Origin of the sequence: Haloechinothrix halophila YIM 93223 (assembly GCF_000504245.1) — a bacterium.
Lineage (GTDB): Bacteria > Actinomycetota > Actinomycetes > Mycobacteriales > Pseudonocardiaceae > Haloechinothrix_A > Haloechinothrix_A halophila.
Window position 1 is genome coordinate 3596642 of the sequence record NZ_KI632509.1, and the last position, 115343, is coordinate 3711984.

Annotated in this window: 100 protein-coding genes and 1 tRNA gene (2 of these 101 running past the window's edge); 34 read left to right on the forward strand and 67 right to left on the reverse strand. The window is 68.5% G+C overall.

The window, feature by feature from the left end; translation table 11 throughout:
- Positions 1-166 carry the end of a DUF58 domain-containing protein gene (locus AMYHA_RS16520; RefSeq protein ID WP_034272343.1) on the forward strand. The gene continues 1094 nt to the left of window position 1, outside the view, so the window shows 166 of its 1260 coding nt (coding positions 1095-1260); its start codon lies beyond the left edge, outside the window; it ends in the stop codon at positions 164-166.
- Positions 167-287: 121 nt separating this feature from the next.
- Positions 288-2780 carry a transglutaminase TgpA family protein gene (locus AMYHA_RS16525; protein WP_084037314.1) on the forward strand — a complete coding sequence of 831 codons (2493 nt, stop codon included), beginning with the start codon at positions 288-290 and terminating at the stop codon, positions 2778-2780.
- 25 nt (positions 2781-2805) lie between these two features.
- Here the strand turns inward: AMYHA_RS16525 and AMYHA_RS16530 are convergent, their stop codons facing one another.
- From AMYHA_RS16530 to AMYHA_RS16540, 3 genes are all read right to left on the reverse strand, one after another.
- Entirely contained in the window at positions 2806-3201 is a 396-nt protein-coding gene (locus tag AMYHA_RS16530) for a DUF3040 domain-containing protein (protein WP_034272345.1), read from the reverse strand.
- Between the two features lie 146 nt (positions 3202-3347).
- Positions 3348-4652, reverse strand: coding sequence for a DNA polymerase IV (dinB, locus tag AMYHA_RS16535; protein ID WP_051400003.1), 1305 nt, complete (start codon positions 4650-4652; stop codon positions 3348-3350).
- A 12-nt stretch (positions 4653-4664) separates the two neighbouring features.
- Entirely contained in the window at positions 4665-5396 is a 732-nt protein-coding gene (locus AMYHA_RS16540) for a methyltransferase domain-containing protein (RefSeq protein ID WP_034272347.1), read from the reverse strand.
- A 279-nt stretch (positions 5397-5675) separates the two neighbouring features.
- Here AMYHA_RS16540 and AMYHA_RS16545 point away from each other — a divergent pair, with 279 nt between their 5' ends.
- Together AMYHA_RS16545 and AMYHA_RS16550 are read left to right on the forward strand one after the other, a co-directional pair.
- Positions 5676-6515 carry a ParA family protein gene (locus AMYHA_RS16545; RefSeq protein WP_157362174.1) on the forward strand — a complete coding sequence of 280 codons (840 nt, stop codon included), beginning with the start codon at positions 5676-5678 and terminating at the stop codon, positions 6513-6515.
- Positions 6516-6689: 174 nt separating this feature from the next.
- Entirely contained in the window at positions 6690-7727 is a 1038-nt protein-coding gene (locus AMYHA_RS16550) for a quinone-dependent dihydroorotate dehydrogenase (RefSeq protein ID WP_034272349.1), read from the forward strand.
- 111 nt (positions 7728-7838) lie between these two features.
- On the opposite strand, the gene pspM is transcribed toward AMYHA_RS16550, so the two are convergent.
- From pspM to AMYHA_RS16580, 6 genes are all read right to left on the reverse strand, one after another.
- On the reverse strand, positions 7839-8570 hold the full coding sequence (pspM, locus tag AMYHA_RS16555) for a phage shock envelope stress response protein PspM (RefSeq protein WP_051400004.1): 732 nt from the start codon (positions 8568-8570) through the stop codon (positions 7839-7841).
- 10 nt (positions 8571-8580) lie between these two features.
- Complete coding sequence (locus AMYHA_RS16560; protein WP_034272351.1) at positions 8581-9432, reverse strand: PspA/IM30 family protein; 852 nt, start codon at positions 9430-9432, stop codon at positions 8581-8583.
- Between the two features lie 178 nt (positions 9433-9610).
- Positions 9611-10003, reverse strand: coding sequence for a helix-turn-helix domain-containing protein (locus AMYHA_RS16565; RefSeq protein WP_034272353.1), 393 nt, complete (start codon positions 10001-10003; stop codon positions 9611-9613).
- Positions 10004-10311: 308 nt separating this feature from the next.
- Positions 10312-11019 carry a CDP-diacylglycerol--glycerol-3-phosphate 3-phosphatidyltransferase gene (gene pgsA, locus AMYHA_RS16570; protein ID WP_084037616.1) on the reverse strand — a complete coding sequence of 236 codons (708 nt, stop codon included), beginning with the start codon at positions 11017-11019 and terminating at the stop codon, positions 10312-10314.
- Positions 11016-12500: a 30S ribosomal protein S12 methylthiotransferase RimO gene (rimO, locus tag AMYHA_RS16575; protein WP_034272355.1), complete on the reverse strand. Its 1485-nt coding sequence runs from the start codon at positions 12498-12500 to the stop codon at positions 11016-11018. The genes pgsA and rimO overlap by 4 nt, the downstream gene beginning before the upstream one ends.
- Before the next feature lie 60 nt (positions 12501-12560).
- On the reverse strand, positions 12561-14660 hold the full coding sequence (locus tag AMYHA_RS16580; protein WP_084037318.1) for an acyltransferase family protein: 2100 nt from the start codon (positions 14658-14660) through the stop codon (positions 12561-12563).
- Between the two features lie 152 nt (positions 14661-14812).
- On the opposite strand from AMYHA_RS16580, the gene AMYHA_RS16585 reads away from it, so the two are divergent.
- Positions 14813-15331, forward strand: coding sequence for an amino-acid N-acetyltransferase (locus AMYHA_RS16585; protein ID WP_051400005.1), 519 nt, complete (start codon positions 14813-14815; stop codon positions 15329-15331).
- A gap of 37 nt (positions 15332-15368) precedes the next feature.
- Here the strand turns inward: AMYHA_RS16585 and AMYHA_RS16590 are convergent, their stop codons facing one another.
- Positions 15369-17873, reverse strand: a complete 2505-nt coding sequence (locus AMYHA_RS16590) for a DNA translocase FtsK (protein ID WP_034272357.1) — start codon at positions 17871-17873, stop codon at positions 15369-15371.
- A 112-nt stretch (positions 17874-17985) separates the two neighbouring features.
- Here AMYHA_RS16590 and AMYHA_RS16595 point away from each other — a divergent pair, with 112 nt between their 5' ends.
- On the forward strand, positions 17986-18837 hold the full coding sequence (locus tag AMYHA_RS16595) for a lysophospholipid acyltransferase family protein (RefSeq protein ID WP_157362176.1): 852 nt from the start codon (positions 17986-17988) through the stop codon (positions 18835-18837).
- An 8-nt stretch (positions 18838-18845) separates the two neighbouring features.
- Here the strand turns inward: AMYHA_RS16595 and erm are convergent, their stop codons facing one another.
- The 3 genes from erm to AMYHA_RS16610 all read right to left on the reverse strand — a co-directional run bounded on the left by erm (position 18846) and on the right by AMYHA_RS16610 (position 22458).
- Complete coding sequence (gene erm, locus AMYHA_RS16600; RefSeq protein WP_034272361.1) at positions 18846-19613, reverse strand: 23S ribosomal RNA methyltransferase Erm; 768 nt, start codon at positions 19611-19613, stop codon at positions 18846-18848.
- A gap of 413 nt (positions 19614-20026) precedes the next feature.
- Positions 20027-21289 carry a group II intron reverse transcriptase/maturase gene (gene ltrA, locus AMYHA_RS16605; RefSeq protein WP_231104698.1) on the reverse strand — a complete coding sequence of 421 codons (1263 nt, stop codon included), beginning with the start codon at positions 21287-21289 and terminating at the stop codon, positions 20027-20029.
- A gap of 677 nt (positions 21290-21966) precedes the next feature.
- Complete coding sequence (locus AMYHA_RS16610) at positions 21967-22458, reverse strand: Lrp/AsnC family transcriptional regulator (RefSeq protein ID WP_034272364.1); 492 nt, start codon at positions 22456-22458, stop codon at positions 21967-21969.
- A 151-nt stretch (positions 22459-22609) separates the two neighbouring features.
- Here AMYHA_RS16610 and AMYHA_RS16615 point away from each other — a divergent pair, with 151 nt between their 5' ends.
- The 4 genes from AMYHA_RS16615 (at position 22610) to AMYHA_RS16630 (ending at position 27276) form a co-directional block, all read left to right on the forward strand.
- Positions 22610-23605 carry an EamA family transporter gene (locus AMYHA_RS16615; RefSeq protein ID WP_034272367.1) on the forward strand — a complete coding sequence of 332 codons (996 nt, stop codon included), beginning with the start codon at positions 22610-22612 and terminating at the stop codon, positions 23603-23605.
- A gap of 112 nt (positions 23606-23717) precedes the next feature.
- A complete protein-coding gene (locus AMYHA_RS16620; protein ID WP_034272370.1) occupies positions 23718-24026 on the forward strand; it encodes a hypothetical protein in 309 nt (102 codons plus the stop codon).
- Positions 24026-26134, forward strand: a complete 2109-nt coding sequence (locus tag AMYHA_RS16625; protein ID WP_034272373.1) for a hypothetical protein — start codon at positions 24026-24028, stop codon at positions 26132-26134. The genes AMYHA_RS16620 and AMYHA_RS16625 overlap by 1 nt, the downstream gene beginning before the upstream one ends.
- Entirely contained in the window at positions 26131-27276 is a 1146-nt protein-coding gene (locus AMYHA_RS16630; protein WP_034272376.1) for a hypothetical protein, read from the forward strand. Before AMYHA_RS16625 ends, AMYHA_RS16630 begins: the two co-directional genes overlap by 4 nt.
- Before the next feature lie 160 nt (positions 27277-27436).
- On the opposite strand, the gene AMYHA_RS16635 is transcribed toward AMYHA_RS16630, so the two are convergent.
- The 7 genes from AMYHA_RS16635 to AMYHA_RS16665 form a co-directional block, all read right to left on the reverse strand.
- The gene (locus AMYHA_RS16635) at positions 27437-28126 is read right to left on the reverse strand and encodes an SRPBCC family protein (protein ID WP_034272378.1); all 690 of its coding nucleotides are present in this window, start codon (positions 28124-28126) and stop codon (positions 27437-27439) included.
- 107 nt (positions 28127-28233) lie between these two features.
- Complete coding sequence (locus tag AMYHA_RS16640) at positions 28234-29085, reverse strand: FAD binding domain-containing protein (protein WP_034272381.1); 852 nt, start codon at positions 29083-29085, stop codon at positions 28234-28236.
- The gene (locus tag AMYHA_RS16645; protein ID WP_034272383.1) at positions 29082-31523 is read right to left on the reverse strand and encodes a xanthine dehydrogenase family protein molybdopterin-binding subunit; all 2442 of its coding nucleotides are present in this window, start codon (positions 31521-31523) and stop codon (positions 29082-29084) included. Before AMYHA_RS16645 ends, AMYHA_RS16640 begins: the two co-directional genes overlap by 4 nt.
- Entirely contained in the window at positions 31520-32056 is a 537-nt protein-coding gene (locus AMYHA_RS16650) for a (2Fe-2S)-binding protein (protein ID WP_034272386.1), read from the reverse strand. The genes AMYHA_RS16645 and AMYHA_RS16650 overlap by 4 nt, the downstream gene beginning before the upstream one ends.
- 141 nt (positions 32057-32197) lie before the next feature.
- A complete protein-coding gene (locus AMYHA_RS16655; protein ID WP_034272388.1) occupies positions 32198-33319 on the reverse strand; it encodes an XdhC family protein in 1122 nt (373 codons plus the stop codon).
- The gene (locus AMYHA_RS16660; RefSeq protein WP_034272391.1) at positions 33303-34406 is read right to left on the reverse strand and encodes a vWA domain-containing protein; all 1104 of its coding nucleotides are present in this window, start codon (positions 34404-34406) and stop codon (positions 33303-33305) included. Before AMYHA_RS16660 ends, AMYHA_RS16655 begins: the two co-directional genes overlap by 17 nt.
- Before the next feature lie 4 nt (positions 34407-34410).
- A complete protein-coding gene (locus tag AMYHA_RS16665) occupies positions 34411-35301 on the reverse strand; it encodes an AAA family ATPase (RefSeq protein ID WP_034277607.1) in 891 nt (296 codons plus the stop codon).
- Positions 35302-35476: 175 nt separating this feature from the next.
- Between AMYHA_RS16665 and putP the strand changes: the two genes are divergently transcribed.
- Entirely contained in the window at positions 35477-37003 is a 1527-nt protein-coding gene (gene putP, locus AMYHA_RS16670; RefSeq protein ID WP_084037321.1) for a sodium/proline symporter PutP, read from the forward strand.
- Positions 37004-37042: 39 nt separating this feature from the next.
- Here putP and AMYHA_RS16675 read toward each other — a convergent pair whose 3' ends face one another.
- Genes AMYHA_RS16675 through thyX form a run of 5 tightly spaced genes read right to left on the reverse strand, consistent with a single transcriptional unit; the run spans position 37043 to position 42448 of the window.
- Positions 37043-38731, reverse strand: a complete 1689-nt coding sequence (locus tag AMYHA_RS16675; RefSeq protein ID WP_084037618.1) for a ribonuclease J — start codon at positions 38729-38731, stop codon at positions 37043-37045.
- Positions 38731-39750: a 4-hydroxy-tetrahydrodipicolinate synthase gene (dapA, locus tag AMYHA_RS16680; RefSeq protein ID WP_034272395.1), complete on the reverse strand. Its 1020-nt coding sequence runs from the start codon at positions 39748-39750 to the stop codon at positions 38731-38733. The genes AMYHA_RS16675 and dapA overlap by 1 nt, the downstream gene beginning before the upstream one ends.
- Before the next feature lie 49 nt (positions 39751-39799).
- Positions 39800-41254, reverse strand: coding sequence for a serine/threonine-protein kinase (locus tag AMYHA_RS16685; RefSeq protein WP_034272397.1), 1455 nt, complete (start codon positions 41252-41254; stop codon positions 39800-39802).
- A 43-nt stretch (positions 41255-41297) separates the two neighbouring features.
- Positions 41298-41696 (reverse strand): ACT domain-containing protein, encoded by a 399-nt coding sequence (locus AMYHA_RS16690; protein ID WP_034272400.1) that lies wholly within the window; start codon positions 41694-41696, stop codon positions 41298-41300.
- Positions 41696-42448: an FAD-dependent thymidylate synthase gene (thyX, locus tag AMYHA_RS16695; RefSeq protein ID WP_034272402.1), complete on the reverse strand. Its 753-nt coding sequence runs from the start codon at positions 42446-42448 to the stop codon at positions 41696-41698. Before thyX ends, AMYHA_RS16690 begins: the two co-directional genes overlap by 1 nt.
- 266 nt (positions 42449-42714) lie before the next feature.
- Between thyX and AMYHA_RS16700 the strand changes: the two genes are divergently transcribed.
- Positions 42715-43245, forward strand: coding sequence for a toxin-antitoxin system HicB family antitoxin (locus tag AMYHA_RS16700; protein WP_034272404.1), 531 nt, complete (start codon positions 42715-42717; stop codon positions 43243-43245).
- Positions 43246-43250: 5 nt separating this feature from the next.
- Complete coding sequence (locus tag AMYHA_RS16705; protein ID WP_034272407.1) at positions 43251-44213, forward strand: DUF4097 family beta strand repeat-containing protein; 963 nt, start codon at positions 43251-43253, stop codon at positions 44211-44213.
- Between the two features lie 14 nt (positions 44214-44227).
- On the opposite strand, the gene AMYHA_RS16710 is transcribed toward AMYHA_RS16705, so the two are convergent.
- Positions 44228-45451, reverse strand: coding sequence for a winged helix-turn-helix domain-containing protein (locus AMYHA_RS16710; RefSeq protein ID WP_034272411.1), 1224 nt, complete (start codon positions 45449-45451; stop codon positions 44228-44230).
- Between the two features lie 59 nt (positions 45452-45510).
- On the opposite strand from AMYHA_RS16710, the gene AMYHA_RS16715 reads away from it, so the two are divergent.
- From AMYHA_RS16715 to AMYHA_RS27595, 3 genes are all read left to right on the forward strand, one after another.
- Positions 45511-46071, forward strand: a complete 561-nt coding sequence (locus AMYHA_RS16715) for a GNAT family N-acetyltransferase (protein ID WP_034272414.1) — start codon at positions 45511-45513, stop codon at positions 46069-46071.
- Positions 46072-46207: 136 nt separating this feature from the next.
- Entirely contained in the window at positions 46208-46723 is a 516-nt protein-coding gene (locus AMYHA_RS16720) for a hypothetical protein (RefSeq protein ID WP_034277612.1), read from the forward strand.
- 60 nt (positions 46724-46783) lie between these two features.
- Positions 46784-48286 carry a VOC family protein gene (locus AMYHA_RS27595; protein WP_196776913.1) on the forward strand — a complete coding sequence of 501 codons (1503 nt, stop codon included), beginning with the start codon at positions 46784-46786 and terminating at the stop codon, positions 48284-48286.
- Between the two features lie 3 nt (positions 48287-48289).
- On the opposite strand, the gene AMYHA_RS16730 is transcribed toward AMYHA_RS27595, so the two are convergent.
- The 5 genes from AMYHA_RS16730 to rpsO all read right to left on the reverse strand — a co-directional run bounded on the left by AMYHA_RS16730 (position 48290) and on the right by rpsO (position 53740).
- Positions 48290-48745: a hypothetical protein gene (locus AMYHA_RS16730; protein ID WP_034272417.1), complete on the reverse strand. Its 456-nt coding sequence runs from the start codon at positions 48743-48745 to the stop codon at positions 48290-48292.
- Between the two features lie 79 nt (positions 48746-48824).
- Positions 48825-49568, reverse strand: a complete 744-nt coding sequence (dapB, locus tag AMYHA_RS16735; RefSeq protein ID WP_034272420.1) for a 4-hydroxy-tetrahydrodipicolinate reductase — start codon at positions 49566-49568, stop codon at positions 48825-48827.
- The gene (locus AMYHA_RS16740; protein ID WP_051400006.1) at positions 49565-50878 is read right to left on the reverse strand and encodes a M16 family metallopeptidase; all 1314 of its coding nucleotides are present in this window, start codon (positions 50876-50878) and stop codon (positions 49565-49567) included. Before AMYHA_RS16740 ends, dapB begins: the two co-directional genes overlap by 4 nt.
- Before the next feature lie 104 nt (positions 50879-50982).
- Positions 50983-53223: a polyribonucleotide nucleotidyltransferase gene (locus tag AMYHA_RS16745; protein ID WP_034272425.1), complete on the reverse strand. Its 2241-nt coding sequence runs from the start codon at positions 53221-53223 to the stop codon at positions 50983-50985.
- 247 nt (positions 53224-53470) lie between these two features.
- A complete protein-coding gene (gene rpsO, locus AMYHA_RS16750; protein ID WP_034272427.1) occupies positions 53471-53740 on the reverse strand; it encodes a 30S ribosomal protein S15 in 270 nt (89 codons plus the stop codon).
- Positions 53741-54018: 278 nt separating this feature from the next.
- On the opposite strand from rpsO, the gene AMYHA_RS16755 reads away from it, so the two are divergent.
- On the forward strand, positions 54019-55353 hold the full coding sequence (locus AMYHA_RS16755; RefSeq protein WP_051400007.1) for an ABC1 kinase family protein: 1335 nt from the start codon (positions 54019-54021) through the stop codon (positions 55351-55353).
- A 160-nt stretch (positions 55354-55513) separates the two neighbouring features.
- Here AMYHA_RS16755 and AMYHA_RS16760 read toward each other — a convergent pair whose 3' ends face one another.
- Positions 55514-56209, reverse strand: coding sequence for a twin-arginine translocation signal domain-containing protein (locus AMYHA_RS16760; protein ID WP_034272430.1), 696 nt, complete (start codon positions 56207-56209; stop codon positions 55514-55516).
- Positions 56210-57288: 1079 nt separating this feature from the next.
- Between AMYHA_RS16760 and AMYHA_RS16770 the strand changes: the two genes are divergently transcribed.
- From AMYHA_RS16770 to AMYHA_RS16800, 7 genes are read left to right on the forward strand one after another with little or no spacing between them, the layout of a single operon-like run.
- Positions 57289-58242, forward strand: coding sequence for a DUF1702 family protein (locus tag AMYHA_RS16770; protein WP_084037322.1), 954 nt, complete (start codon positions 57289-57291; stop codon positions 58240-58242).
- Positions 58243-58273: 31 nt separating this feature from the next.
- On the forward strand, positions 58274-60175 hold the full coding sequence (locus AMYHA_RS16775; RefSeq protein WP_034272432.1) for an FG-GAP repeat domain-containing protein: 1902 nt from the start codon (positions 58274-58276) through the stop codon (positions 60173-60175).
- Complete coding sequence (locus AMYHA_RS16780; RefSeq protein WP_196776914.1) at positions 60172-61170, forward strand: enediyne biosynthesis protein UnbU; 999 nt, start codon at positions 60172-60174, stop codon at positions 61168-61170. Before AMYHA_RS16775 ends, AMYHA_RS16780 begins: the two co-directional genes overlap by 4 nt.
- The gene (locus AMYHA_RS16785; protein WP_034277625.1) at positions 61167-66938 is read left to right on the forward strand and encodes a type I polyketide synthase; all 5772 of its coding nucleotides are present in this window, start codon (positions 61167-61169) and stop codon (positions 66936-66938) included. Before AMYHA_RS16780 ends, AMYHA_RS16785 begins: the two co-directional genes overlap by 4 nt.
- The gene (locus AMYHA_RS16790; RefSeq protein WP_034272434.1) at positions 66935-67348 is read left to right on the forward strand and encodes an acyl-CoA thioesterase; all 414 of its coding nucleotides are present in this window, start codon (positions 66935-66937) and stop codon (positions 67346-67348) included. Before AMYHA_RS16785 ends, AMYHA_RS16790 begins: the two co-directional genes overlap by 4 nt.
- A gap of 40 nt (positions 67349-67388) precedes the next feature.
- Entirely contained in the window at positions 67389-67676 is a 288-nt protein-coding gene (locus tag AMYHA_RS16795; protein ID WP_034272436.1) for an ArsR/SmtB family transcription factor, read from the forward strand.
- Positions 67673-68065, forward strand: coding sequence for a VOC family protein (locus tag AMYHA_RS16800; protein ID WP_034272438.1), 393 nt, complete (start codon positions 67673-67675; stop codon positions 68063-68065). The genes AMYHA_RS16795 and AMYHA_RS16800 overlap by 4 nt, the downstream gene beginning before the upstream one ends.
- Positions 68066-68219: 154 nt before the next feature.
- On the opposite strand, the gene AMYHA_RS16805 is transcribed toward AMYHA_RS16800, so the two are convergent.
- The 5 genes from AMYHA_RS16805 to AMYHA_RS16825 form a co-directional block, all read right to left on the reverse strand.
- Positions 68220-68795, reverse strand: a complete 576-nt coding sequence (locus tag AMYHA_RS16805; RefSeq protein WP_034272440.1) for a hypothetical protein — start codon at positions 68793-68795, stop codon at positions 68220-68222.
- Positions 68792-69451 carry a hypothetical protein gene (locus tag AMYHA_RS16810; protein ID WP_157362181.1) on the reverse strand — a complete coding sequence of 220 codons (660 nt, stop codon included), beginning with the start codon at positions 69449-69451 and terminating at the stop codon, positions 68792-68794. The genes AMYHA_RS16805 and AMYHA_RS16810 overlap by 4 nt, the downstream gene beginning before the upstream one ends.
- Positions 69448-70791, reverse strand: coding sequence for a putative T7SS-secreted protein (locus AMYHA_RS16815; RefSeq protein ID WP_034272444.1), 1344 nt, complete (start codon positions 70789-70791; stop codon positions 69448-69450). The genes AMYHA_RS16810 and AMYHA_RS16815 overlap by 4 nt, the downstream gene beginning before the upstream one ends.
- Positions 70788-71150, reverse strand: coding sequence for a hypothetical protein (locus AMYHA_RS16820; RefSeq protein WP_034272447.1), 363 nt, complete (start codon positions 71148-71150; stop codon positions 70788-70790). Before AMYHA_RS16820 ends, AMYHA_RS16815 begins: the two co-directional genes overlap by 4 nt.
- Positions 71151-71331: 181 nt before the next feature.
- Complete coding sequence (locus tag AMYHA_RS16825) at positions 71332-72237, reverse strand: alpha/beta hydrolase (protein WP_034272449.1); 906 nt, start codon at positions 72235-72237, stop codon at positions 71332-71334.
- Between the two features lie 54 nt (positions 72238-72291).
- Here AMYHA_RS16825 and AMYHA_RS25920 point away from each other — a divergent pair, with 54 nt between their 5' ends.
- Both AMYHA_RS25920 and AMYHA_RS16835 read left to right on the forward strand, forming a co-directional pair.
- Positions 72292-72912 carry a TetR/AcrR family transcriptional regulator gene (locus AMYHA_RS25920; protein WP_051400011.1) on the forward strand — a complete coding sequence of 207 codons (621 nt, stop codon included), beginning with the start codon at positions 72292-72294 and terminating at the stop codon, positions 72910-72912.
- 9 nt (positions 72913-72921) lie between these two features.
- On the forward strand, positions 72922-73431 hold the full coding sequence (locus tag AMYHA_RS16835) for a mycothiol transferase (protein ID WP_196776916.1): 510 nt from the start codon (positions 72922-72924) through the stop codon (positions 73429-73431).
- 103 nt (positions 73432-73534) lie between these two features.
- On the opposite strand, the gene AMYHA_RS16840 is transcribed toward AMYHA_RS16835, so the two are convergent.
- From AMYHA_RS16840 to AMYHA_RS16885, 10 genes are all read right to left on the reverse strand, one after another.
- A complete protein-coding gene (locus tag AMYHA_RS16840) occupies positions 73535-75445 on the reverse strand; it encodes a Xaa-Pro dipeptidyl-peptidase (protein ID WP_034272451.1) in 1911 nt (636 codons plus the stop codon).
- A 330-nt stretch (positions 75446-75775) separates the two neighbouring features.
- On the reverse strand, positions 75776-76303 hold the full coding sequence (gene thpR, locus AMYHA_RS16845) for an RNA 2',3'-cyclic phosphodiesterase (RefSeq protein ID WP_034272454.1): 528 nt from the start codon (positions 76301-76303) through the stop codon (positions 75776-75778).
- 1 nt (position 76304) lies between these two features.
- Positions 76305-76787 carry a helix-turn-helix domain-containing protein gene (locus AMYHA_RS16850; RefSeq protein WP_034272456.1) on the reverse strand — a complete coding sequence of 161 codons (483 nt, stop codon included), beginning with the start codon at positions 76785-76787 and terminating at the stop codon, positions 76305-76307.
- Between the two features lie 102 nt (positions 76788-76889).
- On the reverse strand, positions 76890-77867 hold the full coding sequence (locus tag AMYHA_RS16855; protein WP_051400012.1) for a bifunctional riboflavin kinase/FAD synthetase: 978 nt from the start codon (positions 77865-77867) through the stop codon (positions 76890-76892).
- Positions 77868-77944: 77 nt separating this feature from the next.
- Positions 77945-78856 carry a tRNA pseudouridine(55) synthase TruB gene (gene truB / locus AMYHA_RS16860; RefSeq protein ID WP_034272460.1) on the reverse strand — a complete coding sequence of 304 codons (912 nt, stop codon included), beginning with the start codon at positions 78854-78856 and terminating at the stop codon, positions 77945-77947.
- Positions 78857-78876: 20 nt separating this feature from the next.
- Complete coding sequence (locus AMYHA_RS16865) at positions 78877-79794, reverse strand: hypothetical protein (protein ID WP_157362183.1); 918 nt, start codon at positions 79792-79794, stop codon at positions 78877-78879.
- A gap of 101 nt (positions 79795-79895) precedes the next feature.
- A complete protein-coding gene (locus tag AMYHA_RS16870) occupies positions 79896-80537 on the reverse strand; it encodes a GTP-binding protein (protein WP_084037325.1) in 642 nt (213 codons plus the stop codon).
- Positions 80518-80892 carry a DUF742 domain-containing protein gene (locus tag AMYHA_RS16875; RefSeq protein ID WP_034272469.1) on the reverse strand — a complete coding sequence of 125 codons (375 nt, stop codon included), beginning with the start codon at positions 80890-80892 and terminating at the stop codon, positions 80518-80520. Before AMYHA_RS16875 ends, AMYHA_RS16870 begins: the two co-directional genes overlap by 20 nt.
- 8 nt (positions 80893-80900) lie before the next feature.
- Complete coding sequence (locus tag AMYHA_RS16880; protein WP_034272472.1) at positions 80901-81329, reverse strand: roadblock/LC7 domain-containing protein; 429 nt, start codon at positions 81327-81329, stop codon at positions 80901-80903.
- A gap of 13 nt (positions 81330-81342) precedes the next feature.
- On the reverse strand, positions 81343-83733 hold the full coding sequence (locus tag AMYHA_RS16885; protein ID WP_034272475.1) for a sensor histidine kinase: 2391 nt from the start codon (positions 83731-83733) through the stop codon (positions 81343-81345).
- Between the two features lie 452 nt (positions 83734-84185).
- Here AMYHA_RS16885 and AMYHA_RS16890 point away from each other — a divergent pair, with 452 nt between their 5' ends.
- The 3 genes from AMYHA_RS16890 to AMYHA_RS16900 are packed head-to-tail and all read left to right on the forward strand — an operon-like array spanning position 84186 to position 88982.
- Positions 84186-84638 carry a (2Fe-2S)-binding protein gene (locus AMYHA_RS16890; protein WP_034272477.1) on the forward strand — a complete coding sequence of 151 codons (453 nt, stop codon included), beginning with the start codon at positions 84186-84188 and terminating at the stop codon, positions 84636-84638.
- Complete coding sequence (locus AMYHA_RS16895) at positions 84635-86818, forward strand: molybdopterin cofactor-binding domain-containing protein (protein WP_084037326.1); 2184 nt, start codon at positions 84635-84637, stop codon at positions 86816-86818. The genes AMYHA_RS16890 and AMYHA_RS16895 overlap by 4 nt, the downstream gene beginning before the upstream one ends.
- A 16-nt stretch (positions 86819-86834) precedes the next feature.
- Entirely contained in the window at positions 86835-88982 is a 2148-nt protein-coding gene (locus AMYHA_RS16900) for a xanthine dehydrogenase family protein molybdopterin-binding subunit (RefSeq protein WP_084037327.1), read from the forward strand.
- Between the two features lie 69 nt (positions 88983-89051).
- Here the strand turns inward: AMYHA_RS16900 and AMYHA_RS27095 are convergent, their stop codons facing one another.
- Positions 89052-89219: a hypothetical protein gene (locus AMYHA_RS27095; protein WP_157362185.1), complete on the reverse strand. Its 168-nt coding sequence runs from the start codon at positions 89217-89219 to the stop codon at positions 89052-89054.
- 254 nt (positions 89220-89473) lie between these two features.
- On the opposite strand from AMYHA_RS27095, the gene AMYHA_RS16905 reads away from it, so the two are divergent.
- Positions 89474-91741, forward strand: a complete 2268-nt coding sequence (locus AMYHA_RS16905; RefSeq protein WP_169732945.1) for an ATP-binding protein — start codon at positions 89474-89476, stop codon at positions 91739-91741.
- Positions 91742-91917: 176 nt separating this feature from the next.
- On the opposite strand, the gene AMYHA_RS16910 is transcribed toward AMYHA_RS16905, so the two are convergent.
- The 5 genes from AMYHA_RS16910 to AMYHA_RS16930 form a co-directional block, all read right to left on the reverse strand.
- On the reverse strand, positions 91918-93261 hold the full coding sequence (locus AMYHA_RS16910) for an MFS transporter (protein ID WP_034277635.1): 1344 nt from the start codon (positions 93259-93261) through the stop codon (positions 91918-91920).
- 267 nt (positions 93262-93528) lie between these two features.
- Entirely contained in the window at positions 93529-95886 is a 2358-nt protein-coding gene (locus AMYHA_RS16915; protein ID WP_157362187.1) for an FtsX-like permease family protein, read from the reverse strand.
- Positions 95883-96587 carry an ABC transporter ATP-binding protein gene (locus AMYHA_RS16920; RefSeq protein ID WP_051400014.1) on the reverse strand — a complete coding sequence of 235 codons (705 nt, stop codon included), beginning with the start codon at positions 96585-96587 and terminating at the stop codon, positions 95883-95885. The genes AMYHA_RS16915 and AMYHA_RS16920 overlap by 4 nt, the downstream gene beginning before the upstream one ends.
- Positions 96584-97126 (reverse strand): PadR family transcriptional regulator, encoded by a 543-nt coding sequence (locus AMYHA_RS16925; protein ID WP_034272483.1) that lies wholly within the window; start codon positions 97124-97126, stop codon positions 96584-96586. The genes AMYHA_RS16920 and AMYHA_RS16925 overlap by 4 nt, the downstream gene beginning before the upstream one ends.
- 192 nt (positions 97127-97318) lie before the next feature.
- Positions 97319-98317, reverse strand: a complete 999-nt coding sequence (locus tag AMYHA_RS16930) for a DHH family phosphoesterase (protein WP_456236142.1) — start codon at positions 98315-98317, stop codon at positions 97319-97321.
- Between the two features lie 83 nt (positions 98318-98400).
- Between AMYHA_RS16930 and AMYHA_RS16935 the strand changes: the two genes are divergently transcribed.
- Positions 98401-99453 (forward strand): TRM11 family SAM-dependent methyltransferase, encoded by a 1053-nt coding sequence (locus AMYHA_RS16935; RefSeq protein WP_034272486.1) that lies wholly within the window; start codon positions 98401-98403, stop codon positions 99451-99453.
- A 1-nt stretch (position 99454) separates the two neighbouring features.
- Here AMYHA_RS16935 and rbfA read toward each other — a convergent pair whose 3' ends face one another.
- The 6 genes from rbfA to rimP all read right to left on the reverse strand — a co-directional run bounded on the left by rbfA (position 99455) and on the right by rimP (position 105312).
- Positions 99455-99892: a 30S ribosome-binding factor RbfA gene (rbfA, locus tag AMYHA_RS16940; protein WP_034272488.1), complete on the reverse strand. Its 438-nt coding sequence runs from the start codon at positions 99890-99892 to the stop codon at positions 99455-99457.
- A complete protein-coding gene (locus tag AMYHA_RS16945) occupies positions 99885-100208 on the reverse strand; it encodes a DUF503 domain-containing protein (protein ID WP_034277640.1) in 324 nt (107 codons plus the stop codon). Before AMYHA_RS16945 ends, rbfA begins: the two co-directional genes overlap by 8 nt.
- An 82-nt stretch (positions 100209-100290) precedes the next feature.
- Complete coding sequence (infB, locus tag AMYHA_RS16950; protein ID WP_034272490.1) at positions 100291-103197, reverse strand: translation initiation factor IF-2; 2907 nt, start codon at positions 103195-103197, stop codon at positions 100291-100293.
- Positions 103198-103308: 111 nt separating this feature from the next.
- Positions 103309-103785 carry a YlxR family protein gene (locus AMYHA_RS26530; protein WP_084037328.1) on the reverse strand — a complete coding sequence of 159 codons (477 nt, stop codon included), beginning with the start codon at positions 103783-103785 and terminating at the stop codon, positions 103309-103311.
- A complete protein-coding gene (gene nusA / locus AMYHA_RS16955; protein WP_034272492.1) occupies positions 103706-104749 on the reverse strand; it encodes a transcription termination factor NusA in 1044 nt (347 codons plus the stop codon). The genes AMYHA_RS26530 and nusA overlap by 80 nt, the downstream gene beginning before the upstream one ends.
- Entirely contained in the window at positions 104746-105312 is a 567-nt protein-coding gene (gene rimP, locus AMYHA_RS16960) for a ribosome maturation factor RimP (protein WP_034272494.1), read from the reverse strand. The genes nusA and rimP overlap by 4 nt, the downstream gene beginning before the upstream one ends.
- Before the next feature lie 187 nt (positions 105313-105499).
- Here rimP and AMYHA_RS16965 point away from each other — a divergent pair, with 187 nt between their 5' ends.
- A complete protein-coding gene (locus AMYHA_RS16965) occupies positions 105500-106441 on the forward strand; it encodes a ferritin-like domain-containing protein (protein WP_231104786.1) in 942 nt (313 codons plus the stop codon).
- 34 nt (positions 106442-106475) lie between these two features.
- Here AMYHA_RS16965 and AMYHA_RS16970 read toward each other — a convergent pair whose 3' ends face one another.
- Genes AMYHA_RS16970 through AMYHA_RS16990 form a run of 5 tightly spaced genes read right to left on the reverse strand, consistent with a single transcriptional unit; the run spans position 106476 to position 111135 of the window.
- The gene (locus AMYHA_RS16970) at positions 106476-107186 is read right to left on the reverse strand and encodes a hypothetical protein (protein WP_231104787.1); all 711 of its coding nucleotides are present in this window, start codon (positions 107184-107186) and stop codon (positions 106476-106478) included.
- A gap of 31 nt (positions 107187-107217) precedes the next feature.
- Complete coding sequence (locus AMYHA_RS16975; RefSeq protein ID WP_051400016.1) at positions 107218-108798, reverse strand: PH domain-containing protein; 1581 nt, start codon at positions 108796-108798, stop codon at positions 107218-107220.
- Complete coding sequence (locus AMYHA_RS16980; protein ID WP_034272497.1) at positions 108795-109280, reverse strand: PH domain-containing protein; 486 nt, start codon at positions 109278-109280, stop codon at positions 108795-108797. The genes AMYHA_RS16975 and AMYHA_RS16980 overlap by 4 nt, the downstream gene beginning before the upstream one ends.
- 16 nt (positions 109281-109296) lie before the next feature.
- Entirely contained in the window at positions 109297-110703 is a 1407-nt protein-coding gene (locus AMYHA_RS16985) for an amidase (RefSeq protein WP_157362189.1), read from the reverse strand.
- A 45-nt stretch (positions 110704-110748) separates the two neighbouring features.
- Positions 110749-111135 carry a hypothetical protein gene (locus tag AMYHA_RS16990; protein ID WP_034272502.1) on the reverse strand — a complete coding sequence of 129 codons (387 nt, stop codon included), beginning with the start codon at positions 111133-111135 and terminating at the stop codon, positions 110749-110751.
- A gap of 270 nt (positions 111136-111405) precedes the next feature.
- On the opposite strand from AMYHA_RS16990, the gene AMYHA_RS16995 reads away from it, so the two are divergent.
- Positions 111406-111482: transfer RNA gene (locus tag AMYHA_RS16995), tRNA-Ile, on the forward strand.
- Between the two features lie 92 nt (positions 111483-111574).
- Here AMYHA_RS16995 and AMYHA_RS17000 read toward each other — a convergent pair.
- Positions 111575-112549: an arsenic resistance protein gene (locus AMYHA_RS17000; RefSeq protein ID WP_034272504.1), complete on the reverse strand. Its 975-nt coding sequence runs from the start codon at positions 112547-112549 to the stop codon at positions 111575-111577.
- On the reverse strand, positions 112546-112950 hold the full coding sequence (locus AMYHA_RS25925) for an ArsR/SmtB family transcription factor (protein WP_051400017.1): 405 nt from the start codon (positions 112948-112950) through the stop codon (positions 112546-112548). Before AMYHA_RS25925 ends, AMYHA_RS17000 begins: the two co-directional genes overlap by 4 nt.
- Positions 112951-113301: 351 nt before the next feature.
- Here AMYHA_RS25925 and AMYHA_RS17010 point away from each other — a divergent pair, with 351 nt between their 5' ends.
- Positions 113302-115206, forward strand: a complete 1905-nt coding sequence (locus AMYHA_RS17010; protein WP_051400018.1) for an FUSC family protein — start codon at positions 113302-113304, stop codon at positions 115204-115206.
- A gap of 18 nt (positions 115207-115224) precedes the next feature.
- Here the strand turns inward: AMYHA_RS17010 and AMYHA_RS25930 are convergent, their stop codons facing one another.
- Positions 115225-115343: the final stretch of a winged helix DNA-binding domain-containing protein gene (locus AMYHA_RS25930; RefSeq protein ID WP_051400019.1), read on the reverse strand. It continues 1042 nt past the right edge of the window; only the last 119 of its 1161 coding nucleotides appear in the window; the start codon falls outside the window, past its right edge; it ends in the stop codon at positions 115225-115227.

The following is a 115343-nucleotide window of genomic DNA, read 5'->3' on the forward strand; positions in this document are numbered from 1 at the left end:
GACCGGCAAGGGCACCCAGCGCTCCGCCGCCGTCGAGGAGTCGGCGCGGCTGCTGCGCGCGGCTGGCTGGAGCGTCGTCGTCACCCGGCCTGGCGCCACCATCCCCTCGGTGTGGGAGGAGCTGTGCCGCGCTGGCCGCTGGTACCCGGCGATGGTGGGGTCATGAGCACTGCTCGCAGGTGCGAATCATTGGGTGCGAGCACTGCTCGCAGGTGCGAATCATCGGACACCATGCCGGCCGACGCCAGGTCAACGGCGCGGCGTGCCGCGCGCGATCAGGAGGCCGCATGAGCCAGCCGGTCCCCGCGCGGCACGCCCAGCCGGACTGGGCCAGCTCGATCATCGCGCCTTCGGTCGCCGGGATGGCGACGGTCTGCTCGGCCACCGCGCTCACCGGCGTCATCAAGGGCTGGTCGTGGCTGAGCTACGTCATCGTCGCAGTCGTGCTCGTCGTCTGCACCGGGCTGGCGTTGCGCTCGCTGCGCACCCCCGCGCTTGTGGTCGGGCTGGGCCAGATCCTGGTGCTGCTGTTGCTGATCACCGGGATGTTCACCAGTTCTGGCATCCTCGCCATCGTCCCAGGCCCCGCCGCGTTCGCCGAGCTGAACGAGGTGCTCGCGGCCGCGGGCGGGCAGATACGCACCAGCCTGCCGCCGGTTACGGCGAGCGCGCCGATCCTCTGCCTCGCCACGATCGGCATCGGCCTGGTGGCGGTACTGGTGGACACCATCGCGGTCACGGTCGCGGCGCCTGCGGCGTCAGGGCTGGTGCTGCTGTGCCTGTACGCGGTGCCAGCGTCGCTGGCGGACGAGCTGCTGCCGTGGTGGACGTTCGTGCTCGGCGCAGGCATGTTCGCGGTACTGATCGCGCTGGACAGCGGCCACCGCCATCGCGGATGGCAGGGCAGGCAGGGCAGACAGCACGTCAGCGAACGCGCGGCGATGGCGTCGACGCCGTCCGTCGTCGCCTCAGTGGCGATCGTGTGCGGTCTGCTCGCCGGGGCCACCGTCACCACCATCGGCACCGTGGGCCAGTTGCCGTTCGACTCCAGCGGCGGCAACCGAGGCCCCGCCGCCGCTGGACTCGGGCTGCAGCCGTTCACCGAACTGCAAGGGTTGTTGAACCAGCAGAACGACATCGAGCTGTTCCGGGTGCGCGGCCTCGACGACGACGAACGCCTGATGCGGGCGTTCACGCTCGACACCTACGCGCCCAACCAGGGCTGGCGGTTGCGGCCGGGGCCGATGCCCGCCGGTGTGGTCGCCAACAACCGGCTGCCCCGTGCGGCGGGCGACTCCGGCCGGCCGAAGACGATCCGGATCGAGCCGGTGCACTGGCGCGACGTGTGGCTGCCGATCTACGGCAAGCCCCGCCAGATCTCCGGCATCGACAACAGCTGGTACTACGACCAGGTCAGCGGCACGGTCTACGCCGAGCGGGCACAGCAGCCGCCGCCCTACACCGTGACGTCCTCACTGGCGCAGCCGACGAAGGAGGAGCTGAGCGGCGCCAACGCCGACACCGGCCAGATTCCAGCGTTCTACAGCGCGCCGCCGCCGATCGACCCGAGGGTGCGGAAGCTGACCAGCCGGATCGTCGCGGGTGAGACCACCGCATACGGCAAAGCGCAGGCGCTGTGGCAGTACTTCATCGACGACGGCGACTTCACCTACGACACCGAGACCGCGAGCAACGCTGGCACCAACGCGCTGGCGCACTTCCTGCTCGAGGGCAAGCGCGGCTACTGCGCGCAGTTCGCGTCCGCGATGGCGGTCATGCTGCGCAGCGAAGGCATCGGCGCGCGGGTAGCGATCGGCTTCACCTCCGGCACGCGGATGGACGGCTACAACGCCATCAGCACCAAAGACGCCCACGCCTGGGTGGAGGTCTACTTCGGGCCCGAGCACGGCTGGGTGTCCTTCGACCCGACACCGCTGGACGACGGCCGGGGTGTCGTCCCGGAATACCTGGAGGACGACAACAGCTCAGCGAACGGCGGTCCGCAGGAACGGGCCGACGGTCAGAACCAGCAAGAGAACACCCCCACCCCCACCCCGGAACCGCCAGAGCAAGCCGAGGAGCGAACCGGCGACCAGGACGGCGCTAGCCTCGCGCAGGCCCCGGACTGGATACGCTGGCCGGTGCTGCTGCTTGTACTGCTCGCGACATGGCTGACGGCGGCGACGGTATTCGTGGTGCGGCGTACCAGCGAGCTGCGCTCCCAGCCGGACGCCGACACGGGCACGCCGCTGGTGCGGCGGCTCGCGCTCGCCCGCTGGTGGTTACCGCCCGCGACCGCGGCAGGCTGGCTGCTCTCGCTGGCGCTGGTCGGCTGGATGGCGTCCTGGCTGCTCGCCATCGCCCTGCTGCTGGTGACTGGCGCGCTGGTCGCGCCGGCGCTGCTGCGTGAATACCACCGGGGCGGCAGGTTGCACGACATCCTGCTGGGCAGGCCCGATGCGGCGTCCGCAGCGTGGCGGGAGTTGCTGGACGAGTTGGCCGACCGGGCCACGCCAGTAGCCGAGGCGGAGACGGTCAGAGACACCGCCCGCAGGCTGGCGTCCGACTACGCGCTGGACGACGAAGGACAGCGCCACCTGGACACCATCGTTCGGGTGCTGGAGCAGTCCTGGTACAGCGATCGCACGGACGTCGACCCTGAGCTCGCCGCCGCGTTCGAGGGCCTGCGGCACAGCCTGAATCAGTCGGCGCCGCTGTCCTGGCAGGGCAAGCTGCTGCCGACGTCAGTGATGTCAGGACTGCCGGGCCGCAAAGGTTGACGCGGTGGCGGAGAGGATCAGCTGACTAGCGGTCGTCGAAGCGGTGGCGGAAGCGCTCTTCCATGCGTTGCGAGAAGGAACTCCGCTTGGCGCTCTTGCCGTCCTGCTTCTCGCCGGACGTGTCGACCTCGGCCTCCGGTTGCGCGCGCATCGACGTCACGAACAGCAGCACCCCGAAGAACATCAGCAGGAAGCCGACCACGCTGAGGATGGGGATCTCCGCGAGCCGCACCTGCACCATCACGCCGAGCGGCAAGAGCGTGATACCGATCGCGAACAGCACGATGCCCTGCAACCGCTTGCCACGCGAAGGCTTCCGAAGTCGCTTACCCCTCACGTTGGATGCGAACTTCGGGTCCTCTGCATACAACGCCTGCTCGATCTGGTCGAGCAGCCGCTGCTCATGCTCGGAGAGTGGCATCGGTCCTCCTCCCGCGGCATGTTGTCTGAGCTGCCCCGCGCAACTCACCACATCCCATCGTCGGCACCTGCTTACGGGCTGCCACTGTCCAGGATACGAGTCCGGCGCACCCAGGACTACCCGATCTGGCAAGCTTCTACTCAGAATTATCGATCTGTGTCCGTCTTGCCATGATCCGCGCCCGCACGTGCCCGATCAGTGGAACTCCACCTTAGCAGCGAGGCGGGTCGTACCGCTGAGGTGCCGAACCGGTCACGAGCGGTGTCCGCGGCCAGTTCCGCGTCGCGCCAGCGCGGCTCATCGGCGTCCAGACGTAGCTGCTGACCGCTGTCACGCGTGCTGAGTCCCTCGGCCCGCACCCCGAGCAGCCGCACCAGCGATCCCTGCTGGACGTTGGCGGCCAGCAGCGCCTGCGCGCAAGCCTGGATCTCGTGCGCGACGTCGGTGGATGTGGGTAGCGAACGGGACCGGGTGATGGTGGTGAAATCGGCGAAGCGGATCTTGACGACGACCGTCTTGGCCGCGAGCCCCTTGGCGCGCAACGTCGCCGCCACCCGCTCCGAGAGCTCCAGCAGTTCGCGAGCCAGCACATCGTGATCGCCCTGGTCGACGTCGAACGTCTGCTCCGCGCCGAGCGACTTGTCCGGGCTGTCCGGCTCGACCGGCCGCGGGTCGTCACCGTTGGCCAGCGCATGCAGGTGCTCCCCCGCCGCCGTGCCGACCACACGCCGCAGCCGCGCGAGCGGTGTCGTCGCGACGTCGGCGATGGTGCGCAGCCCGGCGCGTTCCAGCGCGGCGTTGGTGCGTTGCCCGACCCCGGCCAGCGCCGAGACCGGCAGTGGATGCAGAAACTCAAGCACCTGATCGCGCGGCACGACGACCATGGCATCCGGCTTGGCCATACCGGAGGCGAGCTTGGCGGCGAATTTGACCGGAGCGATGCCGACCGAGCAAGTGATGCCGTGTTCGGCGGCGATGCGGGCGCGGATCTCGGCGCCGATTCGCACCGGGGTGGTGCGCAACCGTTTGAGCGCGCCGCCGACGGCGAGAAACGCCTCGTCCAGGCTCAGCGGCTCCACCAACGGCGTGAACTCGGCGAAGACAGCCATGACCGCCGCCGAGACCTCGCTATAGGCGCCGCGCGTCGGCGGCAGGTATACCGCGTGCGGGCACAGCCTGCGCGCGGCAGCCACCGGCATCGCCGACCGGACGCCGAACTCGCGCGCGGGATAGTTCGCCGAGAGCACCACGGAACGGCCACCACTGCCCGCGATGATCACCGGCTTGTCCACCAACTCGGGGCGGGTGCGCAACTCGACGGCGGCGAAGAAGGCATCCATGTCGATGTGCAGCACGCCGCAGCCGGTGTCGTCCGGCCACGCCTCCTGCGCGCTGTCCGCCGTGATCCGCAGGTGCCGCAGCGTCTCGGGGAGACCGGTGTTGCGCCCCATGGCGGTGGTGGGTCAGCCCGCGCGGCGCGCGAGCGCGTGCAGCCGGGAGGCGATGTCCCGCAGCGGCGACATGCCTGCCGCGACCCGCTCAAACTCCGTCGCGTCGTCGTCACCGGGGTCGGGCACGGCGTCGGCCACAACGCCGTCGCCGCGCAGTGCGCTGACCCGCAGGCCCGCGCCGTTGAGCAGACTGGTGAGGCTGTCGACGTCGAACCGGCGCAGCAGTGCCTCGCCGTCATCGGGCAGCACGCCGTCGTGTCCGGTCAGCAGCATGCGGGCCTCGTCGAACCGGCCAGCCAGGGCGCGGTGCAGCACGGCGGCGTGCCGGTTGGCGACCAACACCGAAACGACGCCCTCCGGCGCCACCGCCGACGCGAGCGCGGCGACCGCGTCCGCCGGGTCGTCGACGACTTCCAGCAGGCCGTGTGCGAGCACGATGTCGGCCGAGCCCGCTGGCACGACGTCGGCCAACGCGTCGACGTCCTCCGCGACGCTGGTGACCCGGTCGGCGACGCCGTCCTCCTCCGCCCTGCGGGACAGCGTGGCCAGCGAGTTGGGGTTCGGATCGACCACGGTTACGGTGCAGCCAGCCACCGCGAGCGGGACCGCCCACACGCCACTGCCACCGCCGACGTCGACGACGACGGGGTGCTCGACCCCGCGGTCCCGTGCGGCGGCCAGTTCCTCGTCGAGCACGCGGTGCACGGCGTTGGAGCCACGCACGGCAGGACTGTCCATTCGCATGGCCTCACCCTAATGCCACAGCACGACACCGTCCCGCAACCGGGCCCGGGCGGCTGTTGGCCGATGCGCTCCAGCCGACCCGCCCTGGCCGGGATGCATGATCGGGACACCCGCCGCCGGGCTGCCACCCGTCGGCGAATTCCTCGCTCGCGGCCCATCCGTGCGAATGGTCCGGCGGCACCAGTCGGCACGTCCGTTCGCATGAGTTCAACCGGTCGAATCGCCCGATCCGGCGCACCAAGTCCCACCGGGCGGGTGGCGGCAGCTACGCTGCATCGTGTGCAGATCGTCGCGGTCCTCAGCCTGAAGGGTGGCGTCGGCAAGACCACCGTCGCTCTGGGTCTCACCTCAGCTGCGCTCCGTCGCAATATTAGGACCCTCGTGGTGGACCTGGACCCGCAGGGCAACGCGACATCGACGCTCGACCCCGGTGGCGCGGAGTACGGCTTGGCCGACGTCCTCGCCACTCCGCGCCCGCCCATCCTCGGCCAGGCCGTCTCGCACAGCGCCTGGAGTGAGGACATCGACGTGCTCGCGGGCAACGAGGACATCGAGTCCCTCAACGAGCAGTCCCCGTACGCCAGTCCGCTGGACAACCTGGCGCGCGCGACGTCGTGGTTCTCCGACCTGAACAACGAGTCCCGCTACGACCTGATCGTGCTGGACTGTCCCCCGTCGTTGGGCAGGCTGACGCGGTCGGCGCTGCTGGCCGCGACCGGTGCGCTGCTGGTGACCGAGCCGACGATGTACGCCGTCTCCGGCGCGCAGCGCGCGTTCCAGGCGATCGAGCACACCCGGGAGAAGCAGAATCCAGACTTGCGGGCGCTCGGGGTGCTGGTGAACAAGTTCCGCGCCCGCTCGCACGAGCACCACTACCGGATCAACGAGCTGCGGGAGGGCTTCGGCTCGCTGGTGATGCCGGTGGCCCTGCCGGATCGGCTCGCGGTGCAGCAGGCGGCGGGCGCGTGCACCCCGATCCACGAGTGGGCCACGCCAGGCGGGCGAGAGATCGCGCTCGCGTTCAACCTCGTTCTCGCGCGGATCCTGCGCTCCTCCCGCCGCGGCCGCCACCACCTCGAACCACCGAGCTCCGGGATGCTCACGGACGAAAGCGCCTAGCCCGGCCGCGCGAGTCCCTTGTTGCCGGGCCGCGAGTCCCGACGTGCGGTGCCGCGAGTTCCGGGTTCCGGTACCGCCTGATCTCGGGACTCACGGCACCGCACGATGGGACTCGCGCCTCACTACGGGTGTGCGGGTGCGGCGGCGCGGGGCGTCGTACGCGAGACTGAGGCCGTGCTGTACGACAGGATCCTCCGTCCCGCGCTGTACCGCGTCGGCGGGCAAGACCCCGAGGTGGTGCATGAGCGCACGATGGCGGCGCTCGCCGGAATCAACTGCGTGCCGCCGATGCTGGCCGCGCTGCGCCATCACTACGCCGTTGACGCGCCGAGGACGGTGTTCGGGCTGCGGTTCCCGAACCCGGTCGGACTCGCCGCGGGGATGGACAAGGACGGCCGCGCGCTGCGCGCGTGGCCCGCGCTCGGTTTCGGTTTCGTCGAGGCAGGCACCGTCACCCGGTTGCCGCAGCCCGGCAATCCGCGTCCCCGGCTGTTCTCGCTGCCGCGCTCACGCGCGGTCATCAACCGCATGGGCTTCAACAACGACGGCGCCGAGGCACTGGCCGCGCGCATCGCAGCCGGTGGCGCGCCGGGCGTTCCGCTGGGAATCAGCATCGGCAAGTCCAAGGCCGCGCCGCTCGAGGAGGCCGTCGACGACTACCTGTTCTCGCTGCGTACGCTGTACCCGCACGCGGACTACTTCGCGATCAACGTCAGCTCCCCCAACACGCCGGGCCTGCGCACGTTGCAGGACAAGGGTGCGCTGGCCGAATTGCTGGCCGCGCTGCAACGGGAGTCGGCCGAGCTGGCGGGCGACCTGCGCCCGACCCCGCTACTGGTGAAGGTCGCCCCGGACCTCACCAACGACGCCCTCACGGAACTGCTCGACGTCTGCGCGGCCCACGGCGTCGCGGGCATCATCGCCACCAACACCACGCTGTCCCGCGATGGCCTTGACGCCGAAGACGTCACGATCGGCCAGGAAACGGGTGGGCTGTCCGGGTCGCCGCTCACCGAACGTGCGCTGGAAGTGGTGCGGTTCGTCGCCAAGGAGACCGGAGGCTCACTACCGATCATCGGCGTCGGCGGCATCTCCGGCCCAGACGACGCACTGCGGATGTTCGACGCTGGCGCGAGCTTGGTCCAGCTCTACACCGCGTTCATCTACCAGGGCCCGACGCTGGTCCGGCGGATCGCCCGCGCCGCGCGGTAGGGATCGGCAGGCCGGAACTCGCGCCTCCAAAGTGCGACTCGCGGCCAACAAGGTGCGACTCGCGGCCAACAAGGTGCGACTCGCGGCCAACAAGGTGCGACTCGCGGCAAGCTACGTGCTCAGCTCGCGCAGAGCCATGGCCATGCCCGCCAGGCGGTCGGTGGCGTCGGTGAGGCTTTCGCGCGCGCCGCCGAGGCCGCCACCCCGGGCTGCGACGGCCTTGCCCGCAGCGGCGAGCAGACTGCCGTAGGAGTCGACGCCGTCAGCGAGCTGCTCTCGCAGCGTCGTCACCGCCGAATCAAGTGAACGGCGCTCGCCAGCGGGAGCGGCGTCACGAGCGCGCTCGATCGCGACGATCCTGGCGGCGAGCCCGTACAGCGCCTCCTCCGCCTCGGTGGCCGTGCTCCGCGCGGCGTTGAGGGAGTCGTCCGCCACGGCGGGACCGCCCGCGTGCGGCGTGGCGAGCTGGTCCAGCAGTTCACGCAACGACTTCCGGGCCTCGACCAGCCGCTGCATCGGCTCGTGCGCCACCGATGTCCGGGGCGGCAGCGCGCGCCGCTTACCGTCGGACAGTGGCGCGGTGGCGCGGTGCAGCCTGCGCAGCCGCAACCCCGCCCGCACCGCGAGCGCGGTGAACACGACGAGGCCGGTGATGAACGGATGGGACCCGGTGCCGACCGCGATGCCACACAGCGTGGCGAGCACCAGCCAAATCGTCAGACCCCGCGAGGCGCGCTCCTTGCGGCGCGCCAGCTTGGCCGACGGCTCGTTCCATTCTTCCCACTGCTTGGCGAGGTCAGCGACGAACGGAAATTGGACCGGCCACCGGGACTTGTCGATCACCTGGCCACCTTCAGGCCTTGTTCTGCTGCTGCTCTGCCTGTACGCGCTTGGCAATCTCATCCTGGACGTCAGCGCTCTGCTGTGGCGTCTCCTCGGCAGCGGCGCCTTCCTTGTCCCCCGAGGTCACCTCGCCGACCGCGTCACCGTGCATCGACGCGCGGATCTGCTCCAGCCGGTTGTGCCCAGCCAACTGCGTGGTGGAGTGCTGAACATCGAGCATCCTGCCCTGCACCGAGTTCTGCGCCAGCTCGGCGGAGCCAACGGCGGTGGCGTAACGGCTCTCGATCTTCTCCCGCACCTCGTCGAGCGACGGCGTCGAGGTCGGGGCGGCCAACTCGGTCATCTGCGTCAGCGAGTTCGACACCTGCTCCTGCATCTTGGCCTGCTCCAGCTGGGACAGCAGCTTGGTGCGCTCAGCCAGTTTCTGCTGCAGCATCTGCGAGTTGCGCTCCACCGCCTGCTTGGCCTGCGTCGCGGCCTGCAACGCCTGGTCATGCAGCGATTTCAGGTCCTCGACACCCTGCTCGGCCGTGACAAGCTGCGCGGCGAAGCCCTCGGCGGCAACCTCGTACTCCTCGGCCTTCTTGGTGTCGCCCTTCTCCCGCGCCTCCTCGGCAAGCACCAGCGCCTGCCGCGTGGAGGACTGCAGCTTTTCCACCTCGCTGAGCTGGCGGTTGAGCTTCATCTCGAGCTGGCGCTGATTGCCGATCACCGACGCCGCCTGCTGCGATAACGTCTGGTGATTGCGCTGCGCCTCCTCGATGGCCTGCTGGATCTGCACCTTCGGATCGGCGTGCTCGTCCACCTTCGACGAGAACGCCGCCATGAGGTACTTCCAGAACTTCACGAATGGGTTGGCCATCTGACCCGCCTGCCTTCTCGCATCCCAGTACACCTGTGCCGCCCAGCGCTGCTGCCGGATTCGTACCGACAACGCCGAATCACTGGGGCCGGTTCCATCGTGTCAGGTCGGCGGCCGAGCTACCAGGTGACCCTCGGAGATTTCAGGGCTAACCCTGATCTTGGCAGCCATTCTGGCCCTACGCCGCGAAAACCCGCACCGTAGGGCTGGCGATCGTGGTACGCAGGGCGGTCGACATCCCACCGGCCCCACTGGACGCACCGGACACCGTCTCAGCGGTCTCCGCGCCGTCACCGCACTCAGACCCGGATATCTCGCCGTCGAGCACCATGTCATCAACACTGGCCATGTCGGTGGCGACGGTGTTCAGCAGTTCGGGCAGCGGCAGCTCAAGCGCATCACAGATGGCGGCGAGCAGCTCGCTCGACGCCTCCTTCTGCCCCCGTTCCACTTCAGAAAGGTAACCGAGGCTGACCCGCGCGGAGTGGGAGATTTCGCGCAGCGTCCGCCGCTGGTTGGTGCGGGCATGGCGAAGCCGATCACCGATCGCCTCGCGCAACAGCACGGTCATCGCGCGCCTCCTCACTCTCGCTCGTCTGGTGCTCGCCACCCTCCGCAGGATGCGGTATCCACGTTACCCGGACAATGCCGCAGGACGCAGATGGTCACCACCCCTTCCGCCAAGGGCGAACGTCTCTCATCAACGCACTATTGGGATCAATTGTTCCCGGAGCAGGCGTAACGCCGCCGTGATGGCCGCCGCACGCACCGCACCACGATCACCCGGGAGCACCAACGATGACGTCCTCCCGCACTCCGGGTCCCGCCACCGCGACGTGCACGGTGCCACGCTCGGCGACATCAGGATCGCGGTCGGCGTCAGGACTCACCGTGCTCCATCGCCCGCCTGCCAACCGCGCGCAGCCGCAACGCGCGAACCACGTAGTCCAGCCCGGTCGCTACCGTCAGCACTAGCGCCAGTCCCATGAACGACCAGAGCACCGGGTCGAGCACGGCGGGCAACGGCAGCAGGAACAGCCCAATCGCGACGAGCTGTGCGATGGTCTTCGCCTTGCCGCCCCTGCTCGCGGGGATCACACCGTGCTTGATCACCCAGAACCGCAACAGCGTAATGCCGATCTCGCGAGCGGCGATCACGATCGTCACCCACCACGGCAGCTCGCCCAGCAGGCTCAGCCCAACCAGAGCGGAACCGGTGAGTGCCTTGTCCGCGATCGGATCGGCGATCTTGCCGAAGTCAGTGATCAATCCGTAGCGGCGGGCGACCCAGCCATCGACCTGGTCGGTCACCGAGGCCACCGCGAACAGCCCGGCGGCGAGCAGCCGCCAGCCGTCGCCGTCTCCCGCGCCGAGGAACAGCGCGAGCAGGAACAGCGGCACCAACGCCAGCCGGGAGATCGTCAGCAAGTTCGCCACGTTCAGTGTTCGCACCGGCGCGCCGCTTTGCTCCTGGCCAGCCGCTCCCGCCGACTCCAGCGTGCTGCTCGGTTCCGGCGTAACGCTTGGTTCATCAGCCCCCCGCGCCGGCTCCGGCGTGGCAGAGGGCCGCTCAACGGCCCCGCTCATGGCCGCGCCCGCAGGGCGATCGGACGAACCCACAGGTCGGCGCCCTCAGCATCGACGACATCGCAGCGCACCAACTCTCCGACGGCGTAACCACCATCGGGCACCTCGGTGAACAGGCACTCGCCGTCCACCTCGGGCCCCTGGTGCTCGGCCCTGCCCACCGCGGCGTCGTCGGCGTCGTCAGGGTCAGCGTCCGTAGCGTCGCCAGTGCCCGCGATGCTCTCCACGAGCACGTCGACGACGCTGCCGATGCGGTCCTCGGCGCGCTGCGTGGTCAGCTGCTCCACCAGCCCGGTCACCCGCTCCACCCGAGCATCGATCTCGGCCTGGTCGAGCTTGCCGTCCAGCGCGGCGGCTTCGGTGCCGTCCTCGTCGGAGTAGCCGAACACGCCGACCGCGTCCAGGCGTGCCTCGGTGAGGAAGTGCTCCAGCTCGGCGACGTCATCCTCGGTTTCGCCGGGGAAGCCGACGATGACGTTGGTGCGAATCCCGGCCTCGGGGTCGTAGCCACGAATCTGCTCGATCAGTGAGAGGAACGACTCGGTGGAACCGAACCGCCGCATCCGCCGTAACACCGACGCGCTGGCGTGCTGGAACGACAGGTCGAAGTAGCTCGCGACGCCCTCGGTGGTGGCGATGACGCGCACCAGGTCGGGGCGGGTCTCGGCGGGCTGCAGATACGACACCCTGACCCGGTCCACGCCGTCGACCTCGGCGAGTTTGGGCAGCAGCAGCTCAAGCGCGCGGCCCGCACCGTACTCCTTGCCGAGGTCTTTGCCGTAGGAGGTGGAGTTCTCGCTGACCAGGAAGAGCTCCCGCACGCCCTCGCGGGCCAGCCACGCAGCCTCGCCGAGGATCGCCTCTGGCTGACGGGACACAAACGATCCCCGGAACGACGGGATCGCGCAGAACGAGCACTTGCGATCGCAGCCGGATGCGATCTTCAGCGCGGCAACCGGCGCGTCGTCCAGCCGGGCGCGCAGCGGGTCGGCGGTGGGTACCCACTCGTGGCCAGGCACGGCGACGTCCTCGCTCGCTCGCTGCCGCTCGACCGGTGTGATCGGCAGCAGCGTCCTGCGATCGGACGGCGTGTGCGATGCCAGCGAACGACCGGCGACGACGTCGTCCAGCCGCTCAGCCAGCTGGGTGTAGTGGTCGAAACCGAGCACCGCATCGGCTTCTGGCAGGTTCTGCGCGAGTTCCGCGCCGTAGCGCTCGGCGAGGCAGCCGACCGCGACCACCTTGGTGCCGGTCTCGGCGGCCGCGAGCACGGTGTCGATGGAGTCCTTCTTCGCGGACTCGACGAAGCCGCAGGTGTTGACCACCACGACGTCGGCGTCCTCCGCCTCGCCGGTGAGCTGCCAGCCGCCCACGCCGAGCCTGCCTGCGAGTTCCTCGGAGTCGACCTCGTTGCGGGCGCAGCCAAGCGTGAGCAGCGCGACGCGCCGCTCACCGGAAGGATCTGTCGTGGAAGAAGGCACGACATCCAGGGTAACCGGCGACCGGGACAGCCCGCGCGCGTACCGGGCACAGCGAACTGGTTACCAACCCAGCGCGCGCTTCACCCGGTTTTCCACCATGGGCGACATCGAGCGCATGTAGGTCTGCGTGATGTGGTTCTCGTCGCGGTACACCCGTATGTTGCCGATGATCGGCGGGCACACGTAGTTGTCGCAGTAGAGGTCACTCAGGTCGACAAACCGCACGTTGGGCGGGATGTCCTGCCTGCCTTGGTACGGCGGTACCGAGTGGTAGTGCTCGGAGCGCACCCCGATGCACTCCGGCGCCTCGGCGCCGTGCTCCTCGACGCACTCGGTCGGCTCGTAGTCGAAGCGCGGGTTGTCGCGGATGGCGACGACCGGAATGCCCGCGTCATAGAGCTTGCGCCACTGCTCGATGAAACCGTCGGGTAAGCGTTCCTTGAGCCCGACGCGCACCTGATAGGTACCCATCACGACAACGGCGTCCGGCTGCAGCCGCGTGATCTCGGGAATGATGGCCTTGTTCCACTCCACGCACGAGGTGCGGTTGGGGAACAGCTCGGAACGCACCGAGAACGGGCAACCGGGGCGGCGCATCGAGATGACGTGCCAGTCGTTCGTCTCAACCAGCGGGTCGAACGCGCCGACGAGCGACTGGGCGTGCGAGTCGCCGACGATGACGATGCGTTTCTTCGCCGTGGCAGCGTTCGGGCTCTGGCAGATCTCCACCTTGGGACCGCCCGGCACGATCTCGCAGGTCTGTCCGGTCAGCTCAGCTATGTCGTCCCCCAGCGCGATCATGCTCGGGATCGGTTCCTCGTCGTAGCTCTCCTGCTCCTCGACCGCACCGGTCATCACCTGCGCACCGGGGTGCTGCGTGCTGTCGGACTCCGCCACGGCCGCTCGCGCCAGGTTCTCGCCGTACATCTGCCAGCCCTGAGCGACGCCCAGCACCGCGACGAGCACCGTGACGCCGAACGCGTACGCCCGCCACGGCCGCACCACACCGATGCGAGAGCGCCGCACCGGTTCCTCGATCGCGTAGTAGGTGATGGTCGCCAGCAGCAACGACGCGCCGATGATCGCCGTACCCTCCAGCCAGCCGGGCTTGCTGATGCCGTTGACGGCCAGGTACAGCACCAGCAGCGGCCAGTGCCACAGGTAGAACGCGTAGCTGATGTTGCCGATGAACTCCAGCGGCCGGGAGGACAGCAAGCGGTCCGCGCCGATCTTGCTGTCGGTGGCGCCAGCGAGGAGCACGAACACCGCTGACAGCGTCGGCCACAACGCGACATAGCCGGGGAACATGGTCCCGACCTGAAGCACGATGCCGCAGATCGCCAGCCCGATGACGCCGAGCCAGCCCAGCAGGATCCGCAGCGATCTTGGCAGGCTCACCGAGGTGATGAACAACGCGAGCAGGCCGCCGAGCATGAACTCCCAGACGCGGGTCAGCGAGTGGAAGTACGCCACCTGCTGCGTGGTCTCGGTCAGCCAGATCGAGTACCACAGCGAAGTGCCGAACATCGCGAGCAGCACGGCGGTGAGCACGCCTTTGAGCCGCAGCCGGAACAACTTCGCCAGGAGCGCGACCAGCGCCACGATCAGCGGCATCACCACGTAGAACTGGCCCTGGATGGACAGCGACCAGAAGTGCTGCACCGGGCTGGCCTCGTTGTGCTGGGCGAAGTAGTCGGTCGAGTCGATCGCGAGCCGCCAGTTCTCCCAGTACGTCGCGGCGGCGACGACCTCGGAGATCGTCTGGAACCACCGTTGCTCCGGCAGCCAGACCAGCGAGGCGACCATGATGCTGAGCAGCACCGTCAGCGCGGCGGGGAACAGCCGCTTGATCATGCGCGCCCACATCGATCCAAATCGGATGCCGCCGCGGTCGGACGCGCGGAACAGCTGGCCCACGATCAGGAAGCCGGTGATCACGAAGAAGACGTCAACGCCACCGGAAACCCGCCCCAGCCAGACGTGGTAGACGACGACGAGGATGACGGCGAGCGCCCGCAGCCCCTGCAGCTCCGGCCGGTACGCCCGCGCCCGTGCCACTCCGGGCGGCGCGACAGGCTCGTTCGGTATCTCGGCGACCCGCTGCGGCTCGCTGCGGGTATCCGCAACCCGGAAGGACGATGGCGAGTCCAACTGAGTCATGGGTTTCCTCCTGCTGGGCGACACCAGTCCATACGAGGCCGCTGGGGCGAACGAATCGTAGCCAACGCCTCGCTGTGATCCGGCACGCACATCAGGTATTACGAATACAGGTCGGAACCGGCCACGATGGAGTTACGGATAGATTGTGGAGCGTGCCAACGCAGCATGATCCCAACCCCGCCATCACGGTCCGCCGCGCCCGGATCAGCGACGTCGCCGAGATCAAGGCGCTGATCGACTCCTACGCCGGCCGCGTGCTGCTCGAAAAGGAGCTCGTCACGCTCTACGAGGACATCCAGGAGTTCTGGGTGGCCGAGAACGCGGGGCAGGTCATCGGCTGTGGCGCGTTGCACGTGCTCTGGGAGGATCTCGCCGAGATTCGGTCGGTCGCGGTGGATCGCGGCGCCCGCAGGAAGGGCGTCGGCGAGGCGATCGTGACGCGGCTGATCCAGACCGCCTCCGAGCTGGGCCTGCCGCGCATCTTCGTGCTGACGTTCGAGACCGCGTTCTTCGGCTCATTCGGCTTCGAGCCGATCCACGGCACGCCGGTGTCGGACACCGTCTACGAGGAGATGCGCCGCTCCCGCGACCCTGGTGTCGCCGAGTTCCTCGACCTGCCGTTCGCCAAGCCGAACACGCTCGGCAACACCCGAATGCTGCTCACCCTCTGACGGGCACGCGGCGGATCGCCGCGGCGCGATCCCAGCGCTACTGCTCGCTCTCGCCGTCCTCCGGCGGCGAGTCACCGCGGATCATGGCCAGCGCCGACTCCAGGTCGTCCGGCTTGACCAGCACGTCGCGGGCCTTCGAACCTTCCGACGGCCCGACGACGCCCCTGGTCTCCAACAGGTCCATCAGCCTGCCTGCCTTGGCGAAACCGACGCGGAGCTTGCGCTGCAGCATCGACGTCGACCCGAACTGCGAGGTGACGATCAGCTCAGCGGCCTGTAGCAACACGTCGAGGTCGTCGCCGATGTCCTCGTCGATCGGCTTCTTCTCGGCGGCCTTCGCCGCCGTGACGCCCTCCGTGTAGGTGGGCTCCGCCTGTTCCTTGGTGAAGTTGACGACGGCGGCGATCTCGTCGTCGTCGACGAACGCACCTTGCAGCCGGACCGGCTTGCTCGTGCCCATCGGCAAGTACAGCGCGTCACCCATGCCGATCAGCTTCTCCGCGCCCGGCTGGTCCAGGATCACGCGCGAGTCGGTCAGCGACGACGTGCCGAACGCCAGCCGCGACGGCACGTTGGTCTTGATCAAGCCGGTGACGACGTCGACCGAGGGCCGCTGCGTGGCCAGCACCAAGTGGATGCCCGCCGCGCGGGCCTTCTGCGTGATCCGCACGATCGCGTCCTCGACGTCGCGGGGCGCGGTCATCATCAGGTCGGCCAACTCGTCGACGATCGCCATGATGTACGGGTACGGCCGGTACTGCCGCTCGCTGCCCGGCGGGGCGGTGATCTCGCCGCTGCGGACCTTCTTGTTGAAGTCGTCGATGTGGCGGACCCTGCTGGCCTGCATGTCCTGGTAGCGCTGCTCCATCTCCTCAACCAGCCAGGCCAGCGCGGCGGCGGCCTTCTTCGGCTGGGTGATGATGGGCGTGATCAGGTGCGGGATGCCCTCGTACGGTGTCAGCTCCACCATCTTCGGGTCGATCAGGATCATCCTGACCTCGTCCGGGGTGGCCCGCGCCAGCAACGAGACCAGCATCGAGTTGACGAAGCTCGACTTACCGGAGCCGGTGGCACCAGCGACGAGCAGGTGCGGCATCTTCGTCAGGTTCGCGGTGACGAAGTGGCCCTCGATGTCCTTGCCGAGCCCCATCACCATCGGGTGGGTGTCCTTGGCAGCCTTGGCCGACTGCAAGACGTCGGCGAGCCGGACCATCTCGCGGTCGGTGTTGGGCACCTCGATGCCAACCGCCGACTTGCCAGGAATCGGCGCGAGCAGCCGCACGTTCTCGGTGGCGGCGGCGTAGGCGATGTTCTTCGTCAGCGCGGTGATCTTCTCAACCTTCACGCCCGGTCCGAGCTCCACCTCATAGCGGGTGACCGTCGGGCCCCTCGTGAAGCCGGTGACCTGGGCGTCGATGTTGAATTGCTCCAGCACGCCGGTGATGGCCTCGATCATGCTGTCGTTGGCCTTGCTACGGCTCTTCGGCGCGTCCCCCCTGGTGAGCAGCTTCGGCGGCGGCAGCGTGTAGTCGCCCTCGACCGCACGGGTGGCGGTCATCGCCGGCTCGTTGGACGGCTTCGGTGCCTCAGGCACGGCGGCGGGAGTGGCCTTCGCCTTCGCGGCAGCCGCACTCGCGGTGTTCGCGGTGTCGTCGTCCGCGCCGCTGTCGGCGGCACCGGTGCTCTGCCGCCTGCGGGCGGGCTTGCGCAGCCGCACGTTCTCGGGAGCGGCAGCGGCGAGCTTGGCCTCTTCGGCGCGGCGTTCCTCCTGCTCACGCCGCTCGGCCGCCAGTTGCTCTCGTTCCTCCTCAGTGAGGCCCCAATTGCGCAGCCGCTCCGGGATCTCGCGCACCGGTGTGCCGGTGAATACCAGTAGGCCCCACACGAGCGCGAGCAGCAGCAACGGCACAGCGAGCCACGCCGTGACGCCGCGCGCGAGGATGTCGCCGGCGACCCAGCCTGCCCAGCCGCCCGCGTACTGCAAGCCTTCCAGCTCCTGCGGCCTGCCGTTGATGATGTGCAGGACGCCGAGCAGGGCCGCGGAGATCATCGCGGTGCCGATCACCCTGCGGGGTCGGGTCTCCGGGCGGGGACCGCTGCGCATCAGCACGATGCCGATAACGACGAGCCCGAGCGGCACGATCACAGCACCCGCACCGACCACGGTGCGAAATGCCAGCTCAACCCACCTGCCGACCGGTCCGGCCGCGCGCGCCCACGCCCCGACGGCGCCGATCAGCGCCAGCGCGATCAGGGCGAGTCCGAGGCCGTCCCTGCGATGTTCGGGTTCCAGATCCCTGCTGCGCCCCACGGCGCGCGCGACGCTGCCGACCCCGCGCGCGGTCATGTCCCAGCTACCGCGCACCACGCGCGCGGTCGTGCTCGGCTGCCTTGTCCGTGTCGACCGTGCGGACGACTTGCGGGCACTGGACGTGCGCGCGCTCGAGGAGCGGGTCCGCTTGCTCGCGGACCCGCCTCGCTGGGTCTTCTTGCCACCTCGCGTGGTCTTACTACGCCCCTTCGTCACCGTCCGGCTCGCCATACCCTCCACGGTAGTCCGATTGACTCAGCAGTCACTTGTGCCACTCGCGTCACGACCGACATTTCGGGAGTGATCCCTCACAGCCCGCGCTGGCGGTTTTCCAGCGCATGACATGCTGCTCTCTATGGTCGCGCTGCGCAAAAACAACCACGAGCGGACACGCCGATCGGCCAGCTATCACGACACGCCAGCGGTATGGCGCACCATGCTCGCGATCGACGAGCGCGTCGTCGACGTGATGGGGTCGCTGTCCGTCACCGGCGACATCGACGACGACCTGCGCGGCAAACCGTTGCTCATCGCAGCCAACCACATCGGGGTGTTCGACGCGCTCGTGCTGATGGCCGCGTGTCGCCGGATCGGCATCGCGCCCCGGTTCATGCTGGCAGGCGGACTGCTGGACGCCCCGGTACTTGGCTCCGCGCTGCGCAGGAGCGGGCATCTGCGGGTGGATCGCGGCACCGGCACGACCGCTATCGAGCAGTTCACCCACGCCACCGAGGCGCTTCGGGCGAGCACGGTGCCGCTTCTGGTGTACCCGGAAGGCAGGATCAGCCACGATCCAGGGCTGTGGCCGGAACGCGGCAAGACCGGCGCGGCGCGGCTGGCACTGGCCGCCGGGGTCCCGGTGATCCCGGTCAGCCAGTGGGGCGCCCACGAGGCGGTGTACTGGGGCACCGAGACCGTGTCAGGACTCAGCGACATCCTGCCGTTGGCCCGCTCCGGGCTGACCTCACCGGTGCGCAGGCCGAGGTTCCAGGTCCATTTCGGCGAGCCGGTCGATCTGTCCGATCTGGACCCCGGGACGCCAGGAACGCCGTGGCGAGCCCACAAACGCATCATGCGGACCATCACCGACGGGCTCATCGACCTGCGCCGCGACGAACCCGACGAGCCTCGGTTCCACGACCCGACCCGCCCGACCGACGCGACCAGCCCGTGGCGACCGAAGGGCGAAGGCTAGGACGCGGCTCACCCCGGCCCGAGCCGCCGCCACAGCGAGGCCCACTGCTCGGCGCTGAGGTCCTTGGGCAGTGCGTGCGGCGACACGCGCTCAGTGCGCAGCCATAGCCGCAGCTCTCCTCGGTTAGCTCGTCTCGTGCGGGTCAGGATCTCGCCCAGCCCCCGGCCGCGGCCGGTGAAGACGTCGCGGACGAACCGCTGGTACGCATCGCGGTCGGTGACCAGAGGATGCGTTCGCCGGGTCATGGTCAGCAGGCCACCGTCGACAGCCGGAACTGGCCGGAAGCATCGGGCGGGCACGCGCGTGTGCAGGCGGAACTCGTACCACGGCCACCATTGCGCGGTGAGCATGGTGGCGCCGCCAACACCGGCGCGGCGGCGGGCGACTTCCCACTGAACGAGCAGGATCGCGGTCTGCCATCCCCGTGCCCTGAGGAGCCGTTTGAGCACCGCGGTGGTGAGGTGGAACGGCAGGTTGCCGACCAACACGTGCGGGTGCCGAGGGAGCTGGAAACGCAGGATGTCGGCAAGGACGACCGTGACGTTCCCCGATGTGCGGCGCTGGAGTCGTCGCGCTCGCGCGGGATCGAGTTCCACGGCGGTGATCGGCCGGCCTGACCGGCTCAACGGCACCGTGATGGCGCCATCACCTGCCCCGAGTTCCACGATCGGCCCGTTCGTCCGGGCAACGAGGTCCTCGATCCTGCCGATGATCGATGGTGCGACGAGGAAGTTCTGGCCAAGTTCGTGCGATCCGCCTGGGTAGGCAGCAGACATAGGTGTGCTCCGCGAACGAGATACCGGAGCCGGGCAGCACAGGGAAGCCGCACCGGCGATGACGCCGAGAGGCGGCGGAGCTGAAGAAATGCGAGGTCAGTCCGCCGCTATGCGCGGCGGGGCCTCACGTAGAAGAAGACACTCATGCTCATACCCATCGTGGAGCACTCTAGCAACAGTTGTCGGCCGATCAACCGCATTTCGGAGCGGCTCCGGTACCTTCGTATGGCCGAACAGGACTGAGCGACAGCGCTTGCGGCATGTTGATCAGCTTCCCCCGCGGTACAACCACAATGAGTCCGTTGTGTCTGGTTCTGTTGGTCATGGCCCGGGGTAGTCGGGTGGCCCGGGGGAATCTCACCCCCGGGCTCCCTCAGAACGGAGCGTGACAGTCTCCCGTCACTCCGCTCTTCTCATCGCAGTCCCGCAAACGTGCGCACCCACCGCCAGTGGGTGAACAGTTCGGGCTCTCGATCGACGAGTCCGAACCACCACTGGGTGAAGCAGCGGTAGCCGCGCAGTCGCTTGTACTTCTTGCCTGCCCAGCGCATCAGGTAGGTGTTGATGCGCTGAAGGAGGGGATACATCTTCGACCGGTAGAACCGGCCATAGTAGTTAATCCAGCCCGCCACGATCGGGTTGATCGCCTCGGCGAGCTCGTCCAGGTCGTACCTGGTGCGTCGGTGGAGCCGCCAGCGGCGGACCTGCGCGTGCATCTTCTTGAGCGCGTCCTTGCTGACGGCAGGCTGGAAACTGACGAACAGCGTCCCGCCCTTGTCCACCGCTGCTCGCGGCTGAAACGTGTAGCCCAGGAACGTAAACGACGTGTGCTCGTACGCACCGCGCCGATTGTTGTCCTTGCAGTACACGATCCGGGTCTTGTCGGGATGCAGTTGCAGCCCCAGACCCTCCAGCCGCTCGGCCAGCGCCGCCCGCACCTGGCGGGCTTGGCGCTCGGTCACACAGTGCACGACCGCATCATCGGCGTAACGTTCGAACTCCACGGTCGGGAACTCCCGAGCCAGGAACATGTCGAACGCGTAGTGCAGCACCACATTCGCCAGGACCGGGGAGACCGCCGATCCCTGCGGGGTACCGCGATCCCGCTCGACCAGGGTGCCATCGGGCAGCTGCAGCGGCGCTGTGAGCCACCGCTTCACATACAGCAGCACCCATTTGCGGTCGGTATTGACCTTGACCGCCTTGACGACGAGACCGTGATCCAGCGAGTCGAAGAACTTACGGATGTCAAGATCGAGCACCCAGTCCTTCTTCCAACACCGCGTCCGGCACCGGGCCAGCGCATCATGCGCGGACCTGCCCGGCCGATACCCGTAGGAGTCGGGATGAAAGATCGACTCCGTCCGGGGTTCCAACTGCAGCGCGACCACGGTCTGCGCGATCCGGTCCGCCACGGTCGGAACCCCAAGGATCCGGGTCCCGTCGCCATGCGGCTTCGGTATCTCCACCGCCTTCACCGCAGGCGGAAAATACGTCCCCGACGACATCCGATTCCAGATCTTGTACAGATTGTTCCGCAGATCGGTCTCGAACATCTCCATCGTCACGCCATCCACCCCAGCGGCACCCTTATTGGCCTTAACGCGCCGATACGCCTCCCACACCAGTTGCTTCGAAATATCAAACGACTTGTCCACCGGACCTGACTTGCCCACCCGTCTCCTCCCGCGAGGACAGCTGTCCCCGGGTTGCTCGTGCGACCAAATCCACGATGAGCCGGCCCCTTCGCTCCACCCCCATTACAGGGCTTCACCACTACTACGAGCCGGTCCGCCAGCGAGCGCCGCCTCGGTACTCAACGCCTCCGGTTTCCGCCGTCGGCGCGCTCCCTCTCGCACACCCGCACCGCCGGGTGTGGACGTGCAGTATCGACACTCGCCTTCCCACGTTCCGCGCAGGAGCCGCAGACCAGACTCACGCCGCCTTCATGCCGGACACCACCTGGCCAATAAGTGGGCACCCACCAGGCTCATCCCGGGAACTCAACTTCTCCCCGGTTTCGATGCCACCTAATAGTTTCGACACCTCAACAGCGGTTCGCTCGCGCTCGTCTTCCTGATCCCCACCTGACACCTCTCGGGTGCCTTTTCCTCATCGCTCACCACGACGGTCTTCAGCCAACGCAGCATGAGGCGGTTTGACGCCTGCCCCCACAGGCCGACGCCGAAGGGCCACAACCTTCATCTCCCACACAGCACCGCATCAAGAAGCCCTACCTACATCCAGACTCCTCTCCACGCTCGTGGCGCACAGTTGATCAACTTCGACGGACGATGCGCACCATTGTTCGACCCCGGTGTCGGGAGCACGCCTGCGGCGCACGATATCGCTGTCAGCCCGACTCGGCCCGCCGCGTGGGCAGCGCGTTGCCGGTGCGGACCGGCTTGAGCACGAACAGCGTCGTGTAGCGGCGAACATTGGGGGCGTCGCTGAGCAGCCGACCAGTGACCTCGTTGTGATGGGCCATGCCGTGTGTGGCGAACACCACGACGTAGTCCCAGTCCCCGGAGACCATGTAGATCTGCTGCACTTCGGGCGCGTCCAGGAGTCGTTGCTGGAAGCGCTCGTGGCGTTCATTCGACTCGCGGTCGAGCGTGACGACGCAGACCGCGAGGATCAGATCCGACGTCGCCTCCGGCGCGAGTTCGACCACGGTGCGTGCGATGACGCCGTGTTTCTTGAGCCGGGTGATGCGACGTTGCACCGCGCTTGGCGACAACCCAACCCGCTCCCCCAGCGCGCTCAACGTCTGGTCGGCGTCGCGCTGCAACACGGCGAGCAGGTCGTGGTCGATGTCGTCTAGTGGGACCTCGGATCGCGGCATGCAAAAATCTTGCGCTTCGGTGGGAATTTTTTCAATCGCGGCGCGCGGCGGCCGGGCTACCGTCGAGAGCGGTCCCCGCCCCCAGCCCGGCCTGGCCCAGTCCACCCCAGCCCGGCGAGGGCGTTCCCACGAACCCCGAGGATGTCCCACCGTGACGACGACTGAAGTCGCCCCTGCGCGCACGCAGGACGCGCGGGCGCACCGCTGGCGCGGACTGGCGCTGATCTTGGCCGCATCGCTGTTCTTCGGTAGCTCCGGCACGATCGGCAAACCGGCGATGCAAGCTGGTTTGTCGCCGGAACAGGTGGCCTCGGCGCGAATCGTGATCTCAGCGCTGGTGCTGCTCGTGGGGGTGGCGCTGCTGCGGCCCTCGCTGCTGCGAGTGCGGCCTGGCGAGTGGCGGGTGCTGGTGGCCTACGGCCTGTTCGCCGTCGCCGGGGTGCAGTTGTTCTACTTCATCTCCGCGTCGCGGGTGCCGGTCGGCGTCGCGATTCTGCTTGAGTTCACCTCACCGGTGTTGATCGCGTTCTGGGTGCGCTTCGTGCGCGGCGTCCGGCTACCTCGGCCGATGTGGGCCGGGATCGCGCTCGCGATGACCGGGCTGGCGATGGTCGCCAGAGTGACTGACGGCCTGCAGCTGGACACGCTCGGTCTACTCGCCGGACTGGGCGCGGCGGTGTGTTCCGCGGTGTATTTCCTGCTCGGCGAGCACGGCGTCAGCACCCGCCACCCGCTCGGGATGGTCACCTGGGGCATGGTGTTCGGCGCGCTGGCGATGTGCGCGGTCGCGCCGCCATGGACGTTTCCGACCGAGGCGCTGACGGCGTCCGCGAGCTTCGGGCCGTGGCAGCCGCCGGTATACGTGCTGCTGATCGCCGTCGCACTGATCTCGACAGTGCTGGCCTACCTCGCGGGCATCACGGCACTGCGCTACCTGCCCGCGTCGGTGGCGAGTGTGCTGGGACTGTGCGAGCCGCTGGTGGCAACGGCGATGGCGTGGGCGCTGCTCGGTGAGGCGCTGGCGGTGGTGCAGTTGGTGGGTGCGGCAGTGCTGCTCACCGGGGCGACGATCGTGCAGCTCCAGTCGGGGCGGGCGCAACCGGGTACTCCGGCGGAGCCACTGCCGGATACGGTCCGCGAGGCCTGACCAGGCAGCACGCGCATCGCGAATCCACGTGTGAGTGAGCGGAAACGCCCACGTGAGCAGGAAGGGCCTGCTACGTTTCGCATCGAGACGTATACAGCCAGTGGGGGTAGCGATGAGCGACAGCCATGTCGACCTGGAAAGCCTACGGTCGGTGGCGCGGAAGACGGACGCCATTGCCGAAGGGCGCCCCGATGCGGTGTCACGCGCGGCCAACGGTGTCGCCGAGGCGATGCCAGGCAATGAAGGCAGCCCAACAGCCGAGATGCTGCGCGTTCGCTTCGACAACTGGGTGGAGAACTACGAGTTGCTCTCCAAACAGGTCACCGGCTTCGCTGAGGACCTGAACAACGCCATCTCGACCTGGGACGAGATCGAGAACACCAGCACGGATCTGTTCACCCGCTACGGCAAGGACCTCTGATGGACTTCGCCGATCTGATGCGCGCGAAACCGGCCGGATACAACGCCGCCGCGGACGCGCTCCGGCGCTTCGGTGAGGACGTACGCGACCGCGCCGTCGACTACTGGAACCAAGTCGCACAGCCGCTGAAAGACACCTCGTCTTCGGGGCTGTGGGGCGGCGCTGCCGCCGACGCAGCGCAGGTGCCGATGATGGATTTGCAACTCGCGTTGAACCGCGCGGCGGACCAGATCGAGGCGGTGCCCCAAATCCTGACGCAGTACGCCTCCGATTTGGAAGGGTTTCAACGACGTCTTGATGGCATCGTCGCTGAGGCGCGCACAGTGGGCGCGGAGATCAGTGACACCGGACAGGTCACGGTGTCGGCGCAAGTCCAGCAAAACAATCCTGACCGGCCCGATCTCGCCCAAGAGATCGCCAATGACATCGCACGCCTCCTTGAGCAAGCGACCCAGCGCGACGTCGACTGCTCGGTGGAGCTCCGCGACGCGCTCGCGGACGAAACGTTGGACGCCCACGACGTCGGCACTCAGTACCGGGACGCCATCAAGGACGCCAACCGCGCGGCGCGGTTGCTGCAAGAAGGCTCCCTCAACGACATGTCCGACACGCTTCCGGCACTGCTGCGGGAGAACGCGGACAACCCCGAGTTCGCGGCAGCGCTGTTCAACCAACTCGGTGGCAAGGGCACCGTGGAGGCATTGGAACGGCTCGCCATGTTGCGCGGGATGGACGAGGGCTTTGCCCGTGCCGGGGCTGGGCGTAGTCAAGCTGATGAACTCGACGCGATTCACACCGAGCTGGGCAAGGCGCTGGCGATGGCCACCGATCCCGACTCAGCGTTCCATGTCGATATGTCCGCTGACTCCAAGTGGATGCACGATTTCAGGGCGGCAGGTAAAGAAACGTTCGGCGGGAGCGCCGTCACCGATCCGGTGACCGGCTACCAAGTCATCGGCGGTGTGTTGCGCAACGGCACCTTTTCGGAGGAGTTCCTCGACGTCGTCAGCGACGACATGTACGCCATGGAGCAGAGCGACCCCGACGTGTTCAAGGTCGCTACGGACGCCAAGGTCGACCCCAACCCGCTCGACGGTCTTATGGTCGCGATGGAGAAGAATCCCGAAGCGGCGACAGAGTTCTTCTCCCAGACTCCGGAGCGGATTGATTACATGCTCGACCGCAACGGCGCGCATGGTCACGAGGAGTCAGGGCAAGCCCACGTCATCGACGCGATCGACGCAGCCACGAGGGGAGCCGACCCAGGCTCTCAGCGTGCCGAGATTTTTGAGCGCGCTGTTCAACATGTTGGCGACCGGTCAGCCGACGCTGTCGGGCTAGTTAACCATCAAGCACGGGAAAGTATGGGCCAGTTGCTGCAGGGCCAAATGGGGCAGGTCCACGACGCCTTCGGCGGCGCGGACAACGTCAACTTCGATCCCGCTACCGATGCGGCTCTTAACCGTGTGATCGGCGACGTCGCGCACAGCCCGGAGGCCTATGCGCGACTAGCAAACGCCGAACGCGCCTACACGGTCGCCAACATGCACGCCGCAGCGGAAGCGGGTAACGCAGATGTACTCGTCAACGAGGCAAAGAAAATGGGCGGTCTCATGGCACAACTCGACGCGGGACGAGCCGAAGCGCTCGGTCAGGAATGGGACGAGAGGCAAGAAGATTACAACAATCGAGTCAACGCTATCGCTCAAATCGGCGGTCTCGCCGTTGACCACGCGCTCGGTGCCGTCCCCGGCGCCGATGACATCACACGACCCCTCGTTGATCACCTGGTCGAAAGCGCGAAGGTGGACTACAGCGAAAACGCTATAGCAGACCAGAGCGGCGTATTTGATGACTCACGAGGGGACCTCAAAGAAGTCGCCAAGAACTACATCTGGAACTATCAGCTACACGGCCAAGATCTTCCGGAATCGCTCATGCGAGGCAGCGACCCCGTCCCGTTCAACGAGATGACCGCGGACCAGCGGGAAACCTTGAACACCTGGATGCGGGATCATGCCAAGTTCGACCAACTCGCCGGAGATATCGAGGGCGCCTATAACGAGGGTGCCGCTCATGCCCGGCTCAGCCAAACAGGCGGGGCATGATGCGAGCACGTTTCCTTGTCGTCGGTGCGATCACCGCACTCACCGCGACTCTCGTCGCTGGTTGCGATTCCTCCGCCGAGGAGACGCCCTCAGCCAACTCCATCGAGTGCGGCGTCATTGACGCGAGCGCGCTGCGTGAGACCGTCCGCTTACCCGAAATGCGCGTCAACACCTTCACCGGCATGCGCGAGATCTCCAACGACACCATCGTGGAACAGCTCGAACAGGGAACGTGGGAATGCACGTTCTCCTGGCCAGGCAAAGGAACACTCGCCCTCAATCTCAGCGATGACGTCGGCACGACCGGTGTTGAGATCAGTCGGCCAGACACCGTCTCGCTGGGCGAGGGACTGGATGGCGCCGTGTATCGAGCGTGGGAGAAGGAGCCGCTGTCCCAAGGGGGCTATCTGACCTTCCCGTGCCGGTCAGGACGGTTCCAGGATGACGGAACAGCGTACGCACTGACAACGAGCATCCACTCCGACTACCCGGACGGTGATGTGCCGAGTTATCAACAACTCGCCACGATCTATGTCACAACCGCGAACGCGATCCGGGAAACCATGGGGTGCGAAGGCGATCCCTACCGCCTGCCCGATCTTCCCACCGCACCGCCGACGCCGCTGCCGTTGAACCAAACCGATCAACCGTGCGACACGTTCACCGCAGACCAACTCAGCACGGTGCTGCCCGGCGCGAAGGACGGCAGCACGGCATGGCACGTCTGGGAAGCTCCCGGAGATGCGTTTCCTTCCATCGCGTGCCAGATCTGGCGCGAGCGTGACCCGAGCACCGACCCCCCGGTGAACGAGGACGAGCCAGCGCATCTACTGGGTCCACGGGTTGGTTTTTCCCGCATCACTGGTAGCGCGGCAGTCAACTACGATCTCGCGGAAGCCCAGGAGCTGCTGCACAACGTCGAGCCGTGGAACCGCTTTGGTGGCAAGGGATTCCACGCGGACAATCAGGCGCAGAACAAGAACAAAGATAACGAAATGCGACTCAAGCGGACCTGCGGCGACGAAACCCATGTCTACGTCGGTGCGTACGCGCCACACACCGTCACCCGCACCCAGCACGAGAAGCTGTTCACGCAGTGGGTGCGTGCGCAGGCGCAACGCGACGGCTGTCCGGTGACATAGTTGCGCACACTGTTGATCAGCTTGCCGCACGCTGTGACCACGAGAATACGACAAAACGGTCGTGGCGTGGTTCTAGCGCGCAGGAAGCTGATCAACTTCGGTCCGCAGCCGCGCCGACAGGCATCGACAGGGTGCCCGCGCGTGCACCCTGTCGACGTCGTCAGCCCTTGCCGCAGGCGCGCACGATCACCACCACAGCCGCGATGGCTGCAAGCACTGCCACAACTGGGAGGACGCGCTTGAGGACAGGCGCGCCCGCGACGCCCATCAGGTCGAGTGGCTCCCGCTCCCGCGGTGCTACCGGCTCGCCGGATTCACCCGACTCGCGGGCTTCCTCGGCGGCCATCGTGTCCGGGGAGGCCTCCGTCGTCGCGGCGGCACCGGTGGCACCGGATGTCGCGGCCTTCGCCGGAGCGAGCTCGCCCGCGAGATTCGCCGCGAACTCCGCCAGCAGCCTGCCGCTGACCTCCGAGATCAATCCTCGTCCAAATTGCGCGGGCTTGCCGGTCACCTTGACGTCGCTGATCACGCTTCCGGTGGTGCGCTCACCGTTGCCGGTCAGCGTCACGGTGGATCTCGTCGCCGCCGTGCCAGCGCCCCGCACATCCTTGCCGGACGCGCTGATGACCAGCTTGTGCGCGGATTCGTCCTTCTCGACGAACTCGCCGGTGCCCTTGTACTGCATCATCACCGGTCCGAGCTTGACCTTCACCTTCGCGGTAAAGGTGTCGCCCTCGACGCCGGTCAGCGTCGCACCCGGCATACACGGCGCTACCCGTTCCGGGTCCTGCAGCGCCTGCCACACCTCGGTGATCGGCGCTTCCACCGCGAACTCGTGCTCAAGCTGCACGGTGCCTCCTCTCTGTACGCTCACCTGTCGACATGTGCACCGCGCGGAGCGGGCACATGTCGACAGGCAGCCAGATCACACTGCCGCGACGGGCAGATCGGCGCTGTTCAGCCGCAGGCCGCGGTGACCGCGCGGGAGGTGAGCACCTTGGCGAGATGCTCCCGGTAGGCGGCATCGGCGTTGCCGTCCGCTACCGGCATGGTGCCCTCCACCGCGTGCTCGGCCGCTGCCTTGATGGCCTCCGGCGTGGCCTCCTGTCCGATCAGGGCGCGCTCGACCCCGGTGGCTCGCACCGGCACCGACGACATGTTCGTCAGCCCGACCCGAGCCTGCTGGATCGTGTGCCCCTCGACCTGCACAGCAGCCGCGACGCCGACGATCGACCACGCCTGCGCCACCCGGTTGAACTTCTCATAGTGCGCGTGCCAGCCGGTGTACTTCGGCACCCGCACATCGGTGAGCAGTTCACCCTGACGCAATGCGGTGGTGAAGTAGTCCACGAAGAACTCGCTGGCCGGAATGACCCGCCTGCCGTCCATGCCGTGCACCACCATCTCCGCATCCAGCGCGAGCGCCGGGGCGAGCAGATCACCCGCCGGATCGGCGTGCGCCAGCGAGCCACCGAACGTGCCGCGATGCCGCACCTGCGGGTCGGCCACCGTCGACGTCGCCATGGCGATCAGCTGCGCGTGCTCGGCGATCAACGGGTCCCGCACGACGTCGTAGTGCGAGGTCATCGCGCCGATCACCAGCGCGTTGCCCTCCTCACGGACGCCGCGCAGCTCCGCCACCTTGCCGAGGTCGATGAGCTTCGTCGGCGCGGCGAGCCGCATCCGCAACACCGGAATCAGGCTCTGCCCGCCCGCGAGCACCTTCGCATCCTCGCCAGCGTCGGCGAGCGCGCGGACCGCGTCGTCCACTGTGGTCGGAGCGACGTAGTCGAATTCGGCCGGGATCATCGTGCGCCTCCTTGGGTGTCGAGCGAGCCCACTCCGCCGCCTGACTCACTGCCCGGCCCAGCGGCTGACTGGGCACCGCCTTGGATCGCCTGCCACACCCGCATCGGGGTGCACGGCATCTCGACGTCGTTGACGCCGAAGTGCCGGATGGCGTCGACGATCGCGTTGACCACCGCGGGTGTCGACGCGATGGTGCCCGCCTCACCGACACCCTTGACGCCGAGCGCGTTCGTCGTCGACGGGGTTTCGGTGCGGTCGGTGGTGAACGACGGCATGTCCGCCGCCGATGGCACCAGGTAGTCGGCGAGCGTGCCGGTCATCAGCGTGCCGGACTCGTCGTAGACCGCCTCCTCGAACAATGCCTGCGCGATGCCCTGGACAAGGCCACCGTGCACCTGGCCCTCCACGATCAGCGGGTTGACCACCTTGCCGACATCGTCGACGCACACGTACGAACGCAGCCGTACCTGCCCGGTCTCGGTGTCGACCTCGGCGGCACACAGGTGTGTGCCGTGCGGGAAGGAGAAGTTCTCCGGGTCGAACGTGGCATCGGCGTCCAGCGAGGGCTCTACCCCGTCTGGCAGGTCGTGCGCCGCGAACACCGCGAGTGCGATGTCGGTGATGCCCGTCGAGGTGTCGGTGCCGCGCACGGTGAACTTGCCGCCGGAGAACTCGAGGTCGTCCGGCGAGCACTCCATCATGTGCGCCGCGATCGGCTTGGCCTTCTCGATCACCTTGTCGGCGGCGGCCAGCACCGCCATGGCGCCGACAGTCAGCGACCGCGATCCGTACGTGTCGAGCCCGCGCGGCGAGGATTGCGTGTCGCCGTGCAGCACCTCGATGTCCTCGAACGGCACGCCGAGCCGGTCGGCCACGATCTGGCTCCACGCCGTCTCGTGGCCCTGTCCGTGCGCTGAGGACCCGGTGATCACTTCGACCTTGCCGGTGGGCAGCATCCGGATCGCACCGTGCTCCCAGCCACCTGCCCCATAGGACAGCGAGCCGAGCACCCGCGACGGAGCGAGCCCGCACATCTCGGTGAAGGTCGAGATCCCGATGCCGAGCTGCACCGTGTCACCGCGCTGCCGCCGCTCAGCCTGCTCGCGGCGCAGCCCGTCGTAGTCGAACAGCTCCTTGGCCTTGGCGGTGGCGGCCTCGTAGTTGCCCGAGTCGTAGGTCAACGTCGAGACCGTGGTGTACGGGAACTCCTCGTGCTTGATCCAGTTTTTCTCGCGCAGCTCGAGTGGCTCCATGCCGAGCTCGGCGGCGAGCTCGTCCATCATCCGTTCGATCGCGAACGTGGCCTCCGGCCTGCCCGCGCCTCGGTAGGCGTCGGTGGGCGTCTTGGTGGTGAACACGTTCGTGCAGGAGAAGTGATACGCCGGGATCTTGTAGATCGCGTTGTACATGAACGCGCCAAGGATCGGCACGCCAGGCGTGACCAGCCGCAGGTAGGCGCCCATGTCGGCGAGCAGCTCCACCTTCAGCCCGGTGACGGTGCCGTCCCGCTGAGCCGCGATGGTCAGCTTCTGCAGCTGGTCGCGGCCGTGGTGTGCGGAGGAGAGCGACTCCGAGCGGGACTCGGTGTACTTCACCGGCCTGCCGAGCTGCTGTGCCAGCAGGAAGGTGATGACCTCCTCCGGTGTCACCTGAAGCTTGCCACCGAACCCGCCGCCGACGTCCGGTGCGATCACCCGCACCTTGTGCTCCGGCACGCCCAGCGTCATCGCCAGCATCAGCCGCAGGATGTGCGGTACCTGCGTCGCCGACCACATAGTGACCTGCTCGCCCGTCGGGTCCACGACGACCGACCGGGGCTCCATGAACGCCGGGATCAGCCGTTGCTGCCGGAAGGTGCGCTCGACGGTGACTTCGGCACTCGCGATGGCCTCATCGACGTTCCCGCCGGTCCCCGCCTCGGCGGAGTCGAACACCCAGGTGGCGCTCTTGTTGGTGCCGAGATCGGGGTGCACCAGGTCGGCGCCGTCGGCGATGGCCTCCGCCATGTCGAGCACGACGGGCAGTTCGTCGTAGTCGACGTCGATGCCTTCCAGCGCGTCGTGCGCCTCCGCCGCCGAGCGCGCTACGACGGCCGCCACGACCTCACCGGCGAAGTTGACCTGGTTGACCGCCATCGACGGCGCGTCCGGCGACTTCATGTCTTCGGTGATCGGCCACGCGCACGGCAGACTGCCTTGCGAGTCGGCCAGGTCGGCGCCGGTGACCACGGCGAGCACGCCCGGCATCTGCCGGGCCTCCGAGGTGTCGATGTTGGTGATCCGCGCGTGCGCCATCGGACTGCGCAGCATCGCCATGTGCAGCATGCCGGGCAGGCTGATGTTGTCGGTCCAGCGCGTCCGCCCGGTGATCAGCCGCGCGTCCTCCTTGCGCAGCCGCCCCTTACCTACTTCCAGGCTTGGTTCCGCAGCGGTGGTCATGACCGGTGCACCCCCGCCTGCGCGCCACGGATGACGTCCTCGTTCATCCGTTCTGCCTCCGGTCCAGCGCCCGGCCGCATCTCGTGGGCCGCGTCGCGGACCGCGCGGACGATGTTCTGGTACCCGGTGCAGCGGCACAGGTTGCCTTCGATGCCCTCGCGGACGGCCTGCTCATCCGGGTCCGAGTTCTCCGCGAGCAGGTCGATCGACTGCATGATCATGCCAGGGGTACAGAACCCGCACTGGAGGGCGTGGTTGTCGTGGAACGCCCGCTGCACCGGATGCAGCTGACCGTCCCGTGCCAGCCCTTCGATAGTGGTGACCTCGCAGCCGTCCGCCTGGACCGCGAGCACCGAACAGGACTTCACACTGTGTCCGTCAAGGTGGACGGTGCAGGCACCACAGTTACTGGTGTCGCAGCCGACCACGGTGCCGACTTTCCCCAGCCGCTCGCGCAGGTACTGAACGAGCAGCAGTCTCGGCTCCACTTCGTCGGTATACGTCGTTCCATCAACGGTGACGGTGATACGCATGGGGCCTCCAGCATTTGATGGCAAGCGCCCGGCGGGTCTTTCACGGCTCGTCGGGAACTCCGATCAGGATGTGATCGGACTCACGTTCGAGGGTGCCGCGTGCGCGCCACCGAGACAAGAGGACCCGGTCAACAGGTTGAACTAGCCACCCTCCCGGTGGATAGGTCCCTGCTCGTCGGACAGACGTCTACCGCTGCCACCCCAGTGCAGCGTGATCATCTCGGCCGCGATCGAGACCGCCGTCTCCTCGGGCGTGCGGGCTCCCAGATCGAGCCCAATGGGTGATGCGAGCCCCGCGAGCTCGGCGTCTGTCATGCCCGCTTCGCGCAGCCGCCGCAGCCGGTCCTCGTGGGTCCGGCGCGAACCCATGGCGCCGACGTAGCCGAGTTTGGCCCGCAGCGCGACCTCCAGCACCGGGACGTCGAACTTCGGGTCGTGGGTCAGCACTGCGACGGCGGTGCGCTCGTCGACCCTGCCCGCCGCGACCTCGGCCGACAGGTAGCGATGCGGCCAATCCACGATCACCTCGTCGGCCTCGGGGAACCGGCTGGTCGTGGCGAATACCGGGCGCGCGTCGCAGACCGTGACGCGGTAGCCGAGGAACGCCGCCATCTGCGTCATCGCGCGCGCGAAGTCGATCGCACCGAATACCAGCATCCTCGGCGGCGGCTCAAAGGAGTTGACGAACACCGACATACCCTCGCCGCGCCGCTGCCCGTCCGGTCCGTAGTAGAGGGTGCCGGTGCGGCCGCTGGCGAGCAGGCCGCGCGCGTCGTCGGTGACGGCATCGTCGATGCGGTCCGAACCAAGACTGCCGGACGCCCGGTCGTGCCAGATCAGTAGCCGATTGCCGACCAGCGCGGCGTCCGGGTGTTCGATGATGGTCGCGATGGCCACCGGATGCTGGGCGCGTACCGACTCGACGATCTCGCCCAGCTCGGAGAACGACTCCCGCGAGATCCGTTCCACGAAGATGTCCAGGATGCCACCACAGGTCAGCCCGACGGCGAACGCGTCGTCGTCGGTGACGCCGTAACGCTGCGACACCGGGACACCATCGGCGAGCACCTGCTGGCCGAGCTCGTAGACCGCGCCCTCGACGCAGCCGCCGGAGACACTGCCGACAACGGTGCCGTCCTCGGCGACCATCATCGACGCTCCCGCCGGCCGCGGCGCGGACGAGAAGGTGGCGACGACGGTGCCGACCGCGACCGCCTCGCCCGCCTCCCACCGGGCATACAGGTCGTCAAGTACGTCGTGCATCTCGCATCGCCCCTAACAGTTCCTCAAGAGTGGCCAGGCTGTGACCGGCGAGCAGCCGATCGATGTGCGGTAGCGCGGCGGCGATGCCGGACTGGATCGGCGCGTAGCCGTCGCGGCCCGCATGCGGGTTCACCCACAGCACCGTGTGCGCGAGCCTGCGCAGCCGCGCGACCTGCTCGCCGAGCAGTGCGGGATCGCCGCGCTCCCAGCCATCGGAGAACAGCACCACGATCGCCGAGCGAGCGAGGCCACGCTGCCCCCACCGGTCCAGGAACACCCGTAGAGTCTCGCCCAGCCGGGTGCCGCCCGCGTAGTCGGGCACCGCGTTCGCCGCGGCGGGCAACGCCCGCGCGGGGTCGCGCTGCCGCAGCTGGCGCGAGACCCTGGTGAGTCGCGTGCCGAGAGTGAACGCCTCCACGTTTCCCGGGGTACGGCGAGCGACCGCGTGCGCGAACCGCAGCAGCGCGTCCGAGTACGGCTCCATCGAACCGGAGACGTCAACCAGCAGCACCACACGGCGCGGGCGGTGGCTGCGGCTGCGCCGCGCCAGCCGTACTGGCTCCCCTCCAGTGCCGAACATCGCCCTGACCGTCCTACGCTGGTCCAGCGCGCCGCGCCGGGACGGCTTGCGCCGCAGCGATCTCCGAGTCGGCGGCGTAGGCCGCAGTAGCGCGAAAAGTTCAGCCAGGTGCTCGCGCTCGGCGGCGTCGAGCCCGGACATGTCGCGGTTGCGCAGCACCTCGGCCTCACTCGCGCCGATTTGGCGCACCACGGTCGAGTCGTTCTCCCCGTCCGTGTCGGCACCCGAAGTCTCCGGGGTGACCGTGGCGACCCGTGGCGTGCTGCGCCGGACATGGCCATGCGATGGCCGCTCGCCGTAGAACCAGCGCGCGAATACCGCGTCGTAGCCGGCGATCTCGTCCGGTTCGCGGCACAGCGTGACCCTGCCCGCCCAGTACAGCTGGTCCGGGTTGGCGACGTCGACCTCGCTCACGGCGGTCAGGAACGCCGCGGTGCGGTCGGTGCCGATGTCGAGCCCGGCGTCGGCGAGCGCGTGGGTGAATCCAACGAGAGCTGGTAGCGCCATCGCCTCACCCCGCGAGCAGGGAAGACAGGCCTGCCGCCCGGATGCGGTCGGCGTCCTCCCGATACTTGGCCACCGCGCCCAGCGTCAGCTCCGCGTTCGCCACGTCCAGCTCGACGCTGTTCAGCGCCTGCAACGCAGTAGCCCAGTCGAGCGACTCCGCCACCCCGGGCGGCTTCAGTAGATCGAGCTCGCGCAACCGATGCACCGCGCCGGTGACCTGGTTGGCCAGTTGCTCCGAGAGCCCAGGGAGCCGCCGCCGCAGGATCGCCACCTCACGGGCCACCTCAGGGTGGACCAGCCAGTGGTACAGGCAGCGGCGCTTGAGCGCGTCGTGCACCTCGCGGGTGCGGTTGGACGTCAACAGCACGATCGGCGGCGTGGTGGCCCTGATCTCGCCGAACTCCGGGATGCTGACCGCGTTCTCGTCGAGCAGCTGCAGGAGGAACGCCTCGAACTCGTCGTCCGCGCGGTCGATCTCGTCCACCAGCAGCACACACGGTGATTCGGTCAGCGCGCGCAGCAGCGGTCTGGCCAGCAGAAACCGCCTGGTGTAGAGGGAGCGCTCCGCGATGTCGGGATCGACGGGGCCATCGGCGGTCGCCTCAAGGGCGCGCAGGTGCAGCAATTGACGCGGGTAGTCCCACTCGTAAAGCGCCTGCTCGGCGTCGATGCCCTCGTGGCACTGCAGCCGGATCAGCGACAGGCCCAGCGCCTCGGCCAGCGCGCTCGCCAGTGACGTCTTGCCGGTGCCCGGCTCGCCCTCGCACAGCAGCGGCCGCCGCATCCGCATCGCGAGAAATGCGGCAGTGGCCACCCCCTCGTCAGCGAGGTACCCCGTGCGTTCCAGCGCCTCGGCGAGTGCGGCGGGCGAGGTGGGTTCCGTTGTCGTGTCCATCACGTCTTCGAGGTTAACCCCGTCGCCCGACATCCGTACCCGCTCAGCCGGGTAGGGCGGACGGGATCAGACAACGGGGACGGTACCCCCAATTGTCCGTTTACATCCTATGTGATGACGATCACACTGGTCTCGAACCTTGGGCGACGGCGCCCAGGAGAGGGAGGTATACCTCGTGTTCGACATCAGCGCACCCATTCTGACCACGTTCATCGTGTACCTCATCGTCATGATCGCGATCGGGGTCTGGGTCTACAACCGCACCAACACCCTGTCCGACTTCGCTCTCGGCGGGCGCACCCTCAACTCCCCGACCGCAGCGCTGTCCGCACAGGCCAGTGACATGTCGGGCTGGCTGCTGCTCGGTCTGCCAGGCGCGGTGTACGCGGCGGGCATCGGCGCGACCTGGATCGCGATCGGGCTGGCCATCGGTACCTACCTCAACTGGCTGTTCGTCGCTCCCCGGCTGCGTTCCTACACCGAGCGCGCGGGTAACGCGATCAGCCTGTCGGCGTACCTCGAGAACCGGTTCGAGGACCGCACCAGGCTGCTGCGCTCGGTCTCAGCCGTGGTGATCGTGGTGTTCTTCACCGTGTACGTCGCCAGCGGCCTCGTCGCAGGCGGTGTGCTGTTCGAGGAGGTCTTCGGCGTCAACGCCACGCTCGCGATCACGGTCGCGGTCGCGGTCATCGTCGTCTACGCCTTCCTCGGCGGCTTCCTCGCGGTCAGCTTCACCGACGCCGTCCAAGGCACCCTCATGTTCCTGGCGCTGCTGATACTGCCACTGATCGGCGTCGGGATGCTGGGCGGCTTCGGCGCGATGAGCGACTCGCTGAACCAGCAGTCACCGGCGCTGCTGGACATGGGCCGCGAAGCGAGCTTCACCGACGGCGCGTGGGGCTCGGGCGAGTCACTCAGCGCCATCGCCGTGATCTCGCTACTGGCCTGGGGTCTCGGCTACTTCGGGCAGCCGCACATCCTGGCGCGCTTCATGGGCATCCGCAGCGTGCGCGACATCCCGGCCGCGCGGCGCATCGGCGTCAGCTGGGTGCTCGTGACGCTGGCTGGCGCATCGCTGGTCGGTCTCGTCGGCATAGGACTACTCGACCAGCCGCTGGACAACTCGGAGACAGTGTTCATCGCGGTGGCCCAGGAACTGCTCAACCCGTGGCTGGCTGGCATCCTGCTCGCCGCTGTCCTCGCCGCGATCATGTCCACAGCGGACAGTCAGCTCATCGTGTCGTCCACCGCGCTGACCGAGGACTTCTACCGGGCGTTCCTCAACCGGGAGGCCACCGACCGCACGCTGGTGTGGGTCGGCCGTGGCACCGTCGTCCTGGTCGCCGTCGTGGCGTACGTGATCGCGCTCGGCGGCGGCGGCGTGCTCGACATCGTCGCCTACGCCTGGGCAGGATTCGGCTCCGCGTTCGGCCCGGTCATCCTGCTGTCGCTGTTCTGGCCGCGCATGACGTGGGCAGGCGCGCTGGCGGGCATCGTCGGCGGCGCGGCGACCGTACTGGTGTGGCGGCAGGTCGACGTCCTGGCGGACACCGGCGTGTACGAGATGGTGCCCGGCTGGATCGTCGCGACGGCGGCGGCGCTACTGTTCGGCCGTTTCGTCGGACAGGCGCCGCAGCGGGACTGGATCGGCGCGCTCGGCGACGCCCCGGAACCCACGACGACGGGCGCCAAGCAGCCCTGACCGGCCGCCGGGCGTCGCCTCCGACGCCCGGGGTCGCGCCTAGACCGGAATGACCGTCGGCACGATCATCGGCCGACGGCGATAGGTCTGCGCGACCCAGCGACCCACCACCCGGCGCACCGCTTGGGCGACCCGGTGGGTGTCGATGATGCCTTCCGACTCGGTGCGGGACAGCTCCATCTCGATCAGCGGCAGCACACCGTCGAGTGCCTTCGGGTCGTCCGAGAAGCCCCTGCCGGACACCGTCGGCGGCGACACCGCGCGCCCGGTGTTGTGGTCGATGGCGACGGTGATCGCGATGAACCCGCCCTCACCGAGGATCAGCCGGTCGGACAACGTCGACTCCCCAACGTCACCGACCGAGAGTCCGTCGACGTAGACGTGGCCGACCTCGACCCGTCCGGTACGGGTGGCTTTGCCGTCAACGAGGTCGACGACGACGCCGTCCTCGGCGATGACCACGCTGGACGGGTCGACGCCGGTGCTGACCGCGATCTCGGCGTTGGCACGCAAGTGCTTCCACTCGCCGTGCACCGGCATGACGTTGCTCGGCCGCACCGCGTTGTAGAGGAACAGCAGCTCGCCCGCCGAGGCGTGGCCGGAGACGTGGACCTTCGCGTTGGCCTGGTAGACGACGTTCGCGCCGAGCCGCACCAACCCGTTGACCACGCCGATGACCGCGGTCTCGTTACCGGGAATCATGGAGCTGGCAAGGACGACGGTGTCGCCGGGGCGCAGCGTGATGTTGCGATGCTCCCCGCGCGTCATCCGCGACAACGCCGACAGCGGTTCGCCCTGCGAACCGGTGGAGACGAACACAACCTTGGTCTCGGGCAGGTTCGCCGCCTCGTCCATGTCGATCAACAGGCCCTCGGGCACGGTGAGGAAGCCCAGCTCAGCCGCGATACCCATGTTGCGCACCATCGAGCGGCCCACGAACGCGACCCGGCGGCCATGCGCGACCGCGGCGTCGAGGACCTGCTGCACCCGGTGCACGTGGCTGGCGAAACAGGCGACGATGACTCGCTGGGTCGCTTGCGCCAGCACGTTGTCCAGCACCGGACCGATCTCACGTTCCGGAGTGACGAAGCCGGGCACCTCGGCGTTGGTGGAGTCAACGCACAGCAGGTCGACACCTTCATTGCCGAGCCGGGCGAAACCGGCGAGGTCGGTGAGGCGACCATCGAGCGGGAGCTGGTCCAGCTTGATGTCACCGGTGTGCAGCACCAGACCCGCCGGAGTCCGGATCGCCACCGCCAGCGCGTCCGGGATGGAGTGGTTCACCGCGAGGAACTCGAGATCGAACGGGCCGACCGCGCGCCGTTCCCCCTCCGCGACGTGGATCAGGTTCGGCCGTAGCTTGTGCTCGCTGCACTTCGCCGCGAGCAGTGCCAGCGTCAGCCGCGAGCCGTACACCGGCAGGTCAGGCCGCAGTCGCAACAGGAACGGCACCGCACCGATGTGGTCTTCGTGGCCGTGGGTGAGCACCAGCGCCTCAACCTCGTCCAGCCGGTTCTCGATGGCACGGAAGTCCGGCAAGATCAGGTCGACGCCGGGCTGCTCGTCCTCTGGGAACAGCACGCCGCAGTCCACGATCAGCAGCCGGCCGTCGAACTCGAAGACGGTCATGTTCCTGCCGATCTCGCCGATGCCGCCGAGTGCGACGATGCGCAGGCCGCCATCGGGCAGGGCAGGTGGGGCCCCTGTCGGGCCAGGTCCGTCCGCGATCACTCGTGCAACGTCCCCACGCTGGTGTGCGTCGTCGGCGTGACGTACGCGGCGGCCGAGTCCGTGTGGGCCACCCGGGAGCCGTGCCAGTCGGCGCGCTGCGACTCGAGCGGCACCCCGGCCTGCGTCAGGTCGGCGGCGATCGCCTCGATCTGGTCGTCGGTCGCCGGCACGATCGGCAGCCTCGGGTCACCCACGTCGAGCCCGCGCAGCCGGAGTGCCGTCTTGACGAAGACCACCCCGCCAACGCGAGAGAACGCCCGCAGCACCGGCAGCATGCCCCGGTGGTTGGTGCGAGCGGTGGAGGTGTCGCCGTCCTCGTAAGCGTCGATCATGCCCCGAATACGGCCCGCGACGATGTTGCCGATGACGCTGACACAGCCAGTCGCGCCCACCGACAGCCACGGCAGGTTCAGCGCGTCGTCCCCGGAGTAGTACGCCAGGTCCGTGTTGGCGATGACCTCGCTGCCGGAAAGCAGGTCGCCCTTGGCGTCCTTGACGGCGAGGATCTGCGGGTGCTCTGCCAGGCGGCGCAGCGTGTCCACCTCGATCGGCACGATGGACCGCGGCGGGATGTCGTAGAGCATCACCGGCAGGTCGGTCGCTCCCGCCACGGCGGTGAAGTGCGCGTACAGGCCCGCCTGCGTTGGCCGGGAGTAGTACGGCGTGACGACGAGGATGCCGTGCGCGCCCGCCTTCTCGGCGTTGCGGGCCTGCTCAAGGCTGTGCGCGGTGTCATAGGTGCCCGCCCCCGCGACCACGGTGGCCCTGCTGCCAACCGCCTCCATGACGGCGCGGACCAAGTCGGTCTTCTCCTTGTCCGTCGTGGTCGGGCTCTCGCCGGTGGTGCCGTTGACGACCAGGCCGTCGTTGCCGAGGTCGATCAGATGCTCCGCCAGCTCCTGCGCGCGGTCCAGATCAATCGCGCCATCCGAGTTGAACGGAGTAACCATCGCGGAAAGTACACGCCCGAACGGCCGCCCTGGAGCGGCGGTCGGGCCGGCTGAGATCGTGGGCATGTCCTGACGGTACCCCGTTGGTCCAGCGGATACCGCCCCGACCTCGGGGCTATTTCACCTCGACGCGCAACCGGTCGTCGAGCTGTCCGCCCGCCCTGCTGACCACGCAGTACACGGTACGCACCGGCGCGCCGTCCGGGGTGCGTTCCCACTCTGCCCGTGCGGGGATCAGCGCACGGAAGCGCAGGTCATCCGGGCGCTCTTCACGCAAGGTGCCGGAGCGGAAGCTCAGCGCGCACTTGGCTTCGGCGAACCGCGTGAGATCGGCGCCGTCCGGCGCGGCGAGCGACCGTGCCTCGTCGGAATCATCACCGCCGAGCGCGATGGCATAGTCGTAGATCTCGGCCTCGTGCGGTTCCTCGCACTCGACCCAGTTGCTCGACGCGATCGCCGCGCCCTGGCGCAGCGGGGCGTTCAGGCACGGCGCGTAGTCCACCGAGGGATCGCCGAGCGAGGGAATATCGCCGCCCTCGCCGTAGGTCAGTGTCTCCAGCATGTTCGTACTCGGCGGGCTGGCCCACCAGTCCCCCGCGAGGAACCCGAGCACGAGCAGCATCACAGCCACGACGGCCGCACCCACTCGCGTGGCGAGGCGCCGCGGCGGGCTCGGCGCCGACACCGGCCGCGTGTCCGTGCTGGTTGCCCCCGGGTGCACGGCGGTCGGCGTGGCCGTGCCTGTCGTGGTGCGGGCCGCGTCGAGCAGCTGCCGCACCTGCACCGGGCCAAACCGCGCGTCCTGCGCGGTGATCAGCATGCCCATGATCGCCGACGCGAGCGGCCCCTGCGTCCTGCTGAGGTACGGCACCTCGTTCATGATCGCGTGCAGGGTGGCCGCCGTAGAACCGCGCTCGAACGCGACCGTCCCCTCGGCGGCGAAAAACAGCGTGGCACCGAGGGACCACAGGTCGGAGGCGGGGGTCGCGGGCTGGCCAGCCACCCGCTCGGGCGCCATGAACGCTGGTGAGCCGACCAGGGAGCCGCTTGTCGTGAGCCTCGGGTCGTCCACGGCCTGCGCGATACCGAAGTCGGTGAGCTTCACCCTGCCGTTGGCGGCGACCATGATGTTGCTCGGCTTGACGTCGCGGTGCACGATCCCGGCCTGGTGCGCCGCGGTCAGCGCGGCCAGCACCTGCTCACCGATCGCGGCGACCAGATCGAGGTCAAGCGGGCCGCGCTCGGCCACCAGCTCGGACAACGTGGGCGCCTCGACCAGTTCCATCACGATGTAGGTCGACTGGGCCTCGGTGATCACGTCGAAGACGGTGACAACGGCGGGGTCGGTGAGCCGACCGCCGGTGCGCACCTCCCGTAGCACTCGCTCCTGGAACACCTCGGCGTGTTCGCCGCTCTCGGGCAGCCGTAGCTCCTTGATAGCGACCGAGCGGCCGATGACGGTGTCCTCGCCGCGCCACACCACGCCCATGCCGCCACGCCCCAGCTCCGCACGCAGCACGTACCGCCCTGCCAGCGTCCGCTGGCCGGTGTGTGACTGGTCCTCGGTCACCGCGCCCTCCTTCGCGTCAGGCAGGCACAATAACGCGACCGGTTCAGCCGGTATGCACCTCGTGACCGGATAGTCGCAGCGCATCCACCGCTCGCGCCAGATCGGCGTGTTTGACCAGCAGATGATCGGTGTCGAACGTCGACAGCGTGAACAACGGCACCCCCGCCGACGCCAGCTCGCTCGACAGCGCGGCGATGATGCCGGTCAGGGTGAATTCCAGCGGGCCTCGCACGGTGAGCAACCGCCAGCCGTCCTCCACCCGCGCATTGTCGGGCAGCCGGGTCTCGGACGGGCAGATCAGCGAGACCTCGTCACGGCTGCGGGTGACGGAGACCAGCGTGTCGCCCTCCGCGTCGAACAAGCCGGCTGGAACGGGCTCGGCAGCGTCGAGACGTGCGACCGAGTAGTGCCCCGGCCGCACGTCGATCGCGAGGCGCTTCATCAGCCCTCGGAGACCAGTGGGCTGGTGGCGACCTCGGTGCCATCCGGCAACGTGGAGATGGTGAAGTCCGCGAAGACGTTCTCCGCGGCTTTCTGCAGGTGCCGCAGGCACTCCACGGCCAGCGCGCGGATCTCGACGTCGGCGTGCTCGGTGGCGCGCATGGCGATGAAATGCCGCCAGGCCCGGTAGTTGCCGGTGACGACGATGCGCGTCTCGGTGGCGTTCGGCAGGATCGACCGGGCCGCCTGCCGTGCCTGCTTGCGCTGCAACGTCTTACTCGGCGCGTCGGCGAACTTGTCCTGCAGGCCGACGAGTAGCTCGTTATACGCGTCCTGGCTGGCCTGCGCCGCGGCGAGGAACTTTTCGTGCAGTTCGGGATCGTCGGCGATGACGTCTGGCTCGACGAACGCCGCGTCACGCTCCGGCACGTAGCGCTGCGAGAGCTGCGAGTAGGAGAAGTGCCGGTGGCGGATCAGCTCGTGCGTCAGCGAGCGGGAGATTCCGGTGATGTAGAAGGTGGCCGAGCCATGTTCCAGCACGGAAAGGTGGCCCACCGAGATGATGTGCTCGAGGTAGCCCGCGTTGGTGGCCGTCTTCGGGTTGGGCTTCTTCCAGGACTGGTAGCAAGCCCTGCCCGCGAACTCGGCGAGCGCCTGACCACCCTCGGCGTCGGTGGACCACGGCACGTCTTCCGGCGGGAAGAACTCCGTCTTCGCGATCAACTGGATCTGGGGCGACACCGTCTCAGCCACTACGGAAGCACCGAACCTTGTCTGTCTTGTCTCGACGATCTGTCGACATGTGAACTGCTGTCGACAGCAGCCTATCCCGAGCCTCCGACGGTTTCGCGTGGCGGCGGTTCCTTGTCGCCCAGCCCACGTGGATCTTGAGGCGTTGTGGTCGCTATAGCAACCACAACGTCGATAGCTCACAGAGCTGAGACACCCCGTCGGTAGTCGGGGGCACGATGCTCCGAATGGTGGTTGCTCGGTGTCAGATATGACGTCATAGTGGTGTCATGGACTTGACGCCGTACATCACCGCGCTGCGGGAGGACCTCACCACGACGGCATCGGCTGGGGACGAACAGACACGGCGGGTAGCCGCGACGCTGTCAGCCGCGCTGGAACCGGCGGTGCGGCTGACGCTGATGAACGCGCTGTCCGACCTCGCGGCCGAGGTCACCGCGCACCTGGACGAGCAGGTTGTCGAGGTACGCCTGGACGGCAAAGACGTACGGGTGGTGGTCAGCGGCGCCACCGCCGAGCAGGGCGAACGAACCGAGCCGGACAACGACCCACCGCCACCGCCCCGCCCTGACGGCGACATCAGCCGGATGACGTTGCGGTTGTTCGAAGAGATCAAGGGCAGAGCCGAGCAGGCGGCCGCCGAGCAGGGCGTGTCGCTGAACACCTTCGTGCAGCAAGCAGTGCAGGGCGCGCTGCACCGCAAGGGCGGCTGGCCACCGGGCAAGTCCGGCGCGTACGGCGAGCGTGGTGGCAAGCCGGACGCGGGCGGCAGCAGGCTGCGCGGCTGGGTCACGGGGTGAACGCCATGACCGAACCGAACGACGCGGGCGGCACCGAGCAGCCGGAACTCGTCCGTACCCAGGAATTTCCCACCGACGGTCCGATCGAACTGGACCTCAGCGTCACGACCGGCCGGATCGACGTCCTGCTGAGCGGCGACGCGGCTGCGGCGGACGCTGCTGACGACAGCACGCGTGACACCACATCGGTCGCGGTGGAGCTGCGGCACGACACCGGGAGCGGATCGCCGTGGACGCAGGGCGTCGCGAGCACGCTGGCCTGGCTGTCCGAGCAGTTCCGCGATCAGCTCGGACCGGAGCTAGCGGGCTCTGCCAGCGACGCCATCGAGCAGACCCGGATCGACATGCTCGGCGGCAGGCTCGTGGTGCGTGCCCCGAAGCAGCTGCCGCTGCGGCACGTCCCATTGGCGCTGACCGTCCGCGCCCCAGCGGGCTCGCACCTGGAGATCAAGACGGGCTCGGCTCGGGTGACCGTCACCGGCGCGGCGGGGCGGGCCACGCTCCACACGTCGTCCGGCGACGTCGCACTGGAGCGGGCCACGAGCGCGGTCACCGTGCGCAGCGGCAGCGGCAGCGTGTCGCTCGGACCGACCGCGAGCGGGCTGCACGTCCGCACCGGCGGGGGCGACGTCCGCGCGTCCGACACGCGCGGTTCCGCGACCGTGGTGACCGGCACCGGGTCGGTGTACGTGGCGGCTGCCGAAGGCGAACTGGTAGTGCGCAGCGGCAGCGGCGACGTCACGGTGGCCGACGCGGGTCCGGGAGGAGTGAACGTCCGCACCGGGTCAGGCGCGGTCCGCGTCGGCGTGCGGTCCGGGGTGCACGCCGAAGTCGATGTGACGTCCGGTTCCGGCACGGCGTCCAGTGAGCTCGAGGTGGCCGACGCGCCACCCGGGGAGGACGTCCCGCTGCACATCCGCGCCAGCACCGGCTCAGGCAACGCCGTCATCGCCAGCGCGTCGGCGTAGCGGACAGCGCCCGCCTACGCCACGACCGCCGCCAGCGGGGCCGCGAGGTCGCCCCGATCGCCAACGGCCACCCCGGACAGTCCGAGCCACTCCGCCATCAACCGCAGCTCCCCGGCCAGCTCCGCAGGCACACGGCCGACATCAACGCCGGGCTCCGCGAACGCGCCCCGCACCCGGAGCACGTCCGCGCCCCGGTCAGCTTTGAGGTCGACCCGCGCGACCAGCTCACCGTCGAGCAGGAACGGGAAGACGTAGTAGCCGTACACCCGCTGCGGCTCAGGCACGTAGATCTCAATGCGGTAGTGGAAGTTGAACAGCCGCTCGGTGCGGTCGCGTTCCCAGATCAGCGGGTCGAACGGACACAGCAGCGCCCGGCCTTCGACCCGGCGCGGTGCCCGCGCATCGACGTGCCGGTATGCGACGTCGCGCCAGCCGCGCACCCGCACCGGCTCCACCGTGCCCGCCTCAACCAGCTCATCAACCGCGCGCTTGCTGTCGGCGGGCCGCAGCCGGAAGTAGTCGCGCAAGTCTGGCTCGGTGGCGATACCCAACGCGGTCGCCGAGCGCGTCACCAACTCCCGGACGGCGTCGGCGCGATCCGGTTCAGGTGCGGCCAGCACGTCGCGCGGCAGCACCCGTTCCGGGAGGTCGTAGCGGCGCTCGAAGCCTTGCCGGGTGCCGGTGGTCAACTCCCCGGCCGCGAACAGCCACTCGCACACCCGCTTGACGTCGGTGCGGTTCCACCAACCCCCAGCACGTCGCGGGCCAGCGCCGAGACCGAGTTCCCGCTCCAACGCTCCTGCCCCGATCGGCCCGAGGTCCTTGACGGCGGCGAGGACGTCGTCGGCCAGGTGCCCCGCCGTATTGGCCACCGAGTCCGCGCGCTCCAGATAGTGGCGCTGGTAGTCGGCCATCCGGTGCCGCAGCAGCGGCCAGTCCGCCACCGGCAACAGGCACGCGGCGTGCGCCCAGTACTCCACCAGCAACCGGGGCCTGCGCGCGCTATGCGTCCAGGCCGCGTCGTCGACCAGGTTCATCGGGTAGGCGCCGAGCCGCGCGAACAGCGGCGCGTAGTGCGCCCGCACCGCCACGTTGACCGAGTCAAGCTGCAGCACCCGCACCCGATTCAGCACCCGGTTGAGGTGCTGCCGCGTCGGCATCGTCCCCGGCCGGGCGTCCCCGAACCCTTGCGCTGCCACGGCGATCCGGCGCGCGACCGCCGGTGAGATCGTTCGCATGCGCGCATGGTGCCACGAGCCACCGACAGTGCTGTGTCAACGCTGGGTATCGTGCCGCCATGGCCCGCCCCGACGTTCACCTCGCCCAGCCCGACGACGCCACCGAGATCACGCGCATCCAGCGCGAGACCTGGCGCACCGCCTACGGCGACATCGTGGGCGACGACGCCATCGCCATGCTGGATGATCCGGGCATCGAGCAACGCTGGTCGGAGGCGATCGCGCACCCGGACACCGACGTCTTCGTCGCCACCGAGGGCAGCTTCACGGTCGGCTTCACGGTCTCCGGCCAGGCGCCGGAGGACGAACTCGCCGGCCCGAACGGCGAACTGCCCGACGACGCCGCGCACACGGGACTCATCGCCACCGTGCTGGTGGAGCCGCGCTGGGGCAGGCGCGGCCATGGCGGACGGCTGCTCGCCGCGGCGGCCCGCGCGCTGCGCTCACGCGGCGCGCAGCGGGCGATCACGTGGGTATCGGAGTCCGACTCGGCGACGCTTGCCTTCTACCGCTCGATCGGCTGGGACCCGGACGGGACCGTCCGCACGCTCGACACCGGCGGCGCCCGTATCCGCGAGATGCGGCTCGCGGGCGGGCTGGAGCTGCATCTGAAGTCCTAACCCCTGGTCGAGATGTCGGTTTCGCCATATACGCCGGATAATTCACCGGGGGTATCCGCCCCACGACGCCGGGTAACCCGGTAGTGTGAGCAGAGTCCCTTTTTGAGCTCCACTGGGGGTGCGTGTGGTGGCGACGCTGTCGTGGTTGTGCTTCACGTTCGGCGTCGCGTTCGGTACCGCGTTGTTGCCGGTGATCAGCATCGAACTGTTCGTGATCGGCATGGCGTCCAGCCAGTCGACGCTGCACTGGTCGGTGCTCGGCGCGGTGGTCGCGCTGGGCCAGCTCACCGGAAAGGTGCCCTACTATCTCGCCGCGCGTGGCTCCATCAAGCTGCCTCCGTGGCTGCACCGCGCGCAGCACTACCGACCGCCGTCCGCGCGGCGGGAGCGCTTCCGGCGACGCACCAAGCGGCTCAAGATGTGGTTCGAAGCACTGCGGGAACGCTGCCATCGCCATCCACAGTGGATGGTCGGCTCCTACGGCTGCAGCGCGGTGCTCGGCATCCCGCCGTTCATGGGCATGGCCGTGGTCGCGGGCCTGGCACGGATGCGGCTATCGGTGTTCCTCGGCGTGGGCATGGTCGGCCGGTTCGCCCGGTTCGGTGCGCTCGCGGCCTCGCCCGCGCTGTTCGCGAGCTGGTTCCACTTCTAACCGCACAAAACTCGCGATCCGTACGCCACACTGGAAGAGCGTCGGACGCGAGGAGGCGACGTGGAGCAGGTCAATGGGATCGGCGGGGCGTTCATTCGCGCGCACGACCCCGCGATGCTCGGCCACTGGTACGCCGTCCAGCTTGGCGCACAGGCCATCGCCGAGCTGGACGGCCTAACCCTGTTCGCGGCGGCACCCGCCAAGCCGGACCCGGCGGACAACTGGTCGCTCAGCTTCCAGGTCGCCGACCTCGACGCAATGGTGGAGCAACTACGAACGGGCGGCGCCACGGTCGACGTCGACCCGACGGATCACCCGGAAGGCCGGTTCGCTCGGCTGCGCGACCCCGAGGGCAACCTCATCCAGCTGGTCGAGCCCACGGCGATCCAGCGGGTGCGCTCGGCCGAACCCACTGCGGTGCGGGTGTTCGACGACACCGAACCCGCGACCGAGGAGCGGCGTACGGGCTGGCGTCGCTGGGGGCCGTGGCTGCCGCTCGTGCTCGCCGTGGTGCTTGCGGTGGCGTTCATCGCTGCCCGGCAGGAGGACACCACGGCGCAACCGCCCCCGCAGCTCTCCCCCACACCCTCCCGGGACGCTACCGCCCCGACCAAGGACGACGAGACCACGGTGCGGAACGTCGGCGAGCGGGTGTTCGGGGTGACCGCGGACTGGGAGCTGATCGCGCACGGCCCCGATAGCGTCATCCGGATCGAGCTTGCCGAGGGCCGGGTCACCATCACCGACATCCCACAGCTGCAGAGCTCCGGCCCCAGCTCACTCATCGCGGGGCCGGACTGGGTGATGGTGCGACCACTGGACAGCGTGCCAGGGTACATGGTGCCGGATGGCGAACCCGCCAGAGAGCTACGAGGCGTGTTCAGCGGCGGGCGCGTGTTCCCCGGGCCACGTCCAGGCCGGGTCTGGGTGGCACATGAGCACGACCCTGACAGCATGACCGTGCTGTGGCGCATGTCGATGCCATCGGGTGGCCGGGTCGGACCACCGATCCGCATCCCCCCAACGATGTCCAAGCCGATCACACCGGACGGCGCCGGGTACGTGCTGACGTCCGGCCCCGGCGGTACCTACGTGGCGCGGCCGGACGGCGTACGCCGCGTGACAACCGGGCAGATCGACGCCGTCGGGCCGAACCATCTACTGGCCACCGAGTGCGACGAGCAGGCGCGGTGCGCTCATGTGCTGATCACCAGGGACACCGGGAAGCGCCGACCGTTCGGCGGCGCCGTCGACACCACCACATGGCCCCGCGGCACGATCGCACCGGACGGCTCGATCGCCGCCGTCGTGCGTGACGACGTCGGCAACCGGCCGATCCTGTCGATCATCGACCTGGACACCGGGCAGGAGCGCACGCTCGGGGTGTCGGTCCGGGGCGGGTTCGCGCAGTCGGGCGTGGCGTTCTCCCCGGACAGCGAGTGGCTGTTCGCGGTCGCCACCAGCGGCGCACTCGTCGCGATCGACACCGAGACGTTCCAGACCAGGAGGAACCCGTTCCGGTTGCCGTCGCTCAGCCGACTCACCGTCCGGTCCGCAGGCTGAGCCTCAGCGCGGCTCGCGTTCCTCCAGCGTGACGGCCGTGCGCATGGCGTCCCTAGCGCGACGTCGATCCCCGGCGAGGTCGTAGGCCTGCGCGATCCGGTACCACCCGCGCCAATCGTCCGGGTCGGCGTCCAGTTCCGCTTTGCGGTCGGCGAACCAGGCGTCGGCGGCGTCGCGGTCGACCCGCCCGCTGGGCCTGCGAGGCAGCTCCGACGTGTCCGGCAAGCCACCCTCCTCGGCCAGTCGCGCCGCCAGCCGCTGCACGCGCAACCCGGAACGCCAGGTGCTGACCAGCACCCACACACCGAGTAGCGGCAGCAGCAGCACGCCGACGCCAAGCACGACCGGGATCGTCTCGCCAGTGCGCAACAGCTCCACCCCGCGCCCGGCGAGCAACACCAGATACAGCACGACGAAGCAGGTGAGCACGGCGGAGATCACGAGCGTCTTGCTTCTCATCTCCTGCCTCACTGAGTCTGGTGTCCTGATGCCATGTCCCGCACTGGCTGTTCGGCCAGTCGCGGTCAGAGGTTCGCGGTCAGAGGTCGAGGAACTGGTCCAGGCCGATGGTGAGTCCTGGATGGGTTCTGACCTCGCGCACACCGAGCAGCACGCCCGGCATGAACGACGACCGGTGCAGCGAGTCATGCCGAATCGTCAACGTCTCGCCCTGCCCACCGAACAGCACCTCCTGGTGCGCGACCAGGCCTGCCAGCCGCACCGAATGCACCGCGACGTCGTCCACCCGCGCACCGCGTGCGCCGTCCAGCTCGGACGTCGTGGCATCCGGCGCCGCGCCGAGCCCGGCGTCCTTGCGGGCGGCGCTGATGGCCCGCGCGGTGTGGGTCGCGGTGCCCGACGGCGCGTCGGCCTTGCGGTTGTGGTGCAGTTCGATGACCTCAGCGGTCTCGTAGTAGCGGGCAGCCAACTCGGCGAAGCGCATCATCAGCACCGCTCCGAGCGCGAAGTTCGGGGCGAGCAACACCCCGACGTCCGGTTTCGCGGCCAGCCATTCACGCAGCGTCTGGTGGCGCTCCTCGGTGAAACCGCTGGTGCCGACCGCGACGTGGATGCCGTTGTCGACACAGAACCGCAGGTTGTCCATGACGACGTCCGGGTGGGTGAAGTCGACGACGACCTCCGCGCCCGTCTCGGTCAGCGCGGAGAGCTGATCACCCGCGTCCAGTCTGGCGACCAGCTCCATGTCATCCGCGCCGTCCACGGCGGCGCAGACCTCGGAGCCCATCCGTCCCTCGGCGCCAAGCACGCCCACTCGAATCACGCCATCACCTCGTGCACCTCGTCCGGCAGTTCGTCGACGTGAGAATACGGCCCGACGACCGCCACTGCCTGTACCTCACGCAACAGCGTGGCCGCGATCTCTGCCACGTCGCCGACGGTGACCTCGTCGATACGCGCCACCGTGTCGTCCACGCTGTAGTAACGGCCGTAGTTCAGTTCGTTCTTGCCCAGCCGCACCATCCGCGATGCGGTGTCTTCCAGACCGAGCACCAGCCCGCCGCGCAGCTGGCCCTTGGCGCGCACGATCTCCACCTCGGTGAGGCCGCCAGTGGCGACGTCGGTCAGCGTGGTGCGCAGCACCCCGGTGACCTCGCCGAGACGTTCCGGCTGGCAGCCCGCGTAGATGGAGAACAGGCCGGTGTCGGCGTAGCAGCCCATGGCGGAGTACACCTGGTACGCCAGCCCGCGCCGCTCCCGGATCTCCTGGAACAGCCGGGAACTCATGCCGCCGCCAAGCGCGGCGTTGAGCACGCTGAGCGCGAACCTGCGCTCGTCGTGCCGGTGCAGCGCGCGGGTGCCGAGCAGCAGATGTGCCTGTTCGGTCTCGTCGGTGCGCAGCACCAGCTGACCAGAAGTCGAGAGCTGAGCGACACCGGAGCGAGGAGGGGCGGGATCGGTCGCTACGGCATCCGCCGCGGTGTCCGCCCCGACGGCCGGTGACTTCCGCACCCTACGCACGATGTCGTCGTGGTCGACGTTGCCCGCGACGGCGAGCACCATCTTCGGCGGCTGGTAGGAGTCGCGGTAGAACGCGCGGAGCGCGGCGGGGTCGAGGCCCCGGATCGACTCCTCGGTGCCCAGCACCGGGCGGGCCAGCGGATGACCCGCGAAGATCGTCTCCTGGAAGACCTCGTGCAGCAGGTCCTCCGGGTCGTCGTCGCGCATGGCGATCTCTTCCAGCACGACGCTGCGCTCGGTGTCGACGTCCGCGTCGGCGCAACGGGCCTCGAACACCACATCGGTGACGAGGTCGATCGCCAGCGGCAGGTCGACGTCGAGCACCTGCGCGTAGAAGCAGGTGTGCTCCTTCGAGGTGAAGGCATTGAGTTCGCCACCGACGGCGTCCATTTCCTCAGCGATCTGCGTGGCCGCGCGCTGCGCGGTGCCCTTGAACAGCAGGTGCTCCAGGTAATGCGCGGCACCGGCGACGGCAGGCTGCTCGTCGCGGGAGCCGACGCCGACCCACAGTCCGACGGTGGCCGAGCGCATCCCCGCCACATGCTCGGTGACCACCCGTAATCCGCCGGGCAGCACGCTACGCCGGACGCCGGTGTCGAGTTCGATGCTCATCCGCTCCCCGGGGTCAGTGTGGTGAATGCCGCCTTAACCGCATCAGACGCAACGAATGACGCTTTCCCCGCGCGGGGCGCGGGGAAAGCGTCTTCACCACACCATTACGCCTCAGAGGACTCCGAGGGCTGCTCTGCCTGCTCGACCTGCTCCTCGTCTTCCTTGACCGGGATCAGGCTGATCTTGCCGCGCTGGTCGATGTCGGCGATCTCGACGCGGAGCTTATCGCCCACGTTGACGACGTCCTCCACCTTGCCGATGCGCTTACCGTTGCCCAGCTTCGAGATGTGGACCAGGCCGTCCTTGCCCGGCAGCAGGGAGACGAACGCGCCGAACGCGGCCGTCTTGACGACCGTGCCGAGGAACCGCTCGCCCACCTTCGGCAGCTGCGGGTTCGCGATAGCGTTGATCTTCTCGATCGCGGCCTCCGCCGAGGGGCCATCGGACGCACCCACGTAGATGGTGCCGTCGTCCTCGATGGAGATGTCCGCGCCGGTCTCCTCGGTGATCGAGTTGATCATCTTGCCCTTCGGGCCGATGACCTCGCCGATCTTGTCCATCGGGATCTTCACGCTGGTCACGCGCGGCGCGTACGGGCTCATCTCGTCCGGGTCGGGGATAGCCTCGGCGATGACGTCGAGGATGGTCAGCCGGGCGTCGCGCGCCTGGTTCAGCGCGGCACCGAGCACGTCGGACGGGATGCCGTCCAGCTTGGTGTCCAGCTGCAGCGCGGTGATGACGTCCTTGGTGCCCGCGACCTTGAAGTCCATGTCACCGAAGGCGTCCTCCGCGCCGAGGATGTCGGTCAGCGCGACGTACTCGGTCTTGCCGTCCACCTCGTCGGAGACCAGGCCCATGGCGATGCCCGCGACCGGCGCCTTGAGCGGCACACCGGCGTTGAGCAGGCCCATCGTGGACGCACACACCGAGCCCATCGACGTCGAGCCGTTGGAGCCGAGCGCCTCGGACACCTGCCGGATCGCGTAGGGGAACTCGTCCCGCTTCGGCAACACCGGCACCAGAGCACGCTCGGCGAGCATGCCGTGGCCGATCTCGCGTCGCTTCGGCGTGCCGACGCGGCCGGTCTCACCGGTGGAGAACGGCGGGAAGTTGTAGTGGTGCATGTAGCGCTTGGTGTTCTCCGGCGAGAGCGTGTCGAGCGACTGCTCAAGCCGCAGCATGTTCAAGGTGGTGATGCCCAGGATCTGGGTCTCGCCGCGCTCGAACAGCGCCGAGCCGTGCGCCCTCGGCACCACGCCGACCTCGGCGGCCAGCGAGCGGATGTCGGTGAGGCCTCGGCCGTCGATGCGCACCTTGTCCCGCAGGATGCGTTGCCGGATGAGTTTCTTGGTCAGCGAACGGAACGCCGCGCCGACCTCCTTGTCACGGCCCTCGAAGGCCTCACCTTCACCGACGCCGACCTTGGCCAGCACGGCGGCCTTGACCTCGTCGGTCGCATCGTCCCGCTCCTGCTTGCCCGCGATGGCCAGCGCCTTCGTGAGATCCTCTGTCGCGATCGACGCGACGGCGTCGTAGACGTCGTCCTGGTAGTCGAGGTAGAGCGGGAACTCCCCGGTCGGCTTGGCGGCAGCGTCGGCCAGCGCCTGCTGCGCCTCGCACAGCACGCGCAGGAACGGCTTGGCCGCGTCGAGGCCCTCGGCGACGACCTGCTCGGTCGGAGCCGTGGCGCCCTGCTCGACCAGGTCGAGGGTGTTCTCGGTGGCCTCGGCCTCGACCATCATGATGGCGACGTCCTCAGGGTTCTCCCCGACGACACGGCCAGCGACGACCATGTTGAAGGTCGCCTGCTCCAGCTGCGACCAGGTCGGGAACGCGACCCACTGGTCCTCGATCAGCGCGACACGGGTCGCGGCGACCGGACCGGAGAACGGCAGGCCACCGATCTGGGTGGACGCCGACGCCGCGTTGATGGCCAGCACGTCATACGGGTCGTCTGGGTGCAGGCTCTGCACCGTGATCACGATCTGGATCTCGTTGCGCAGCCCGTCCGCGAAGGACGGGCGCAGCGGCCGGTCGGTCAACCGGCAGGTCAGCACGGCCTCGGTCGACGGACGTCCCTCCCGGCGGAAGAACGAGCCGGGGATCTTGCCGATGGAGTACATCCGTTCCTCGACGTCCACCGTCAGCGGGAAGAAGTCGAGGTGCTCCTTCGGGTGCTTGGACGCGGTGGTCGCCGACAGCAGCATGGTCTCATCGTCGAGATAAGCGACAACCGAACCAGCGGCGAGCTTGGCCAGCCTGCCCGTCTCGAACCGGACGGTGCGAGTACCGAAACGGCCGTTATCAATCACGGCCTCCGTCTCGTGTACGACGGTTTCTGTCATGTGGGGTCTTTCTCCTCGTCTGCGTTCACGGTCAGCCCACCTGAGGGCTTCCCGGTCGGACCGCGCGAGGCACCCCACCTCCCTAGATGGAGATCGCCCAAGTGACGAGGCCGGTCATCGATCGAAGTCCTCGGGACCGAGTCCCGGGAACCACTACCGAGGACCGGCGTCCTCAAGCGCCTCGCACGTGTCCTTGGTTCTCTTGTACTGAAGGGGAGCACCCACGTGGGTGCTCCCCTTCAGTGTCTCATCGACGGAGGCCGAGACGTTGGATCAACGTCCGGTATCGCGTGATGTCGACCTTCTTGACGTAGTCAAGCAGTCGGCGGCGGCGGCCGACCAGCAGCAGCAGACCACGACGCGAGTGATGGTCGTGCTTGTGCTCCTTGAGGTGCTCGGTCAGACCGATGATGCGCTTGGTCAGCAGAGCAACCTGCGCCTCGGGGGAACCCGTGTCCGTATCGTGCAAGCCGTACTCGGACAGGATTTCCTTTTTTTGATCGGTGGACAGCGCCACTCGTCTCTCCTTTAGTTCGGTGCCGTGTCATGAAGCGTCAGTCCCGGCCGCCACGGACCGCAGCCGGACTCGGTGACTCAGCGTATCAGGGTGCGCCGTTCACACGACGGCTGGCCAGGGTCTTTCCCGGCTACACCGGGGCCGCAGCGCCCCGTCAAGAGCTTCCGCGAGATCGCCACGGGCACATAAAATCCCACGAACCGGTGACTGAGCCAGCGATGTCGCGCTGATCCGGAAATGCTGTGCGTCGAACTCAACGGCACAGCGAGGTAAGCATCATGACGACGACGCAGTCACCGCACCCAACCGGTATCCCCGCGGTCAAGACCGGCCCGCTTGTTCGCAGGTTGGCGGAGATCGGCGCGATCCTGGCGCGACGGGTGGCCATACTCGCGGTGATGTCCGCACGTTCGGTGTTCACCGGCCGACGCGCCCGCACCGACACCTGGCTACTGGACACCATCACGGCGCTCGGACCGGCGTTCATCAAGGTCGCGCAGATGCTCAGCACCCGTGCCGACCTGCTGCCGCCGAGGCACTGCCGGACGCTGGCCGCGCTCCACGACACGGTGCTGCCGATCCCAGCGCGCGAACTCGCCCCGGTGCTGGAGCGCGCCCTGGGCCCCGAGACGACCCGCACGCTGGTCGTCACCGCCGAACACGGCGGTACACCGATGGCGTCGGGCAGCATCGCCTGCGTGTACCGGACGACGCTGCCCGACGGGCGCGACGTCGCGGTCAAGGTGCGCCGCCCCGGCATCGAGACCACGCTGCGGACCGATCTGACGATCATGCGCCGCCTCGGCGGGCTGGTGAAGCACCTGCCCGGCCTGCGCGGTGTGCCGATCGCCGAGATCATGACCCAGCTCGGTGACGCCGTCTACGCGCAGCTCGACTTCGCCACCGAGCGCCGCAACCTCGCGTCGCTGCGCGCCAACCTGGTCGAGTACGACGCGGTGCGTGTCCCCGAGGTCTACGACGAACTGTGCACCGACGACGTGCTGGTCATGGAGTACCTGCCGGGCCTGCGGCGTCGCAGCCCCGACGAGCTGTCCGAGGAGGACCGCACGGAAGCCGTGCTCGCCGCGCTGCACGCGGTCTACCAGATGCTGTTCCACGACGGCCTTGTCCACTGCGACCTGCACCCCGGCAACCTCTACCTCGGACCTGGCGCGCGAGCGGCGATCGTCGACGCCGGATTCACCGTCCGGCTGACGCAGGACGCGCAGGACAAGTTCAGCACGTTCTTCTACTACATGAGCGTCGGCAAGGGCGAGAAATGCGCCGAGGTCGTGCTATCGACGGCCACCGCCCGCTCCGGCACCGACGAGGACGGCTTCCGGCGCGAGATCGTCGAACTGATCGAGACCCACACCGGCGTGGCGGCGGCGGATTTCGACCTCATCCACTTCGCGACGTCCCTGTTCGATATCCAACGTCGTTACAACCTCTACGCCGACCCGCAGTTCGTGTTCCCGATCCTGTCGCTGCTCGTGCTGGAAGGCGCGGTGCGCGACTTCGCGCCCGACATCGACTTCCAGGACGAGGCCATCCCCTTCCTTGCGGGCGCGATGATCTCCCGCACCCTCCAGCTCCACCGCCAACGCACCTGACTCGGCGAGCCCCGAAGGACATTCGTGTCCCCCACTCACGACGCCGTGTCCCTCACTCACGACGTCGTGTGCCACCGCGGCGACGGATGGGAGCCGCACACGGTCAAGGGGCCCCGCCCGCTATGCGCGAGCAGGGCCCCTTGAGTTCGGATGACCGGTTCTAGCCGACCGTCCAGTTGAACGTCGGCAGCATCGCGAGTGGCTTCGAGCCGACAATCTGGCCGTTCGACCCGATCGCGTACAGACCGACGTCGCCCTGGGTCTTGTAGGGCATGTTCTTCGGCGGGAACTCGAACTGCGGTTCCGCGTTGCCCATGACCACCGGCGCTTCCGGCAACGTACCCAGCAACACTGGATCACCACCGGCGCCACAGTTTTCTAGCTCGACCGTAATCGGCAGCACCATCGTTTGGGTGTAGCCGCCGGTTGTCGGGTCGAATTCGAGCAAACTGTCTGCGGACACTTCGATTTCGTCGGCCATCTTGACGGTGATGGTGCCGAACGGAGTGTCCTTCGCCGAGACTTCATGCTGTTCGACGACGAGTCCCCACTTGTTCGGGTTGGGGCCTCCCTGCACACGAACCCCGACATTTCCCTTGCCGGAGAACGGGAATGTGCCTTCGGACGTGACCAAGTTGATGAGGTCTCCGAAGCACGGGCATGTCACCCGCATGCCGTCGAACCCACCGCCGCCCGGAGGCTGCGGTGGCGTCGGAACCTGCGCTGATGCCTTTCCCACGAATCCGCTACCCGCCGCCATTGCCGCGGCGGCGGCAGCGGAATAACCGGCACGCTTCAGGAATTGCCGCCGGTCGCCATCTAGCGGCCGACGAGATTCATCGTTGCGATCAGACATTCTTCAATCCTTAACTCGTGGCACGCGGATCAAATTCGGATGCCGAGGTCGATGCCGAGGGAACTCAGCAACGGCGTCTCACCACACGTGCAGTCACCGTCGCCCGTTCCGTCCTCGGGAGCAGGTGCCGGTGCGGGCTCCTCCTCGGGAGCCGGAGCCGGTGCGGGCTCCTCCTCCGGGGCAGGTGCCGGTGCAGGCTCCTCCTCCGGGGCAGGTGCCGGTGCAGGCTCCTCCTCGGGAGCCGGAGCCGGTGCAGGCTCCTCCTCCGGGGCAGGTGCCGGTGCAGGCTCCTCCTCCGGGGCAGGTGCCGGTGCAGGCTCCTCCTCGGGAGCCGGAGCCGGTGCGGGCTCCTCCTCCGGGGCAGGTGCCGGTGCAGGCTCCTCCTCGGGAGCCGGAGCCGGTGCAGGCTCCTCCTCGGGAGCCGGGGCAGGTTCAGGTTCCGGGGCTGGTTCGGGAGCTGGCTCCGGTTCGGGCGCTGGCTCAGGCGCCGGTTCCGGCTCCTGCTCCGGCGCTCCGTCCGCGGGATCCAACTCGCCGCCGATCAAGCATTCCGGATCGTCCTGACGTTCGAAGCAGTCATCGTCCGATGTGGCCTGCTGCGTGATACCTGTGACGGTCCCCAAAAGCGGATCGGGCGATGCGCCCATTGCTTGCGCTGAGGGAACCCCCATCGCGAGGACTGTCGCCCAGGCGATTACCCCGCCTCGGCGAATTTTTCTGGACACTGTGACACTCCCAAGGTCTATTGACGCCGGTTGTCGTGTCGTCATCCGCACCAAATGTCGCGGATCGGACTACCTAGAACCTGGCCCTAACTGGACGGCAGCACCAGACGAGACTCGCCAGGAACACCCAATAGGGAACAATCTTGTCACTCGTTAGATCTGCACGACGATCTATCGAGTTAGCGCAATATTGCGGTTCGAGCTCGCTGAAACCCGACAACGAGACAGCCCCAATCAACGTAACGTCGCACAATTCGGTGAACCTTGCGTCTCAGGTCGCGTACAGCCCCTGAAATCGGGCCTAATACACGTGCGGCTGGAAGCTCGCGAACGCGAAAGAGACTAGAGGTACCGATGTCGACAGCAGGCTCAGTTCCGGTGACCGAATCGGCTGCCGGGGCCCAAGCCAGGCTGCTGCGATTGCCTCTCGGACTCGCAGACTTCGCCCGGCGGGGGTTTCGGCTTGACCGTCCGCGAGATCGCGCTGTGCTGGAGACCCATGCCCAGAGTTTCCTGACTGGATTCAATCTGGCCGCACGCCACTGGCGCGACCCGCACCCGGCCTTGGGAACGGTGCCCGAGCCGGAGCGGGGCTTCGCCTATGAGGGCGCGGGAATGTACACGGCGCTGCGCGGCGTCCTTCGGCCCGGTGAGAGTGTGGCGTTTCGACGTCTGTGCGCTGGCCCCGGCGACAAGTACATTCACCTGATCCACGTCGGCTACGGCTGGGCGGGTGGCATGGTGCCGCTGCCGATCGAAACCGTGCCATCAACGCCGCTGCTGCGGTGGCTGGCACTGGACGGCGCCGGGTTCGCGCAGGTCTACTTCGGCGGGTTACGCGCCCTGCGCACGCTGTGTCATCGCGCGCCATCTGATCGCAGAGACGCCGCCCTCGCGGGAGCGGGCCGCGCGTTGTGGTTCGTGGAATCGGCCAGCCCGGAGGGCATCGCAGCCGTGATCGGCGACGCGCCCGACTCCGCGCAGGGTGAGCTGTGGGCCGGTGTCGGCCTGGCGAGCTGCTACGCGGGGTGCGCCGACGCCGAGGCGCTGGACCGGCTGGCCAAGGCCAGTGGCGAGCATCAGCCGTCCTTCGGCCAGGGCGCGCTGTTCGCGTGCGCGGCGCGAGCCCGCGCGGGTGGCGTGCCGCCCCATACCGAGCAGGCGTGTGCGCGGTTGTTCGGCATTGACTCCGTGGCGGCGGAGCAGTGGACCGATATCGCGGCGGCCGGGCTGACCGAGTCCGCCGACGTGGCCGCCTACACCGAGTGGCGGTCACGACTACGCGGCGACGTCGCCGCCCGGTCGTGACCGCCGTCGTCGACGTCAAGAAGGAAGTGCCATGTTGTCCCTATTACGCCGTGCCGTGGTTCCCGCGTTGGCGCTCGCGCTGTGTGTGGCGGTCGGCGTGTTCACTGTCCGACCCAGCCTCGGCCACGCCGAGGCCGAAGAGCTGACCAGCGGGTTCGCGTTCGACACCGTGAAGCTGAACTCGGCGCCACCGGACGCGCGCCAGCAGCGCGAGGTACAGCCGAACCTGGAGCGTATTCGGGCGTGGATCTCCGCGGTAGGCGCGGCGGTCTCAGTCACCGACCTGCGCGGGCTCGGCCGCGCCGCCGACGCCTGCCTGGTCGATCCGCGTGACGACTCCGTGACCGTGCTGCCGGTGCCGGGCGCGGGTGGCAGCGACTACGAGCGGTTCACGCTGACCCCGGACGGCCTGCCGTATGACGCGACGATGGCGCCGATGGGCTGCGTGCCCGCCGACCTCGACGAGAACGGCGCGATGGACTTCGTCGTCTACTACTGGGGACGCTCGCCGGTGGTCTTCCTCAACTCCGATCGCGGCGAGCCGCAGGCTGGCCTGTTCACCGCGCACGAGCTGATCTCGCCGATGGAGGTGTGGAACACCTCGGCGTTGTCGATGGCCGACGTCGATGGCGACGGACACCTGGACATCATCGCGGGCAACTACTTCCCGGACGGCGCGCGGGTGCTCGACCCCGAAGCACGCGGGGATGCACGCATGCGGATGCAGCATTCGATGGGCGACGCCCAGAACGCGGGCATCAACCGGCTGCTGCTCACCGACCCGACCGGCACGGCGGGCGAGCTGCCGCGCATCACCGACGCCAGCACGGCGATGCCGAAGAGTTCCGCGCACGCCTGGACGCTGGCGTTCGGGTGGCAGGACCTAACCGGCAACCAGCTACCCGACCTGTACGTCGCGAACGACTTCGGCCCGGACGACTTGCTTGTGAACGCCTCCGAGCAGGGCCACGTGCGATTCACCGAGGTCGTGGCGGGCAGGGACCTGACGACGCCCGGCTCGCAGGTGCTCGGGCATGGCTCGTTCAAGGGTATGGGTGTCGCCTACACCTGGGACCCGGGCGACGCACTGCCGATGATCACGGTCTCCAACATCACGACGCCGTTCGCGCTGCACGAGAGCAACTACGCCTTCGTCTCCGACGGCCGCCAGAGTCCCGGCGACGCGCTGCTGGCAGGCGAGTCGCCCTACAAGCAGGCGGCGGAGCAGCTCGGCATGGCACGCAGCGGCTGGTCATGGGACATCAAGTCCGGCGACTTCGATAACTCCGGCACCGACGAGCTCCTACAAACGACCGGGTTCCTCAAAGGTGAGCGCAACCGGTGGCCCGAGCTGCAGGAGCTGGCGATGGGCAATGACGACCTGCTCAACCGCCCCGAGTTGTGGCCGAAGTTCCAGCTGGGTGACGACCTGTCCGGGCACGAGAGCAATCCACTGTGGACGCGCGCCGAGGACGGCCGCTACTACGACCTCGCGTCCGAACTCGGCATCGACGAGCCACACCTCTCCCGAGGACTCGCACTAAGCGATGTGGACGGTGACGGCACCTTGGACGCGCTGGTGGCGAACCAGTGGGAGGACTCGGTGCTGCTGCGCAACCGCAGCTCCAACGCCGGCGACGCGGCGTACCTGCGGCTGCTGCGGCCCGGCGCGGCGGGTGGCTGGGTCGACGTAATCGGCGCCCAGGTGGACCACGAGATCGACGGCGAAACCAAACGGGCGCAGCTATACCCCTCGAACGGGCACGCGGGCGCATCCGGCCCCGAGGTGCAGCTCGCCCTCCCCGACGGTGAGTCCACCGAAGCCACCATCACCTGGCGCGACAGCAACAGCACTCATCGATCCACTGTGGAGGTCCAACCTGGCCACCACACGGTTGAACTCGGCACCGACGGAACGGCGGTCCTGCGATGACGGCGACAACCACCCCGACGACGGCCACGACTGCCGCGCCCACCGACACGGCCACCCCGGCGACCCAACCTGCCCCAGCTGCGCAACCGGCCCCGGCAGCCAAGCCGGTAGACGCCAGGGTGAGTGCGTTGCGCCGGTTCGCGGCCTCGATCACCGCGTTCACCATCCTGGGCCACCTGGTGCTCGGCTTCGAGCAGTCGCCACTGACACCGATCGTCGCGCTCGCGGTCAGCTACGCGGCAGCGCTGCTGTTCGAGTGGCTGGACAGCTGGGCGAACGGCACCACGCCTGAGTACGCGGGCGGTGTCCGCAACCTGACGACGTTCCTGCTTCCCCCGCACATCACCGCGCTGGCCTGCGCGATGCTGCTCTACGGCAACGCCTCGCTGTGGCCGTACATCTTCGCGGTCATGGTCGCAACCGCCACCAAGTACGTGATACGCATCCGGGTGCGCGGCAAGCTGCGGCACGTGCTCAACCCGTCCAACGCCGGGATCGCGGTGACGCTGCTGCTCTTCCCATGGGTCGGCATCGCGCCGCCGTATCACTTCACCAACGCCGTCGGCGGCGTCATCGACTGGCTGATCCCGCTGGGCATCCTGATGCTCGGCTCGCTGCTCAACGCCAAGCTCACCGGAAAGATGCCGCTGATCCTGGCATGGGTCGGCGGGTTCGCCGCTCAAGCCGTCATCCGCTGGATCGTGCTCGATCACTCACTGGCCGCCGCGCTGCTTCCCATGACCGGGGTGGCGTTCATCCTGTACACGCTCTACATGATCACTGACCCCGGCACCACGCCCCGCAAGCGGCGCAACCAGATCGTGTTCGGGCTGACCACCGCTGCTGTGTACGGAATCCTCGTGGTCTCTGGAGTCGTGTTCGGACTGTTCTTCGCGCTGGTGATCACCTGCGTGCTGCGCGCCATCGTGCTCCTCGCGACTCCATGGGCCACCGCGGCGGTCACCGCGTTGCGACCCGCCCGGAGCGCGACGTGAGCGCTGACCGCATCGCCATCGTCGGTCTGGCGTGCCGGTATCCCGATGCGGCCGACCCGGCCCAGCTGTGGCAGAATGTTCTCGCCAAGCGGCAGGCGTTCCGGCGTCTCCCCGACACCCGCCTCGGCCAGGGCTACCGCGACGAGCACGCGCCGGACGCGACGTATCTGACGCGCGCGGCGGTGCTGCGGGACTGGACGTTCGACCGGGAGCGCTTCGGTGTTCCCGGTCCGCTGTATCGGGCGGCCGACCACACCCACTGGCTCGCGCTGGAGACCGCGGCGGCGGCACTGGCCGATGCCGGTGCGCCTGGCGGCGATGGCCTGGAGCGTGACACCACCGGCGTGGTGCTCGGCAACTCGCTGACCGGCGAGTTCAGCCGCGCCGGCCTGTTGCGGCTGCGCTGGCCGTTCCTCGCCGATGCCACCGCCACCGCGCTGCACGACGCCGGGTTGAGCGACGACACCGCGGCCGAGGTGCTGGGACGACTGGAGGCGCTGGTCAAGGAACCGTTCCCGGCTCCGGGCGACGAGACGCTGTCCGGGGCGCTGGCCAACACCATCGCCGGCCGGGTGTGCAACTACTTCGACTTCCACGGCACCGGTTACACCGTCGACGGCGCGTGCTCGTCGAGCCTGCTCGCCGTCGCCGCCGCGTGCCGCGCACTGGTGGCTGGCGAGTGCGACTTCATGCTCGCCGGAGGCGTCGACCTCTCGCTCGACCCACTGGAACTGGTCGGGTTCTCCCGGCTGGGCGCGCTCGCCACCGGAGACATGCGGGTCTACGACGCCCACCCGACCGGGTTCCTGCCGGGCGAGGGTTGCGGCGTTGTCGCGCTGATGCGCGCTTCCGATGCCGAGAAACGGGGCCTGCGCACCTACGCCCACATCATCGGCTGGGCGTCCTCATCGGACGGTTCCGGTGGGCTCACGCGCCCGGAGCTGTCCGGGCAGGCGATGGCGCTGCACCGTGCTTACCGCGCCGCCGGGATCGCACCCGAGCAGGCACGTCTGGTGGAGGGACACGGCACCGGCACCGCGATCGGTGACCGGGTGGAGTTGTCCGCGCTCTCCTCGGTGCGCGGTGCTGACGCGCCACCCGCCGCGCTGGGCTCGATCAAGGCCAACCTCGGCCACACCAAAGCCGCGGCGGGTGCGGCGAGTCTGATCAAGGCGACGCTGGCCGCTCACCACCGGGTGCTACCGCCGACGACAGGGTGTGAGCGCCCCCATGACTTGCTTCGCGACGCTCCGCTGCGGGTGCTGGCCGAGGCCGAGCCGTGGCCAGACGAGACACCTCGCGCCGGGGTATCGGCCATGGGCTTCGGCGGCATCAACGTCCACGTCGTCCTGGAGAACCCCGAGCCACACGCTGCGGCGGTGCCCGCGTCGACCCACGCGCCATGGCCGGCGCTCTCGGCGGACGCCGCGTGGTCACGTCCGCGCGGTCAGCACGAGATCGTGCCGCTGGCCGCTGACACCCCGGACGCGCTCGCCGAGCGACTGTCCGCGCTGGCCGAGGCCGCGACGGCCCTGAGCATCGCGGAGGTCGGCGACATCGCGGCGACCGCGTGGCATTCCGGGGACGGTGAGGGGCGCTACCGCGCGATGCTGGTCGCCGCCACGCCGGACGAGCTGGTCGCCGCCGCGGCAGCCGCCGCGTCGCGCGCCACCGAGTGGAACGGTGACCTGGCCTTCGACCGGCGTGCCGGCTACGCGCTCGGCTCCACGCCCGTGCGCGTCGGACTGCTGTTCCCCGGGCAGGCCGCACCCGTACGCGCCGAGCTGCCGTGGTGGGCGGACGGGCTCGACGTGCCCGCGCTCGCGGCGGAGCGTGCTCGGTCCACATCCGATGACGCAGCGGTCACGCTCGACGCCACCTCGGCTATCGCTACCGAGGTCGCCCAGCCCGCGATCGTGCGCCAGTCGCTCGCGGCGCTAGCGTGGCTGGACGCCATCGGCTGCGAGGCGATCGGCGCGTGCGGGCACAGCCTTGGCGAGATCACCGGTCTGCACTGGGCTGGCGCGTGCACGGCGTCCACCGCACTGGACCTGGCCACGCTGCGGGGACGTCTGATGGCCGAGCACGCACTCGATGAGACGATCATGGCGGGCCTCGCGACGTCCGCCGCCACCGCCGAAGACCTGATCGCGGGCACCGAGGCAGTGCTCGCCTGCCATAACGCCCCCGAACGCATCGTCGTCGCCGGGCCGGTCGACGACGTCGAGCGCGTGCTCGACCGCGCGCACGCCCGGGGTATCGCCGCGAGCCGCCTGCCGGTGTCGCACGGCTTCCATAGCCCTGCCATGCAGCCGGTCGCCGGGCCGCTGCGGACAGCGCTGGCCGACGTCGCGCTGGACACCGTTCGGGACGACCGGCCGCTGCTGTCGACCATCACCGGTGGGCTCATCAGCGAGCACGACCTGCGCGGCCTGCTGGTCGACCAGCTCACGCAACCGGTGCGGTTCGCCGACGCCGTCACCGCGCTGGCCGCGCGCTGCGATCTGTTGCTGGAAACCGGGCCCGGCATCATGCTCACCGACCTGGTGGCGGCCAACGACTTTGACGTCCCCGCGCTCAGCGTGGATAGCGGCGGCGAGCCGCACGGCCACGCGTTCGCCACGGCCGTGCTCGCCGCTACCGGCAACGGCAGCCTCACACCATGGTTCACCGACCGCCCCTACCGCACGCTCGACTGGCGTGACACCCCGCGGTTCCTGGCCAACCCCTGCGAGACACCACGTAACCGCACCACGCCCGCACCGTCGACCAGCGGCGTCGTGCCCGCGTCCGGCACCGACGAACACGACGGCGAGAATGCCGAATACAGCGTCTCGGGTGCAGGACATGGCGTCCTGAGTGCAGGACACAGCGTTCCGAGCGCAGGACACGACGTCCTGAGTGCAGGACACGACCCGCTGCGGGCGCTCACACAGCACCTGGCCACGGTCCTCGAACTGTCGGCGGAGGCCATCGAGCCGTCGATGTCGCTGCTGCGTGATCTGCACATGACGTCGATCCAGGTGGTCGATGCCGTTGGCGCGGCCGCCACCCGGCTCGGCAAGCAGCCACCCGCCACCCCGCTGTCTCTCAGCGACGCGACCGTGGCTGAAGCCGCCGAGGTGCTGGCGGATCTTCCGTCCACGACGGACACCGCGCGGCCAGCCACACCCACCGGCGTACGCGGCTGGGTGCGCCAGTTCGAGCCAGTCTGGCTCCCGTTCAACGCGCGCACCGGCACATCCGCGCCCGATGGCACCCGCACCGTCACGCTGCCCGACAACGCCGGTCCCGCCACTGTCGCCGCGTTGCTGGCTGAGATCACCGACAGCCGGCCCCGCATGCTCCGGATCGTCCACGCCGGACACCACGCCGCCCAGGGCGTCGGCAGGAGCATCGCGGCGGAACTCCCCGACTGCCAAGTCGTCGTGCTCGAACGTCCGGACACCACCACGGACCCAGGCGATGCCGGACTCGGTCACCCCGACCGCTACCTCGAACTCCGCGCCCACCCAGACGGCACCCTCGAACGCGCCGCACTCCGCGCCAGGCCACCCCGGCCACGCCAGGATTCCCCCGGCAACCCACCGCTCCCCGAAGGCGTCTGTCTGGTCACCGGCGGCATGCGAGGCATCACCGCCTACGCGGCGGCCGAACTCGCCACCGGCACCGGCACCACCCTGGTGTTCGTCGGCCGCACCCCCGCCGACGACCCTGACATCACCGCGGCACTACGAGACCTCACCGACAGCGGTCACACCGACGTGCACTATCTGGCCTGCGACGTCACCGACCCCGCGTCCGTCACGGCGATGCTCACCGAGGCACGCGCGCACGGCACGATCACCGGCATCATCCACGGCGCGGGCATCAACGAGCCCCGGCCACTCGACGAGGTCACCGCCGAGTCGTTCGCCACCACCCTCGCCCCGAAGGTCGACGGCCTCCGCACCCTGCTCGAGACGCTCGGCGACATGGCCGACGACCTGCGGCTACTGCTCGGCTTCGGCTCCATCATCGGCAGGCAAGGGCTCGCCGGGCAGGCCGAATACTGCGTCGCCAACGACTGGCTCCGCCATGACATCGAAACCTGGGCGCGTGCGCACCCGCACTGTCGCACGCACCTACTGGAGTGGTCGGTGTGGTCCGGCGTCGGCATGGGGGTGCGACTCGGCGTGCTGGACACCCTGCGCAGACACGGCGTCGAGCCGATCGGCACCCGCGAGGGAGTCGACGCGCTGCGCGACGTTCTCGCGGACCCGCAGGCGCCGGTCACCGTGCTGATAACCGCGCGCTTCCCGGACACCACGACGATGCACCTCGCCGCCGAGTCCGCGCCGCTGCTGCGGTTCGGCGAGCACGTGCGCGCCCGCATCCCCGGCGTCGAGGCCATCACCCAGGCCGAACTGTCGCTGGGCTCCGACCCGTACCTCGACGACCACCGCATCGACGGCACCCCGGTGCTGCCCGCCGTTGTCGCGATGGAGGCCATGGCACAAACAGCGTCGCATGTGGACACCGTGTCGCTGCCGATCTCGCTGTCCCACCTCGAGTTCCGTGCGGCGATCACCCTCAACGGCCCCGACCCCCGCACCATCCAGGTCGCGGCGCTGGCCGATCGGCACGGCACGGACGTCGTTGTCCGCGATGACTCCGATGCCACCGGATCCGACCGCTTCAGCGGCACCCTCGTCACCGCACCCGAACCACCCGCACCCCAGCTGCCCAGCCAGCCACCCCCGCCGTCACCGGACGCCGGACCGCACGAGTGCTACGACACGACGTTCTTCCACACCGGACGGTTCCGCAGGCTGCTGCGCTACGACCTGCTGTCGGCGTTCCGGGTCCGCGCATGGATCCGCGCTGAACAGGGCAACGAGGCCGTGCCGTGGTTCTCCGCCTTCCACAGTGGACGCCTGCTCCTCGGCGACCCCGGCGCTCACGACGCCACGCTGCATGTGCTGCTCGCCTGCGTCCCACACCGCCGCGCGCTCCCCGTTGGCGTCGACCGCGTCACCGTGTGGCGCGAACCCACCGGTGTACTGCGGGTCGACGCCGTCGAGACATCGCACACCCACGACGACTACGTCTTCGACGTCATGCTGAGCCAGCCCGATGGGACGGTCGTTGCGCACTGGCAGGGCCTGCGACTGCACGCGACCACACCACCGCAGCGCAAGGGCACCCTGCCGGTGCGGCTGGTCGGGCCGTGGCTCTCACGACGGCTCATCGAGTGCGGACTGCACGAGCACGTCGAACTCCTCACCGCGCCGGGCCGCCGGAAGTTCGGCGCCGCGACCGGACTGCTGCAGCAGCTGACCGGCGGACCCGCTGGACACGACCTCGCGGGCGCCCCGCGCGTCGACGGCTCACACGCCAGCGCCAGCTACGCCCACAACACCCTGCTCCTCGGCGTGTCCGACGAACCGGTCGGCGTCGACTGGGAATCCGTTCCCGCCACCCCCGCACACGCGGGCGCGGTGCCCTGCGACGCGGCCGACCATCCCGTCGCGGAGATCCTCGCGGACAAGCTCGGCGAAGACCCCACCCTCGCACGGCTGCGCGTGTGGACCGCGCGGGAAGCACTGTCCAAACTCGGCTATGGGCAGAGTGAACCCTTGCGTATCGACCGGATCACCGAAGACGGTCTGACGATCCTGCGCGCGGGTGTGGATCACGTCGTCACCGCCAAGGTGCACACCACCGACACCCGTGGCGCACAGGTCAAGGTGGCCGCGGTCGCTTGCCCCAAGGAACCGAAAGCATGACTCATTACCGATACCGGCACATCGTCACGTTCGACGAGACCAATCTGGTCGGCAACGTCTACTTCGCGCACTACCTGCACTGGCAGGGTCACTGCCGGGAACGGTTCCTCGCCGACCACGCGCCTGGCGTGCTCAAAGACGTCGCGCACGGCTCACTCGCCCTGGTCACCGTGTCGTGCTCGATGAACTACCACGCGGAGTGCTACGCCCTCGATGAAATCGACATCGCCATGTCACTGCGGACCGCCAGCGGCAACCGCATCGTCATGGACTTCGACTTCCATCGCTCCGGCCAGCTCACCGCACAAGGCACCCAAACCGTCGCCTGCATGCGCCGCGACGACCACGGCACCACTCCCATCGAAATCCCCGACGAACTCAACCGGGCACTCCGGGCATACAGCGACTGAGCATTGACAGGCAAGTCGTCACTTGCCTATCGTCTGCTCTGTGAGCGACATCTTCAAGGCACTGGCCGACGCCACGCGCCGGGCAATCCTGGATGAGCTCACCGACCGTAATGGACAGACCCTGTTCGAGATCTGCGCGCGACTGACGACCAAGCATCAGCTCGGCTCGTCGCGGCAAGCGATCTCGCAACACCTCGACATGCTCGAAACCGTCGGGCTCGTCACGACCCGGCGCGAAGGCCGCTACAAGTACCACTACCTCGACGTCACGCCACTGGAACCGATCATCGACCGATGGCTCACACCAAACCGAAGGAACGCGCCATGAGAATCACCATCACCAGCGTCTTCGTCGACGACCAAGACAAAGCGCTCGACTTCTACACCACCGTCCTCGGATTCCAGAAGAAACACGACATCCCGCTCGGCGGGGAAGACCGGTGGCTCACCGTCGTCTCCCCCGAGGAGCCCGACGGCACCGAGCTGTTGCTCGAACCCGACGGGCACCCCGCCGTCAAGCCATACAAGTCAGCACTTGTCGATGACGGCATCCCCTGCACCAGCTTCGCCGTCGACGACATCCAGGCCGAGTTCACCCGGCTCCGCGACCTCGGCGTCACCTTCACCCAGGAACCCGTCGCCATGGGCCCGGTCACCACCGCGGTGCTGGACGACACCTGCGGAAATCTCATTCAGATCGCACAGCACCACGGGTGATGGGACTCGCCCTCCGAACGATGTGCGAGGCGGCGCCGAACTGCGGAACCACGGCGTCTCTTCCGTACCCGCAGACGCATCATGCTTCACCTGAGTGACCGATCGTCGATCGAGAGAATGTGGCGCCAGCCAGGAGCCTCAGGTACGCCGTCGGCTACGGTCGGCCGTTCGACGTCCGGACGTGGTCGCGTTCCGACTCGCTGATCGACATCTCGACCTTCGCGTCGTCCGGCCAGGTCAGCGACGCGTCGAGCGGCTTCAGTTTCGGCCGGGCCGGACCGGATGCGTACCAGATGATGCGCGGCTCCGCGCCATCCGTGGCGCTGACGATCGCCGCGTGCGAGTGGGACCAGCAGATCCACAGCGACCGATCGGCCGTCTGGAGGGTATCGGCGAGCCGCACCGCCTCGGACCCTTCCGCGCCTGTCACTACGACACGGCCGGAGTTGCGCGCCCGCTTGGGCACCTGGATGCCCCAGTCGTCGAGCACGCCGAGAACGACGACCACTGGGAACGCGACGATCGCGTAGACGCCGACGGCGAGGTACTGCAGTGCGCGGAGGAACCCGTTCGAGTGCAGCGGTTTCCCGTTCCGTTTCCGGCCGCTGACGTAGTAGACGACGGCGCCGCGCGGAAACGCCAGCACCGCCGCCTTCTCGCGCCACTGGCTGCTCAGGCGTTGCCTGACTGCTTCGCGGGTCGGGTTCAGCGCCGTGTTCGATCCGGTCATGACGATGCGGCCCCTAACGGCTCCCACTCGAAGGTGTCGAAGATGTCCAGCCCGACCGTGCACACCCGCTCCCAGTCCTGGAAACTATTCGTGGTCACGGTGACGACGCCGATCGCCGTGCCGTCCGGATCGGGCACCCAGGCCGTGAGTTGGCGGGTCAGTACCGGGAACGGGTACTCCCCAACGACGACCTGGTCCTGCTTCTCGCTCACGCTCGCGACCGCGGGGCCGATGGGAAGGCGCAGGTCGTGGACCGAGATCCCGGCGTCGGCGGCGAGGCCGTGACGGAGGTTGGCGACGGCATCGGCCGGGTGGCTGTGGTCGGACGGCGCGACGTACCCGGTCAGGAGGATCATGATCGGTCGGGTCGGGTCGTCCGGCGACAGGTAGTACGCGATCGCGGCGTAGTCCAGCCCTTGGCGACCGGCGGCGAGTCCGAGACCGGCGAAGACGGCGGCGGTCGCCTGCGCGTTCTCGTCGTCGGCCGACAACCCGAAAATGCCGCCGATGTCCCCGGTGAACGACGTGGCGGCGTCGGCACCCGCCATGTCAGACACCTCGATCGGCAGGCCGTGGAAACCGTCTGGCAGTCCGAGGTTGAAGCCGCGCTCGGCGACAGGGAGCGGTTCGGCTGGGTCGGTGTCGATGCTCATCATGACCCTCTCGCTGCTAACGCGTTCTGGAACCCGTCGACCGCCTTGCCCGCGTGTTCCTTCACGGTGTTCTCCGCTTCGGCGAGATACGGCTCGGCTTCCCACTTCGCGACCTGCATCGCGCCCTTCTCCGCCGCGAGCACGCCCGCTCCGGTCGCGACGGCGGCCCCGCTCTGCGCAGTGTGTGCCATCTTCGCACCATCCCCGATGAGCTTGGTGCCGCTCTCGAACGAGTTGACCGCGAGCTTCGACACGTCGTCCGGGTTCTTGCCGAGTAGCTTCGCCCCGCCTTCGATGACCGTGTTCGCGAGGTTCGCGCGGCTGCCTACCATCTGCGCACCGGCACGGCTGATGGTCTTACCAGCGGCGTTCACCCCGCTGGCCAGTCTGGCGCCGTCATCGGCGAACTGCGCGGCCGTCCGGCCCGCCCGCATCGCCTTCGGCAACACCCGCGCGGCCCCGAGCGCGCCCTTGGCTGCGCCACCGCCGGGGATCATGCCCACGGCGTCGAACGCCATCTTCGACCACGACACGTCCGCCCCAGCCGCCTTGGCGAGACCGTGCGCGGCCAGCGCCGCGCCGTTGACACCGATCGCGGCGGCCGCGGTGACCGCGTTGACGCCGGGAATCCACGCCGTCGCCACGGCGACCACGCTGAGCACGGTGCCAATGGTCGACAAGACGTCACCGATCTTGGCGATGACGTCGGCGTGTTCCTCGACGAAGTCCCATGCTTTGCTGAGCGCGTCCCCGATCTCGTCGAGCAGTCCGGGTTCTTCCGGCGCTTCGTCCTTGGCTCTGCGCAGCTTGGCGGCGACGTCGCTGGCGAGTTCCGCGTGTTGTTCCAGCAGTCGGCGAGCGTCCTCGCGGAACGACTCCAGCGACTCCTGCGCGCTGGCGAGCCGTTGCTCCGCCGCGCGCAGCGCTGCCGTGGCCTGCTCCAGTGCCGCCGGATCGCTGAACATCTGCCCGGCTAGTTGCAAATCCGGATTGGATTCCGCGGCCTTGACCTCGCGCATCGCGTCGGCAGCCAGCCGCTCGTACTCGGCGGCCTTACGCTGCAGGCTGCTGAGATCCTGCGACCACAGCGAGAGCGTGTCCGACGCCCCGCTGAGCGACTTGTTCGCCTTCTCGAGGTAGTCCGGCAGCTCGTTCACCTTCGCGGCGAACGCCGCCGCGCCCTCGCCCTGCCAAATCCCGCCAGACTTGCCGATGTTCGTGAGATCCGTGAACGCCGCGCCGATCTCCCGGGCCACGGTGCCGAGGTTGTCGGCGACCTCGGTGACCTTCGCGACATTGCCCGGTGCGGGGTCGAAACCCAGGGTCGGATAGCTGCCGCTCATGCCTTCCCCTCCAGCCTGCGGGTGATGTCCGAATCACCGGACTGTCCGCCGCCACCCGAGAGCTCACTGGCCATCTGGCCGAGCGCCGACTTGGCGCCGCCGTCGATCTCGGCGTACAGATCGCGGGCCTTCCGCAAGCCGTCGGTCAGGCTGGTACTGAACTGGATGATCTTCTCGATGCCGTGTTCCCAGCGATCCTGGAACTCACCAGCGGAGCCGTCGATCTCGTCGCTGCCCATGTCGGAAGGGGAGAGATCCTTCAGGGCGTTGTTCGCCCTTGTCATGCGGTCGCCAGCATCCTCTAGCGTGGACACCAGGCCGCCGACCTGGTGGATGTCGATCTGGAATCCCCAAGACACCGTTCCTCCCTCACCTCGATCGCATCGACACTCTTGCGGCTCCCCAACAATAGGCGCAACCGGGACGCACCGAACGGGCCACCGGCCGGGCGGACGATCACGTCTCAGACGATGCCGCATTCGTCGCATCACGCTTTCTGCGCCCGTAGCCGACCGGACTCGCAACGCCGCGGCCAGCCCTTCACCTCGCGTCGAGCAGTGCGTGGCGGACGGCGCGCAACGCCTGGGCGAGCTGCGTGACGCCAGGTTCCTCGACCGGAAAATGTCCGCACCCCTCCAGCAGCACCAGCGATGCCGGTCCCGCGATGCGTTCGAGAAAGCGGATGCTCAGTTCCGGCGGTGTCCACGTGTCGAGTGCCGGATGCACCAAGGTGACCGGTGCGGCATCGAACGTCTCCGGCCGGGTGTGCCGGAACGTCAAGTAACTGGCGAGCAGGCCGATCGGAACTCGGGTGCCGCCTCCCTTCGGGTCGGTGGCACACAGCCGCGACAGCGCGGGGTTAGCGCTCATCGCGTGCATCTTGACCAGCCATGTGATCGGCACCCTGATGTTCCCGGCGACGCGATCGAGCGGGCGCAGGACGGTCGGCCCATACCGCCCGGCGACACGGAACCGTGCTGCGGCCGTGCGGGCGTCGGCGTCTGCCGGATCGAGCAGGCACGTCGCGACGACGGCGTCGGCCAGCCGGGTGCGGGCCGCCACCTCGTACGCCAGCATCCCTCCCATGCTCGCGCCGAACAGCACAAGCGGGCGATCGTCGCGACGACGTTCGGCAACGACGAGGTCGCACAGCAGGTCCAGCCACGTCTCATAGCGCACCCGCGCCGGATCAGGCTCGACCGTGTCGCCGTACAGCGGCAGGTCCGGGAATGCCAGCTCGAAGCCGTCCCCTGCGACGAGCGAAGCGAGCGGCCACAACGCGCCGGAGTAACCACCGGCACCGTGAATGCCGAGCACACGGACATCGGCGGACGCGTTGCTCGAACGCGCGATATGGACACGCCTGCCACGCCAGTCCCACCACGTCGACTGCGGCCGACTCCAGCTGGCTAGTGGCAGGAACGACGCGTAGTTTTCGCTGTTCACAGGCATAATCGTGGCCAGCGCCAAGGACCGTTGGCAACTCGCGTTAGGAGCGTCGTGGCCAGACCCCGCAAAACGCCGTCCCAGCAGCGGTCGCGCTTCACCTACGACATCATTCTCGAAGCGGCTGCTCGCGTTTTCGACCGCGAGGGCCTGGCGGCGACGACCAACCGGATCGCCGAGGCCGCAGGCGTGTCGATCGGATCGCTGTATCAGTACTTCCCGAACAAACACGCGATCCTGCACGAACTCGCGCTGCGACACCTCGACCACGCCGAAGCCGAGTTCACGGCCGCGCTCCAGCGCTTTCGGGACACCCGACCGAGCCTGGAGTCGGTGGTAACCGAACTCGTCGAACTCGCCGTCCGGGAGAACACACCGTTCGCCCAGGCACATCGATTGCTGCGCGAGCACGCACCCCGCACGCCGGAACTGACGGAGCGATTCGAGCGCCTGACGACCCTGCTCGTCGACGGCTTGCCCGACGTGCTCACGTCGCTGGGAGAAGACCGTGACGAGCTGCGGCTCCGGGTCCGGCTGGCCATCGCCGCGCTCGACGGGCAGATACACCAGATCGTGCTCGACACGGACACTCCAGAAGAACGCGATGCTCGGACGGCGTTGGCCGTTGAGCACTGCCTGCGCGCGCTCACTGCTCATCACGACCCGCAGCGGTAACGTCGAATCATGACTAGTGCTGAGCTGCTGACGGATGCGTTCGACAGGGTGCGAGACGTCGTCCACGGTGCCGTCGACGGACTCAGCCCGGACCAGCTCGCATACCGGCTCGACGACGACACCAACTCGATCGCCTGGCTTATCTGGCACCTCACCCGGGTACAGGATGATCACGTCTCCGACCTCGCGGGAACCGAGCAGGCCTGGACCGAACACGGCTGGGCGGAGCGGTTCGGCCTGCCCTTCGACGACGCCGACACCGGATACGGACACAGCAGCGAGCAGGTCGCCGCAGCGCGAGTCGAGTCCGCTGACCTGCTGACCGACTATCACGATGCCGTGTACGAGCAGACGATCGCCTACATCAGCACGCTAAGCGATGACGATCTGCCGCGCATCATCGACCAGTCGTGGGATCCGCCTGTCACGCTCGGTGTGCGGTTGATCAGTGTCATCGCGGACGACCTGCAACACGCTGGCCAGGCGGAGTTCATTCGCGGCATTCTCGAACGCCGCTGAGACCGGGCGCGGTGAGACTAGCCGCCTTTCGCCTCGATATCGTGCGTCTTCCCGGCACGCGCCGGAAAAGCACGACCTCGCGCACCGAGCCGGAGCGCGCTGGTCAGCCCCGCGCGTCGAACCGGAGCGCGGACGCACCCCCAACGACCGGGAGGGACACGCTGCTCCAGCGCGGCGTCACGGATAGCTCCGTCCCCGGCTTCGGCCGCAGGGTGTAGCGCTGGTCCGTAGACACCACGACGAGCCCGATCCGGCTGCCCGCGTCGAAGACATAGTCCTCGGCCTGCATGTCCCAGCGGAACGTGTAGTCCCTGCCCTGATGCATCGGCACGCTGACGTGGTCGGCGAAGCGGTTCTGCGGGTCCATCCAGCCCCGCGTCACCATCACCGGCTCCCGGTCACTGCCGGCGGGCCCGTAATCGACCAGCACAGCGGTCAGGTTCGCGGCGTATCGGTTGTCCACCGACGCCCGCAGCGACACCCGCGGCGTCCCGCTCACGTGGACGTCGTTCGCGAGCGGTTGCGAGACGTAGGCAAGCCGGTTCGGGTGTGCGGTGTCCGGATCGGGCACCAACTCTGTGTCGGTGTCCAGCTCACGGCCCCGGTCGACGAAGCTCTGCTCCGGCGCGTCGACGTCCCGCCGCGTGCCAAGGCTGCCCGGATCGGCGGCGTTGGAGGCACCGAGATGCAGCCGCGCCTGCGTCGCACCTGGCGCGGGCCAGGAGTCGTACTGGTCATACGTGCCGTCCGGCCGCCGCACCTTCGCCGTCGGCTCGTCCATGATCCCGTTGTCGACGCCGAACAGCCAGTGGTCCATCCACCGGTTCAGCGTGTGCCGGAACATGTCGAAGTCCGGTGGCCAGCGGTGTCCACCCGAGTGCAGCCAGATCTTGCGCGGCACGTCGTTCGCGGCGAGGCGCTCCCACCACGGCGCGAACGCGTTGGTCATCACGTTGTAGTCCTCAAGCCCGTGCACGAGGAACACGCTCGCGTTCACCCGATGTGCCCGGGGCTGGTAGTTCCGCTGACGCCAGAACGCGTTGTAGTCGCCGGTCTCCCGGTCCTGTTCGCGCCGCAGCTCCTCGATCACGTCCGCGCATGTGTCCGCGCGCTTCTGTCCCTGGGTGAAGATCGCCAGCACGTCGGTGTCTTCGCCCTGGTAGGCGTTCTCCCCCACACCCGACTCGGACGAGTGTGGTGCTCGCACCACACCGTTGGCGCGGTAGTAGTCGTACCAGTTCGAGATCGCCGCGATCGGCGCGATCGTACGTAGCCCGTCGACTCCGGTGGTAGCCACCATATTCGGCAACGTGCCGTTGTACGAGACGCCCATCATGCCGACGTCGCCGGTCGTCCAGTCCGCTTCGACCGGATCGCCGTCCGCGGTCCACGCCTTCGCACGGCCGTTCAGCCAATCGATGATCGCCTTCGTGCCCTGCGTTTCCTGCCGGTCACCGATTGTCGGGCAGCCATCGGAGAACCCGGTGCCGACGCTCTCGCCGAGCACGACCGCGTAGCCACGCGGCACCCAGTAGTCGTCGAGCCACCCCGGCAGGTCCGGTACCGGCCTCGGCTGCCCGGACTGTGCCGACATCGTCTGGGAGTCCGCCGTCCCGCTCTGCCCCGGCCGGATACTCTCCTGCGGCAACTCGTCGACGTCGACGTCGTGGTTCGGGGCACCGTTGATGTCGTACCGATATGGACTGTGCTCAAAGATCACCGGCACCTTGATGCCGTCCGACTCGGTCTCGCCCGGCCGTGACAGCTTGAGGCGCACCCGGTCGCGCTTGCCGTCGCCGTCACTGTCCACTGTGGTCTCGACGAAGATGGTCTCTTCGATCGCGTTGTCGCGGGAGAACTGCGGTTGACTCACTCCGTTCTCGGTCTTCAGCCACGACGGCGGTGTCGGGGCGTCGTCCGCGGATCGCTTGTCCGCCGATGCCACTGGTGCGATGGTGACGACCATGGTGGTGGCCGCGACCAGCGCGAGGAATGCTCGTCGGAACTGGCGCATGTGGACCTCCGTCTGCCTTGTGGGCGCACGCGAGCCACGGCAGGTTAGCGGTGGTACTCGGCGTGGCGGGACCGACTTTCGTCGTGAACTCGGGCGAATTGACATCCGGGAACGCACGTCCGGGAGCGCATCGAGACGTCTAGCGCACGCGAGTTGATCAGCTTCCCCTGTCCAAGCACCAACAGGCTCGGTCAAAACGGACAAGATGTGGTCATAGCCCAGGGGGAGTTGATCGACTCCGAGAGCGCCCGGACGGCAGGGCGGCGAGACGGGAGTGGCGAGCGGCGGTGCGGGTGCGGACTGGCGCCCGCTCCGGCCGGCCGGGCGGGCTTACCCCGCTAGCGGCGCGCGGTACTCGACGGTGTACGTCGGGCCGTGGCGGTCTCGGACGCTGCTCATCAGCACGACCTCGTCCGCCTGCCAGCGCTGACTGCGGTAGTCGGCCAGCGCAGCCGCGATGCGGCGCGCGGGGCGCTGCGCCGAGCGCCGCTTCCAGCGAGCCAGCGTCAGGTGCGGGTGGAACGGTTTCGTGTCGGCGTCGACGGGACCCCGCAGCGCGTCCGCCAACGCCCCTAGCTCCTCGACGTCGCCTTCGACACCGGCCCATAGCACCCCGGAGAACGTGCCCGCACCGGCGAAGCCAAGCCGTAGCGACGGATGTCCGCGCACCTGCTCGGCCACGAACCGTGTCCGTTCCTCCAGGTCAGCCTCGCCGTAGAACGCCAGCGTCATATGCCATAGCGACCGGCCGGACCACCGCAGCGGCGAATCCGCCGACCGCACCTCCAGCCGTTCCAGCTCGACGTCCAGGGCGTCGAGCACGTCGGGCGGCGGCACGATCGCGGCGAACAGGCGCATCTCAGGTCGCGCTCTTGCCCGCCCTGCGAAGCAGATCGGCGATGGCGGGGAAGTCATTGTCCAGCCGAGCCGCCGCGTCGACCAGGTTCTCGTTCTCCGCGACGTCGCGCAGCGCGGCGAGCAGCGTCTGCTCATCGACACCGGGGTGGACCGGCACCGTGTCCCTGCCGACCGTCGGGTTGGACTCCTTGACGTCCTGCATCGCGGCGTCGATCGCCTCCTGGTCCCCCGAGGCGACACCGGGTGTGAGGATCTTGCGCTCCAGCATGATCAGCCGGGCGAGCACGGCAGGGTTCCCGATCTTCGCGCGGCGCCCGCTCATCACCTGGCTGAGCATCGGCGCGCTGATCCCGAGAACATCAGCGAGGAATGCCTGCGAGACGTCGAATGCGACCACAAGCCTGCGCACCCGGTCGCCCAGTGGTTCCCCATACCACTGGCGCTGCAGCTCGATGTTCTTCTGGATGCTGTTGTTGTCTTCCACGCCTGCACTCCCCTATTGGCCGCGACGACATACCCAGATACTGCATCCTGCCGCATCAGCTCGTTCGCCGGGCGGAAACGTCTCACCCGTTCGCACACGCACTCACGCGGATCCGAGGATCACTCGCGTCTGCTGGACGTCATCGCCGATCTGATCGACCAGTTCCTCGATTGAGGAGTACCGCACCATGTCACGCAGACGGGCGACGAAGTCGAGCGACGCGTGCTGGCCGTAGAAGTCCTCGTCGACGTCGAGCACGAACGCCTCCACGCTGCGTTCTCTCCCCGAGAACGTCGGGTTGCTGCCGACCGACACCGCCGCCTTCAACCGCTCGCCGGGACGTCCCGAGCTGCTGAACCAGCAGCTATACACCCCGTCGGCAGGTACGGCGGCGTAGCGCGGGATCGACAGGTTCGCCGTCGGAAACCCCAAGTCCTGACCGCGCCCGTCGCCGCGCACGATGATCCCTTCCAGCCGGTGCGGCCTGCCCAACGCGGCGGCCGCGGCCTCGACGTCACCAGCGTCGATGCAGGACCGCACGTACGTCGACGAGTAGGTGATCTCGCCTTCCACCGTCTGACCAGCGGCATGCCCGCCCTTGACCGACGCCCCCTGCAGCTCGGCGCCGTGCACGACGTAGCCGAACCGGGTGCCCAGCTCCCGCAGCAACGCGACATCGCCCGCCGCCTTCGCGCCGAAGGTGAAGTTCTCGCCGACCAGCACCACGGCAGCGTGCAGCTTGTCGACCAGGATCTCGTGCACGAACTCGTGCGCGGTGACCTTGGACAGTTCCAGCGTGAACGGCAGCACGGCGAAGACGTCGACGCCCAGCTCCTCGATCAGCTCCGCTTTGCGACGCAACGTGGTCAACTGCGCGGGATGACTCCCCGGCCGGAGCACCTCGGACGGGTGCGGGTCGAACGTGAGCACCACGCTTGGCAGTCCCCGCTCGCGGGCGACCTCGACGGTGCGGCGGATCAGCTCCTGATGTCCGCGGTGCACACCGTCGAACACGCCGATCGTCACGACACAGCGGCCCCAGTTACCGGGCAGGTCTTCCAGTCCTCGCCAACGCAGCACACGCAGAGCGTAACCGTTCCACCGGAGTCGCTGGTCGGACGCCCAGCGGAATGATGCCGCCGTGTCGGGTTAGCCGTTCAGGCGGGAGCCAGGACGACGAGGTACTTCGCGTGGCCGCCCTGGTCGGTGGCGATCGCGAGCGCGTCGCCTTCGGTATCGACGATGCCGTAGGTGCCCGCGATGCCCGCGGCAGGGGTGCGCTGGCCGTATCGCACCGCCCGCGCGGTGGCGGCATCCACCGTGTGGGTGGGGAACGCGGTGGTCACGGCCTCGTCGAGAGTGAGCGACAGGTTCGGATCCTGCTCCAGCTGCTCCAGCGTGCGGGCCTTGGCCAGCCCGAACGGCCCGACCTCGGTGCGCCGCAGCGCCGTGAGGTGGCCGCCGACGCCAAGCGCAGCGCCGAGGTCGCGGGCGAGCGCGCGAACGTAGGTACCTGACGAGCAGTCGACGAGCGCGTCGATCTCCAGCCGTGGCTCGGTGCGCAGCGCGAGCCGGTCGAACCGGTGCACGGTGACCGGCCGGGCGTCAAGCTCCACCCGCTCACCCGCGCGCACTCGGGCGTACGCACGCTCGCCATTGACCTTGACCGCGCTCACCGCGCTGGGGACCTGCTGGATGTCGCCGGTCAACTCGGCGATCGCCTTGTCAATGTCGGCCTCGGTGACCGCGGTGAGCGCGTCCGGGGCGGCTTCGGTGAGGACGTCACCTTCGGCGTCGTCGGTGGTGGTCGACGCGCCGAGGGCGATGGTGGTCAGGTAGCTCTTGCGATCGAGCGAGAGGTGTCCGAGCAGCTTCGTCGCCCGCTCGACACCGACTACCAGCACGCCAGTGGCCATCGGATCGAGTGTTCCCGCGTGGCCGACCTTGCGGGTGCCCATGATCCGGCGCATCCGCGCCACGACGTCGTGCGAGGTCATCCCGTCCGGCTTGTCGACGATCACCAGGCCGGGCGGCGGGGCGGGTTTGTTGCTGCGTTGCTTGCGTGACACGCCGTGCAGGCTATCGGGCGTCAGTCGAGGTGGTGCTTGCCGCTGCGGGCGGGCTCGCCCACGACGTCCGGCGGTGGCCAGGCGTCCCGATAGGCCTCGGCGTAGGGGTCGGCTGGCTGCCGCACCGCCGTCCGCTCGACGGGGCGGCGGCCGTCGCGCTGGGCGGGACGGCCGTCGCGCCGGTCGGCGGGGTACCGCTCGCGGCGCTGCGCGGGGGGACGCTGCGGGCGGTCGGCCGGACGCCCCTCACGGCGGGGCTGTACCGGACGCTCGGCCGCGGGTCGCGCGGCGGGCGGGCGCTGGGCGTCCACCGAACGTCGTTCCACCGGATTACGCGGCATCGGATGGTGCGGGCGCTCGGGCGGATGCCACTCCGATGGACGCCGGGGTGGTGGACCAGCCGCGGGCGGCATTCCGGGCGGCACGGCGGGTGGCGCTCCCGATGGCCGGGGCGGCGGCCCAGCGGCGCGCCGGGGCACCAGCGGCACCGCGGGCAAACCGTCGCGCAACTCGAAGACCTCGGTGTCCTCCCAGCAGTCGCACGGACCGTCGTGGTGAGCGACCTGGCGAGGCGTGCAGCACACCGGCTCTGGCTCGACCAGATCCGGCTCATCGGCTGGCCACCCAGTGACGTCGGACGGCTCGTCGTCCATCCGCCTCGCCGCGGCGCGCTCGTCGCCTGCTCGCCTCACCGCCGCCCGCTCACCGGTGTCGCGCAGCGCGGCCCGCTCCCCGGTCGATTCGGCGTCGGCAGAACGGCGCGAGCGCCGCTCTTCTCGACCCGGCACCTTGATCGCCTCGTGGTAGTACGTCGCGCTCATTCGCTCAGCGATCCGCGTACGACGCCGATCTCTGATCTTGCTGGTCAGAACCCACCACAGGCAGCCGAGCACCGGCGCGCAGGCCAGCGCGATCACCAAGAGGAAAAACCAGTTCATGTCGACCATGATCAGCTCGATTCGGGGGACGGCTCGGGGCGGCCGCGTGCCCAGTATGGCGGAAGGTGACAGCCGACACGCCGGGAGGACTACGTAACCGGCTACGTAGCTGCGCTTGACCTGGCCTGTTGCGCAGGCACGCTGTCGGCGAGCCGCGATGTGGCCATCACGTGCTCCATCAGCTTGACCAGCAGTTCCTTAGTGGAATCCCGCTCGCGGGCATCGCACAGGATCACCGGAACGAATGAATCTATGTCGAGGGCGGCGCGAATCTCGTCGACGTCGTACAACTGATCGCCGTCGAAGCAGTTCACCCCGACGACGAACGGAAGCTGCCGCTGCTCGAAATAGTCGATCGCGGCGAAGCACGCGTCGAGACGTCGAGTGTCGACCAGCACGATCGCGCCGAGCGCGCCGCGCGCCAGTTCGTCCCACATGAACCAGAACCGGTCCTGGCCCGGTGTGCCGAACAGGTACAGCACCAGCTCGGGATTGATCGTGATGCGACCGAAGTCCATCGCGACCGTGGTGGTCGACTTGTCCTCGATGCCGCTGACGTCATCGACGCCGTTGCTCAGCTCGGTAATCAGTTCCTCGGTGCGTAGCGGCACGATCTCGCTGACCGCCGAAACCAGGGTCGTCTTGCCGACCCCGAACCCGCCGGAGATCAGCACCTTCACCGCGATGGCATCGATCGCGGGGCCCGCGACGGGGCTTGATGGGTTAGAGCTTGCGGATACCATCGAGAACCTTCTGCATCGTGTCCATATCCGGTGTGTTGCGCACCGGCTGCCAGCCGGTCCGGTAGATGACGTAGTTGCGCTCGATGAGGTCGGCGAGCATCACCTTGACGACGCACAGCGGCAGGTCGATCTTCGCGGCGACCTCGGCGACCGACAGCGGGTGCTCGCAAACCCAGAGCACATCCGCGTACTCCGGCTCGACGATCCGTTCGTGCACCGCGGGCTGCACCGACACAACAAGAGTGACAAGATCAAGGCCGTACCGGTCGTCCTGCGTCCTGCCGCGCGTCAGCGCGTACGGCCGGACCAACGGGCCTGCCGCGTCGTCGAACCAGACCTCGCCTCTACTCGCCATCGGCGTTCTCATGACGCCTTCGCGTCGACCCGCTCGCCCTTGGGATTGCGCGGCATCGCCGCGAGCGCGGCGCCGACCCGTTTGACGAGCAGGTTCATCTCGTAGGCCACCAGACCGAGGTCGGCCTCCGACTCGGTGAACAGGGCGAGACACGCACCTCTGCCAGCGGCCATGACCAGCAGGTATCCATGCTCCATCTCGACCATCGTCTGCCGCACCTCGCCGAAGCCGAAGTGCCGCCCGGTGCCGCGCGACAGGCTCTGATACGCCGAGGCGACCGCGGACAGGTGCTCGGCGTCGGCCCTCGTCAGGCTCTGCGAACGGGCCATCAGCAATCCGTCCGCCGAAAGCACGACCGCCCTGTCCACGTCGACGACACGCTCGATGACGTCGTCCAGTAACCAGTCAAGATCGGTCGACCGCGATGTGACCGTCATGTGTTCACCTCTCTCAGTTGTGCCCGTTGAGGCTGACTTCCGTGGTGCGGCCACGAAGGTTTCCCTGTTGGAGCGCCGCCATCACGCTGCGCGTGCGCTCGGCGTCCATCAGGTCGTCCGCCGGGTCAGGGGCGTCGGCTTCCTGCCCGCCGTCCGCCAGTTGCGGCGCGAGGTTCGCCTGCCGTTTGCGCTGTGGCAGCGGCGGCTTGCCGCCCGGTTGCCGCGCGCCGGTCGCTCCAGCGCCGGTCGAGCTCGCGGGCCGCCCGGGTGGCGCGGATTTCTCGGACTGGGCAGGCTGCGCGGGCGGCGCCTCCTGGCTCTCCGGCTTGTCGAAGACGACCGTGCGCCAGGACGAGCCGATCGGGGGCAGGTCGGTAACCGTCGGCAGGCCGTTGTCTGGGTTGGGCAGCGTGCCTTCGTGGCGCGGCTCCTGCCCGTCACCGGCACCGTCGTCCGGCATGCCGGTGCCGCTCACCATCGGCGGCTCGTGCGGGGTGGTCTCCTGCGCGATCAGGTCGGTCGGCACCAGCACGATCGCCGTGGTACCGCCGTAGATCGACTCCCGCAGTGTGATCTTGATGCCGTGCCGCGACGCCAGCCGCGCCACCACGAACAGCCCGACGCGCGACTCGGTCGACAACGCCATGACGCTGAAGTCCGGCGGCTTGCGTAGCATCGTGTTGAACTTGTCGAGCTGCTCCTTCTCCATACCGAGGCCCTGGTCCTCGACCTCGATCACCACGCCGCGCCCGACGGCGTTGCCGCGCACCTCGACCTTGGACTGCGGCGGCGAGAACGCGGTGGCGTTGTCGATCAGCTCGGCGAGCAGGTGCGCGAGGTCGGCGACGACCTTGCCGTCCATCAACGTGTCCGGAATGGACACCGACCCGACCCTGGTGTAGTGCTCGGTCTCGGAGACGGCACTGCGCACCACTTCCCGCAGGGAGACCGGGTTGCGCCACTGCCTTCCCGGCTGTTCGCCGCCCAGGATGATCAAGTTCTCCGCATTGCGCCTGCTGCGGGTGGCGAGGTGGTCGAGCTGGAACAGCAACTGCAGCTGGTCGGGGTCGTCCTCGGAGCGTTCCACCGAGTCGAGCACCTTGAGCTGCCGGTGCACGATCACCTGAGTGCGGTGAGCGATGTTGAGGAACACCGAACCAACACCCCTGCGGGTCTCCGATTCCTGCACCGCGGCGGAGATGGCGGTCTGCTGCGCCTTGTTGAACGCGCTGGCGACCTGGCCGATCTCATCGACGCCGAAGTCCAGCCATGGAATCTGGTATTCGACGTCGACCCGGTCGCCCTGCCGCAGCCGCTCGACGATGCCGGGCAACTCGCGGTTGGACAGGTCGAGGGTTTCCTCCCGCAGCCGGGTGAGCCGCTCGATCAACCCGCGAGAGAGCCGCAGCGCGATCACCATCGCCGCGAGCGCGGCGGCCAGGATGCCCGCCCCGGCGAGCGCCGAGGTCAGCAGCGTCGCGTTCCCGCTGGCGGCACCGATATCGGCGGCGTGCGAGGAGTGCGCGATGTAGAGCCGCAGCAGCGCTTCCGACAGGGTGCTCGCGGCGTTCTCCCATTCCGCGACGTCGAAGCTGGGCTCGTGTTTGCCAGGCCCCTTCGCCATGATGTCGTTGTCGCCGCCGGTGAGCGTCGCCCACGCGTCGGTCTCCTGCAGGGCCGCGTACTGCTCCTGCTCAGCGGGGGTCAACCGCGACTCGATGAGGTTGATGATCTCGTGGTAGGTGCCCATCTGGTGGGCCAGCTCGTGGTAGACGGACGAGCTGAGCCCGCGGGACATCGCCAGCCCCACCAGCACGTGTGAGCGCGACTGCGCCTCGACCGAGCGGAACAGGTCGTAGCTGATCATCTGTTCGAAGGCGACCTCGGCGTCGCTCGCCGACTGGGCGACGCCCTGAATGCCCGCCCCGACCCGTTCGACCAGCTCGCCGTAGAACTCGTAGGCCTCGAGCGGTGTGGTGTCCCTGGTATTGATCTGGTCCCGCATGCTGGGCAGTGCCCGCGCCTCGGTGGCGAGGTCATTGAACGCCGCGCGGACGCTTCCTGGCCCGCTCGCGGCAAGCCGCTCTCCCGCGCTATAGACGTCGTCCAGTGCGACGTCGACCTCACGGCGCTGGCGCTGCAGGTCACCGACGTCGACTTTCCCCGTGGTCAGCAGCAAGACGGAAAGCCTGCGCTCCTCCTGCAGTTCGGCGACGAACCGCGCGGTCGGCTTGAGCGACCCCCTGACGTCCTCGGCGAACTCCTTCGCATGCAGCCCCTTGTTGATCAAGTAGCCGGACACCGCCGCACCGACGATGAGCAGCGCGATGCTCGGGATCAGCGCGATCGCGAGCACTTTGGCTTTGATCGTCCGCGAACCCGCGCCTTGAAATGTTCGGAGCATGGTGATCCGTCCAGATTCTCATTTCACGATGGAGCACTACAGCGCCATTAGACCGGCGCCGCTACGGGTGTTGGTTCTATTTGCGAGCGGTGACGCTACGGCCGCTCATTGCCGCCGTCAATAATGCGTCGAGAGAATTACGCCAAATGGCGTCACCCAGCAAGATCGAATATTGGCAATGCATTCCGTGATCGATCGATCACCTGGCAGTGAGCAGCGCTCACCTGCGCTTATAGCAAGGATAAAATAGTCCGAACAGAGTATGGACCCGGTCAATATCCGTCCTTAGAGTGTCGCTTCCAGGGCCCGAAAACCATTTGTCAAGCGACCACAGGCGCACCCGTACGTATTCCTACGTACGCGACTACGTAGGAATACGTAAGAATTCGCGCGCCCACTCGATAAGACGCACAGATTAAATTGATCGACAACACCTAAGGAGCACGAGAAAAGTGCCCACATACAAGCTTTTCGTCAATGGCGAGCACGTCAGCGTCGACGCGCCGGCCGACATGCCGCTGCTGTGGGTGTTGCGGGACCTGCTCGGCATCACCGGACCCAAGTACGGCTGCGGCATCGGCGCGTGCCGGGCCTGCACCAGCCACCTCAACGGCAAGGAGATCCAACCCTGCGTCGTGCCGATCGCCGACTGCGCCAACAAGCACATCACCACCATCGAGGGGCTCGCGGATGGCGAAACGTTGCACCCGGTACAGCAGGCGTGGCTGGAGGAGGACGTGCCGCAATGCGGCTTCTGCCAGCCAGGTCAGATCATGGCCACCGCCGCGCTGCTGAAGACCAACAAGAACCCGTCGGATGCCGACATCGACGCGATCGCCAACGTCTGCCGCTGCGGCACCTACTGCCGCATCCGGAAGGCGATCAAGAAGGCGGCGCAGGCATGACCGAGCGCGCCACTGCCGATAAGCACACCGACACCAACGCTGGCACCACTCGCAGACGGTTCGTGACCTTCCTCATCGCGGCACCGACCCTGACGGTCGCGGGCCGGTGGCTCGGCGAAGGAACGGCGCGCGCGCAAATCGCCAATGTCTCTACCCCGGAAGTCGACCTGGCGGCGGCACTACAGCCCGAGGTCGACGCGGTCAGCCCACTGATGCGGTTACGCGTGACCGAGGACAACCGCGTGGTCTTCGAAGCGCCGCGCGCGGAAGTGGGCCAAGGTATCAGCACCGCGGTGGCCATGCTGATCGCCGAGGACATCGACGCGCGGCTGGTCGACGTCGATATGCCGCATTCGAACGCACGGCCCGAGCTCGGTGCCGCGCAACTGACCGGCGCGTCAACGACGATGCGCAACATGTGGGGACCGGCACGCCGGCTGGCAGCCGACGCCCGTGCCAGGCTCGTCACGGCCGCGGCGGAGCGCTGGGGCCTGAACGCCGACAGCCTCACCACGCGCGACACCCACGTGTTCGCGCCGGACGGCAGGAGCACCAGCTACGGCTCACTCGCCGTCGACGCGAGCAAGGTCGCCGTGCCGGCGGTGTCACCGTTGCCCAAACCGGTGTCCGAACACACCCTGGTCGGCACGCCGACGCCGCGGATCGATGGCAAGGAGCTCATCACCGGCAGGGCAACCTACACGCTCGACGTCGACGTCCCGGGCGCGCTGCCGACGGTCGTCGCCCGCCCGCCCACGATCGGCGGCACGGTGACCGCGATCGACAACGCCGCACAGGTACGCGCCATGCCGGGTGTGGTCGCGGTAGTGGAGATCCCGACCGGTGTCGCGGTCGTCGCGACCACCTTCCACCACGCTCAGCAGGCACGCGCCGCCTTGTCGGTGTCCTGGGGGCCGGGACCGATCGCGGACCTGTCCGATGCCGACATCCGCGGCCGCCTCCAGAACGCGACCGACCCGCTCCTCGCGCCGTCCTTGCTGCAGTCCACCGTTGACGGCGAGTTTGATTTCGCCTTCGTCAACCACGGTCCGGTGGAGACCAACTGCGCGATCGCGGATGTACGCGCGGATTCCGCCGAGGTCTGGGTTGCCAGCAAGATCCCGCCGATCGCGCAAACCGTCGTGGCCACGGGCATCGGACTGCCGCAGAACGCCGTCACCGTGCACCCCATCCGGGGCGGTGGTTCCTTCGGCCGCAAGTTGTACCCGGACGCCGCGCTCGAAGCCGCCCGGATCTCCCAACGGATCGGCGATCCCGTCAAGCTGCTGTGGACCCGCGATGACGACGTCAAGCATGGCAGAATGCGCCCCGCGAGCCACCACAAGATGCGGTTCCTGCTGACCGGCGACATCGTGGACAGCTTCGAGAACCGCAGCGCGGCCGTTCAGCTCGACATGGACGTCACCCCATTCAGCGTGGTGATCGACACGAGCATCGAGCTGCCGACGTCCGGTGCGAGTTTCTACCACGCCACTCAGGCGACGCCGTACAAGTTCGGCACGACAACCAAGACCCTCAACGAGGTCCAGCTCGACGTGCCGACAGCGTTCTGGCGGTCGGTGTACTCCGGTCACAACCGGGCCGCCGAAGAGATCATGGTCGACCGGTTGGCCAGTCGGCTGCGCAAGGACCCGATGCGGTTCCGCATCGACATGGCAAGCAACGCCGATGCCGTCGAGGTGCTCCGCCAGCTCAAGTCACGCGGCAACTGGGGTCGATCGCTGCCGTCCGGCTGGGCACAAGGCGTCGGCTTCCACACCGAGTACAACGCCCACATCGGATGTCTTGCCGAGATCGACGCGACCAATCCCGACGCACCACGGGTGATGCGGACGGTCATCGTCGTTGACATGGGCCTGGTGGTGAACCCGGCAGGCGCCGAGGCTCAGTTCCAGGGCAGCGTCATCGACGGCATCGCCACGATCCTGCTGGCGGGCAACCACATCACGAACGGCGCCGTCGTGGAGAGCAGCTACGCCGACTTCACGTGGGCCAAGCAGGCGAGCTCACCGCTCGAGTTCGAGGCGCACTTCCTCAACACCGGCCGGGAAACCGGCGGTGCGGGCGAGTTGGCGGTTCCCGCTGCAGCCGCCGCCGTGGCCAACGCCTACGCACGGGCGACGGGCACCTTCCCTTCCCAATTCCCGATCAACTTCTGACCCGGAGGAACCAGGCATGAGTACTGGTACAAGCGCAGTGGGTCGCCGTCGTTTCATCACGTTCCTCGTCGCCGCGCCCACGCTGACCATCGCGGCCCGCCTCGGCATCGACGTCACCGCTGACGCCCCCGCCATGGCAGCGGGCCGCCCCACCACGACGAGCAGCGAACCCACCACGGAGGCCGACCTCGGCACCACGTACGTCCTGCGGGTGACCAGCGATAACCGGATCATCTTCGAATCCCCCAAGGCCGACGTCGGCCAGGGCATCAGCACCGCGCTGGCGATGCTGATCGCCGAGGACCTGGACGCGCGGCTCACCGACGTGCACTCCGAACTCGCCGACGCCGACAACCTGCCCGGCCAGTCCGTCGGCGGGTCCCGCTCGATCCGCGACGCCTACGACCCGGTCAGGGAGATGGCGGCGCAGGCCCGCGCCCGGCTGGTCACGGCGGCCGCGCGCCGCTGGGGAGTCGCCGCCGACACACTCACCACCCGCGACACCGCCGTGCACGCCCCGGACGGCAGGAGCGAGACCTACGGCGCGCTCGCCGCCGACGCCGCGAGCGTCACCAGCCCCGATGTCGCCACCACCCCGAAACCGATCAGCGAGCACACCATCATCGGCACCCCGGCCTCGCAGCAGGAAGGCCGCGCGATCGTCACCGGCGCGATGCGATTCAGCCTGGACGTCGCGGTGGACGGTGCGCTGCCCACCGTCGTCGCCCGGCCGCCGACCATCTACGGCACGGTCGAGTCCGTCGACGCATCCGACACGGAGGCGATGTCCGGCGTGGTCGCGGTGACCACCATTCCCACCGGCGTCGCCGTCACCGCACGTACCTTCCACGAGGCACAGCGTGGGCGTGAGGCGCTGCGGGTGACCTGGGGTCCTGGCCCGGTCGACGATGTTTCGGACAGCACCGTCAACGAACGGCTGGCACAAGCCATCCCGCCGTTCGCCGACCCGCCGCTACTGTCGGACCACGTCGATGGCCGGTTCGAGTTCGCCTTCGTCAACCACGCCCCGATGGAGACCAACGCTGCCACCGCCGACGTCCGGCCGAACTCCGCCGTCGTCTGGTCGTCCACCAAGGTGCCCAACGGCACCAGGCGCCAGGTCGCCGAGGCGATCGGGCTGCCGGAGGACGCCGTGACGGTCCACGTCACGCGCGGCGGCGGCTCGTTCGGCCGCCGATTGAGCTCGGAAGCGCAAATCGAGGCCGCACTGGTGTCACAGGCGCTGGGCAGGCCCGTCAAGGTGATGTGGACCCGCGACGACGACACCCAGCACGGCAGAATGCGCCCGGCGAGCATGCACCGGATGCGCATCACCTACCTCGCGGGCGAGATGGTAAGCTTCGAGAACCTCAGCTCCGCGGTGCAACTGGACTTCGGGCTGAGCCCGGTCATCATCGGCATCGACCCCGGTGCGCTGGGCTACCCCTCGATCGGCTCCGCGTTCTTCGCACTCACCCAGCACACGCCGTACGCGCTGGGCACGGAGACCAAGGAGCTGAACGAGGTGCCCTTCGAGTTCCCCACCGCGACCTGGCGTTCGGTGTACTCCGGGCACAACCGGGCCGCCGAGGAGCTGATGATGGACCGGCTGGCGAGCAAGCTGGGCAAAGACCCGCTCGGGTTGCGGATTGCGCTGGCCAACGACCAGCCGGCCAAAGCGCTGCTGCGACGCCTGCGCTCCGAAAGCGCGTGGGGCACCGCCCTGCCCGCGGGCTGGGCGCAGGGCATCGGCTACCACGAGGAGTACGACGGCAGGGCGGGCTGCGTCGTGACGATCGACGCGACCGATCCCGCCGCTCCCCGGGTCACGTCCGCGCTGGTGGCGGCGGACATGGGCATCCCGGTCAACCCGATGGGTCTGGAAGCGCAGTTCATGGGCAGCGTCATGGACGGCATCGCGAGCATCCTGCGTGCGGGCAACCACATCGACTCGGGGAGTGTGCGGGAGTCCAGCTTCGCCGACTTCCTGTGGCCTCGGCAGCGGCACGCGCCGACGAACTTCCGGCTCGTGCTCATGCCGACGACCGGGACGAGCATCGCCGGTGCGGGCGAGATCGCGATTCCCGCTGCAGCTGCCGCCGTGGCGAGCGCCTACGGACGCGCGACCGGCACTCAGCCGTGGCGGTTCCCGCTCAATTTCTAGGGGATCGGCCTCGGAGGGCGCGGGACGGCTGGAGTCCGGTCTCCGCCACGCCAGATCGGGTCGGGGGCGTCAGCGACGACGCCCCCGACCCGGCACCTGAACAACCGCGTCCGTACCGCCCTGCCTGGCGTGCTCGCGTCGACGTAGCTCACCGAGCCAGCAGGCGAGTAGCCACCACACGGTGCCGACTACGGTCGCCGCGAGTGGGGCCAGCGCGAGGGTCTCGGACACGGACATGCCCCGAGAATGCCCCGGGACGACCGAGAAAACTTCCGGATTAACCCGTAACTCGCTACGTATCTACTCGTTGTCCTTTCTGGAGTTAGTCTGCCCGATAGGCCATTTGGCCTATTGACCTGGTCAGATTCGCGGCTTAACTTTTCGGCACCATGGTGCGAAGGATCCCCGACCCGCGACCGCGGTCTTCGTCTCTTCCCGTCGAAGCTGCCAGCTTCGTCGGGCGGCGCCATGAACTCGCCAAGATCCGCACCATGCTGGGCAACAATCGGCCGGTGACGCTGCTCGGCGTCGGCGGCGTCGGCAAGACGCGGCTGGCACTGCGCGCAGCCCACGACCTGCACCGGGCGTTCCATGACGGTGTCTATGTCGTCGACCTCGCTGGGCTGTCGGACACCAGGCTGCTCGCACAGACCGCCGTCGCCGCGCTCGACCTGCGCGACGACTCCCCGCTGCAGCCGACCGAGCGACTGGTCGAACAGCTGGCCGATCGGCAGCTGCTGATCGTGCTGGACAACTGCGAGCACCTGATCGACGACTGCGCCGCGCTCGTCGACGCCATCCTCAGTAGCTGCCCCGACGTCAGGGTGCTGGCGACCAGCCGCACCGCGTTGCAGATTGAGGCGGAGTGCACGCTGCCGGTGCCCCCACTGTCCGTGCCAGCGGACGATCTCTCGCCCGAGGCGCTGCTGGCATCGGACGCCGTGCAGCTGTTCACCGCCCGCGCGACGGCCTGCTACCCCGACTTCGAGTTGACCGAGGGCAACGCCGCCGTCGTCGCCGAGCTGTGCCGCCGTCTGGACGGTATCCCGCTCGCGCTAGAACTCGCCGCGGTGCGCATCCGCTCGCTGTCGGTAGCGCAGATCCTGGACGGCCTGTCCGACAGGTACCGGCTGCTCACCCAGGGCAGCAGGACCGCGCTGCCCCGGCAGCGCACGCTGCGCTCGCTGATGGATTGGAGCTATGACCTGCTCACCGAGGACGCCCAGCTGATGTGGGCGCGGATCTCGGTGTTCGCCGGCAGCTTCGAGCTGGACGCGGCTGAAGGCATCTGCACGGACGATGCGCTGCCGCGCGAGGACGTTCTCTACCTGCTCGCCGAACTGGTCGACAAGTCGGTGCTGCTGCGCGACGAGCGGGACGGGCAGGCGCGCTACCAACTGCTGGAGACGATCAAGGAGTACGGCCTGAACCGGCTGCGTACCGCCGGTGAGCTGGCCACACTGCGGCGGCGGCACCGGGACTGGTACGCCGGGCTCACCGCGAAGTCGCTCGCCCAGCTGGAAGACGGTGAGCAGGTCGAGGCCTACCACCGGCTACGCGCTGAGCAGGCCAACCTGCGCGCCGCGTTCGACCTGTGCACGACATCGGCCGAGCACGCGCGTATCGGCCTGCGCATGGCCGCCGACCTGCGACATTTCTGGGTCATGTCCGGTACGTTCAGCGAGGGCAGGCGCTGGCTGCGCGAGCTGCTGGCACTAGCACCCGATGCGCCGGAGGCCGTCGGTGCGCTCACCGCGGTCAGCAAACTCACGGTGCTGCAGGCAGACGTCGCCGAGGGACGCCGACTGCTCGCGCAAGCACGCGTGCTGGCGACGTCGACCGGTCAGGAGGCGTGGCTCGCCGAGATCACCCACAACGAGGGCATCGCCTCGCTGTTCCACGGCGACCCCGCTACCGCGCTGACTCACTTCACCGACTCCTACGACGCGCACAAGAAGGCGGGCAACGACTTCGGAATCATGTTCGCGCTGATCCAGTCGGCCGCTGCCCGCTCGCTGCTCGGCGAGACCAGCTATGCGCTGGAGCTGTGCGAGGAATGTCTTGAGATCAGCGAGCGACACGGCGACCGCTGGTGCGCCGCACTGGCCATGTGGACGCAAGCGCTGCTGCGGTGGCACTGGAACGAGGCGGAACGCGCCGAGGCGCTGGCGGCCGAGACGCTGGCCATCAAGGAGGCATTCGACGACCGGCTCGGCATGGCCATGGCGATGGAGCTGATCGCCTGGGTCACCGAGAAGCGCGGTCAGCACGCCCGCGCGGCCACGCTGCTCGGCGCCGTGCAGTCCGCGATGCGCTCGGTCGGCGCGCCTTCACTGTTCAAGCACCTTGAGCGGGGCCACGCCGTATGCGAGGAACGGACCAGGGCAGCACTCGGCGAGACCTGGCAGACCCACGTCGACAAGGGTGCCGCGATGGACATCGACAGCGCGCTCTCGCTGGCGCTGCGACGCACCGCCAAACCAATCGTGGCGCACCATGCCGACCGACCGGATGACGACCTGACCAGCAGGGAGCGGGAAATCGCCCAGCTCGTCGCGCAAGGATTGTCCAACCGCGACATCGCGGCCAGCCTGGTGATCTCGCCGCGCACGGCGGAGAAGCACGTCGAGAAGATCCTGACCAAGCTGGGTCTCAGCTCCCGCACCCAGATCGGCGTCTGGTTCGCGACCGGGCACCAGGACGACCCCGCTCCCCCGCACTCCCGGTTCCACGACAGGCACCAGGCACTCGGAGCGTGAGCTGGACGTCCACCGCAGTGTGGCAATGAGGGTCCCCCACTCCCCCATTGCCACACGTGGGCCGCGCCGGTGGGAAGCACCACAGGGCCCGCCCGTGCGATGCGGCGAGCACATCACCGCAGAACGACGTTACGTGCGCGGAGGCGTGGCGACTACCTACGGAAGTCGTGAATCGGTTATCGGCACCCTGTCGGGGCGCACTCCCGCGTCGCCAGGGGCGTGTCCCAGGTCCTGCGGCGCAGCCGCACCGGCACGTCCTCCCCGCGCGACTCAGCGGCGAACACGGCGGCGCGGGTGCGGCGGTACCAGACGGCCATCCGCCACGCCCCGATCAGCAGCATGATCACCAGCGCGGACAGCGCGATCCGGAAGTTGCCGTCAGAGAGCTGCAACAGCACGCCGACCAGCAGCGAGGCGATCGTGGTCGCGACGAAGCCGCCGACGTTGACGACACCGGTGGCGGTGCCGACCCGCCACAGCGGGTTATAGTCGCGGGCGAGGGCGAAGCCGACCGTCGAGACCGGACCACCGAGCGAGAGCAACGCGAACGCCACGAACAGCACCCCGAGCGGCAGCGTGCCCTGCCAGCCGAGCACCACCGCCCACACCAGCACTGCGGTCACGAGGTAACCGATGACCAGGGGCATCCGCCGCTCCCTGTGGCTGGAGGTCACCGCGCCGAGCAGGGGGCCAGTGAGCATCGCGCCGATGACCAGGACCATCAGCACGCTGCTCGCGGTCGTTGGTGAGTACCCCTGGCCCTGCACCAGGAACGGCATGCCCCACAGCAGGCCAAGGGTGGTGGGGGCGAACATCGTGGCGAAGTGCGTCCAGAAGCCGAGCCTCGTGCCCGGCACTCGCCATGCCGCCACCACCTGCGCGCCGACCTCGCGGGCGGAGGTGTGCCGTGGCTTCTCCCGCACGCTGCCTTCCGGGACGTCACGCACCGCGAACCGCACCAGGAACACCACCAGCGCCGTCACGATGCCCGCGCCGAGGAACGTCGGCAGCCAGCCGGGACCGGCGAGCAGCAGGGTGAGCGGGACGGTGGCGGCGAGGGCGCCGACGAACCCGAGTGCGCTGGTCAGCGTGGTGACGATGGTGTACTGCCTGATCGGGAAGTGGTTCGCGGCCAGCCGCAGGACCGAAACGAAGGTGAGCGCGTCACCGAGGCCAAGCACACCGCGCGCGGCGAGACCGAGCCAGTACGTCTCAGCGAGGGCGAGCATCAGCTGGCCCGCCGCGAGCAGGATGAGCGCGATGGTGAGGACCCGGCGGGGGCCGTACCGATCGACCAGAATGCCGGTGGGGATCTGCATCGAGGCGTAGACGCCGATCTGCAGCACCGTGAAGGTGCTGAGCGCTGCGGCGCCGACGCCGAACCGATCAGCGGCCTCCAGCCCGGCGACGCCGAACGACGTCCGGTGGAACACCGCGAGCACGTAGACGACGGCGCCGGTGAGCCAGACGATCCAGGAGCGCAGCGACGCGGACCGCACCGGACCAGGCTGTGTCGGGATGGACTTCGGCGAGGGCGACTGTGGCGAGGCGGACGGCGACGAGCTGGGCGACGTCGGCACGGATCTCCTTCACGGGGCGGCGGGCGAACACGAACTCACGGCGCGGCCGGAGGCAGAGCGCAGAACGGTACCCCCGTACCACTACGTATATCGCCCCGTGACCTCGAATCCATACCACGTCCCGCCGTGGGATCGACCACACCGTCGAGAACGTCGCACACAGCGTCCTGAACGCAGGACACAGCGTCCCGAACGCAGGACACGATCTCACTCGGTGCGGAGGTGCTGCGTGGACACAGCGGCGCGGAGCGCTGGCAGGCTCAACGCCGTCAACAGCAGCGAGAGCACCACCGCGCCGACGAACGGCAATGCCACGACCGCCCAGCCGATGCGGATGTGCGCGGCGTCGTCCAGCAACAGCACGGCGGCAAGCAAGCCGCCGCCCACCACCGCGAGCAGCGCCACCAACGCGAGCGGAATCGCGTTCTGCCACAGCAGCGACCGGGCCAACGCGCCGAATCCGACGCCGCTCGCCGACATCGACGACAACGCCCGTGCGCGTTCGCGCAGGTGCTCTGCCGAGGTCACCAGCACGCCGAGCACCGCGACACCAAGGACGAACAGCAGACTCGTCGTGAGCAACGCACCGATCGAGCCGATGTCTCGGTACACCACGCCCATCATGGTGACGCCGTTCAGCGGCTCCGGCGGAGTCGTGGACAGGCCGTAGGCGCTCTGGATGTACTCCACGAGCTCGGCCCGCGATGCGTTGTCGACCTCCTGGCGGAACACCGCGAAAGCCATCGGGCGGAGGCTGTCGATGTGCTCGAACGCCTCACCCAGCGCGCTCGGCGTCACCACCATCGAAACCTCGCTGAACCCGTGCAACGGTTCGAGTTCCGTCGTGGTGGCCGATCGTGGCACTGTCCACCGTGACGCCTGTTCATTGATCACCAGATCGTCACCGGGTCGCACTTCATACGCCGCGCGCGGGCTCAGAAAGACGTCGCCGTCCTGGCACGCGGACACGACCGTGCTGTCGAGCAATGGGCTGCATTCCGCGATCAACACATCTGCCGGGGCTCTCTCATACTGCTCGATGAAGAAGACACTGCGGTGCATGAGGCCAGTTGTCTCGACGTCGGGACGTTGCCGTAACGCGGTCAACGCTGGCTCGGCATCCGGCGGTGTCTCGACCACCACCTCGCGCTGCGCTTCGGGAGCATCCGGTCTGGTGTACTCATAACTACTGACGAGTACCTGCACAGCGACACCACTAACGAGCGCGAGCGCGAGCCCGCTGAACACGCGTGCCGACGTTCCGCTGTCGAACTGCAAGCGACGGATCGCGAGCTGCCACGACGGCCCACCACGGTCGAGCCGCGTAATTGTGCGCTCCACCGCCCAGGGCAGCAGAGCAGCGAGCCCGAGCAACATCACGAGCACCCCGAGCACAACGAAAGACAGGTAGAGCGGGATATACGTGCGGCTAAGGAACATGGAAGCGAGCCACATCCCCCAGGGCCGCGCAGCCAAGATCGCCAGCCCTGCCCCGAACAGGAGCAACCGCCACCAGAGCCGCCGTCTACGCGCGGTGGCCTGCCGGACTACACCCAACGGCTCCACGATGAGTCGACGTTGCGCCACGAGAGCCGAGGTAATCGCCAGCACCGGAACCACACACACGATCAGTGCCACCAGCACCGGCGACGGCACGATGTCGGAGGCATAGGCCGAGTAACCGAAGAACTCGAACTCCGCGACCACCGGTCGTGCCAGGAGGAACAGCACACCACCCAGCAGCAGTCCGAGCACGGCAGGCACCATGGATTCGGCGGCCGAGATGCGACGCACACGTCGTGCGGAGGCGCCGACCAGTCGGATGGCGGCCAGTCGCCGGTCCCGTTCGGCGCCGGCGATACGCGTGCTCGCGCCGATCAGAATCAGGATCGGGAACAGCAACGTGACGACGCCGACCACGATGATCGTGATGACGTCGATGGGCAGCGGCGCCTCGCCGTGACTTCCGCCGAAGCCGTACGCGGCTAGAACTGGTTGATACGTCCCCTTGGTCTCCTCAACACGGTGGGACAACGAGGCTTCGGCACCGACATAGAACCTCAGGTCACGCGGTTCTACCACCCCGGCTTTGCCAATGGTTCCGACTCGGTGCAGGTCGTCGAACCGCTTCCGGAGCGGCGCACCCTCCGGCGAGTCAAGCAGCTCCCCAAGTGCGGGCGACACCGCGAGTTGTCCCGGTTCGAGGTGGCCCGACAGTCCTGGCGGGACCGGAGCATTGTTCCCTGACGCGTAAACCCAGCTTCCCAGTATCCGCTCATCGCGGAAGTCAACAGCACTGCTTTGCACGTACAGCGGATCAACGCCCGGTCTCTGTGTCAGCTGCTCCGTTTGCTGCGCCTCCCGGGCCTCGTGCTGCTCGACGATGTTCACCATCGACGCCGCGCCCAGCAGCAACGCCACCGCCATCGCGACGCCGAACGCGCCGACCGCCAGCCGTAGCAACGCCGTCGCCGGGTTCCGGCTGACCCCCAGCGCCAGCCGGAACCCGAACGACACGTCGCGCCACCACTGGGTGAGCGCGTTTCCTCCCCCTGTCGGCGTCACGCCAACACCCCCGTCTTTGTACGGCCGTCGCGCACGATCACCTCGCGATCGGCGTACGCCGCGACCCGCGCCTCGTGCGTGACAAGCACGATCGCCGCGCCGCTGTCCCGCGCGGCTTGCGTGAGCAGGCGCATCACCAGCTCACCATTGAGCGAGTCGAGCGCGCCGGTCGGTTCGTCCGCGAAGATGACCCTCGGGGTGGTGACCAGCGCACGAGCGACCGCTACCCGCTGCGTTTGCCCACCGGAGACGTCACCGGGCCGCTTGTGCGCGGCATCGGTGACATCGAACGTCGCGAGCCAGTGTTCGGCCTCCGCTTCGGCAGGCTTTCGGCGCATCCCACCGAGGCGCAGCGGCAGCGCGATGTTCTCCAGGCAGGTCAGTTCCGGCACCAGCTGTCCAAACTGGAACACGAAGCCGAACTCGGTGCGCCGCAGCTCGCTGCGTTCGCCATCGGACAACGTGGTCAGTTCGCGGCCGTCGTAGCGCACCGATCCCGCATCGGGTTTCATGATGCCCGCCGCGCAGTGCAGCAACGTCGACTTTCCTGACCCGGATGGCCCCATCACCGCGACCGTCTCGCCCGCCGTGACGCTCAGCGACGCCCGATCCAGCGCCTCGGTCAGCCCGAACGCCTTGAAAAGCTCCGTGGCCTGAAGCAGCGGCTCGGCGTCCAGGCTGTCCGTCGTGTGTGTGCTCATGTTTCCCCCTCGGTTGTGGTGCGCACTTGCTCCGCCAGCTGGTCGATCCTCGCGGTTGTCAGCTCCAGCCACCGAAGGTCGGCTTCGAGGTGAAACAGCGCGTGATCGCAGATGAGCTGATCGACCAGGTCACCGTCCGACTTGCGCTTGGTCAGCTCACGCATGTGCTTGAGGTGTTCCGCGCGCTGAGCGTCCAGCACCCGTTGCGCGTCTCGTCCGGACAGCAACGCCAGCACCACCTTCGCGTAGAGGACGTTCTGCAGGTACACCTCGGGCTTTTCCGGCGCGGCGAGCCACGCCTCGACGTCGGTGATGCCCGCGTCGGTGATGGCGTAGCGCTTGCGGTCAGGCCCATCGCCCGACTCCCTGCCGACGGCTTCGACGAGGCCGTTGCGCAACAGTCGCGACAGCGTCGAGTACACCTGCCCGTAGTGCAGCGGACGATCAGCACCGAGGTGGGTGTCGTAGGCGCGCTTGAGGTCGTACCCGTGGCGCGGCCCCGCCTCCAGCAACGCGAGCAAGGCATGACCGATTGACATGGCGGCGACTATACATCAAGTGTATACACCGGGTGTATACACGCCCCCATGCATCGTGTCCTGCACTCACGCACGCGTGTTTGTACTCAGAGTAAGGAGCGCAACGCCTGCGGATGCCGAACACGACGTCGTGAGTGTCGAACACAGCGGCGTGAGTGCAGGACACGGCGGCGTGAGTGCAGGACACGGCCGTCAGAGCCGAGGGGCCGCTGCCAAGGCTTTGCGGAGCTGGTCCAGGGCCTCGTCGGCGGTGCCCTCGATCGTGCAGCCCGCGGCGAGCAGGTGTCCACCACCGCCGCATGCCTTCGCCGCCGCCGAGACGTCGATGGCGCGCTTCGCTCGGAGTGACACCGTCCAGCGCTGCGATTCCGTGCGCGGCTCGGTCTCCTTGAGCACGATCGCGACCTCCGCCTCGCTGGTCGCGCGGACGACGTCGATCACGCTCTCGACGTCTTCTGATCGCACCATCGATGTGTCCTCGCGGGTCACGACGGCGTGCACCAGGCCCATGCCCTGCGCGCCGTCCGGCTCGAACTCGGCACCCGAGAGCACCGTCGCGAGCATCCGCAGCCACGCGAACGGATGCGCGTCCATCAGCTCGTAGCCGATCTCACCGGCGTCGGCACCCGCATCGACGAGTCGCGCGGCCATCCGATGGGTGTCACCGCTTGCCCGGCGGAAACCACTCGTGTCGGTGAGCAGGCCCGCGTACAGGCAAGTCGCGATGCGCTTGTCGAGCTCGGTCCCCAGCTCGTCCAGGATCCGCAGCACCAGCACGGTGCTGGCCTCAGCCTCGGTGTCGACGACGTTGTGTGTGCCGTACCGGGTGTCGGATGGGTGGTGGTCGACGACGAGCACGGACCCGCCGGCCCGTTTCGTGGCGTCCACCCGTTCACCGAGGTCACCAAGCCGCTCGACCACGGGCGTGTCCACGGCGACCAGCAGTTGCTCCGACTCCGGCAGCGCCGCTGGCGGGACGACCAGCCCTTCCTTGTCGAGACTACTCAGCGGTTCCGGCAGCTCAGCGGGCTCCGCGAAGCTCACCCGCACGTCGGCGCCACGGGCACGCAGTGCGAGGCCAAGTGCCAGCGCGCTACCGATCGCGTCGGCGTCCGGGTTGACATGACCGAGCAGTGTTACGTCACGCGCGTCTCGCAGCAGGGCGGCGACGTCAGCAAGCGAGGAATCCACACCGCGCACGCTACGCGTTCGAATCGGCAGGCTGGCCAGGCGATACCATCGAACGCCCCCAACCACGTCCGTGAAGGTTGTGCATGACCGACTACGCCCTTTTGGTGCTGCCCGCGGCCAACCGCGTCTACGCCGAAGCCACGAGCACGCTGTTGCGCCACGAACTCGCCGTGCTCGGCAGCCACGGCATGGACGTCGAGCTGCGCGACCTCACCGAGACGCGGATCGGTGGCGTCGAGTACGTCAGTTTCAGCACGCCGTCACCGCTAACGGACGACGATCTCGCGGTGCTAGCGAACGCATCCGCCGTCTACGCGCTGTTCGAGGTCGTTGATACGAGTGAACACGGGCGGGTGCTGCGGCCGGTGACACTCACGCCGCTGGACCGGTTCGACTCCGACTTGCTGACGATCCAGAAGTACGCCGGCAAGACGAACGAGCTGTTCACGCGACTGCTGGTGAACCTGACGTGCATGGCGCTGGACGAGCCGCGCGCGATGCTGACGCGGCGGCTGCGACTGCTCGATCCGCTGTGCGGGCGCGGGACCACGTTGAATCAGGCGATGATGTACGGCTTCGACGCGACCGGCGTCGAGCTGGACGGCAAGGACTTCGAGGCCTACGAACGTTTCATCAAGACGTGGCTGCGCACGAAGCGGTTCAAGCACACGGCGGAGTCCGGGGTGCTGCGCAAGAACAAGCAACGCCTCGGCCAGCGGCTCGACATCACGTACGCGCCGACGAAGGAACAGTTCAAGGCGGGCGAGACGAATACGGTGAGCTACCGGGGAACCGACACGTTGCAGGTGGACGAGCTGTTCCCGCCGCGCTCGTTCGACCTGATCGTCACCGATGCGCCGTATGGCGTGCAGCACGGCAGCCACCGCGAGGCGGAGCTGGCGCGCAGCCCACGTGACCTGCTCGCCGCCGCCGTACCGGTGTGGTCTCGGGTGCTGCGTCCCGGCGGTGCGCTGGGGATCTCGTGGAACGACCGGGTGCTACCGCGCGAAGAACTGGCCGCGATCCTGCGCAAAGCGGGGCTCGACGTCCACGACGGCCCGCCGTTCGACGGCTTCGCCCACTGGGTGGACCAGACAATCGAGCGCGACCTGCTAGTGGCGTCGCTGCCCCGATAACTCAGTCCTCGTCGGACGTCCGATAGGGATCGGGTTCCCCCGCGGGCTCGGCGCCGGTGGCACGGCGGGCGACTTCGGCGTCGGCCTCCCGCGCCTTGGCGAGCAGCTCGTCGATGCGGCGGGCGTCCTCCGGCATGGTGTCGGCGACGAACGTCAGTGTCGGGGTGAACCGGACGCCTGTGCCCTCACCGACCTTGGTGCGCAGCACACCTCGCGCCGACTCAAGCGCCGCGGCAGCACCAGCGATGTCCGGCTGAGCGTCGATGCTGTCACCGAGCACGGTGTAGTACACGGTCGCGTCCCGCAGGTCACCGGTGATCTTGGTGTCGGTGATGGTCACGTTGCCGAGACGCGGATCCTTGATCTCGTGCTCGATGGCGGACGCGACGATCTGCCCGATCCGCTTAGCCAGCCTGCGTGCGCGGGTCTTCTCAGCCACGGCGCACCTCCTGTTCGTGCTCCTCGTCGTCCGGGCCGAACCAACGCCTGCGCGCGGACAATAGTTCCAGTTCCGGTCGCCCGGCCACCTGCCGTTCGCAGGCATCGAGCACGTCGGCGACATGCCCGGCGTCGGTCGCGACAATGGCGATGCCGATCAGCCCACGCCGGTGCAGATCGAGATGCCCTGCCTCGGCGACGCTGACGTCGAATCGCCGCCGCAACTCCGCGATGACCGGACGCACCACGGACCGTTTCTGCTTCAGCGAATGGACATCACCGAGCAGCACATCGAGTTCCAACGCACCTACGTACACCGTGCTCACCCCATCACGACGGTACGGCCGCTGGCATGCGTAGCGCTCGAAAGCGGTACGCATACCAGCGGCTGGCCGTGCGTCAGTCGCGCGGCTTCTCGCGCAGCTCGTAGGTCTCGATGATGTCGTCGACCTTGATATCGCTGTACTTGCCGAGCGTGAGACCACATTCGAAGCCATCGCGGACCTCGACCGCGTCATCCTTGAACCGCTTCAGCGACGCGATCGGCAGATTGTCCGCGACAACGACGTTGTCCCGCAGCAGCCTGGCCTTCGCGTTCCGGCGGATGATGCCCGAGCGCACCATGCAACCCGCGATCGTGCCGATCTTGGACGACTTGAACACCTCTTGGACCTCTGCCCTGCCGAGTTCGACTTCCTCGTACTCGGGCTTGAGCATGCCCTTGAGCGCGTTCTCAATCTCCTCGATCGCCTGGTAGATCACCGTGTAGTAGCGGACGTCGACGCCTTCGCGGTTGGCGATCTCGGTCGCCTTGCCCTCGGCGCGGACGTTGAAGCCCATCACGATGACGTTGTCGGCGATGGCGAGGTTGATGTCGCCCTCGGTGATCGCACCGACGCCACGGTGGATGATCCGCAGCTCGACGTCCTCACCGACATCGAGCTTGCTCAGCGCGTCCTCAAGGGCCTCGACGGTACCCGAGTTGTCACCCTTGATGATCAGGTTGAGCTGGCTGGTCTCCTTGAGCGCCGAGTCAAGATCCTCCAGGCTGATCCGCTTGCGCCGCGCCGCGTGCTGGGCGTTGCGGATGCGGGCCTGCCGCCGCTCGGCGATCTGCCGTGCGGTCCGATCCTCCTCGACGACGAGGAACGTGTCACCGGCGCCAGGCACCGAGGTGAACCCGATGACCTGCACCGGACGCGACGGCGTCGCCTCCTTGACGTCCTCGTTGTGCTCGTCGACCATGCGCCGCACGCGGCCGTAGGCGTCGCCAGCGACGACCGAGTCGCCGACCCGCAGTGTGCCGCGCTTGACCAGCACGGTCGCCACGGGACCACGGCCCCGGTCAAGGTGCGCCTCGATCGCGACACCCTGCGCCTGCATCTCCGGGTTCGCCCGCAGGTCGAGCGTGGCGTCCGCGGTCAGCAGAATCGCCTCGAGCAGTCCGTCGAGGTTGGTGCCCTGCTTGGCCGAGATGTCGACGAACATCGTCTCGCCGCCGTACTCCTCGGCCACCAGCCCGTATTCGGTGAGCTGCTGGCGGATCTTCTGCGGGTTCGCACCCTCGACGTCGATCTTGTTGACCGCCACCACGATCGGCGCCTTGGCGGCCTGCGCGTGGTTGATCGCCTCGATCGTCTGCGGCATCACACCGTCGTCGGCCGCCACCACGATCACCGCGATGTCGGTCGAGCTGGCACCACGGGCACGCATGGCGGTGAACGCCTCGTGACCAGGGGTGTCAATGAAGGTGATGAGCCGTTCCTGGTCGTCGAGCTCTGATGCGACCTGGTAGGCACCGATGTGCTGGGTGATGCCACCCGCCTCGCCCTCGGCGACCTTCGCCTTCCGGACGGTGTCCAGCAGCTTGGTCTTACCGTGGTCGACGTGACCCATCACGGTCACGACCGGCGGCCGGTACTCGAGATCCTCCTCGTCGCCCGCGTCCTCACCGAAGGTGATGTCGAAGGACTGGAGCAGCTCGCGGTCCTCTTCCTCGGGGCTGACGACCTGAACGTTGTAGTTCATCTCGGAGCCGAGCAGCTCCAGGACGTCCTCGGAGACGGACTGCGTCGCCGTGACCATCTCACCGAGGTGGAACAACACCTGCACCAGCGAAGCCGGGTTGGCGTTGATCTTCTCGGCGAAGTCGGTCAGCGAAGCGCCGCGCGGCAACCGGATGGTCTCGCCGCCGCCCTTGGGCAGACGCACGCCACCAACGGACGGCGCCTGCATGTTCTCCATGTACTCCTGGCGCTTCTGCCGCTTCGACTTGCGACCGCGCTTGCTCGGACCGCCGGGACGGCCGAACGCACCCGCGGCACCGCCACGGCCACGACCGCCACCACGGAAGCCGCCGCCACCGGGAGGACCGCCAGGTCCGCCGCGGAAACCGCCGCCACCGCCGCCGGGAGGACCACTTGGTCCACCGGGTCCGCCACGGCCACGACCGCCACCGCCGCCGGGAGGACCACCTGGTCCACCGGGTCCGCCACGGCCACGACCGCCACCGGGACCGCCACGACCGCCGCCGGGACCACCGGCCGGCTTCGCCGGACGCGAGGGCATCATGCCGGGGTTCGGCCTCGGCGGCATGTTGCCGGGGCTCGGCTTGCTGGGGCTGGAACCGCCGCGGGCGGCAGCGGGACGCTCCGTGCCGCCGCCGTGACCACCGCCGGGACGACCCTGCCGTTCGCCGCCCTTGCCGCCACCAGGCCGCGGGCCAGCTGGCCGCGACTGCTGGGTGCCGCCGCCGACGCCGAACGGGTTGTTACCCACCCGTGGCGCGCGCGGACCCGGCTTCGGGCCCGGCTTCGGACCCTGCGGTTTCGGCGGAACGACCGCGCCGCCGGGGCCAGTCTGATCCGGCTTGGGCTCCTCCGGCGCGGGACCCGGCTTGGGGCCTGGCTTCGGTGGCTCCGCCTTCTTCTGCTGCGGCTCCTCCGCCTTCGGCTCCGGCTTGGGCTCCGGCTTCGGTCCCGGCTTGGGACCGGGCTTCGGCGCGGCAGGAGTCTCCGACTCCGGCGCCTTCGGCTCAGCGGGTGCCTCGGACTTCACGTCATTCGCCGGGGCCTGCTTCGCACTGGACTTGGGCTTCGCCTTCTCACCGCCGCCCGATTTAGCAGCGCCGTCCGACTTGCCATCTGGTTTGGGGAACGCGTCGCGCAACCGCCGGGCAACTGGTGCCTCGACGGTCGATGACGCTGATTTCACGAACTCGCCCTGCTCCTTGAGCTTAGCGAGAACCTCTTTACTCGTGACTCCGAGCTCTTTCGCGAGCTCGTGCACGCGGGCCTTGCCTGCCACTGCTCTCCTCGTCTGGTGAGGCCGGCGGCTAGACCCGCAGACCTCGTCCTATCGTCGCGCGTTCATGGCTTCAGCTTCACGGCTGACTCATGACGGGTCGACCTGCTTCCTTTACCTCGGCAAGACACGAGACTTCCTCGTATCTGTCTTGTCGCCACGATCTGATCCGAGCCGGCGATCGAAGTACTCCTCGACGCCATCGACGGCAAGCACCCCAGAAACCCGTAACGCCCTGGGAAATGCCCTCCGTCGAGACGCGGTAGTGAGGCAACCAGGGTCGAGGTGCAACCACGCTCCCCGGCCGGGCATCCGCCGACGTTCGTCGACGACCACCCGTCCTTCCACCGCGACAACTCGCAGCAGCTCGCTGACCGACGCCCGTTTTCGGCACCCGATACACGTTCGCACCGGACCCTCGTACTGCGGGGCCGAAACCGCGCCATCGATCACACTCAAGTCTAACCCCCACCGCTGTTCCGGCCACCACCCCCCAAGGGCAGTGGCCCTGCTAGTCCGCGGGACCGGCGGCAGCGGTGTGCGGCGGCTCGACACGCGCGGCGGGCACCGACTCGCCCGCACCGGCCGCATCACTGCGGATATCGATGCGCCAGCCGGTCAACCGTGCCGCGAGCCTGGCGTTCTGGCCCTCCTTGCCGATGGCGAGCGAGAGCTGGAAGTCAGGCACGACGACCTGCGCCGTCTTGGTGCGCTCGTCGACCACCCGCACTGAGACAACTTTCGCGGGCGACAGCGCATTCCCGACGAAAACCGCCGGATCGTCGGCGTGATCGATGATGTCGATCTTCTCGCCGTTCAGCTCACTCATCACGTTGCGCACCCGAGACCCGACCGGCCCGATGCAGGCGCCCTTCGCGTTGACGCCAGGCACCGTGGAATGCACCGCGATCTTGCTGCGATGCCCTGCCTCGCGCGCCACCGACGTGATCTCGACGGTGCCGTCCGCGATCTCGGGGACCTCGAGCGCGAACAGCTTGCGCACCAGGTTCGGATGTGTGCGCGAGAGCGTGATCTGCGGGCCACGCAGACCACGTGACACCCCGATCACGTACGCCTTGAGCCGGGCGCCGTGCTCGTACGACTCGCCAGGTACCTGCTCAGCCGCGGGCAGCACGCCCTCGGTGTCGCCGAACGCGACCATGACCATGCCCCGCGCGTTGGCGCGGGAGTCACGCTGCACCACCCCGGCGATGATCTCGCCTTCCTTGGCGGAGAACTCGCCGTAGGTCTTCTCGTGCTCGGCATCGCGCAGCCGCTGCAGGATGACCTGCCTCGCGGTGGTCGCCGCGATCCTGCCGAAGCCCTCCGGAGTGTCGTCCCACTCCTCGGCGACCTCACCGTGTTCGTCGAGCCGGTAGGCGATCACCCGGACGTAGCCGGTTTTGCGATCAATATCGATCTTGGCGTGCGGCTGGTGACCCTCAGTGTGCTTGTACGCGGTCAGCAGGGCGGACTCGATGGTGGCGAGCACAGTCTCGAAGGGGATGTCCTTGTCCCGCTCGATCGCGCGTAGTGCCGCGATGTCGACGTTCACTTCGGATCCTCCTTCTTCTTGCCCCCAGTGTGCCTCTGACCGGCCGTTTTCGCCGCCTCGATGACGTCTGCCTCGTCCGCTTCGAGCTGTTTGAGTTCCTCGGTGCGCGGCTGTTTGAACTCGATCTCGACGACGGCCTTGGCCACCGACTGATACGAGACGTCCCTGATCCGGGCGTCGACCAGCACTCGTACGCTGTTCTCCCCCGCGTGGCCAACCCGGCCCACGTACTCCTTGCCGTCCTTCGGCGTGATCCGGACGAGGCGGAACCGGGCGCGGCGCCAGTGGCGCTGTGTGGTCAGCGGCCTGCTCAGTCCAGGCGAGGTGACCTCGAGCTCGTAGGAGCCGGCGATCAGATGATCGTGGTCGTCGAGAGCGGCCGACACCGCACGGTTCGCGTGCTCCAGCTTGCCGACCTCAACACCGTCGTCAGAGTCGACGGTGACCTTGACCAGCTTCCTGCGACCTGCCTGCTGAACCTCTAACGCGTCGAGTTCGAAGCCGACGCTGCTGACCGCGTCGGCCACGATCGGTTCCAGCCGTCTGGCGAGATCATTGGGCAAGGTTGACTCTCCCCTATTCGGCTGCGGCGAGCAATTGTCGTTCAGTCGCGACGCCTGGCCGGAACCAGCCCCTACCGGTCCGGTCAGCGCAATCGCTGTCAACCCAGCTTAGAGCAAGCCGCGCCGGGACGAACGTTCGCGCCGCCGAGGCGAGCCTGCCCAGCGACACCTGGCAGGATGGCTCACCGTGCGTGCAGGGGCGAGATCAGGCATCACCGGGTTGAGCAGGCGGGACGTGCTGCGTTCCTGCGTGCTGGCCGCGTTCGCCGTGCCACTGTCGGCCTGCCGTGAGGGCTACGACGACTCACCCGATCCGCTGAGCGCGCTCGTGGCGGCAGCGCGCACCGACGCCGAGAGCGCCCGCACGATCACCGGATCGGGCGCCGAAATCGCCACCGCCGTGGCCGAGGTGCGCGCCGCGCACGCCCACGCGCTCCAGCGGGAGGTCACCCGCGCCAACCGGCCACCAGCCGCGTCACCGCAGCTCACGCCGGTGACCGATCTGGCATCGCTCGGTGCGCGATTGCGCACGGCGGCCGAGCGCGCGCTGACGTTGATGCGTACCGCACCAGCCCATCGCGCGGGCCTGCTCGGGTCGGTGGCGGCGGGCTGCGCGAGCGCGCAGGCACTGGACGACGCGCTCGGCGACGTGAGCAAGCCCACGTTCGATCCGCCGAAACCGTCCGGGGAACTGGCCGACGACGTCGTCGGCGCGCTGCAGCAGGCGCTCGCGTCCGAGCATGCCGCTCTCTGGGTCTACGAGCTGGTCACCGCCTTCCTGCCGGAGACGTTCGATGACAGCATCGGTGCCGCGATCGACGAGCACCGCGGACGCAAAGACACCGCGACGCGGCTCATCAGCGACAGCGGAATGATGCCCGTGCTCGCCGAGCCCGCCTACCAGCCACCGAAGCCGGTCACCGACGACGTCTCCGCGATGGCGGCCGTGGTGTCCGCCGAGGGGGACGCGGCGACGACCTGGCGCGGCGTGCTGGCCCGCACCAGCGACGCCACCCTGCGTAGTTATGCCGCCGACGCGCTGCGGGCCTCCGCGGTGCACACGACCCACTGGCGGGCCGAGGCGGGCATGTCTCCCGCCGCCGTCGCGCTGCCCGGCACGCCTGCCTGACCTGCGGCGCGGCCGCCCGGAGGGCTCGCCGACTTCAGCCCTGGTGCTTCGCGACGCCCACGGCGGCGGTCGCGATCTTGTCCAGCAACGTCCGGTCGGAGTGCCCGCCGTAGAACGCGGCTTCGACGATGGTGACGGTGTCACCATCCAGTTCGGAGGCGTACCCGCCGCCTGCGACCTGCGGCGCGCTTGGCAGCTGCACGGTGCCATCCCGCACCATGTCGGACACGTTGCCCGTGCCGTTGGTGTCGGTGATGCCCTTGAGTTCGGACGCCTTCGGGTCACCGGGCATGGTGACCGCGATAACCGAAACCAGCGCCTTCACCTCGCCAACGGTTGTGGCGTAGAGCCCCCGACTGACCTGCTTGCACGGGTTGTTGGCCAGCCAGTTCCGCACCTTGCCATAGGACACGGCGGCGCAGTCCGATGTGACGTCGGTGGGTGCCATAGGCCGGAACGTGAACCGTCCGATCTTGACCTCGCTGGGGGTCTTCGCATCGGTCGGGGACGGCGAGGTGGTATCCCCATCGGACGTCGCGGGGGCGCTCGTCGCCGGTTGCCCACCGGCGGTCGGCGTCATCGGACCAGGGTCGTGCCGGATCAACCACCACACGAACCCCGACACCACCGCGACCCCCAGCAACGTCGCCGCGAGCAGCAACGCCCGCACGGTCGGCGGGCGCTGGTTGGCGGGCGACAGCATCGTCGTAGGGTTGGCAGGTTCCTGCCCTGTCGGGTTGGTCATGGCGGTCACTACCGTAGCCGCTCCCGCTAGGTCAGCGCTCGCGATCCCGTGCCAACCCGGCGGCGTACGCCTCATCCGGCCGCTCGACGAACTCGGCGAGCAGGCCAGGCACAGCCTCGTCGGCGAACGCGATGCCCTCGGCGACGTCGACGTCCGGGATGGTGTACGCGCCGCTGCCCGCCGCCGTGGTCGCGACCAGGGTGAGTAGCCCCGCTCTGCGCTGGAAGATGGACTGCCGCACTGTCCAGCCGATCACCCCGGTGCGCTGCAACAACGCGGTCGAACGCCGCACCGCGCCCCGGCGCGCCACCAGGTACCGGCCAGACAACCCGTGGGCGAGGTTGCGGAAGGCATCGATAGCCAGCAGCACCGCAACGGGCACGGCGATCACCGCGAACACCCACGGCACCGCAGCCACCAACCCCCCGAACGCCGGCCCCGTCGCCGCCGCGATCCGGTCCCCCGCCGCGATCTCGATCGCGAGCAGCACGGCGAACACCAGCACCACTGGGGTCAGCGCCCACCGCAGCCGTCGCGACCGCGCCGCGCGGGGATGCGGCGTCAGGCTGGTGAGCGCGCTGGCGACGTCCGGTTCTCGCAGCACTTCGGAGACCACCCGCAGCGCGACCGCCCTCGGCGCGGCGGGCAGCAACGTCTTGTGCGCGGTGCGTTCGCCTTGGCCACCGTCGCGGATGCCGGTGGCGATAGCGTCGACGCGGCCGGCCCGCGCCAGCCGGACGCCGAGCGGTTCGATGATCTCCGCGCCGCGCAACCGCCGCTCCTCCAGCGAAATGGACCTGCTGGTCAGCAGCCCGCGCCGGACATGAAACGTTCCGCCTGGTTCGCGGTCGAGCCGGTAGCCCCACCACATCTCGACGAACAGCAGTGTCGCGCCGATCGCCCCGGCGAGCAGCACGCCCACCACGACGGTGATATAGCCGAACAGCGCGGCGGCGATGAGCAGGTCGGTGACGACCGAACCCACGACGTCGTCGCTGTCGCCGAACCAGCTCGCGACGTTGGCGACCGCGCCGACGGCCGCCGCGCCCAGTGCCGGGGTGAGCATCGACAGCGGCGCGTAGCCCGCCCAGCGCCAGTCCAGTTCGGCAATGGTGCCGTCGGCGGTGCGCGATTCGGTGTCGACGGCGTGGCGCAGCAGCTCGTGTCGCAGCTGATGGGCCCGTTCCCGCGAGACGGCGTCGAGCTTGACCTCGGACTCGCCGGACTCGCCGTGTTGCCCGGTGCCGATGACGACGGCGGCGATGCCGAACAGCCGCTGCACCGGACTCGCTGTGACGTCGACGGTGCGGATGCGGTCGCGGGCGAGCGAGCGGCGCCGGTTCAACACGAACGAGAATCGCAGCTCAAGGCGTTCCTCGGTGAGGCGGAACGTGGTGGCTCGCCATCGGATGTAGTCGACGCCGACGCTCAGCCCGAGCACCGCGACCATCCCGCCGAGCACCACGAGCACGGACAGCGCGACCGGCGTGCCGGACGAGATCAGCGTGCTGCCCACGACCAGCGCGCCGACGACCGCGATGGACCCGGTGAGCACAGCGGTCATGGTGATCATGCGCCGGTCGAGGCGCTCGGCGTTCTCCAGTTCGCTCATGTCGCGTCGCCCGGCGTGGCCTGGGTGATCTGGGTCAGCTCAGCGGCGAGGTCGGCGGCCAGGTCGGCGTCGAGCCCCGCGATGCGGACGGCGCCCTTGGCCGACGCGGTGGTGACGGTGACGGTCGCGAGCCGCAACAGTTGTTGCAGCGGCCCGCGCACGGTGTCGACCGTCTGGATGCGCGACATCGGCGCGATCCGCGACTCCTGCCAGAAGTAGCCGGTCCGGGTGTAGACGGCGGTGTCGGTGACCTCCCAGCGATGCACCCGGTACCACCACAGCGGCATGATCACGCCGTAGGCGACGCCCACAGCGGCCGCGATTCCCGCGGGCACGACCAGCACCGGCGCGACGAGCAGCCCGAGGGCCGCCAGCGCGGCCACAATCGGCCCGACGACCAGCGCGATCCACGCGCGCCACCACAGCAGGCAGCGGCGGTTGAGCTGATTGTTCGGTGGTCGCAGGCGCACCGTGTTCCCCATGCGCCCACCCTAGCCACTACGACCGGAAGACTGGGCGGTGCTGCGCCCATGGCCGCGCGGTTTCCAGCTGCGCGGCGACCTGCAGGATGCTCACCTCGTCGTGGGGCCTGCCGACGAGCTGCACCGACAGCGGCAGGCCATCCGCGCCGAACCCGGCTGGCACGGCCGCGGCCGGGTTGCCAGCCAGATTCCACAGCGCCGTGTAGGCAATCATCGGCAGCGCACGCACCTGCGCGGTGAGCGAGTTCGCGCCGTCCAGCGCGCCGATCCGGCGGGGCCGATGCGCGATGGTCGGCGTGAGCAGCAGATCGACGTCGTCGAACACCAGGTTGACCTTGGCTGCGAACTTCTCGGTGTTGTCGACCGACCACTGGATGGCCTTCTCCGGCATGAGCCTGGCCAGCGCCAGAGTCTGCTTCGTGCGCCGTTCCAGCAGTTCGGGGTGCTCGACCAGCCTCGCCTCGTCGCGCACACCGCCGTAGAACTGCGGGGTGAACATCGCGGTGGCGTCCGGGTAGCGCGGGGTGATCTCGCGGACGTCGTGGCCGGCCTCGCGCAGCGCCGCCGCGGTGTGCTCCAGCGCGGCGACGTGCTCCGGATCGGGACGCAGTCCCCGCACGGCTGGCGTCGCGGAGTAGCCGATCCGCAGCGTGCCGGGCGGGGTCGCCGCGGCGTCGACGAAGCTCATGCGGGGTTCCTCGGCGTGCCAGCGGTCGACGCCGACACTGCCCCTGATGGCGTCGTAGAACAGCGCACTGTCGGCGACGCCCCGGGTCAGCGGGCCGGAGGTGCCCAGCGTGAGCCAGAGGTCGCGGTGCGGAGCGGTGGACACCCTGCCCCGCTGTGGCTTGAGTCCGAACAACCCGCAGCACGCTGAGGGGATGCGGATGGAGCCGCCACCGTCACCGCCGAGCGCGGCCGCGATCATTCCCGACGCGACCGCCGTCGCCGTGCCGCCGCTGGACCCACCGGGGGTGCGGGTGGTGTCCCACGGGTTGCGGGTGGCGCCGTACGTTGCCGACTCGGTGAACGGCCACTGCCCGAACTCCGGCATCGTGGTCTTGCCGACGATCACCGCGCCCGCTACCCGGAGTCTGCGCACGACCTCGGCGTCGGCCGTGGCTGGCGTGCGGTTGGCCAGACCACCGAACGTGGTGACCGCGCCCTCGACATCGACCTCGTCCTTGATCGCGACCGGCACCCCGTGCAGTGGCCCGCGCTCGGCAGCGGGGACATGGTCCCGCTGTGTCGCCTCAGCGAGCGCGGCGTCGGCGAGCACGGCGCGGAAGGCGTTCAGCTCGGGATTGAGCCGGTTGATCCTGGCCAGCACCGCCTCGGTCAGCTCGCGCGAGCTGACCTCGCCGGACGCGACGAGGCGGGCCTGCTCCGTGAGGCCCGCGTACATCAGTTCTTCGGTGTCCATGGCAGGCATTGTCTCCGCCAGTAGGTTCAGGTGCCGTGCGACCGGTCAGTCCGCGAGCGGCACCAACCGCACGAACCGCACCCGGGTCGTCGGCTCGATCCGCACCAGTTGCTCGAGGTTCTCGTACTGCTGGTCACCGATGAAAACGTAGTAGAACCCGTGGTCGAATCCCTCAAGAGCGGAACGAACCACCTCATCGACGTCGATACTCCGGCCGTGCGAACCGTCCGGCTGCCGCTCGATCTGGTCGGCAGCGAGCACCCGCAGGAATCGCCGGAGGCGGTCCGGGTCGACCGCCAAGCCGACTTCGCCGCGCACGACGTCGGCGATGAGCTGCCGCAACGGAACTGGCTGGTGAGGCTCGTATGTGAGCTCGTGTGGCTCGACGACGGCACGAGACCGCCCGAGCACCCGAGCTTCGACGAGCATCACGATTCCTCCTCGAGCGCGGCCACATGGATCACCTCACCCACTAGTCCCTCTGATGAGCCAATCCGTTACGCACCGATGCCGCTCGTACCACCAGGTGGACGTCACTATTGCGCCGAACGCGCGATCATGCTGTGACAGCATTTCGCTCAAGGGGACGAGTCAGTGGGAAAACCACGTACCCGAGAGTGGCCCGATGCTGGTCAGCGCGCTACAAACACGCGGGGTGGTATGCACCCCGACGCCCAGCCTGCGTAGGCTGAGCGATCAGAAGGGCCGGTAGCTCAGTTGGTTAGAGCAGGGGACTCATAATCCCTTGGCCGCGGGTTCAAGTCCCGCCCGGCCCACCACAGTGGTCACTGCACGGACATCCTGCTTCGAGGCCGTGGCTGGCGCGGCAACGGTGACGACGGGTGGTTTCGTGGTCGGGCGGCCGAGTGTCTCAGCGGGTTGGTTGCCGGTGTGGCGAGACCAGGCGGGGGATGGCGTGAACGTAGACGACCATGCCAACCAGTTCCACCAGGGTTTGGGTGACCACGATGACCGGGGTGATCGCGTACGCCTCGGGTAGCGCCAGCGCCAGGGGCAGCACGACGAGGGAGTTGCGAGTGGCGCCGGTGAAGATCAGGGCGCGGGAGCGGCCGACGTCGAGCCGGAACACCCGAGCGAGGGCCAGCCCGAGTCCGGCCATCACGATGAGGAACGCGGCGTAGAGCGGGACGACGGTGACGACCTGGCTCAGCTCGTGGCTGATCTTGGGGATTTGACCGGCGACCACGACGAGCAGTGTGGCGGCCATCAGCGGAACCAGGGCTGTGGTCATCGCCGACGTGATCACTTCCCCTGAACGGCGGCGTACGGCGAGTGCCTCGGTGGCCAAGGCCAGGCCCAGCGGCAGGACGATGAGGATCAGGAAGGCTTCCAGGAACGGGCCGACCTCGACCATGTCGGATAGGCCGGGGCCGAGGAACAGCAGCAGGAAGATCGGCAGCGTCAGTACCTGGGCGAGCATCAGCAGCGGTGTCGCGGCGAGTAGTCGGTTGCTGGCTCCTCCGGCAAGACCGGTGAACACGATCACGTAGTCGATGCAGGGGGTGAGCAGCACGAGCAGCACGCCGAGTAGTACCGCCCGCGGTAACGAGACAACGAGGGTCAGGGCGGCCACCACGAGGGGAACGACGGCGAAGTTGATCGTCAGCGCGGCGCTGACGAAGCGTACGTCGCGGAACGCGCGAGTCAGCGTGACGAACGGCACCTGCAGAAACGTCGCGTACAGCATGGCACCCAGTACCGGATAGATCGCGAGCTCCATGGCGGGCGCGGTCCCCGGTAGCGCCAGACCTATCCCGGCGCCGAGCAGGAGCGCGGCGAGGTAGATGCCGATCTGGTGGCGTTCAAGCCACTTGGCCGGACTCATCCGCTCTGCCCGATGGCGGGTTCGCCGGCGGGTGTGCAGGCCAGACACGCCAGCAGCCCGTCGATCGACCCGGCCGCGTGCCCGGTCAGCTGGTCGAGTAACCCACCGATCTCCGGTGTCGCCAGCCGGTAGAACGAGCGACGACCCGCGCGGCGCACGGTGGTGTAGCCGCAGTCGGTCAGGCAGCGCAGATGCACCGACACCCGAGGCTGACTCACCGGCACCGCCTCCGTCACCGCACCCACGGTCAACTCCCCGCGTTCGCGCAGCAACCGCAGGATCCGCAGCCGCACCGGATCGGCCAGCGCCGCCGCGGCCTTGGCCACCACCCGAGCCCGCAGGTCCTCGTCCAACTCATCCAGCGGTACTGCGCTCGCTTCGTCGACGGCGTCCACGCTCATCGGCCCGCCTCCTGGTCATCACATCCATTCGGTGTCCCGAATGCTACCAACAACTCATTCGCTTTGCCGAATAATGCGGGACCCAACGGATACGACAGCGTCACCCGGACGAGGAACCCGAGATCGCGAAAACCCAACGGTAAGGGATTGCCACCGCATTGCCACCGCACTGACGCGCGTTGCCGTGGCGCGAACGTGGGCGAGCGGCTCGACCGATGTGGCACGCGTCAGGCCCACCAGCGAAAGCGCCGTCGCATCGGTGTGGTTTCCTGACGACGTGGTCGACGCGAGAGACGAATCCATGGCTGCTCGCGCGATGCGCCACCACCGGAAACGCGAAGCGACCCGCCGTTGACCGGCGAGCGACCGCAGCCGTCACCTCGCCCGCTGAGCGAGGTCGCCGCCCCGCACTGGCTGACTCAACTACTCAGCACGACCACGACACCGGTGCACTGGGGACAGTTGGTGCGCGCCGCGGCGGCGCTGTCCGTCCCGATCGCCGCGGGAAGCATCACTGGTCACACCGGAATCGGCATCGAGGCCGCGCTCGGCGCGCTCTGCGGAACGTTCGTCGCCCGCCGTGGGCCATACCGCTTCCGGCTACGGCATATGGGGTGGGCGACGCTGGCAGGCGCGACCGGCTTTCTCGCCGGTGGACTCGCGGCGGGCAACGGCTGGGTGACCAGCGCGGTGATCGTCGGGCTCGCTGTCGTCTCGGAGGTAATCTCGACGGCAGGCGCCACAGCATCGGCCGCCGGCCTGCAGTTGCTGATCTTCGCCATCCTGGGTGCCGGCCAGCCACTGACCAGCGGACCTGTACTCGCGACCGGCTGGTTCCTCGCCGGTGCGGGATGGGCGGTCCTGCTCGCCATCGCGGCCTGGCCGGTGCGGGCCACCGCACCGGAACGCGCCGCCGTCGCCGCGGTGTACGAGCAGATGGCCGCGATGCTGGCCGCGCGGCAGTGGCGGCAGACCGCCCAGGCACGGCAGCGGCTCACCGCCGCGCTCAACGACGCCTACGACGCGCTGCTCACCGCGCGATCCCGGCTCGAAGGCCGTGACGAGACGTACCGCAGGCTGTTCGCGCTCCTGTCTGACGCCACGCCCGTGATCGAAGCCTCGGTGGCCGCGATCAAGACCCGGAACCACACCCCGCCCCACGAGATCGACGCCCTCCGCGCCATCGCCGACGCGATCCGCGCCAACCGCCCGCTGCCCAACCCCGACCCCGGCCCCGCGCCAGAGACGGCACTCGGACGCGCCTTGCGCGATCTGTGCCGTGACGGCGACGCGGACACCCACGCGCCGCCGCACACGCGCCGCTCATACCGCGAGCGGCTGACCACCTGGCTGGACGACGCGCTCGGCGGGCCGGCGACCTGGACCCACGCCGCACGGCTCGCGCTCTGCATCGCCCTCGCCGAAGTGGCCAGCAGACAACTGGACCTGGAACGCTCCTACTGGGTGGCACTAACCGTGGCACTGGTGCTGAAACCAGACTTCGGCTCGGTGTTCGCCCGCGCCGTCCTCCGGGCGGGCGGCACCGTGTTCGGAGTCCTGCTCGGCGCCGCCGTCCTGCTCATCGACCCACGCGACTGGGCACTGCCACTCGCCGTCGCGATCCTGGCAGCACCGCTGCCCCTCGCCAAGGAACGCAACTACGGCCTCTTCTCCATCTCGATGACACCGCTGGTCATCGTGCTCGTCGACCTCACACAGGCAGGCAGCGCGTCGTTGCTAAGCGCCCGCCTCATCGACACCATCCTCGGCTGCGCCATCGTGCTGGTGTTCGGCTACCTATGCTGGCCGGACAGCAGACGTCCCCAGCTCGGCACCCAGATGGCCACTGCCACCGACACGGTCGCGCGCTACGCCGCGCGCGCACTGGCCGCACACCCCGCAGGGCACTCCACACTGCGCCGCACCACCTACCGGACGCTGTCCGACCTCCGCGTGGCAGCACAACGACTCATCCCTGAACCCTCCCGAGCGGGCCGCAACGCCGCCGCCTGGTGGCCCGCGATCATCGGCCTCGAACGACTCACCGACGCCATCACGCGAGCAGCCCTCGACACCCCACCACCCACAGCCGACGTCGACCAGATCGTCACCGCGATCCAGGAGATCGCGACCGCCATCCGCGCCGAACGCCCGCCCGCCGACCAGCCCCTGCCAGCCGAAGGACCCCTCTCTGTCGTGGCCGCGGACATCATCGCGCTTCGCGGTGCACTCCGCGATCCCCTGCAGAGTTACTAGTGCCCAGCTATGCGGGCGCTAGCCTCCCGCCGCCCGCCTCGGCCTGCGCGCCGGGTGTCCCGCCGAGCCGCCCCACAGGTGCGGGGTACCTTCGCCCTCGGCGTAGTCGAGCTCGCGCTCGTGGAAGTCGGCCATCC

What these genes read in the sequence shown, in the direction of transcription:
- AMYHA_RS16740 (WP_051400006.1), bottom strand. Translation starts at nt 50,878, where the DNA reads ATGAGCATCGAACTCGACACCGGCGTCCGGCGTAGCGTGCTGCCCGGC.
- AMYHA_RS16805 (WP_034272440.1), bottom strand. Translation starts at nt 68,795, where the DNA reads ATGACCGGATCGAACACGGCGCTGAACCCGACCCGCGAAGCAGTCAGG.
- AMYHA_RS16880 (WP_034272472.1), bottom strand. Translation starts at nt 81,329, where the DNA reads ATGACGGTCACATCGCGGTCGACCGATCTTGACTGGTTACTGGACGAC.
- AMYHA_RS16840 (WP_034272451.1), bottom strand. Translation starts at nt 75,445, where the DNA reads ATGCGCCAGTTCCGACGAGCATTCCTCGCGCTGGTCGCGGCCACCACC.
- AMYHA_RS16655 (WP_034272388.1), bottom strand. Translation starts at nt 33,319, where the DNA reads ATGCACGACGTACTTGACGACCTGTATGCCCGGTGGGAGGCGGGCGAG.
- AMYHA_RS16705 (WP_034272407.1), top strand. Translation starts at nt 43,251, where the DNA reads ATGACCGAACCGAACGACGCGGGCGGCACCGAGCAGCCGGAACTCGTC.
- erm (WP_034272361.1), bottom strand. Translation starts at nt 19,613, where the DNA reads ATGTCTGCTGCCTACCCAGGCGGATCGCACGAACTTGGCCAGAACTTC.
- AMYHA_RS16540 (WP_034272347.1), bottom strand. Translation starts at nt 5,396, where the DNA reads ATGCGAATGGACAGTCCTGCCGTGCGTGGCTCCAACGCCGTGCACCGC.
- AMYHA_RS16925 (WP_034272483.1), bottom strand. Translation starts at nt 97,126, where the DNA reads ATGTCAATCGGTCATGCCTTGCTCGCGTTGCTGGAGGCGGGGCCGCGC.
- AMYHA_RS16650 (WP_034272386.1), bottom strand. Translation starts at nt 32,056, where the DNA reads ATGCGTATCACCGTCACCGTTGATGGAACGACGTATACCGACGAAGTG.
- AMYHA_RS16985 (WP_157362189.1), bottom strand. Translation starts at nt 110,703, where the DNA reads ATGGACACCGAAGAACTGATGTACGCGGGCCTCACGGAGCAGGCCCGC.
- AMYHA_RS16970 (WP_231104787.1), bottom strand. Translation starts at nt 107,186, where the DNA reads ATGACCAACCCGACAGGGCAGGAACCTGCCAACCCTACGACGATGCTG.
- AMYHA_RS16710 (WP_034272411.1), bottom strand. Translation starts at nt 45,451, where the DNA reads ATGCGAACGATCTCACCGGCGGTCGCGCGCCGGATCGCCGTGGCAGCG.
- AMYHA_RS16595 (WP_157362176.1), top strand. Translation starts at nt 17,986, where the DNA reads ATGCTGCTCTCTATGGTCGCGCTGCGCAAAAACAACCACGAGCGGACA.
- AMYHA_RS16755 (WP_051400007.1), top strand. Translation starts at nt 54,019, where the DNA reads ATGACGACGACGCAGTCACCGCACCCAACCGGTATCCCCGCGGTCAAG.
- AMYHA_RS16560 (WP_034272351.1), bottom strand. Translation starts at nt 9,432, where the DNA reads ATGGCCAACCCATTCGTGAAGTTCTGGAAGTACCTCATGGCGGCGTTC.
- AMYHA_RS16690 (WP_034272400.1), bottom strand. Translation starts at nt 41,696, where the DNA reads ATGAAGCGCCTCGCGATCGACGTGCGGCCGGGGCACTACTCGGTCGCA.
- AMYHA_RS16975 (WP_051400016.1), bottom strand. Translation starts at nt 108,798, where the DNA reads ATGAGCGAACTGGAGAACGCCGAGCGCCTCGACCGGCGCATGATCACC.
- AMYHA_RS16745 (WP_034272425.1), bottom strand. Translation starts at nt 53,223, where the DNA reads ATGACAGAAACCGTCGTACACGAGACGGAGGCCGTGATTGATAACGGC.
- AMYHA_RS16770 (WP_084037322.1), top strand. Translation starts at nt 57,289, where the DNA reads ATGTCGACAGCAGGCTCAGTTCCGGTGACCGAATCGGCTGCCGGGGCC.
- AMYHA_RS16665 (WP_034277607.1), bottom strand. Translation starts at nt 35,301, where the DNA reads ATGGACACGACAACGGAACCCACCTCGCCCGCCGCACTCGCCGAGGCG.
- AMYHA_RS16610 (WP_034272364.1), bottom strand. Translation starts at nt 22,458, where the DNA reads ATGCCGCGATCCGAGGTCCCACTAGACGACATCGACCACGACCTGCTC.
- AMYHA_RS16905 (WP_169732945.1), top strand. Translation starts at nt 89,474, where the DNA reads ATGCTGGGCAACAATCGGCCGGTGACGCTGCTCGGCGTCGGCGGCGTC.
- AMYHA_RS16565 (WP_034272353.1), bottom strand. Translation starts at nt 10,003, where the DNA reads ATGACCGTGCTGTTGCGCGAGGCGATCGGTGATCGGCTTCGCCATGCC.
- AMYHA_RS16815 (WP_034272444.1), bottom strand. Translation starts at nt 70,791, where the DNA reads ATGAGCGGCAGCTATCCGACCCTGGGTTTCGACCCCGCACCGGGCAAT.
- AMYHA_RS16715 (WP_034272414.1), top strand. Translation starts at nt 45,511, where the DNA reads ATGGCCCGCCCCGACGTTCACCTCGCCCAGCCCGACGACGCCACCGAG.
- AMYHA_RS16625 (WP_034272373.1), top strand. Translation starts at nt 24,026, where the DNA reads ATGGACTTCGCCGATCTGATGCGCGCGAAACCGGCCGGATACAACGCC.
- AMYHA_RS16835 (WP_196776916.1), top strand. Translation starts at nt 72,922, where the DNA reads ATGACTAGTGCTGAGCTGCTGACGGATGCGTTCGACAGGGTGCGAGAC.
- AMYHA_RS16900 (WP_084037327.1), top strand. Translation starts at nt 86,835, where the DNA reads ATGAGTACTGGTACAAGCGCAGTGGGTCGCCGTCGTTTCATCACGTTC.
- dapA (WP_034272395.1), bottom strand. Translation starts at nt 39,750, where the DNA reads ATGCCCACGATCTCAGCCGGCCCGACCGCCGCTCCAGGGCGGCCGTTC.
- AMYHA_RS16730 (WP_034272417.1), bottom strand. Translation starts at nt 48,745, where the DNA reads ATGAGAAGCAAGACGCTCGTGATCTCCGCCGTGCTCACCTGCTTCGTC.
- dinB (WP_051400003.1), bottom strand. Translation starts at nt 4,652, where the DNA reads ATGGGGCGCAACACCGGTCTCCCCGAGACGCTGCGGCACCTGCGGATC.
- AMYHA_RS16630 (WP_034272376.1), top strand. Translation starts at nt 26,131, where the DNA reads ATGATGCGAGCACGTTTCCTTGTCGTCGGTGCGATCACCGCACTCACC.
- AMYHA_RS16590 (WP_034272357.1), bottom strand. Translation starts at nt 17,873, where the DNA reads ATGGCGAGCCGGACGGTGACGAAGGGGCGTAGTAAGACCACGCGAGGT.
- AMYHA_RS16810 (WP_157362181.1), bottom strand. Translation starts at nt 69,451, where the DNA reads ATGATGAGCATCGACACCGACCCAGCCGAACCGCTCCCTGTCGCCGAG.
- AMYHA_RS16935 (WP_034272486.1), top strand. Translation starts at nt 98,401, where the DNA reads ATGACCGACTACGCCCTTTTGGTGCTGCCCGCGGCCAACCGCGTCTAC.
- AMYHA_RS16620 (WP_034272370.1), top strand. Translation starts at nt 23,718, where the DNA reads ATGAGCGACAGCCATGTCGACCTGGAAAGCCTACGGTCGGTGGCGCGG.
- AMYHA_RS16660 (WP_034272391.1), bottom strand. Translation starts at nt 34,406, where the DNA reads ATGGCGCTACCAGCTCTCGTTGGATTCACCCACGCGCTCGCCGACGCC.
- thpR (WP_034272454.1), bottom strand. Translation starts at nt 76,303, where the DNA reads ATGCGCCTGTTCGCCGCGATCGTGCCGCCGCCCGACGTGCTCGACGCC.
- AMYHA_RS16870 (WP_084037325.1), bottom strand. Translation starts at nt 80,537, where the DNA reads ATGGTATCCGCAAGCTCTAACCCATCAAGCCCCGTCGCGGGCCCCGCG.
- AMYHA_RS16760 (WP_034272430.1), bottom strand. Translation starts at nt 56,209, where the DNA reads ATGTCTGATCGCAACGATGAATCTCGTCGGCCGCTAGATGGCGACCGG.
- AMYHA_RS17000 (WP_034272504.1), bottom strand. Translation starts at nt 112,549, where the DNA reads ATGAGTCCGGCCAAGTGGCTTGAACGCCACCAGATCGGCATCTACCTC.
- AMYHA_RS16865 (WP_157362183.1), bottom strand. Translation starts at nt 79,794, where the DNA reads ATGAACTGGTTTTTCCTCTTGGTGATCGCGCTGGCCTGCGCGCCGGTG.
- AMYHA_RS16790 (WP_034272434.1), top strand. Translation starts at nt 66,935, where the DNA reads ATGACTCATTACCGATACCGGCACATCGTCACGTTCGACGAGACCAAT.
- AMYHA_RS16700 (WP_034272404.1), top strand. Translation starts at nt 42,715, where the DNA reads ATGGACTTGACGCCGTACATCACCGCGCTGCGGGAGGACCTCACCACG.
- AMYHA_RS16875 (WP_034272469.1), bottom strand. Translation starts at nt 80,892, where the DNA reads ATGGCGAGTAGAGGCGAGGTCTGGTTCGACGACGCGGCAGGCCCGTTG.
- AMYHA_RS16885 (WP_034272475.1), bottom strand. Translation starts at nt 83,733, where the DNA reads ATGCTCCGAACATTTCAAGGCGCGGGTTCGCGGACGATCAAAGCCAAA.
- AMYHA_RS16800 (WP_034272438.1), top strand. Translation starts at nt 67,673, where the DNA reads ATGAGAATCACCATCACCAGCGTCTTCGTCGACGACCAAGACAAAGCG.
- AMYHA_RS16895 (WP_084037326.1), top strand. Translation starts at nt 84,635, where the DNA reads ATGACCGAGCGCGCCACTGCCGATAAGCACACCGACACCAACGCTGGC.
- AMYHA_RS27095 (WP_157362185.1), bottom strand. Translation starts at nt 89,219, where the DNA reads ATGTCCGTGTCCGAGACCCTCGCGCTGGCCCCACTCGCGGCGACCGTA.
- AMYHA_RS16775 (WP_034272432.1), top strand. Translation starts at nt 58,274, where the DNA reads ATGTTGTCCCTATTACGCCGTGCCGTGGTTCCCGCGTTGGCGCTCGCG.
- AMYHA_RS16780 (WP_196776914.1), top strand. Translation starts at nt 60,172, where the DNA reads ATGACGGCGACAACCACCCCGACGACGGCCACGACTGCCGCGCCCACC.
- AMYHA_RS16530 (WP_034272345.1), bottom strand. Translation starts at nt 3,201, where the DNA reads ATGCCACTCTCCGAGCATGAGCAGCGGCTGCTCGACCAGATCGAGCAG.
- AMYHA_RS25925 (WP_051400017.1), bottom strand. Translation starts at nt 112,950, where the DNA reads ATGAGCGTGGACGCCGTCGACGAAGCGAGCGCAGTACCGCTGGATGAG.
- AMYHA_RS16645 (WP_034272383.1), bottom strand. Translation starts at nt 31,523, where the DNA reads ATGACCACCGCTGCGGAACCAAGCCTGGAAGTAGGTAAGGGGCGGCTG.
- AMYHA_RS26530 (WP_084037328.1), bottom strand. Translation starts at nt 103,785, where the DNA reads ATGCGGCCGGTGCGGGCGAGTCGGTGCCCGCCGCGCGTGTCGAGCCGC.
- AMYHA_RS16525 (WP_084037314.1), top strand. Translation starts at nt 288, where the DNA reads ATGAGCCAGCCGGTCCCCGCGCGGCACGCCCAGCCGGACTGGGCCAGC.
- pgsA (WP_084037616.1), bottom strand. Translation starts at nt 11,019, where the DNA reads ATGAGCGGGGCCGTTGAGCGGCCCTCTGCCACGCCGGAGCCGGCGCGG.
- AMYHA_RS16920 (WP_051400014.1), bottom strand. Translation starts at nt 96,587, where the DNA reads ATGAGCACACACACGACGGACAGCCTGGACGCCGAGCCGCTGCTTCAG.
- AMYHA_RS16580 (WP_084037318.1), bottom strand. Translation starts at nt 14,660, where the DNA reads ATGACTCAGTTGGACTCGCCATCGTCCTTCCGGGTTGCGGATACCCGC.
- AMYHA_RS16980 (WP_034272497.1), bottom strand. Translation starts at nt 109,280, where the DNA reads ATGGGGAACACGGTGCGCCTGCGACCACCGAACAATCAGCTCAACCGC.
- AMYHA_RS16640 (WP_034272381.1), bottom strand. Translation starts at nt 29,085, where the DNA reads ATGATCCCGGCCGAATTCGACTACGTCGCTCCGACCACAGTGGACGAC.